Raw genomic sequence first — 115343 nt, 5'->3', positions numbered from 1 at the left:
AAGGATTGGTTCGAAGCGCAACGACCGCCTCATTACGAGTGAGTAGGAGCGTCCCGCACGCGGGCACAGCAGGGTGTTTTCCTGTCGTTAACTTTCGCCTTTCGATCGCTGGCGAATTCGGTATTCACGATGGTGCGTGGCCTGTTCGTGACACGCTCGAGTCCTCCTGTTGCCCCACTTGAGACCCCTCCGATAACGTTCGGCTCGACGACACGCCGGTCCCCAGAGTCGGGGACCGGGGGTAGTCCTGCGATCTGTCGCGAATGACAACGCAGCAGTGACCAGGAATTCGATGGATTCTTAACGACAGCTAAGACATGCGTAAGAGCGCGCTTAGTGGTAACTGTGTGGAAGCCCATCGAACGTCGAGGGTCATGACTTGCGGGTGTGAGTGCATTCCGCGGGGTAACAGCCGAATCCTGTGAGAGGGAACGAATGAGCAAGTTCAGCAAGCTTGGGCTGCGCCGCGCCGCGGGCGCGGTCGCGATCGCCTCGGCCGCGGTCGTGGGCCTGGCCGGCATGGGTGCCGGTGAGGCGTCGGCAGTGAAGCTGCCGAATGGTTACAAGAACGCGACCGGCATCGACGGTGAGTCCATTCAGACGTGGCGTACCGCCGAGAGTGCCTACCCGATCCCGACCGTCGCGAACAACCCCGCCTCGCGCGGCTTCGTGATCTCCGGCACCTACTCCGGTAAGGCGTCGGCAGGCGTCGGCGGCAACCTGGCCGTGAAGTACATCATCGGCTGCCAGGTCGACGTCAGCGGCATCACGCTGGACCTCAGCGGCGCGATCAGCCTCACCGCCACCACGCTGTCCGGCTCGCTCGGCCTCCCGCTGAAGCCCGGTCAGGTCGCGGTCGTCGACATCACCGACAAGGACTTCTCCGACTCCGGTGTCGCAGCCGTCCAGCTGTCGCAGCTCTCTTTCAACCTCAACCAGTGCGGTGGCTACGCCTCGGCTCGTTCGGCGGTCAAGACCATCGGCGCCAAGGGCTACAGCACTGACGACGGCAAGGTCAGCGGCGAAGGCACCCTGATCCAGTCCACCCTGTACGGCCAGCCCTTCACCATCGGCTGATCAGCTCAGATAAACCAGCTCCACCTGACTTGTCTGCCCTGAGCAGATCGATATTCCACGAAGGGGAATCATGAAGAAGAACATCACGCGTCGCGTGGTTGCGGCGGCCGGTATCACCGGTGCCGTCGCGATGGGCCTCACCAGCCTGGGCGCCGGCGGCGCCACCGCCGGCCCGCTCGCGGGTGGCACCATCACCAAGACCCTGGTCGACGGCACCCCCGTCACCGTTCAGCTGTTCGACGAGTACGTCAACGTCCAGCGTCCGATCAGCAACGTGCCCACCACCCGTGAGGTCTGGCTGTCGGGCAAGGTCCGCGTGACCGTCGGCGGCAAGGCCGAGGGTGGCTCGATCAAGGTCGGCTACGACGTCGGTTGCCAGGTCAACTTCGGCGGCGGCGAGGCCTCTGTGCCGGGTCTGCAGGGCGGACTCGACTACAGCGACCCGTCGAACGTCACCGTCGGCGGCGGCCTCGACGGCGAAGAGGTCGGCGGCGGCTTCTCGCTCGGCCCGGGCGAGGTCAAGCGTCAGTGGCTCGTCAACGAGACCTCCGGCGACGACACCGCGTACAAGAACTACAACGTGAACGCCTACACCTTCAAGGGTCAGAAGGGTGGCGTCGTCTTCAGCCAGGAGCAGTTCAAGGTCGAGAGCTGCGCCGGCTACGCCGCGGCTCGCGCCTTCATCCAGGTGACCGTCAGCACCGACGCCGTCAAGGGTGTCGTGGCGCTGAACGGCAAGCCGTTCAGTCTCGGCTGATCGACTCTTTCTCTCCACGCCGCGGGGCGGGAATCCGAACGGATTCCCGCCCCGCGGTTTTTTGTCCGGTCGCTGCGGTGTCGCTGTGAGTCTCCTGTAACCGGCTTTCTCGCATGGGTTTTCAACGGTCATCGGCCGTAGTGTCGGTCGCGGCGGTCCCGTCCCGCCAGCGAGGAGCGAGAAGAGAAGTGAGCACCGCAACCGAATCGAGAACGGCTGACGATCGAGCCGTGCCGGAGTCGGCGCCAGCTATGTCGGGTTCCGGCACCGGGCCGGCGACGCTTTCCGTGCCGGCCACCGTCCGGCGGTTCGCCCCGCTGCTCGCCGGCCTACGGTGGCAGCTCGCCGTCGCGGTCGTCTTCCACCTCGTGCAGGTGGGCACCACGGTCGTCACCGTCGCGCTGTTCGGCCACATCGTCGACGAGGTGCTCGTGACCGGGGACCTCAGCGCGCTCAGGACACCGATGATGATCTGGGTCGGGGTGTCGGTGCTCGGCGCGGTGACGTCGTACGCCGGCGGGATGCTCACCGGAAACGTCACCGAGACGGTGCTGCTGCGCCTCCGCGATCAGTTGTATACGCACACCCAGCGGCTCGCGCCGCATGCGCGGAGCCGGTTCGGGAGCGGAGACCTGGTGTCGCGCAACACCGGTGATGTCGAGGCGGTCGACAGTCTGTTGTCGTCGGGGGTGGTCGCCGGCGTCGTCGCGGCGGTGAGCGTGCTGGTCTATGGTCTCGCGGCGTTCGTGACGAACTGGCAGCTGGCGCTGATCGCGGCGATCCTCGCGCCGCTGCTCTGGTTGATCGCCCGTCGATTCGGTGCCGCGGTGAAACGCGCCTCGCGCCGGGAGCGGGAGGCGGCCGGGCAGATCAGTTCGCTGGTCGCCGAGGGGATCGGCGCCATGGTGGCATTGCAGGCAGACAATCAGACCGCGCGTCACCGGCGTCGCGTCGGAGACCAGAGCCGGCGGTGGCGTGATGCCCGGATGTCCGAACTGCGGGCCGACGCCGCCTTCGCCGAGGCCGTCACGGTCGTCGAGGTGCTGTGCATGATCGCCGTCATCGCAGTCGGGGCGTGGCAGATCTCCCGCGGCGAGGCGCAATTGGGCACACTCATCGCCCTCACGGGCTACCTCGGCTACCTCTACCCGCAGATCCAGACGCTGGGCGGCCTGGTCGTCGAGGTCACGTCCGCGACCGCGAGTGCCGAGCGGGTGGCCCAGGTCCTCGACGCGCCGATGGGTGCTGCCGAAGAGCATCTCGTCGAACCCGAGCCCGACCCTGCTGAGTCGGGTGTCACCGTCCGGGCCCCTGCCTCACCCGTGGTCGCGGACTCCGGCCCGGCGACCCTGACGCTGACCGGCGTGTCTTTCGCGTACCCGGACAGCAGGTGTCCGGTCTTCGAGGACGCCGAACTGGAGATCCGCGCGGGTGAGACGTTGGCGATCACGGGTCCCAGCGGCGCCGGCAAGAGCACCCTGACGTACCTGCTGCTGCGTCTGTACGACCCCGATACCGGCACGATCCGGTTGAACGGCACCGACATCCGCGATCTCGACGTGGCCGGGTTGCGGGCGCACCTGTCGGTGCTGCACCAGCAACCGGCCCTGATGCGCGGCACGATCGCCGAGAACATCCGCTTCGGCGACGACACCGCCACGGAGGCCGACATCGTCGAGGCCGCGAGGACCGCGGGTGCGGCCGGCTTCATCTCGGCGATGAACGGCGGCTTCGACGCCGAGGTCACCGAACGAGGAGAGAATCTGTCCGGCGGTCAGCGACAGCGGATCGCACTGGCGCGCACGGTCCTGCGGGACCGGCCGGTGCTCGTCCTCGACGAACCGACCACCGGTCTCGACGACGAGAGCGTCGGTGAGATCCTGGGACCACTCGCGACGATCGCGTCCACCCGGACCACGCTTCTCATCAGCCACGACCCGCGCGTTCTCGAACTCGCCGACCGGCGAGTCGAGCTGCGCGAGGGGTGTTTCACCGCTGCCGGACCGATGGGGTCGCGGCGAGCGAGGCGGGGGCTACCGGAGGGCGCGCTCGTAGAACGACCACGAACGGTGCAGCTGGTCCTGCCAGTACAGCCATGAGTGGGTGCCGGTCGGCGGGAGATCCACGGTCGCAGGGATGTTGAGCTCACCGAGACGGTTGAGGAGCTGGACGGTGCATCCGAGGGTGGCGCCCTCGATCACGCCACCGACGACGACCTGGTCGGCGAGGGTGTCCAGATCCTTCACGTACCGGGGATTGTCGTACTGTCCGGGCAGGCCACCGGCATTGCTGATGTAGAGCTTCTGACCGCGCAGCTTGGCGGCGTTGACCACGGGATCGTGTGCGCGCCAACCGGAACCGCCGTAGGGGCCCCACATGTTGGTGGCGTCGCCGTCGCCGCGCGTCTCCACGACGAGACGGATGTACTCCTGTCCGAACGGATCCGACGTCGTCGGGCAGCCGCTGTAGGAGCCGACGGCCTCGTAGAGGTCGGGGTGCTCGATGGCGAGATTCAGCACCGACGTCGCCGACGACGAGATCCCGCCGATGGCGTTGCGGCCCGAGGTGTTGTAGGTGGCGTCCACGACCGCGGGCAACTCCTTGCCCAGGAAGGTCGACCACTTGTGCACACCGAGAACCGGATCGGGCTTCTGCCAGTCGGTGTAGTAGCTGTACTGTCCGGCATTCGGGATCACCACGTAGAGGTTCTTGTTGCGGGTGAACTCGACGATGTCGGTCTTCTCCAGCCAGTTGGCGCGGTCCTCGCCGCCGCCGGCACCGTTGAGCAGGTAGAGCACCCCGCGCGGCTTCGACTCGTCGGCCGGCTTGATCACCGTGAGCGGGACGTCGCGATTCATCGCGTCGGAATGCACCACGATGTCGGTGACACGGCCGGGTGAACCGGCGTCGACCAGTCGTGGTGCCGCGCTCGCCCCACCGGCCAGCGGGGCGACGAGCGAGACGCTGAGGGCGACCACTGCCGCCATCCCGAGCCTGCGCAGACTGCTGTACACGTTTCCTCCTGATCGGGAGACGACGGGCCGATGTTCCGACCCGCGCTGGCTCCTGCCTTCTGTCACGGGTTCGATCCCGTGTCCGGACCGTTCGGACTGTTGCCGTCCACCCGCTCGTCGTCCCGGGTGCCGTCGGGCACCAGTCCGCACCGGCGGGCGTAGACACCGCCCGCGGCGATCAATTCCTGGTGGGTCCCGGCCTCGGCAATCACCCTATCGTCGAGCACGACGATCATGTCGGCCAATGCGGCGGTGGCCATGCGGTGAGTGATCAGCAAGGTGGTCGTCCCGGCACGCAGGCGGTGCAGGGCGCGTTGGACGAGCAGTTCGGTACGGGGATCGGCGGCGCTCGTCGCCTCGTCGAGAATCAGGATCTTCGGCGATGACGCGATCGCTCGCGCGACGGTGACCAGCTGTTTCTCGCCGGCACTGAGGTTCTCGGATTCTTGACCGATGACGGTGTCGATGCCGTTCGGCAGAGCGGCGACGATCTGCGCGACGTGGCTGTCGTCGAGTGCGGTGTCCACCGCCCGGCCGTCGTCGATGCCGAAGGCGATGTTCTCGCGGACGGTTCCGGTGAACAGCCACGGCTCCTGGGTGACGACGGCCATGTCGGTGCGAACCTGCTGCGGGCCGAGTTCGGTCAGGTCGACGCCGTCGATGGTGATCGATCCGCGGCTGGGTGTGTAGAACGCCTGCAGCAGGTTGGTGAGAGTGGTCTTGCCCGACCCGGTGGTCCCGACCACGGCGGTGGTCGTGCCGGGCGCCATCCGGAAACTCACCGACTCGAGGACGGGGTTGTCCGCGTCGTACGCGAAACCCACGTCGTCGAAGACGATCTCGGGCGGGAGCTGGTGGCGGCCGGACGAGGCGGGCACCGGCACGCCGGTGTCGACGCCGACGTCTTCGGGGGCCTCGAGCACTTCGCGGACCTTGCTCGCCGACACCGTTCCGGACTGGACCTTCGTGACGAACCCCGCGAGTTCGCGGACCGCGCTGGTCAGCTGCTGGGCGAAGACCACCACGACCTGGGCCGCGCCGAGGCTCAGATGCCCGTCGACCACCATGATCCCGCCGAGGACGGCCAGCACCAGGAACACCAGGGCGTTGACCGCGGTCAGCACCGAAGGCAACGAGCCGCCGATCCACTGGGCGGAGCGGACCGAGGAGAAGAGGCTGTCGTTCAGGTCGCGGAAGCGCCGTGCCGCGGTCGGTTCGGCGTTGTAGGCCTGCAGCATCCGGCGCGCGCTGAGCTCTTCCTCGATGTGACCGGTCAGGGCGGCGGTGGTCGTCCACCGGGCCTCCAGGTGCGGCCGGGCCCGGCGGGCGAGCAGGACCGCGGCCAGCGCCGACACCGGTGCCGCGACGAGGGCGACGGCGGCCAGGACCGGGGAGATGACGAACAGCACGGCGGTGACGACGACGAGTGTCAGGGCGTTGGTCGGGACGGTGACCAGCACCGGGGCGATCACGGTGGCGGCGTTGTCGGTGTGGGCCGTCAACTTGCTCACCAGCGAACCGCGTCTGGTGTTCTCGAAGTAGCGAAGCGGTAGCCGGTGGATCTTGTCCTCGATGCGCGCACGGAGCCCGGCCACCGACCGCTGCACGGCGACGGTCAGCAGCTGGCCCTGGGCGAGGCTGCAGGCCGCGGCGGCCACGAACACCCCGACCTGGACGCCGAGCAGGGTCCAGAGAAGTCTCCAGTCCATCGTCGCGTCGCCGACCGTACCGTCGACGATGACGTTGGTGATCGCACCGAACAGGATCGGCGCGACCACGCCGGCGACGGCGGCCAGGATGGCGAAGAGGGAGATCGCGGCACCACGACCCCGGCTCAGGTCGAGTTGCCGCACGATCCAGCGCAACGATCCGTCCGGTGCAGGTGCCTTCTGCGACGGTGCCGACGGCCGACCCCCGATGGGTGCGACCGGCCGCGCCTGCGGCCTCTGGTCAAGCATTGGTCACCGCTTGTGCGTAGGCGATCTCCCGATAGATCTCACTCCGGTCCCGCAGCACGGAGTCGGTGCCGAGGTCGACGATTCGTCCGGCGTCGAGCACGGCGATCACATCGGCGCGCTGCACCGAGGACACCCGCTGCGCGGCGAGCAGGACCGTCGCATCCGGATCGGTCCGTCGCAAACGGTCGATGATCGTGGCCTCGGTGTCGACGTCGAGGGCGCTGAAGGGGTCGTCGAGCACGTACAGCGACGGCCGGCGGAGCACCGCGCGGGCCAGTGCGAGTCGCTGGCGCTGGCCGCCGGAGAAGTTGCGTCCCTCCTGCGACACCGAGGCCTCGAGAGCCCCGGGCCTCGTCGAGACGAAGTCGGCGGCCGCGGCGACCTCGAGGGCCGCCCACAATTCGTCATCGGTCGCGTCCGGGCGGGCGATCCGCAGATTGTCGGCGATCGTTCCGGTGATGAGCTCGGCGCCCTGGCCCACGAACGCACTGCGAGCCCGAACCCACGCGGGTGCGAGGCCGGTCACGTCGTCCTCGTCCCAGCGGAGAAGCCCCGAGGTCGGGTCGGCGAATCGGAGGGGGAGAGACAGCAGCGTCGACTTGCCGCTCCCGGTTCCGCCGAGGATGCCGGTGACCGTCCCGGGTGCGCAGAACAGCGAGACCTCGTCGACAGTCGGCGCCTCGGCGCCGGGGTAGGAGACGGACACCGCGTCGAAGACGATCGCGGGCGGCGTCGACACCTCGGCGGTCTGGGGAGCACCCGGGTCGAGTGGCTCGGTGTCGAGGACCGCGGTGATCCGTCCCGCGCTGGTCACGGCGCGCGGGATGATCCCGGCGATCATGGTCAGCAACGACACCGCCAGCAGGATCTGCGCGAGGTAGCCCACCGTGGCGGTGATCTGGCCGATCTGCATCTCCCCGCGGTCGACGAAGACGGCACCCAACGCGGTCACCGCGACCACCGCGAGGTTCGAGACGACGGTGACCATCGGGAGCATCAGGACCTGCAGACGACCCAGACGCAGGGCCACATGGGTGAGTTCGTCGTTCTCCGCGGCGAACCGGGCGCGCTCGCGATCTTCTCGGCGAAAGGTCCGGATGATCGCGATTCCGCGCAACTGCTCGCGCAGCACCCTGTTGACGACGTCCAGACGACGCTGCAGCTGGGCAGCCCACGGCACCAGGCGTCGGACGAGCACCGCGACCAGGATCACGAGCACCGTCCCCGCGACGACCAGCACCGGCGCCATCCGCCAGCCCTGCGCCAGCGAGAGCACCAGTGCGCCGAACAGCATCAACGGTGCGGTCACCACGACGGTCAGACCGACGAAGAGGAATCCCTGGATCTGGCCCACGTCACCGGTGGTACGCGTCAGCAGGCTCGACAGGCCGATGGAGTGGACTTGCGGATCGCTGAACGCACTGATCCGGCTGTGCAGGCGGATGCGGAGGTCGCGCGCGGCGGTCGCCGAGATGTGGGATGCGAGGAAAGTGGCTCCGATCGACACCACGAGGTTGGCCACGGCGACGACGACCATGAGCACACCGACTCGTTTGATCGTCGCCACGTCGCCGCGCAGGATGCCGTCGTCGATGATCGCGGCGTTCAGTGCCGGCTGGGCGAGCGTGGTGAACACCGACGCGAGCTGGAAGAGGAGGAAGCCGACGCAGGCCCACCGGGTCGTCCGGAGCGCGTCGAACAGGAGCGCGAGCAACGCGCGGACCTCATCCTTGCTCAGCGAGCGGGTGACGGGCATCAGGTGAGGCTACTCCGGGTCGTGGTGACGCTGGCGAACCGCATGGAAAGGATTCTGCCCCGACAACGGGCTCGGTGGATGCGCGGTCGTGAGTGTTCCGAAGTCTACATGCGCTCGTTTCCCAGCGGACCGCCCCGGATATCCCGGTCCGATTCACTTGTTGTATCGCAAAATGACGGCGAAGAATGCTTCATTCGGTGGGAATTGTCCCGCGCGAAAGTGAAAGAACCGCCCCGGACCGGAGTCCGGGGCGGTTCGTGTCGGATCGAGATCTACGCGGGAGCTTCTTCCGAACCCGATTCGATCGAACCGGTGACCAGTTCGACGATAGCGTCGGTGATTGCGCCCTGAATGATGTCGGCCATGTGGTCTCCTTCGTCGATGGTGGACTTCCGGACGTGGGCGTCGTTCGCAGAGGAACGACGATCACGACGCAGACAATACGATATTCGACAATGCGGTCGTCAACAGTCCATGGACTTCCGGTGAACCGTTTCGCAACATTCGGGTGCGCTGACCCGGCGGTTCTTTTCGGATGCTTGCGTGCAACGCACAACGCCCCCGGCATAGGCCGGGGGCGTTGTGCGAAAAAGGTGGATCAGTTCTCGGTCGGAGCCTCGTCCGACAGGCTGTCCAGGTCGCGGATGAGTTCGCTCAGGTTGATCTCGATACCGGTTGCCATGTGAATCTCCTTCTGTGGCTTGAATCGAACGTGATGGTCTGGCCGAAGACTACGGCCGGTGCTTCTAGTCCTCGATCGGGACGCCGTCGCTGTCCAGCGACCCGGTCAGAAGATCCTTGATCGCAGAGTCGATTCCTCCGCCGACAACTTCACCCATGACAAACTCCTTCTCGTGTGACGATCTTTCGTGTCCGTCGCCATACGGCCGACGGGTGGCATGCGGTCTCGTCGGTCGTATCGCCGCCGCGATCTGTCGACTGCGCATGCCTGAGAAAACTTGTTCACCGCCGCAGATCGCTGATCTGGATGCAGCGATTCGCGTTGTGGGGCCGAACTACTCGGCGGTCGTGCCGTCCGAGCCGCCGCCTTCGTCGGAACCGGTGACCAATTCCTCGATGTAGAGGCGGATCCAGGAAATACTGATCGCGTCAGACATGCGAATCTCCTAATGGTTGTCGACGATCTGAGTGTGTAGCGCGTTCGTTCCGTCCCGAGGACAGCAACGCGGCCGACATTACCGCACACCCCACCACCTGTCCTGACCAGAGACGGTTGAATTCTGCGTGAACTCATCCGCTGTCGGAATGGGCGAACATGTCGGCCGAAGCATGCCGGGTGGTTCGCCGTACGCCACACAACTGTGCTGGTATGAACCGATGACGCAACGCGTGGTGGCGGGCGGTACGACCAGCCGGCAGTTGTCCGAATCGGACCGGGAGACCGCACTCGACCTGCTCGAACACGGCCTGCGTGAGGTGCCGGTCTACCGGTGGCTCATCGGGGACGACGCCCCGGTCGAGGCGTACCGCTGGTATGGGGAGATCCTCTTCGTCGAGTATCTGCACGGGCTCCACGGCGTCTTCGACGAGCAGGGCGAGCTGATCGCGCTGATCGCGGTGTCGGCCACCACCGATGAGGCGGGACGGATCGACGAGGATCTCAAGGCGCGCACACGCCACCAGGTGCAGGCGATCGACGGCTTCGTTCACCGCTTCACCGAACTGCAGCGAAAGTCTGAGGAGGCGCAGGTCGCCGAGCGTCCGATCCGGGTGATCTTCGCGCTCGTCCGCCCGGAGCATCGCCGCGGCGGCACCCTGGCGGGTCTGGTCGACCCCGTGATCCAGCGTGGACGGCGCGAGCGGTTACCGGTGACCGCGAGCACGAGCGATCCGCAGTTGTCGGAACTGTATGCGCGCAAGTGGAATGCGTTGGTGCGTGCGGAATTCACCCTGACCGACGGGCCGACGGTGTGGGTTCAGCGGGTCGACCCACCGGCGTAGGCGCTGTTGCTCCCTGAGGTGCGAGCGCAAGCGGCGCTTCCCATGTTCCCTGAGGTGCGAGCGAAAGCAGCGCTTCCCATGTTCCCTGAGGTGCGAGCGAAGCGAGCCACGAAGGGCTGGTGAGTTACCAACCCTTCGTGGCTCGTCGCTATCGCTCCTCGCACCTCAGGGAGCCGGGGCGCTCGGGGCGATCGCTCCTCGCACCTCAGGGAGCCGGGGTGCGAGGGGCTATCGCTCCTCGCGCCTCAGAGCCGTGGCTCTCGGGGCTCCTTCGAGGCGGTGGTACTCGCCGGCGTCAGCTACCGAAGAACCACGGGAACGTCTTCGGGCGGGCCTGCGGACGCGCCTGGTTGCGCTGCTGCGGACGCGCCTGACGGCGGTTCTGGGGCTGCGGCTGACGGTTCTGCGCGGGCTTGTTGGGCATTCGATCATCCTGTTCTCGTTCGGTCGCACCGGTGTGGGGGCCGGTGCGGTCGCACGTTCCGGCGACGAATCCCAAAGTAGGGAGCCAACCTTCGGGTTCGGATGGTTCCGCCTGTCAGCTTCCTGCGAGACCGGGCCCGGGTCAGCGCGAGTGACGACCCGGCGCGTCCGGGCCCTCGCCCGGGAAGTCGCCCGGGTACTGCTCACCGGGATAACCGGATCCGGGACCGGGCGGCGGGTAGTTCCCGGCACCCGGGTAGTTGCCGGGCGGCGGGTAGCTGCCGGGCGCGGGCTGCGGCGTCGGATACGGCTGTCCGGTAGGGCCTCCCGGTGGCGGTCCCTGCGGCGGGCGGTTCTGCGGCGGAGCCGACTGGGGCGGAACGGACTGGGGCGGAGCCGATTGCGGGGGAGTCGGGTGCGAGGGCGGACCCTGAGGGGACGGGGGACTCGAGATGCGTTGGGTCGTACCGGCTCCGGCAGGCGCCTCATACGGGGCAAAGGAACCCGACGGCGGACCGTATGAGTCGCCGGCGGGTCCGGCCGGGTCGGTCAGATGCGGCGGCAGGTCGCTCTCGGCTTCCGCCTTGGCCTTCGAGGTTCCTTCCGGGTCGAGCAGGTCGCGGATCTCGGACAGCAGCGCGATCTCCGTGACCTCCGCCTTCTTCCCGAAGCCGCCCAGTTCGGCCAGCTTGTTGTACGGCAGGATGATGATGAAGTACACCACTGCGGCGATGATCAGGAAGTTGATCACGGCGGTGATGACGCTGCCGAGGTCGACGAATGTCGATGGGTTGTCGGTGATCTGGAAACCGAGTCCCTGTGCGGCGTCGGAGCCGACGGGGATCGAGTTGATGATCGGCTGGACGATGCCGTCGGTGAAGGCGGTGACGATCGCGGTGAACGCCGCGCCGATGATGACCGCCGTTGCCAGTTCGACGACATTGCCCTTGAGTATGAAGTCCCTGAATCCCTTGAGCACGGTGTGCGGCCTCTTTTCGGTGATGTCCTGCTCTTGTCCGGCGATTCTGTGCATGATCGGAGCAAATCCGACATGCGCTGTGCGAGCTCGTACTACCCTATCCACGATCGTGAACGAACCGATCCATTTGAGTTGATTCGCGCCCCTGTGTCGTCCTGCCGCGATCGGCATCCGCGGTCAGTGGAGGACCACGGCGAGCGAGGTGTCGAGACCCGCGGCCGCGACTCGGTGAGCAGCCGCGGCGTCCATGGCGAGCAGCACCGGGGCAGCCGCGGTCCGGCTGGGAGCGAGACCGCCGGACTGCGGCTCGACGGCGTGGAGGGCGACGACTGCCCGCCGTGCCAGCACCTCGGCCTCCTCGGTCAGCACGTCCACCACGTCACCTGGGCGGAGGAGCGATGTCACCGCGTCGTCCGACAGTTGGATCGGCACGAGGCGGGCGTCGTCGATCCCGGTCAGGTCGGCAGGCAGGTGCGAGGACAGCAACCGCGCATCGGTCAGGATCTCGCCTGCGCGGACACGTCCCGTCACCGTCCGTCCGACGGCCGGTGTCACATCGGTCAGGAACCCGTCGGGAACCGTCCGGTTCGCGACCCTCCGCGGTTGCAGGTCGCCGGATTCGACGACCTGACCTGGCCGCAGGTCGTGCGCGGCGACCAGGACCTCGACGTCGCCGTCGGCGCGCGTTCCGGCGACCCCGAAGACCACCGCAGCGACCATCAGAGCCGCGGCGGAAAGGCGTCGGACCAGCAGATTGCGCGTCCACCCCGGCCGCAGCGCGGAACCCAGTCGGTCGCGCAGGCGAGGCCCCAGGGAGGCGCTGGACGGATGCTTCGACGCGGCAGGCATGAGGCGAAAGCTAAAGCCGTTCGCCGGGATCGGCGGTTCGCGGAACTCTCTGTGGACAACTCGACGTCGGCCCTGGGCCCCTGTGGACACCGTTCTCGCGAACGGGGCCGGAATGGCCCGCGGCGTCCCCGTGGGGGAGAATCGATAATCGGTGTGCCGGGAAGTCTGGTCGGCCGTTGCCCGGTGCGGGTGGCGTGACGATGACCTGTCCGTCTGACTGAGGAGCGCGATGACCGACCGGACACCAGATGACCTCACCGGAGAACTCAGCCGGACGAACCGACTGCGGCGTTGGGCGGCTCTCGACACGACCAGCGGGGCCTTGCTTCTCGTGGCCGCCGCCGTCGCCGTGGTGTGGGCCAACTCGCCGTGGCGCGAGACCTACGATTCCCTCCTCCACGTCGAAGTCGGGCCCGAGGCGCTCCACCTGCACCTGTCGCTGGCGCACTGGGCGTCCGACGGACTGCTGGCGATCTTCTTCTTCGTCGTCGGAGTCGAACTCAAACACGAGTTCGTGGCCGGGAGCCTGCGGGACCTGAAACTCGCCGGTGTCCCGATCGCCGCCGCGGTGGGCGGGATGGTCACCCCCGCGCTCTGCTACGTCGTGGTGGTCGCGCTCGGCGACCCCGAGGGGTTGCGCGGCTGGGCGATCCCGACTGCCACCGACATCGCGTTCGCCCTCGCGGTGCTCGCGATCTTCGGTCGCGGCCTGCCGCTCGCGTTACGGACTTTCTTGCTGACGCTCGCCGTCGTCGACGACCTCCTCGGCATCGTCGTCATCGCGACGTTCTACACCGAGGAGATCGACTTCGTCATGCTGGCGGCGGCGCTCGTCGCGGTGGCCCTCTTCGCCGTGCTGGTACGGCAGGCATGGCGGTGGTGGCCGGTCCTCATCCCGGTCGCTGTCGTCGCGTGGGGCCTCATGCACGCCTCCGGTGTCCACGCGACCGTTGCCGGCGTGCTGCTCGGATTCGTCGTGCCCGCCGTCGCGATCCGCGGTGAGGAGCAGCCGCGCACCGAACGACTCGACGACGCGGTCCGCCCGTACTCGGCCGCGCTTGCCCTGCCGGTGTTCGCCTTCGCCGCCGCGGGGGTGACCGTCGTCGGCGGTGACGGGTCGATCGTGCAGCCGGTGTCGATCGGCATCGTCGTCGGTCTCGTCGTCGGCAAGCTCGTGGGCGTCCTCGGCTCGACGTGGCTGATGACGACGTTCACGCCGCTGCGGTTGCCCGACTCGATCGGGATTCGAGACCTCCTGCCGGTGGGCCTGCTGACCGGCGTCGGATTCACGGTCGCGTTGCTCATCGCCGAACTGAGCTTCGAGGCAGGCTCCGACGATCACGCCGCCGCGGCGAAGGCGGCGATCCTCGTCGGATCGGGGGTCTCGGCGATCCTGGCCGCGATCCTGCTCCGGTGGGACGCCCGGCAGGCGCGCGATCCGGACATGAACCGCGACAACATCCCCGACATCGACAAGGACGTCATCGGGGGATAGGTCCCTACTTCGCCAGTGTCGCGGCCTCTCGGGTGTCGTCGGCCCGACCATAGGACTCCCAGAACGTCGCTCCCACGATGCCCAGGGCGACCGGATCGAAGATCGGGTCCTTGCCCTCCTTCTTCTGCTTCTCGTAATCGCGCAGCGCCTTGAATGCGGGTTGCTGCAGGATCAGGATGCCGATGATGTTCAGCCATGCCATCAGGCCGACCCCGATATCGCCCAGCGTCCACGCCTCGCTCGCGGTGGAGACGCAGCCGATCGCCACCGACACCAGGATCAGGGCTTGGAGCAGCATGGTCAGGTTGGCGCCGAGCGTGCTGCGGAGCGGACCGATGTAGATCGTGGACGCCTTGCCCATCAGGAACCGCAGGTTGGTCTCGGCCATGTAGTAGTACGCGATGATCGTCGTGAGGCAGAAGAACGCCAGTGAGACCGCGACGAAGGTCGACCCGGCGCCGCTCCACATGCTGTCGAAGCCGATCTGGACGAAGGTGGGACCGACGTCGGTGCCGCCGGGCAGGAGGCCGCCCTCGGCGATCACCGCGCCGTCGGCGCTCTCACCTTCGAACACACGGTAGGCGCCGGTCGAGATGATCAGGAAGCCGGTGGCCGAGCAGACGAACAACGTGTCGACGTACACGGCGAACGCCTGCACGAAGCCCTGCTTCGCCGGGTGCGAGACCTCGGCGGCCGCCGCGGCGTGCGGTCCGGTGCCCTGACCGGCCTCATTGGAGTAGATGCCGCGCTTGACGCCCCACATCACGGCGGCGCCGACAACCGAACCGAAGACGGAATCGATCCCGAAGGCGCTCGCGAAGATCAGGCGCAGAACGTCGGGGATCTGCGAGGCGTTGGTGAACACGACGACGAGCGCGAACAGGATGTACAGGACGGCCATGAACGGGACGACGATCGTCGCGAAGGTCGCGATGCGCTTGACCCCGCCGATGATGACGAACGCGAGTACGATGACCACGCCGACCGCGACGGCCCAGTCCGCGATACCCCATGCCTGGCTCATCGCGATCGCCATGGAGTTGGACTGGACGCTCGGGAGCAGCAGCCCGCACGCGAGCACGGTCACGGCGGCGAACACGAGACCGTAGACCTTGAAGAACGGTGCCGCCTTGGTGTGGGCGAGTGCCTTGCTGAAGTAGTAGGCCGGCCCGCCGCGGTACTCGTTGGTCAGCGGATCGCGCGTCTTGTAGATCTGGCCGAGCGTGCACTCGACGAACGACGTCGACGCCCCGAGAAAGGCCATCGCCCACATCCAGAACAGTGCGCCCGGTCCGCCGAAGGCGATCGCCGTCGCCACACCGGCGATGTTGCCGGTACCGACGCGCCCGGCCAGCGAGATCATCAGCGCCTGGAAGGACGAGACACCGTCGGGGGAGCTCTCGCCATGACGCATCACCCGGATCATCTCGGGCACGTGCCGGATCTGCAGGAACCTCGACCGTATGGAGAAATACACCCCCACACCGAGGCACAGGTACACCAGCGGATTGCTCCAGATGATGCTGTTGAGATCGTTCAGGAAATCGGTCATGTCGGGCTCCAGCGATGGTGGGTGCTGCCGTTCGGGCAGCGCGTCGCGGACAGGGTGCGGTGAACCGTTTACTTCGGCTAGGCAAACACTTTGCACGACGCCGCGCGGCGGTGCGCGCCAAGCCGGGAATCGGGCGGCAGAAGCCGGGTGGAAGGCGCGCTTAGCACTCGGAATGACTGAGTGCCAAAGTCGGTTACACTGGTCAGCGTTTACTGACTTTTCGGAGGTTTCGGTGCCCACCTACTCGTATGCCTGCACGGAGTGCGACAACAAGTTCGACATCGTCCAGTCCTTCTCCGACGACTCGTTGACCGAGTGCCCGCAGTGCGCGGGTCGCCTGCGCAAGCTGTTCAACTCGGTCGGCATCGTGTTCAAGGGCAGCGGTTTCTACCGCACGGACTCCCGTCCGGGATCGTCGTCGGACACCTCGACGTCGTCGTCCTCGTCGGAGAGCTCGTCGTCCTCGAGTTCCTCGTCGTCGGACAGTTCGTCGAGCAGTTCCAAGTCGGACTCGTCGAGTTCGTCGTCGACCAAGAGCGAGACCAAGGCGGCGACGCCCGCCTGATCGGCGGCACGACAACGTCACCAGCAGAACCCGGGCCGGCTGTCACCTCGACACCGCCCGGGTTCTGTCGTACCTGCGATCAGGTGAGCCTGCGGAACCCGTCGCCGGGTGTGAGCGTCCAGCCGACCGGGACGTCGTGGTCGCCGGACGGCAGGGAGTCGACGACCTCGTCGTCGTAGACCACCCCGACGAGATCGGCCGACAGTCCGTGCAGCGTGCGGTCGTAATATCCGGCGCCGCGACCCAGGCGCACCCCGCTCTTGTCGATGGCCAGGGCAGGTACCAGGATCACCGACGCCGCGCGGATCGCGGTCACACCGACCGGGTCGGTCGTCGGCTCGAGGAGATCCCAGCGCCCGGGAGCCAGTGAGTCCGGCCCCGTGTAGGGAGCCCAGTCCAACGGTGCGGGACCGCCGTCGGGAACCACCGGGACGAGCACCGAGACACCCCGGTCGACCAAGGCGTCGAGCATCGAATTCGAGCCGGGTTCGTTGCCCACCGGAACGTGGGCGGCAACCGTGACGTCGTACTCCAGACGAAACGGGCAGGCGTACATCCACTCGGCGAGGGCGGCGGCGGAACGGTCCCGTTCGGCCTCTGACCGGCGTGCGCGTCGCTCTTCGATCTCTTGTCGCAGTTGCTGTTTCAGCGTTGGCAAGACCCGACCGTCCTTCGCGTCGTCTCGACACCGGTGGCGTGTGCGGCCCGGCGGTGACAGCCGGGACGCCCGCACTGTATCCGACCGGCGGAATGTGTGTGATGAGGTCCCGGTCACCGCCGTCTGTCCGGCCGACAACCGGCGCCTGTCCTAGGGTGGATTCATGAGTGCGACGGATAAAGCTGGTTTCAGTGAGTACGACGGTGTACCCAACACTCCGCCGATCCCGCGTACCGCGGTAGTCCCGGCAGCCGGGTTGGGCACGAGGTTCTTGCCGGCGACCAAGACGGTTCCCAAGGAATTGCTCCCCGTGGTCGACACCCCCGGCATCGAGCTCGTCGCCGAAGAGGCCAAGGCGGCCGGCGCCGATCGTCTGCTCATCGTGACCTCGCCGGGCAAGGACGGCGTGGTCGCCCACTTCGTCGAGGACCTCGTCCTGGAGAACACGCTCGCCACGCGCGGCAAGGAGTCCATGCTGGCGAAGGTGCGCAAGGCGCCCAACCTGCTCGAGGTCGCCTCGGTCGTGCAGGAGAAGCCGCTGGGCCTGGGTCACGCGGTCGGGTGCGTCGAGAGCTATCTCGACGACGACGAGGACGCCGTCGCGGTTCTGCTGCCCGATGATCTGGTCCTGCCCGGCGGCGTCCTGGAGGTCATGGCCCGCACACGGCAGCGCCGGGGCGGGTCGGTGCTGTGTGCCATCGAGGTGCCCGAGGAACGGATCAGCGCGTACGGCGTCTTCGACGTCGAGCCGCTCCCCGATGCCAACAACCCCAACGTGATGCGGCTCAAGGGCATGGTCGAGAAGCCCGAACCGCAGGACGCGCCGTCGAATCTCGCCGCCGCCGGCCGCTACATCCTGGACCGCAAGATCTTCGACGCGCTGCGGCGCATCGAGCCCGGGGCGGGTGGTGAACTCCAACTCACCGACGCCATCGCGCTGCTCATCGAGGAGGGCGAGCCGGTTCACGTCGTGGTGCACCACGGCACCCGGCACGATCTCGGCAATCCCGGCGGCTACCTCAAGGCCGCCGTCGACTTCGCCCTCGACCGCGACGATTACGGCCCCGATCTGCGCGAGTGGCTGGAGAAGCGCCTCGCCGACAGCTGAGTCCGCGTCGCGATCGGCGGCTGCATCCGCGCGCCTCGCACGCCGAGGCGGGAGTGCTCGATAACGTTTCCGACGTGTTGTATCGAGTGCACGACGCGCCGAGGGCTGGCGTCTGCACGTTCCGGTGCCGACCGGTTGAGACGAGAAGAGCGGTGAGATGCGGTCTGTCGAAGATCATCTGACGCTGGTGACCGCGGCGGCGGTGGCGCCGCGACCGGTGCGCGTCGCGATCTCCGAGGCGCAGGGGCTGATGTGTGCCGAAGAGGTCGTCACCGAGCACCCGATGCCCGGATTCGATCAGGCGGCGATCGACGGTTACGCGGTCCGTGCGGTCGACGTGGGAATGGCCGGGGTGCCGGCTCCCGAGGACCTCGAGGATTTCGACGCCAACGGCGCGGAGCTGGTCGATCTCGAACCCGGCGAGCCGATGATCGTGTCGCTCCCGGTCGTCGGGGAGGTCGGTCCGGGCGCCCGCACACCGACACGGTTGCAACCACGTCAGGCGGTGCGCGTCGAGACCGGGGCTCCGATGCCGACGCTCGCCGACGCCGTGGTTCCGCTGCGCTGGACCGACGGGGGCGATCAGAAGGTCAAGATCGGGCATGGGGTGGAGAGCGGCAACTATGTCCGGCGGGTCGGCGACGACGTGCAGCCGGGCGATGTCGCGGTCCGCGCGGGTTCGATCATCGGTCCGGCCCAGGTCGGGCTCCTCGCGGCGGTCGGTCAGGCGCGCGTGATGGTGCACCCCCGGCCGCGATTGTCGGTCATCTCGGTGGGCAGCGAACTCGTCGACATCGACCGCACACCCGGCCCCGGTCAGATCTACGACGTCAACAGCTATGCGCTCGCCGCCGCCGCGCGCGACGCGGGCGCCGACGTGAACCGCGTCGGGATCGCCGAGCGCGAGGCGTCGCGGATGCGCGAAGTCGTGGAGGCACAGCTGATCCGCTCCGAGATCGTGGTGATCTGCGGTGCCGTCGGCGGTAGTGCGTCGACCGCTGTCGCCGACGCGCTCGCCGATCTCGGCGACCTCGAGATCGTCCGTGTGGCCATGCATCCCGGATCGGTTCAGGGTTTCGGGCGCCTCGGTCGCGACGAGGTGCCGACGTTCCTGCTCCCCGCCAATCCGGTGAGCGCACTGGTGACCTTCGAGGTGATGGTCCGGCCGCTCATCCGGATCGCGCTGGGCAAAAGGCAACCGATGCGGCGGATCATCAAGGCGCGCACCATCGGACCGATCGCGTCGGTCCGCGGGCGCAAGGGTTACCTGCGCGGGCAGCTGATGCGCGACGAACGGTCGGGTGACTACCTGGTGCAGGTGCTCGGGGCGTCGCCGACCGGGTCCTCGCACCTGCTCGCCGAACTGGCCGAAGCGAATTGCCTGATCATGGTCGACCCCGACGTCGAGGAGATGGGCACGGGCGACGAGGTCGAGGTGGCCTTCCTCGCGCAACGCGGGTGAGCCTCGGCTGGGTGAGTCGGTTCCCGGTGGTCGAGCCGGCACCTGCTGGTCGGGCCGGCACCTGCTGGTCGGGCCGGCACCTGCTGGTCGGGCCGGCCCCCGCTGGATGAACCGACCCCCGCTGGTTGAGCCGGCACCGAGCGGAGCGAGGAGCCGAGTCGACGCCACCCTGGTTCGAGATTCAGGTCTCATGCCGACGCCACTGTGACTGCGCATAAACTTCTTCTCGTGTTCAGGTGGTTGAGCGGCAATCAGGGAAGCCCGGGCTGGCCGGCAACTCTCGGGCCGCTGCGCACCCGGACCGGCACGGTGACGCTGCGGCCGGTGAAGATGCGCGACGCCAAGACGTGGAGCGAGTTGCGGATCCGCAACCAGAACGCCCTGCTGCCGTGGGAACCGACCGGCGTGGGGAGTTGGGCCGAACGCCATCAGCCGGGATCGTGGCCGCCGCTGTTCGCGGTGCTGAAGTCCGAGGCGAAGCGTGGCGCCCTGCTTCCGTTCGTCATCGAGCTCGACGGCCGGTACGTCGGACAGCTGACCGTGGGGAACATCCAGCGCGGCGCGGTGCGGACCGCGTGGATCGGTTACTGGGTCGACTCGGCCTTCGCCGGCAACGGCATCGCGACCGCCGCCGTGGCGCTCGGGGTCGACCACTGCTTCGGTGCCGTCGGCCTGCACCGGCTCGACGCGACGGTGCAGCCGACCAACGAGGCGTCCCAGAAGGTGTTGACCAACATCGGGTTCCGGCAAGAGGGTCTGCTACTGCGCTACATGGACGTCAACAAGCGCTGGCGAGACCACATGCTGTTCGCGCTCACGGCCGAGGAAGTGGCCGGCAGCGCGGCCGAGGCGCTGGTCCGGGCGGGCCGCGCGACGTTCCAGTGAGCCGGTGGGGATCTGCCCGCACCGCCGCCGATGAGCAGCGGCGCGGATCGTGTCAGCGGCCGGTCTCGATGGGGAAGTCCCGCGCGCGCATCTCGGATTCGATCGCCGCTCGAGTGCGGAGATACGAACCCGTCCGGATGGAATCGTCGGCGGTGTACAGCGCGGGCAGGAAGGTCGAACCGCGCTGATCCCGGTGTGCGCCATCGGCGCCCGCCCGCAGCAGGATCAGGCAATGGTCGATGTTGAGGACGTCGGCCGCGGTGAACAGCGGCGTCCGCCCGGCCAGTGGTTGCACGGAGTCGAGGTCGGCACCGCGGTCGATCAACAGGCGCAAGGCGTCGCCGCGCCGATGACGGACCGCGGTATGGACGACGTTGCCACCGATCCGGTCCGACGCCTCGACCAGTCCGGCGTCGAACTCGACGAAGGTGCGGAAGGCCCGGAAACGGTCGAGCAGCACGCTGTAGGCGACGGCGTTGTATCGGCCGGCACCCGGCCGGTGGGGGTCGGCTCCCGCACGGAGGAGGGCGCCCACGGCCGTCGGCGGTTCGAATTCCACCGCCCATTGCAGCGGGGTGATGTTCACCCGGCGCGGGTCGGTGTCCGGATCGCCGCCCTGTTCGTCGAGGTCGGCGCCGGCGGCCACCAGGGATCGGATCTGCGCCTGGTCGTCGCGCCGGGCGGCGTCGAGCAGGGCAACGGTGGGCGCGGTGAAGTAGTCGGCCGCGTCCGCCCGCACCGAGACGATGTCGGCGATCCAGCCGCACCCGGCGAGCATGCACACCGACATCGCGGTCGCGCACAATGCCACCAATCGGTGCACCGGCACCGTGCTGCTCGCCGCCACGCCGTCTGCCCGCACGCCGTCTGCCTCCACCTCTGCGCCGAATGCCCGATTTCGACGATAGTCCGGATCGGCTCGTCGACGCATAGGCTCTCGGAATGACCGAGCACATCGACGAACTCGAGATCGTCGTCCGCGGCAACGCTCGCGGACGCTACCGGCCCGAACGCGGGATCCTTCATCTCGTGGTGCGGGTGGAGGGTCCGGACAAACCGGCCGTGTACACGCGGGCGGTCGAGGTCCACACCGATCTGACGCATGCGCTGGCCGACCACGAGACGGGAGGCGCAGTGTCCCGGTGGACCGCAGATTCGGTCCGGGTGTGCTCCTATCGCCCGTACTCGGAGTCCGGTGAGCGGCGGGACCTGGTGTACAACACGCGCATCCGCATCGAAGCCGAGTTCGTCGACTTCGAGAGGTTGTCGGAGTTCATCGACCTCTGGGCCGCAGTCGACGCCGTCGAGATCGGTGACGTCGACTGGGACCTCCGCGAAGAGACCCGGCGTGACCGCGAACGGGACCTGCGTCGGGCCGCGGTCGACGATGCGATCGGAAAGGCGCAGGCCTATTCCGATGCGGTGGGACGTGGGCCGGTGACGCCTGTGCTCCTGTCCGACCCGGACATGGCCTCGGGGGCGGTGCCGTCACCGCGTCGGGCCATGCCGCTGGCGGTCGCCGCCGGGCCGCCGTCGTCGCCGTCACTCGACCTGCGCACCGACGACATCGAGATCGCCGTCGCGGTGGACGCCCGGTTCCGCGCGCACTGACCCCCCGGCGCGCCGGAGTTGCTGAGAGGCGTGTGTGAAACGGGCCCGATTCGCCTGTGCCCCGGCGCGTCTACCCGGCGCTGACGTGCCGTCGCCCTAGATTGTGGAGTGGCCTCGTGTGACCAGAGTGAATGAAGGGAGAGTCGCATGCCCAACTCCGTACTGTGGGTCTGTCTCGTCGCGGTCTGGCTCTTCGTGCTGGTCCCGATGGTCATCAAGGGACGTCCGCAGATCCTGAAGTCGACCGACGCGGCGCGCAAGACCCGTCTGCTGCACCGTGGTGGGTCGCGTGCCACGACCGCATCGGGGAACCGACGCCGGTCGTCGGCCCGTCACCCGCACGACCCGTCCTGGAAGTCCTCGCGTCGCAGCGCTACCGCGACGCTCGAGAAGGACACCGACGTGGCACCCGAGGACGACGCGGCGGATGTGGACGAGACCAAGCCCACGGCCCGGATGCGCCGCTCCGGCAGCGCCAAGGTCGAGAAGCCGACAGCAGAGAAGTCGTCAGTCGAATCCGTGGACGACGACACCGAACCCAGGACGACGGCGGCCGACGACGAGCCGGTGGAGAATGACGTCTCCGCGGACCTCGACGGGGATCTCGACGCCGAGGTCGACGAGACCGTTGCGGACGAGGCGGACGACACGTCCGAAGGCGCTGAGCACGACGACGACTTCGTGGATGTGGCAGAGGCCGACGCTGACGCCGAGTACGAGGACGACGTCGACGGCGCGGAGTACGACGACTCCGAGGTCGCCGAGTACGAGTACGACGATTCAGACGACGCCGAATACGACGACGCGACAGACGAACTCGACGAAGACGAGTACGACGACTACGCCCGCGGCTCGCGGCACACCGAGGTCCCGTCCGCGGTCGACGAAGATGAGACTCACGAAGACGAGACCGACGAGGTCGCGGTCGACGAGGTCGAGGACAGCCGTCCGGCGGCGCGTTCGTCGACCGGTCGACGATCCGGGCGGAGCATCTACTCGTCGGAGAAGGAACGCGAGCTCAAGTACCGGGAGCGTCAGCGCGTCACGCTGGGGTTGTTCGTACTGGTGTTGCTGGCGATCGTGGCCGGCGTCGTCATGGGGACGCCCGGCTGGGTGGCCACCGGCGTGCTCGGGCTGCTCCTCGTGGGCTACCTCGCGTACCTGCGCCGCGCGGTGAAGACCGAGCAGCAGATCCGAGCGCAGCGCCTTGCTCGTGCCAAGCGGTCGGCGCGCGCCGAGGAGGAGCGTCGTCGACGCGCCGCCGCGGTCCCGGAGTTCGCTGCCGCGCCCCCGCCTCCGCGACTTCGGCGCCCCGGTGGTGCAACGGTTCTCGAGATCGACGACGAGGACCCGGTGTTCGACCACATCCCGCCCTTCCAACGGCGTCGGATGGACCGCGAAGACCTGCAGTACCGCCGCGTCGGCTGAGCTGCGTAGATCCCGTCCACGACAGACTCGTTCAGCAGTGGGTATCGCTCATCGATACCTACTGCTGAACTGTTTCTGAGGCGGGGTTTCTACGTGGTCAGCGCCGGCTTGCCATGCGAATCCAGCCACGCCTGACCGGCTTTCGCAGCCTTCGAGAGCGCGATGCGCTCGCCGAGGTAGGTTGCCGGGGCCCCGACGACGGGGATGTAGGCGAGCATGCGGAACAGCGCCATCGGCTGGGGACGCTTCTCGAATTCGTCGTCGACGGCGCGAAGCAGCTTCGCCGCATCCCAGATCGCGGCGAACAGCGACTTCTCGCGTTCCTTCGGTTCCGGCGGCAGGGACTTCCCGGACTCCGCGGTGACGTCGGGGTTGGTGAGGTCGCGTTTGCACAGCACCGACGCGAGTAGCTGCACCTGCCGCTTGCGATCGGTGACCTCGTACTCGCGGGCGATCGCCACCAGCACCATGGCCTGGTTGGCGAAACCCAGGTACGGGGTGATCGGTAACCGTTTCGCCCATACGCCGAACACTCCCGGGAACGCCACGGCGCCGGTGTTCAGCGTGCCGATCCGGGTGACCCACCAGCTCGCGCGCTTGTGCATCGACCGCTCCGACCAGCCCTTGGTGCCCGGCCACTCGGCGACGTCGAGCAGCTTCGACGCGGCGTGCTGGGCCTGCTGCAGGCGCGAGTCGGGATGGTCGTCGTCATGGAAGGTATGCCCCTTCAGCCCGAGGGGGTCCCGCTCGGCGAGCGCATCGAGGACGGGATTGATCACCCCAACCACATTGTCGAGAACTCCGGCCAACTGCTGATCAGACATCCGAGGCACGCACCCACCCTAGCCGCGGACCGGCCGTTTGGGAGTAGGCGACCCCGGGCTGATAAAGTGGCTCGCGGTTGGTCGCAAGACCTCCCGGGGCTATGGCGCAGTTGGTAGCGCGACTCGTTCGCATCGAGTAGGTCTGGGGTTCGATTCCCCATAGCTCCACCGAAACAGCAGATCAGACGGCCTCACCCGCAACCCGGGTGGGGCCGTTTTTCGTGGCACCCACGGTGAACACACGAGAAACGGGGCGAGGCGATCGAGCGCGTGCGCACATCGCTGGTGACCAGCTTGCGCTGCACGCAGTGCCGGCGCGTGATCTCTTGGGACGTGTGGCCGAGATGCTCGGCCGCCGCCTCCATGCCGATCTCGTCAGCGAAGATCGTCGCGATCGTCTTGCGAAACGTTCTCAGCGTCACCCACTCGACGGTGAATCACCCTCCTCAGCGGAGATGGTCGTAGAACGTGGGAGCTACCGGGTGCCGGCCGCCGACTCGGCCGGGGCCTTCTTCGTCGCCTGGGTAATCGTGGTGGCGGGTCCCGGGGGGTGGAGTCTTCACGATGGTGTCCCGCTGCCGTGCTCCTTCACCACTGGTCCCAAGGACGCCGCCGATCGCAGCCCACGACTTGCCCCGTGTCCGGGCTTGCTGCACATACAGGCGCGCGTTCTACTCTGCGTTGGCAGCTTCGACGAGCGGCCTTACTCAGTCCGTCGAGGGCGTCGACGGCCGAGCTGCTGGTGGGCTCGCAGTCGTTCTCGAATCGGGAGGCCAGTTCGTCGGCGTGGGCGAGGATGTCATCGATTGTGTGGCATAGCCATCACCTCATGAACTGGGTCGGGGCGGGCGCATCGAGTGGATGATGACCGGCGTGCCGTCATTGGCGACCACGTGGTCGACCTCAACGAGGTGGGCGTCGGTCGCGGGTTGACAGCGGGTTGTTGAACGCGTGCAGAGTGTCATCGGCGTGGACTGCTTATAGGTACTGGGCGATGACGGGCTCGGTCTGCATGCGTGCGAGGTACCTTGCCCACTCAATGTTGCAATCCAACTTGTCGTTGAGGGGCTCCTAGCAGTAGTCAACGAGCGTGAGGCCCTCAACACCCTCGCCGGCGAGCTGCCGGTTGAACTCCTGCAGACCCTGGCCCTCGTTGCCCACGTAGACCACAACTGTGGTGCCGTTCGTGAGTACGCGACCATCACTGCCGACCCCGGCCTCGCATGCTGCTTGCACGAATGCTCTGTCGCCATCGCCAGCGGGTGAGGTCCGAATCTGCCAGTTCTCGCCGGCCTCGCTGCTGCAGAAAGTTGCCTGCTCTTCGGCGCTACAGGCGAATCCGAGTCGTCGGGCCGCGGCGATGACAGCATCTGCAGTGATCCGAACCGTCGACGAGGTTGTGATGGGCGACCTTTCGGCACCGGCCGATTCCGCGGTCGTTGACCCCGTCGCGGTGGTCGTCGTCTCAGTGCTGCCCGAGTCGTCGCTTGAGCAGCCCGAGAGTGCGAGGACGCCGGCGGCGGCGAAGGTGAGGGAGATTCGTGCAGTTTTCATTTCCGGCACTGTACGACACGAGCTCAAAGACCTGACTGGAACTACCTCTCCGCGAGGGCATCCCGCGACACTCCACCGGACGTCCTCGCCTTTCGATAGAGTCCGGACACGACGAAGCGCCCCGGTCTCAGCAAGGAGAGCGAGAGGCTTCCCTATTGGCGGGGCGAGTGCTACCCCGCGTTGCCGTAGACCTCGACGATGTTGGCCTCGACCTTCGGTGCTGTAACAGACCCGCCCATCGTCGTGTCGTAGGTTTCCGACCCGGTGACGCCTACCCATAACGTCACGAGGTCATCCTCGACGACCTCTTTGAACGACGCGAGGCCAGCCGTCACGATCGTGTTGATGTCGAAGTCGTAGACGTCGACCTGCTGACCGTCGGTGTTCACCCTGATTTGAAACGTGCCGGTCGCGGCGTCGGCCTGGACCACTCGTCCGTGAATCACATACAACTCACCCTTGTATGCGCCGGGATCCTTTGCGACGAGCTGCCAGTCCCTTGATGTGACGGTGCGGTAAGACGCCTTGTTCGTGAGCCGCCGGAACTCCCGGTCGCGCTGTTCGCGCGCGGCCGCCGCCGATCTAGATGCGGCAGCAGCGGCGGATGGATCGGGCGCGAAGATGGTCACGGACCCGGACCCGTCCGCGGTCACTGTCGAGCTGCTGCGCGCGCTACTCGAATCGCTACCGGATGAACCTATGACTGCCGCACAGGAACCCACGACCAGAAGGAACGCAAAGAGTGATCCACCGATTATGAGCAGTGGCTTGGCGGCGCCTGACTTTTTGCGCTGGGGGTACGGCGGAAGGGGTGCCGACGGCGGGGGAGTCGGCTGGCGATTGGCTGTCCATTGGTACCCGTCCCACCACCGAATCATCTCCGGGTCTTCAGGATCGCGATGCCATCCGGGGTTCGATGGCCAAGGGGGCGGCAGCTGTGACATTCGCGGATCATATCGGGCGTACCCGGCGCCGCGCTGTCGTCTGCGCGAGCGTATCGAGCCGTCGGCCTACTGGTGCTGAGGGGGATCGGGGCGCGTTTCGTCGTCTCTGTGGAGATCCCACAACCCACGTTTGATCCATGGAAAGCGGATGGGCCGGACCCACGCTGAGGAGCTTGATACGCGCTCGGGCATGGCTCTGAGCTGGGTCGGCGGAACTGCTGACCATCAAAGGGGCTGGCACACAGGGCGATTCGCACTGACTGGGCCTGAGGTTGGGCTCCACCGAAGACAATGGATGAGACGGCCTCACCCGCAAGGCGGATGAGGCCGCTTCGTTGTCGCTCACTGAAACGCACCGGACGACGGCGTGACGCGATCGAGCAGGTGCTGCACTGTCGCCGGATCCCACCGATTGGTGCCGACGACGCGCGACTGCCGGTCACGAGTTGGCGATGTTCGTGGCCTCTCCCGGGTCGCGATCGCGTTCCTGGCGCGCCGCGGGCATGGGGTCTCTGGGGACGCTGCCTATCCGCAACGAGACCGACCGATTCATCTGATCACCGAAGGTGATCCGGGCGAGTCGATGTCGTCGATCACCCCAGCACGTACGTCGCTTGGGAGTGTGCTCCGAAGCGGTCGATGCGTGCGAAGTTGATCTCACCGTCGGAGGCTCCGGTGTCACCGAGGGTGGTGAAACCGAGTGCCCAGCTCAGTTCGGACTCGTAGCGCCAGTGCGCCCACCGGTAGGTGTTGGAGTACGTGACCGAGGCCGACATGTGTGCGGGGTTGGCCGACCAGGCACGCACGACCTCGACGCCCCCGCGGGGAAGGACTCGGGCGGGCGGATCGATCCACTGTGTCGCCGAGGAGCTGCCTCCCCAGGTGTCGGTGGACGGCCATCCGCTCAGCGACAGGTCCCAGCCGGTCTTGTTGATCATGATCATCGTGACGGTCGATCCGCCAGGGGGCGTCGGACGTGCCTGGGCCTGCGGTGCAGCCGCGACGCCGAGGCCGAGCGCGAACAGCACCGCTGACACGAATACGACCAGGCGGGTGGCGATTGGTGATGTGGTCATGATGGGTCCCTCTGCTTGATTCCTGGACTGATCTGGCCGCGAAGGAGCCGCCAGCTTTCGTCACGAGTACTCGCATCACTCACACAACCTCTGAAATGATGTTTGTCCTGGCAGCGTGCCCTGTGCGTTTGTGACGTTAGCACTTTCAATGAAGTGCTGATACATCAAAATGGGGACGAGTCCAGCGTCGAGCGGAAACTCTGCGAGAGTGCTCCAGGCCGCGAGGGCTCGGGGAGGGCGCCCACCCCGCTTCTACCTCGGGTCAGGACGCGCAGGGCGTGAAGACGTGGGACGCATCGTGATCGCCGCACAGGGGCACCGACATCTCAGGTGACATCCCCGCAGGGGTCACCAGGTCCCAGTGGGTGGCGCGGCGATGGCAGTCGATGACGTAGCAGTCGGGAGCAAAGGAGTCTTCCACGCCCGGTGAACGTGTCGGGACACCCGGCCATTCCCGGGACGAGGGTGGTGCGCCACCGCGGATCGAGCGCGCGGATGGCTGTGTTGACCGAAACATAGCTCCCTGTCGCGGTTTTCGGCCGCATCTTCCAACGGCGATGTACCTGTCCGTAGGGTGGGCTCGGTGCCGGCAAAGAAGGTCGTGATGAGTTGGTGCCGTCGAGCAGGGGGTCGCTCGTCGACGCTGCTTGTTCTCGCGAGTGTCGTCGCCGGTGCTCTGATGGGCTGCGCCGAAGCCACAACCGTCAGCGGGACACCCGTCGGGCCGTCGACCGCCCGCGTGTCGGTGCCTTCGACGGTCGGTGACGTCCGTTTGGCCGTCGGTGACACGTTGGCGGTGGAGTTCGGCATCGTGAACCTCAGCGTCGGCGATCAGTGGAGGGTCGCCGAGGACCCCGATCCCGAGGTGCTCGCCGAGATGCTCGCCGACGGAGCGGGTGCCGATCAGGAGCCGCCTCCGCCCGGGAGTGCGACCAGGTTGACCATGCGTTTCGTGGCGGTGGCGCCCGGTTCGACATCGCTGACGTTCCAGTATTCACATCGAGGCGGGCCGGGCAGTCCACCCGATTCCGGCCCGTCGCGCAGAACGGTGACCGTCACAGTGGCAGGGCGGCCCTGACTCCACCTCCGATGCCGGCTCACCGACGTCGGCTCCCCGTGCCTAACATCGGGCGTGGGCTTTTCGCCGTGGGGCTTGCTGGTCGGACTCGCCGTGCTGTTGCCGAACCTCCTGCTGGTCTGGTTTCCACCCCGCACCCCGATACCGCGGGTGGTGATCCCTTGGTGGATGGGCGGATTCGAGCGTGTCGGTCAGGCGCTGTGCCTGGTCGTCCCGGCCATCACGGCCCCCGGAGATCTGGCGTGGTGGTGGTGCGGGCCGGTCGTCGCAGGGCTGACCGGCTACTACGCGCTGTGGGTTCGCTATGTCCGGACGGGACGGTCGGCCTCGGCGTTGTACGGACCGGTGTGGGGTGTGCCGGTACCGATGGCCGTCCTGCCGGTGCTGGTGTTCGTCGCCGCAGCGATGTGGTTGCGCAACCCGTGGCTCGCGGTGTCGGCAGCGGTCCTCGCGGTGGGACACGTGCCGGCGGCGATGCGGATCGCGCGCGGCGTGGGCGACCCGCGGTGACCGCAGGAGTGGGCACCACACGGACTCGACGTCGCGGCGGTGCACCCGCGTTGCGCGCTGGGCGTACACTCCCAACAACTGGATCGAACATCTGACAGGCCCCTGTCGGCGTCGCCGGTGTCAGATGATCGCCACGGGTGGTCGAGTCAGGTGGCAACGGTGAAGGTCGTTACTCGTACCGTGGGAGCCGGCCCACGATTGTCTCCACACAACCGGGTCGACGGATGAAGCCGCTGCTCGGCCCGGCGCGAGTACGATTCGGCGTCGATCCCGGGGCAGCTGTGGCGGGCGCCTGGTATCCGTACACCGTTCAACTCGCCGACGAGCTCCCCGGGATGCTCACGACGGCGCGATCGACGGTCGGCGACGTCAGTGGAATCGACGTGAACTGGACCAGCTTCCGTCGTCTCCCGGGACTGGACTCACCGGATTCGCCGGAGACGCCGCCCCTGATGACGCTCACGGCCGGCGGGCGGGTGGTCACGCTGTTGGTGATCCCACCGCGAACGGCATCCTCTCTGGCGGCGACCCTGCTGCGACAGGCGAGTGGCGCCGTCATGGATGGCCGGTGTCACTCACTGGAGTTTCGTCGTGCCGAACGAATCCTGGTGCGTGCCGGCCTCTCGGCCACTCGCGAGACCGGCTGACCGAATCGGCACCGAAAGCCTCGGTCCCGCTCACCAGGCGCTTCCCGGGGCGTGGCCGGGTGCTGCGGTGTAGGTTTTCGCCCATGACCGCCGCGATGCTCACGTTCGCCGGGACGTTGCTGGTCGCGGTGATCGGTGCGGTCATCGCGCGACTCGACGCCAACGACCGGCACCAGAAGCTCTCGCAGAAGGTCGACATCCTGACCAAATTGCCGCACGACTCCCCGGCACACGCGCGGATGAGCGGCATCGTCCTCGACGCGATCGACGAACTCGGTGAGTACGAACACCGGCGTCGGAGTGCGGTCTTCCAGCGGCGCGCGCTCACCATGGCGTTCCTGGCCTGGCTCGTGGTGGTCGGCCTGCGCATCGCGGCCGAACAGTTCGACGTCGGGCACTACGAGCAGATCATGCACTACGCCGCGGTCACCCTTCTCGTGCTCGGCTTCGTCCTCGTGTTCGCCTCGGCGGTCGCGACCGTCCGCGACATCCGGCACCGTGACGAGGAACCTCCGGCGTGAGGCGACAGTGGTCTGTGGCGACGTCGGCACCACCGCCCCGCGGTGGAGCCGACCGGGTGGGTCCGCTCAAACACATGTCCCGGCCTGAGACGGTTTGTTAGCTTTCGTCCATGAGATCGCCGAAGCTCCTGTGGGGCCTGGTCGTCGCCGTGATCGGCGTGCTGGTGATGACCGCGGCACCGGCCCGCGCCGACACCCTGCCGGTCACCTACAACTTTCTGGCCGGAATCCCGAACGAGCTGACCGACCCGGGCGGCTCGCTCCCCGGCTCGAACGACTGGAACTGCACACCGTCTGCGCGCCATCCCAATCCGGTCATCCTGGTGCACGGGACGGGCGGATCGCAGCAGACCAACTGGGGTACCTACGTCCCGTTGCTGAAAAACGAGGGCTACTGCGTGTTCGCGTTGACCTATGGCGCGGTCACGGGGGCGCCGTGGCCGATCAGCGCGATCGGCGGCATGGGCGAGATGTCGAACAGTGCCGCCCAGTTCGGTGCATTCGTGGACAAGGTCCGTCGGACGACCGGAGCTTCCAAGGTCGACGTCGTGGGCCATTCGCAGGGGACGGTGGTGCCCGCGTACTACGCGAAGTATCTCGGCGGACGAGGCGCCATCGACAACTATGTGTCGCTGGCTCCGGCGTGGCGGGGCTCCGGGGTCGGCGGGAACGACGTGATCATGCCGATCGTCCGGTCCCTCGGATTGCGACCGGAGCAGGTGCCGTTCTGCCAGGCCTGCGCCCAGCTCGATCCCGGGGCCGAGGTGATGCGCAAGATCGCCGCCGGCGGCTTCTACCTGCCCTCGATCCGGTACACCAACATCGCCACGCGGTACGACGAACTCATCGTGCCCTACACCCTCGGATTGCCTCCGGGCGGATCGAATGTGCACAACATCGTTGTGCAGGAGGGATGTTCGGTCGACTACACCGAGCATGCCGGGATCGCGGGGTCGCGACGTGCGGCGTTCTTCGTGCTCAACGCGCTCGATCCCCAGAACCCGCGACCGGTTCCGTGCGATCGCGCCGCGCCGATCACCGGGAGCCCGTTCTGAGAGCACACGGAAGACCGTGGATGGGTAGGGGTTTCACGCGTCTTCGAGGTCGCTCCGTGGCCGTCGCGACGGCCACGATTCTGATCGGGATCTGCGGTCTCGGCGGTGCCGGCACGGCTTCGGCGAACGTGCCGTCGCTCGGTCCTGCCTTCGAGTTCGGCGTCGCCCAGTCCGGATTCCAGTCCGAGGGGTACAACCGCGACTCGAACTGGGTGCGATATGGCGATCAGGGCCGAGTCGCCCACCGCGTCGGCAACGCCGTCGACTTCTACCATCGCTACGCCGAGGACATCGCCCGGGCGAAGGGACTGGGCGTCGGCATCTATCGGACCTCGGTCGAATGGTCGCGAGTGGAACCGTCCCGCGGGCGGGACGATCCGGCGGGGTGGGCATTCTACGATCGGGTGATCCGGGCGGTCGTCGACGCCGGGATGCGACCCATGATCACCCTCAACCACTGGGTGCACCCGGGCTGGGCGGTCGACCTCGGCGGTTGGAATCGTCCGCAGATGTCCGCGGACCTCGTGCGCTTCGCCGAGCGGGTGGTCGACCGGTATGCCTGGGCCGACCCGCTGTGGATCACTTTCAACGAACCCACCGAATACGTTCGGCGCGAACTGATGTACGGGGGAGTGGCACCGCAGAACGTGCGGCTCATGGCCGACGGGATCGTGGCGGCACATCGGGCGATCCACCGCCACATCCACCGCGTACAACCGGGCGCCCAGGTGTCGTCGAACATGGCCTACTACCCGATCATCGGCGTCCAGACATGGCTCGAATCCGTTTTCCCGCAACGCATGCGGGACACGCTCGATTTCGTGGGCGTCGACCATTACTACTCCTTCTCGATCACTGACGCCTCCGTCGCCAATGGTGCGTCGGGTGAGTTCTGGAAGAGTTCGCAGGCACCGGAGAGCATCTACTACGTGCTCCGCCATGTCGCGCAACAGTTCCCGGGCAAGCAGATCCGGGTGATCGAGAACGGTCTGGCCACCGACCCCCAGGGCCGACGGCCAGATGGTTACCGGCGGGCCGACCACCTACGGGACACCGTGTACTGGCTGCAGCGCGCGCGCCAAGACGGCATCGACGTGGCGTCCTACAACTACTGGAGTCTCACCGACAACTACGAGTGGGGCGACTTCGATTCGCGCTTCGGTCTGTACACCGTCGACGCGCAACGTGACCCGAGCCTGTCCCGCCGCCCGACCGACGCGGTCGCCGCCTACCGCCAGATCACCCGTGACCGTGGTGTTCACCGCGGTTATCGTCCGACGCGGATGCCGGTGGCGTGTTCGCTGGTCGCCGTGCCGGACAGCTGTACGAATCCGGCCATGGTGCGGTGACGTTCCGCGACGGGGACGTCAGGCGACGCCGAGTGCTCGCAGTCCCGCCGCGGTGGCGGCGGCGAGGATGACCACGACGGCAAGGGGCGCCCTCAACAGCGCCGCGATCACCCCCACCGTCACACCCGCGGGCCGCGCCCATCCGGCGAAGTCGTGGTCGATGAAGAACGCGCCTGTCAGCGCCACGGCGACGAGCAGGACGACGGTCGCCCGGTCCATCAGTTTCTCGGTCGCCTCCGACACCGAGATCCGGTTTCGCAGAACAGGTCCGGCGGCGCGCATCGCGTAGGTGCCGACCGCGAGGAGTGCGACACCGATCGCGAGCGAGACCCCGGTGGTCATCGCCCACTCCGAATGGTGTCGTGCACGGGGACGTCACGCGACGTGACGTCCGCGTCGTCGTCGGCGGCCGTGACGGACGGATCCGGTGTTCGTGTGGTCGTCGTGCGGAACCGCCGGACCGTCTCGAGCGCGGCAAATCCACCGAGCGCACCGATGATCGGCAACCCGGCGGGCAGGAACGGCGTCGACGCCACGGCGACCGCTGCGCCGATGGTCACCGCCGCCCAGGTGGCGCCGTCGCGAAGGGCCGGAATGGCCAGTGCGGCTAGTAGGGCGGGGAAAGCGGCGTCGAGGCCGAGGCCGGCCGGGTCGGCTACGACGCCGCCGAGGGCGGCGCCCAGGGCTGCCCCGACGGGCCACGACACGAGAACGCCCAGCCCGCACAACAGGAATGCGGCGCGTGCACGTCGCGAATCGGGCTCGGCTGTCGCCAGAGCCGCCGTCTCGTCGTTGATGAGGTGTGCGCCCAACAGGATCTCGGGAGCGCCGCGCAGGTGTTTTCCGACGGCGAGGCCGTAGCCGAAGTTGCGGGTGTTCACCAACAGGCCCGCCAGCGCAGCCAGGATCGGTACCCCGCCGGCGGCGAGGATGCCGACGAAGACGAACTCCGACGACCCGGCGAGGACGACCGTGGCGATCAGGACGATCTGCCAGAGCGCGAGACCCGCGCTGTGGGCGGCCACCCCGTACGACATCCCGATGACAAGGACCGAAAGAGACATCACCACGACGGCCCGCAGGGTCGCGGTGTCGAGTGTTCTCCAAGCCGAACGCATGACTATCATAGTGAACAGAAGAAGGGTGTTCGTCAAGATGGACGATCGGACGGTTCGATGAACGATGCACGGTCGGTGAACCCGAAAGAACTCGTCGCCGCGTCGTTGAAACGGGAACGGGCACGGGCCGGTCTGTCCCTGACCGAACTCGCGCGCCGTGCCGGCATCGGGAAGTCGACGCTGTCCCAGCTCGAATCAGGGGAGGGGAACCCCAGCGTCGAAACACTGTGGGCACTGTCGACGGCCTTGGGAGTGCAGTTCTCGGCGCTGCTGGATTCGCCGACGCCCACGGTCGAGGTCATCCGTTTCGGTGAGGGCCCGGTGATCCCGGCCGCGGACGCGGACTACTCGGCGACCCTGTTGTCCACCGCATCGCCGGGTTCACGGCGCGACATGTACGTCATCAGAGCCGAACCCGGCAAACCGAGGGTCTCCGCACCGCATGCGCGGGGGATCCTCGAACATGTGGTGATCAGTTGCGGCCGTGCACGTCTCGGACCCAGCGACGCCCCCGAGGTGCTCTCGGCCGGGGACTACATCTCGTATCCCGGCGATGTGGAGCACGTCTTCGACGCACTCGAGCCCGGCACCGTCGCGGTGATGCTCAGCGAGGCCTTCTGAGCGTGTGGGCCAGGTTCTCGCGAAACGCGACCTGCATCACAGCGATTCGCGGTATCGATTACCGACGCGTACTGTTGCCAGAAGTGATGCGCCCCCACGGGCCGCGTCTAGCGTCGTAGAACGCCTCTCTCGCAGGTCCGGAGATTCCGACACCGTCGGCCGCCTGCCATTGACTTCATACGGCGAACGAGCTCGCGTACCCGCGTGTTCGCCATCGGCACCGCCCTTGCACGTCAGTCGTGCTGTTCGCGTGCCAAGCACAGGAAGACACCTGCACACCACATGACTGCTGTACTCGAAACCCCGACGACCACCACCTCGGACGCCGCTGTGTCCGCTCCGGGTGTGTCCTTCGAATCTCTCGGTGTTCCAGCCGAACTCGTTAAGGTCCTCGCCTCGCAGGGCAAGGTCGACGCGTTCCCGATCCAGGCAGACACCCTGCCCGACACCCTCGACGGCAAAGACGTCCTCGGTCGCGGCAAGACCGGATCGGGCAAGACCCTCGCCTTCTCCATCCCGCTCGTCGCCGGCCTGGCCGAGATGCAGGTCAAGCGCTACGTGGGGGCACCCACCGGCCTGATCCTGGCTCCGACCCGCGAGCTCGCGACCCAGATCGCCGCGGTCGTCGAACCGCTCGCCGCCTCCGTGGGACTGACCGTCACCACCGTCTTCGGCGGAGTCAAGCAGACCCGGCAGGAGCAGGCGTTCCGCCGCGGCGTCGACATCGTCGTCGCCTGCCCCGGGCGTCTCGAGGACCTGATGCGCCAGGGCATCGTTCGCCTGGACGAGGTCGAGATCACCGTGATCGACGAGGCCGACCACATGGCGGACCTCGGCTTCCTCCCCGTCGTGACCAAGATCCTGGCCGCGACCCCCGCCGACGGCCAGCGGATGCTGTTCTCGGCGACCCTGGACAACGGCGTCGACAAGCTCGCCAAGCGCTTCCTCGACAACCCGGTGCTGCATTCGGTGGATTCGGCCGAGTCGCCGGTCGCCGCGATGACCCACCACGTCTTCGAGGTCTCCTCGGCGAACAAGCAGGATCTCGTCGCCGAACTCGCCTCCGGGACCGGGCGTCGCATCCTGTTCATGCGCACCAAGCACCAGGCCAAGAAGCTCGCCAAGAAGCTCAGCGAGACCGGGATCCCCGCCGTCGACCTGCACGGCAACCTCAGCCAGGCGCAGCGCGACCGCAACCTCGCCGCATTCGGTGAGGGTGACGTCCGCGTCCTCGTCGCCACCGACGTCGCCGCCCGCGGTGTGCACGTCGACGGCATCGAGCTCGTCGTACACGTCGACCCGCCGGCCGAGCACAAGGCGTACCTGCACCGCTCGGGCCGTACCGCCCGGGCCGGGTCGGCCGGCGACGTCGTGACCGTGTGCCTGCACGAGCAGCGTCGTGAGGTCGCGCAGCTGCTGCGCAAGGCAAAGATCTCCGTGACCCCCGTCTCGGTCGACGCTTCGTCGGCAGCCGTCGACGAACTCGTCGGCGACCGCGCGCCCCGCGTGTCCGCAGCGGCACGCGCTGCTGCAGAAGCCGCGCGTGGCGGCGGTGCTCAGGGTGGCCGGTCCCAGGGCGGTCGCGCTCAGGGTGGCCGGTCACAGGGAAATCGCCGCGGCGGTCGTGGCCGCGGCCAGGGCGGCAACGGCGGCGCCCGAGGCGAGAGCCGGAGCGCCGGAACCGGTGGCAGCCGGAACGCTGCCGGCGGTGACTCGCGCGGAACTCGCGGCGAGGGCCGCGGTCGCCCGGCCCGGAGCGATTCACGGTCGAGCGGTTCGCGCTCGGCAGAGGGCCGCACAGGCGGTCAGGGTCGGGGCACGGGACACTCGCGTGCCGGCGACCAGCAGCGCGCGGGCAGCCGCGGGCAGGGACGCCGGGTGAGCCGTCCCGCCGGCTCACCGGCCGGTCGCTGAACCTGATACGTCAGCCGCGATAATCGAAGAACGGCGCTCGCCCACGCGAGCGAAGCGAGCCCTCTGTTCCCCGAGGTGCGAGCGAAGCGAGCCTCGAGGGGCTGGTGACCATGGTCGCCGCCCTTCGAGGCTCGTCGCTTTCGCTCCTCGGGGGCGGGGGGTCGCGCGCTCTGCAAGCTCCGGGCGCTCCTCAGGGAGCGGGGGGTCGCGCGCTCCGCAGGCTCCGGGGGCTCCTCAGGGAGCGGAAGGGTCGCGCGCTCCGCAGGCTCCGGGCGCTCCGCAGGGAGCGGGGCGGGCCGGTGGGTCTGCGCTTCTTTCGGATCAGGAAGCAGCGCGGCCGCTCAGGCGGGCAAGAACCGCTGGGCGAGCCGCGGTGCGAGCCATGGGCGGGCGCCCCAGGCGATCCCCTTGCCGGTGAGGCCGATCCATCCCGGCGACACCCGGCCGTATCCGGCCAGCAGGGCAGTGGCCGGGTCGACGCTGATGTGAACGTCGGGGCGGCGGGGTTCCGGCGGGTCGATCACGAGCTCACCGTCGGTGAACTCGTACACGTGGCGCTCACCGCACCCGCGCAGCCGGATGTCGTAGGTGCCGGAGTGCCCGGCGGCATTCTCGGGATCGACCCAGCTCGGCAGGATGTGCTGGCGGGCGCGGATGACCATCAGCACCACCTCGGGCTCGACCCACCAGCGGGCGCCGACGGCGCGTGCGATGTCGTGGGCGTGAACGACGAACTCACCGATCAGCAGACCCAGTGCGGCGTCCGCGCGGATGAGGCGATCGCCGTCGAAGTGCATCTTGGGGACCTGGGCATGGAAGTGCGACACCTCGTCGACGAGTTCACGCAGGTCCTCGGCCAGCCGGCGGCACAGCACCCGCACGTCCCGGGTGGGTAGATTGGCGATCTGCTTGGCGTTGAAGTCGGGCACGTCGACGGCCGAACAACACCATTCCCCGTCGCCACGGGCGAGACCGAGGAAGCGCGACGGTGCCATCGCGACGTGACCCGCGCAGTCGGTCAGCGTCCAGCTGGGAGCGTCGGGGAGCCGGGTGTCGGGGTCGTCGACCCCGAGCACGAGATCGGTGAAACGATCCCCGGTCGCGAGCGCGGCGTCGATGTAGTCAAACCTCGAGAACATCCCCGTCGCGCGTGGTTCCTCCCCCCACATGGGGCACGACAGTACCCCGGCCGGTTGCGACGTGCGACACATTCAGTCCCAACACGCCGAACCTGTGGACAGATGTGCAACGTGCGCAACATTATTCACAAACGCGCACGGTGATCCTCAGTCGGGTGGCACTGCCGGGGCGGCCTCGCCGAGGCGGACGCACACGACGCCGAGCACGATGAGCAGGCCGCCGCCGAGTTGGATCGGCGCCGGCAATTCGTCGAGAACCAGCCAGGCGAACACCACCGCGAACAGCACCTCGGACAGCGCGACGAAGGACATCACGCGCGCACCGAGGAGCCGGCCGCCCGCGATACCGAAGCCGTAGGCCATGGCGGCCGAGACCACGCCGAGCAGGACCAGCGGCATCCACCAGGCCACCTCGAGCGCACCGACCCGGACCGGACCGGTGGTCATGGTCATCGGCAGGAGCCCGGTCAGTCCGGCGCCGACGAGGGCCAGTGCGCCGATCAGCAGGCCGCCGGCGGCGAGGCTCAACGGCGGCCAGCCCGTGCGGTCGTCGGCGGAGATCACGAAGTAGGCGGCGGCCCCGACCATCGCGGCCAGCGCCCACAGCACTCCGACCGCGCTGATCGGGACGTCGCCGGTCAGGTCGAGCACGAGCGCGAGTCCGCCGATCGCGAGGGCTGCACCGAGGACGGTGACCCGTCCCGGCCGCTGACCGTGGCGGAGCCACATCCACACCAGCACCGCGACCGGGGCGGTGTACTCGATGAGCAACGCGACGCCGACCTGCAGGTAGGTCACCGCGTAGAAGTAGGCGAGCTGACAACCCGCCACGGCGAGGAGGCCATAGCTGACGAGCACCACCCAGGAACGGCGGGTGGGCCGGTCCGGGATGGGGCGGCGCCGGTCACGGAAGGCGAGCAGGCCGGGTACGGCCAGCACCAGTCCACCGAGCGCGATGCGCACCGTGACCGTCGCGCCGGCCGACCAACCCGATTCGATCATGGCCCGGGCGAGTACGCCGGAGATGCCGAAGCAGGCCGAGGAGATGAGGGCCAGCGTGATGCCGAGGGCGGGTCGGGAGAGGGCGGGAGGGCAGTCCGCGGAGCTCACGGATTCTTCGCGGCGACGATGGCCGCGCGGACCGCTTCGCGGCACTCCGGTCCGGCCGGCTCCCCGGTCCCGAGGTAGAAGCTTCCCGCGCGGCCCTCGTCGCCGGCGAACCCGGTCACCGAGAAGCCATCCGATTCGGGAACATACGGGGTCGACGACATCGACGCGTTGGCCAGCGGACACGACAACGCGGCGACTCCGCGCTCGGCCCCGGACACGACGACGATCAGGTGGGTCGGATGCAGCACGATCAGCGTCTGGTGCTCGGAGTCGGGGTCGACCGGGTTGCTGCGTCGCCCGAAGACCTTGCCGAGGAACGTGGTCGACGGCGGGTTGATGCTCCGGGTGACCCACGCCGGCAGGTCATCGGTGACGGTGAGCTGCTTCGAGTCGGCGTGGTCGCGCAGCGTGGCGGCGACGTCGGCGGGAAGGTCAGACAGATCGGCACGCACGGTGGTGCGCTGATACGCGGGCCCCATGGCTGCTCAATCTAGTGCAGTGGCCCCGCCGTCGAGGCCTGCGACGGACTGCGCGACACCCAGACGTCGACCGAGTAGCCGACGCCGACGCGGCACCGAGACCTCCGGTGCGTTCGACTCGAGGTCATCGAGCAACGACGCGACGGTCTGTGCGGAATCGGTCTTGTTGGTCCCGATGAAGCCCGACGGACCTCGCTTGATCCACCCCGTCACGTACATGCCCGCCACGGGTTCGGTCCCGTCGAGAACGCGGCCGTCGAGGTGTGGGATGACCCCCGCGGCGTCGTCGAACGGCAGACCGGGTACCGGTACACCGCGGTAGCCGACCGAGGTGAGGACCAGTCCGGTCTCGAGAGTAGTGGTGTCGCCGGTGGGCTCGATGCCCACCGCGGCCCCGGTGTCGTCGACGACCGGCCGGTTGCGGCCGACGACCAACGCGTTCGCACGACCGTGGGGGCCGGCGGTCACCTCGGACGGAGAGCTGAAGAACGCCAGCCGGATTCGGCGCCCAGCCGGTGCCGGGCGTGCGGCGCACTCGGTCAGGATCTCGAGTTTGGCGCGGATGGTGGCGTCGAGTTCGGCGGACGCGGGGAGCGCCTGGAGATCGGCGGGATCGACGGTGACCGGCACACCCGAATCGACCAGTCCGATGAGTTCGGGCAGGGTGAACGCCGCGTGCGCGGGTCCCCGGCGGCCCATGACGACGACTTCGCGTACCGACGAGGTCCGCAGGGTCGCCAGGGCCGGACGCGAGATGTCGGTCGCGGCAAGGGTGTCCGGGTCGGCGACGAGAATCCGTGCGACGTCGAGGGCCACATTGCCGTTGCCCACCACGACGACACGCTCGGTGTCCAGGTCGACGTCGAGGCCGGTGAAGTCGGGGTGGCCGTTGTACCAGCCCACGAACGAGGTCGCGCTGGACACACCGGGGAGATCGAATCCGGGCAACTCGAGTCGCCGGTCGGTGGGGGCACCGCCCGCCCAGATGACGCCCTGGTGCCGGGCGCGCAGCTCGGCCAGGGTGAGGTCCCGCCCGACCTCGGTGTTCAGCAGGATCTCCAGACGCGGGTTGCGTGCGATGTCGTCGAACAACTCCATCACCTTGCGGGTGTGCAGGTGATCGGGCGCGACTCCGAATCGTGCCAGCCCGAACGGCCGGTCGAGGCGTTCGTACATGGTGACCGACACCTGCGGTTGCCGCAGCAGCTCGTCGGCGGCGTACATCGCCGAGGGGCCCGACCCCACGATGCCGATCGAGATCGAGGCGTCGACGGCCAGCTGTCGCGGCCGGTCGATGGGCGCGAGTGGCAGACGACGCGCCGGGTCGACGGGGAACCGCGCGGCTCCGTCGGCGGGATCGTGGTACTGCGTCGCGTTCACCTCGACGAACCGTTCCTGGCCTGCCGGCAGGCGATGCCCCGGGACGATGGCGCCGACCGGGCACGCGCTGACACATGCGCCACAGTCGACGCAGGTCGCAGGATCGATGTACAGCATCTCGGCGATGCCGAAATCGGGCTCTTCAGGGGTGGGGTGGATGCAGTTGACGGGACATGCGTACACGCACGACGCGTCGCCGCAGCACGCCTGGGTGACGACGTGTGGCATGGTCTCGGGTTCTACCTGCGTTCGGTGTCCGGCTCAGGCCGCGGTGTAGGTGGGTTCGCTGCGGAATCGCGAGGGGCGGCCGCTGATGCCGAGCGCACGCCACAGCAGACGCGAGACCGGATTCATCAGACCACTCTGCTCGCCGAGCATCCGGACGTCGCCGAACACGTTGCGCAGGAACCGCTTCGACTCCGGCGAACGCCAGAAGATGTCCTTCATGACCTCGTCGGGCACGTCGAACCGCTTGGCGAAGCTGCGCGGGGGCACCACGATGGCGCCGCAGAGGATGCGCATCGTCAACGGGAGCATCAGCGACAACAGGAACCGTTGGATTCGTCCACGCTGCGGGACCTGTTCGCGGATCAGGTGATGGGCGAAGGAGATGTGACGAGCCTCCTCGGCGACATGCAGCTGCATGACCGCGGCCATCGTCGGGTGCAGGCTCGCCCGGGTGCGCAGGAAGTCCTTCTGGATGTGGTCGATCGGCTCTTCGCCGCCGAGCACACCGAAGAAGAAGACGGTGGGGAAGATCGTCGAGACGAGCGGGACGAGCGGGGAGATCAGCCGGTAGCCGAGCTTGGCGCCGGGGACGTTCATCCCGGTCCGGTTGACGAACTCCTGGAACATCAGGGTGTGGTTGCACTCCTCCTTGGATTCGTGCGTCGTGTACCGGAACTCGCGCGCGCCGTTGGGGAGTTTGAAGCTGTACTGCATGAGCCCGCGGATCAGGACCGACTCGAACTGCAGGCCGACCTTGGCGACGTTGGCCTGACGCCACATGCCGATCTCGATCTGCTTCTCCTGCGGAAGCTGCTGGTACCAGGGGTGACGACCGATCGGATCGACCTCATAGGAAAGAATCCACCGGGGATCGTTGTCGACGATCGCCATGTGCGGCGCGTCCCAGTCGATGTCGATGTAGGGGTCGAAGTTGCGGTGGACCGAGGCCGCGGACAGGTCGTCGAGCACCTGACCGTAGTCGTGGTCGCCGCCGGACTTGTCGTGCTGCGGCACGTAGCGGGCGGGGGCCTCGTGCTCCCGATCGGTCGGGGTCAGTGCTTTCGTCATCGTCGCATCCCTTCGGGTGGGCGGCTCGGTCGGTGAAACAGACCACAGCGGATGACTCGAACGTATTTCGGCGCCGCCGTATTTGTCAACACTCGATGTCACGTTCGATACCGGCACAATGGCCCGGTGCTCGTTGGGGCGGACGTCGGACTCCGGCGGCTGACCTGGTGCGACGGGTGTAATTCGATCGGGTTATATAACGCCGTCGGGGGGTTGGCCGCGGGTTAGAGTTACCGCACCGTCCGTGCCCGTGTCTGCTCACCTGGAGGAGCGATGTCCCGTCGTGTTCACGCGTCCCAGCGCTTCCGGGGCCCGGCGTACTCCTTTCATGCCGGCCGTCGCGGATCGCCGGCAGTCGTGACCAGGGCCCGGAGCCGGTCGTGAACCAGCCGCCGCAGGGGCCGACGCGTGTCGTCCCCCCGCCGGGCGGACCTCCACCGGGTATGCCCCATCCGGGTGGTCCCCGTCCGGGTCCGCCGGGACCGCGCCGGCCCGGTCCGCCGCTTCCGCCCCCTCCTGGCCCGATGCCGCGGCAGGCCCCGCGCTCGCCGCACCGGGGTGCGCCCGGCCCCGGCGGTGCCGTGGGCGACCTGACACCGCAACTCATCGACACCGACATCTGGACCGACGCGATGGTCGAGGGAGCCGGCATTCCCGTCGTCGACGTCCCGTTCGTGACCGTCGGGTCGGGCATCGGCTCGTTCGTGACCGTCGACTATCTGCGGATCAGCGGGGTGCCGCTCGATCGGATCGCGGTGCTCGGCCCACAGGACGTGCCGTGGCACAGCTACGAGTACCTGACGCGCGTGTCGCAGATCCCCCGCGGGGAGCGCCTGCGCTCCGACTCGGCGTCGACCCCGGACAACATCTGGGGTTTCCCGTCGTACGCGGTCCGGGAGGCGTGGGCGGACAAGAAGTTCAAGCCCCTGTGGAATGTGCTGGTGGAACCCGTCTTCGCGAACTTCTACACGCCGAAGGCCGGACAGGCGTTCGCCTCGATGGAGAAGGAATGCGAGCGCATCGGCTACCTGAAGTGCCTGCACCGCGGCCAGGTTCGCATGATCCGACGCCGCGCCGGTGGTGGGTACTTCACGATCCTCACACCGCCGCAAGGGACGTCGCCCACCAAGCGGGTGGCGTTCCGCAGCCAGTGGGTCCATGTCGCGATCGGCTATCCCGGGATCAAACTCCTGCCCGATCTGCAGGCGTTCCGGGAGACCTACCGGGACGCCAGCAAGGTCGTGAACGCCTACGAGTCCCACGAGCACATCTACCAGTCGTTGCAGCGCAAGCCCGGCACCGTGGTGATCCGCGGGGCCGGGATCGTCGCCTCCCGAGTCCTCCAGCGGCTCATCGACGATCGCGACGCGTACGGACTCCAGACGCAGATCGTGCACCTGTTCCGCACGTACTACGACAAACCGCACGGACCGCACATCTTCATGCGGCGCAAGGGCAAGGACGGCTGGGCCTTTCAGGGGTTCAACTACCCGAAGTCGGTCTGGGGCGGACAGCTCAAGGCCCGGATGCGCAAGCTCGAGGGGCATGAGCGGGCCGAGGCGTACAAGCAGATGGGCGGCACCAACACGCCCGTCCGCGACGACTGGCAGGAGCAGCTGGCGCGCGGGCGACGCGAGGGCTGGTACCGCGCCGCCGTCGGCAAAGCCGAGAGCCTGGTCCCCGCCGCGGGTGGTCAGGGTGTGGTGACCACGGTGCGGGTCGACCCGCACGCACCGATCCGACAGGAGCATCGGCCCGACGGGACCTTCGAGATCTACGCCGATTACGTGATCGACTGCACCGGACTCGAAGCCGATGTGCGCGAGCACCGCCTACTGCGCGACCTGCTCGACCACACCGGAGCCGGCATCAACCCCGTCGGCCGCATGGACGTCGAACGCGACTTCGAGCTGAAGGGCACGCGGAGCGGGAACGGCAAGCTCTACGCGTCCGGCAGCGCGACGCTCGGTGGCTATTTTCCCGGCGTCGACACATTCCTCGGTCTGCAGATCGCCGCCCTGGAGATCGTCGACGATCTGGCGCGCCAGGGGTTCTGCAAGCGACTGACGCCCTGGCGGTCGACCGCCCAGTGGTGGCGCTGGATGAACAACAAGGGAGTCGACTGACATGTTGCCCACCCTGTGGGGGCGAATCCAGACCCGCGTGCTCGTGCTCGGCATCCTCGGTGGGCTGTGGACCATCGTGCTCGTCCCGTTCCTGTGGCTGATCTCCACCGGGGATCCGTCGATCCTCGACGTCTACCGGGTCGCCTTCACCGTGCTCCTCACCGTCATCGTCCTCGGGGTGCTCTGGGAATTCCTGTACCACTTCCTCCAGCAGTTCCGGTGGGAGAAGGACTGGCCGACGCTGTTCGGGCTCCTCACGGCGATCAACGAGGGAATCCTCGTCTGGATCGTGATCGACAACACCGGGCTCCTCCCGGATTCGCTCCGACCGTCGCCCTTCGTGTTCTCGGTCCAGTTCGTCACCACGTGGCTGCTCGTGTGGGTGGCGGTCAACGGGCCGCTGCGTGCGGTGTTCCCCCACTGGCGATTTCAGGGGGGCCGGTTCCTGTGACCGGCCCGGTTGACATCCCCAGCGTCACACCGACCGTGACGCTGATTCCCGGCGCGGGCGTCGTGATCCGCAGACCGGCGTACCTGTGCCTGATGAACGACGCGGTGCCGGCGTCGTTCCTCACCGACCTCCTCGACATCGAATCAGCGGTCGCCGTGCCGGATTCGGCGCCCCGACGCGGACGGCACCTGGTGAGGGCGCTGGCCCAACTGGTGGCCACCGCCGAAGGCCCGGTCGACATCGCCTTCGCCGCACCCGACAGCGCCGGCATCGCCATCTTCCTCTCGGGCCGGGTGTACGGCGAGACCGACGGCAAACGGATCGAGCCGGCACCCGGCGACACCTACGACCGCGCCGTGCCGTGGCCGTACGAGGGTCTCGGGCTGTATCTCGCCGGCACGGAGCCCGCCGAGGTCGGCGAGGAGCGATTCGATCTGGTCGAGGGAACGGTGCCCGCCGCGGGCGCGCTGCTGCATACCCCACTGGGACTGCGCGGCACCGAATTCCACGCGGTGCCCGACCGGGCGGCGCACCCGCGGACGGACGGATCGGCGCTGCCGTTGCCGGACCGGGCGGTCGAATCCACCCGACCCGACCCGGACGCCGGGCCGCCGACCGAGGCGCTGGACGGCCTCGACGAGCCGGAGTCGGGAAAGTCCGGATCGCCGGCGCCCGAACCGATCCGGAAGGGATCTCCCTTCGGCGATCCGCCGCCACGTCCGGCGCAGACGCCGGTCCCCGACGTCGAACCCGTCGTCGACCCGCGTCCGGCGTCACCGGAACCGGAATCGGACCCGATGGGCACCACCGAGCGGATGGCCCCCGGCGCCGGAAGCGTCGGGCCGCCCGCACCGGAACCGCTGCCGTTCACCTCGACTCCTCTGGGTGGTCCGTTCGAGGCGGGGCCGTTGTCCCCGAACGCCCCACGCCCGGCCGAGCCGTTGCCACGGGACGCCACCCCGCCGGGCGGGCGCCCGCCCGTCGAACCCGGAGCCGCACCGAATCCGTTCGCCGAACCTCTCGAACCGCGCGCGCCCCTCCCGAAGGAAGAGCATCAGAAGCCCGCCACCGAGGTTGTCAAGATCGAGGCATCGCGGGCGATGGTGCACGGGATACGGTGCTCGCGAGGCCATCTGAACCATCCGCAGTCGTGGCTGTGCGGGGTCTGCGGAATCCGCATGGATCAACTGACGACCTTCCTCGTCGAGGGAGAACGGCCGCCGCTGGGCTGGTTGCTGCTCGACAACGGATTCACCTTCTTGCTCGACGAGGACCTGGTCATCGGCCGGGAGCCGGGATCGGCCGGGGGCGGACCGGCGGGTTCGCCCAAGCCGATTCGCGTGCAGGATGAAACCGGTCAGCTGTCGCGGCGGCACGTGGAGATCCGACTGGTGGAGTGGACGGTGCAGCTGGTCGACCTCGGGTCCGCCAACGGCACCTTCGTCGCCGACCCGAGCAACGGCAACCGCGAGACCCGTCTGCTGCCGCACCGTGCGCATGTGCTGGTGCCCGGATCGCATGTCCGAATCGGCGGGCGGCACTTCATCTTCGAGTCGCACCACGCCCGCATCTGAGCGAACGGATCCGAGGTCATGGAGAAACACACGATCGCCTTCCTGCTGCTCGACGTCGCGGTGGTCATCGCCGCCGCCCGAGTGGGCGGGATGATCGCGCGTGCGTGCCGTCAGCCGGCCGTGGTCGGCGAGATCGCCGCCGGGATCGCGCTGGGACCCAGTCTCCTGGGACTCCTGCCCGGCAATCCCGACCAGTGGCTGTTCCCCGACGACGTCAGGCCGCTGCTGGGCGCCCTGGCGCAGATCGGCCTCGTGCTGTTCATGTTCATCGTCGGCCTCGAACTGGACATGCGGTTGACCAAGGGGCGCGAACGTGCGGCGGCGAGTATCTCGGCCTTCTCGATCGCCCTGCCGTTCGGTCTCGGTGCCGGGCTCGGAGTGCTGCTCTATCCCTCGCACAACATGGTCGGGGGCATGGAGATCGAACGGCTCGGGATGGTGCTGTTCATGGGCGTCGCGATGTCGATCACCGCCTTCCCCGTGCTGGCGAGAATCCTCACCGACCGCGGGATGATGCGCACCGTCCCCGGGGTGTTCAGCCTGGCCGCCGCCGCGATCGACGACATCCTGGCGTGGACGCTGCTGGCTTTCATCATCGCGATCATCCAGGGCGGCAGCCCGTTGGAGGTAGCCAGGATCGTCGGGCTCACACTCGTGTACGCGGCAGTGATGTTCGGAGTGGTGCGTCCGTTGCTGGCCAAGCTGATCGAGTGGCGTGACACGGCCGGCCGCCTCACCCCGGACATCCTGGCGGTCATCCTGATCGGGCTGTTCCTCTCGGCGGCGGCGACCGACGTCATCGGTATCCACCAGATCTTCGGCGCATTCGTGTTCGGCGCGGTGATGCCGAAGGTGGGGGCCGAACAGCTGCACCGGGAGATCCTCGAGCGACTCGAGCAGGCGAGCGTGCTGCTTCTGCTGCCGATGTTCTTCGTCGTCACCGGACTCAACGTCGACCTCACCGAGATCGGGTTCGCGGGGATGGGGCAGCTGCTCCTCGTCCTGCTCGTCGCTATCGCGGGCAAGTTCCTCGGTGCCTACGCCGGCGCGCGGGTGAGTGCGATACCCACCAGGCAGAGTGCGGCCATCGCGGTGCTGATGAACACGCGCGGACTCACCGAACTGGTGATCCTCGCCGCCGGCCGGGAGCTCGGCGTCCTGAGTGACGAGCTGTTCGCCATGCTCGTCGTGATGGCGCTGGTGACCACGATCCTGACCGAGCCGTTGTTGCGCGTGGTGTACCCGGACCGGGTGGTGGCCAACGACATCGCGGCAGCCGAACGGCGCGCGCTGGCCACCGCGACCGCACCGCGAGTCCTGGTGCTGATCCGCGATCCTGTCGGAACGGTCACCGACCTGCGGGCGAGGCATCGGCGGATGCTCGACTGCGCCACCGGATTCGACGTCGTGCTGGCGGGTCTGCTCACCGCTCCGGATCGTTCGGCCCGTCCGCTCGAGGTCGGCATCCCGGTGGTGCCGGACTTCGCGGCGATCGCGTCGGCGGTCGAGAAGCTCACCGAGCTGGGCTCATCGCTGACCGGTGCGGGTTCGGTCTCGGTTCTGTGCCGGTTCAGCGCCGATCCGGCCGTCGACCTCGACGCGATGTCGGAGAACGCCCACGCCGACATCATCGTCGTGGACAGTGTGGACCGATCGCTGGGGGAGGCACTGCGATCGGCTCCGGTCGCCGTCATCGACGAGACCGCCGATGCGGCGGTGGCCCCGGGTCGCAGCACCGTCACCTGTCTGGCGGCCGACAGTCGCAGCGGTCGGACCGCCGTGCTGGTGGCCGCGGGCCTGGCCCTCTTCGGGTCGCGCTCGCTGACCGTCGTCGCGTCCGGCTCGCGGCGTCGGTGGCTTGCTGATCTCAACGCCGTTGCAGAACAGGGGGTGTCGGTGTCGGTCCTGGATCCTCGCCGTCATCGCGACGATGCGGTGTCGTTCACCATCGCTTCTCCGGACGAGGACGCCCCGGGCGCACCGATCCCCGTCATCGTCGTCGACAACACCGGGACGAGCGAGGAATCGCTGGGAGACCGGGTGGCATCCCTGTATCCGTCGACGTCGGCCGCCCCACCCACGCCGTCGCGGGCGGCCCCCGATCCATCCCGTCCGAACATCGGTTCATCATCGGAGAGGCACTGACATGGCGACAGTCGAGATCCCGCAGCAGCTGGCGGATTTCACGGTGCTCGAGAAACTCGGCATGGGCGGCAACGGCACGTTCTACCTCGCCGTGCCGCCCGCTCGGTTGGGGCTGGCCACCGACCGCGTGGTGGTGAAGGTCTTCGGTGGTGTCTGCAGCGACGACGCGTACCGCCGAGGCGTGCGCGAACTGCGGGCGTTCGCCGCCGTCGTCTCGCCCTACCTCGCGGGCCTGTACGACGCGGTGCTGCAGGGCCAGTTCATGTATGCGATGGAGTACTTCCCGCTCGGTTCGCTGGGCAGTCCGGCTCGGGAACTCGGCCGGGACGAGAAACTGGCCGCGATCGCCGACGCCGCGCGCGGTGTCGACGCACTGCACGAAGCCGGGATCGCGCATGCCAACATCACGCCGTCGAGCATCATGGTCACCGAGACCGGCGGCAAGATCTCCGATCTCGGTCTGGCCCGGGTCCTCGCCGCCGACGAACCCATCACGAGCTTCGCCCAACCCGGTGCGGTGCAGTACATGGACCCGGCGCTGCTGGCGGGTGACGTGCCCTCGCGTGCGACCGACATCTGGTCGCTTGGGGCCTGTCTGCACCGCGCCCTCACCGGCGACGGGGTGTACGGGGAGGTGCCGGACACCCAACCGCTGCTGGCGATCCGGGCGGCGCTGTCGACCCCGCCCGCGCTCTCGGAGAACCTGGACCGCGACGAGCGCACCCTCGTCGCGAACTGTCTGGCCCTCGCCGGCACGAGGCCGTCGACAGCCATGGAGGTCGCCCGTCGCATCGACGCGCTCCGGGGTCGCTGAACACCGGTCTCGCACCACGATTGCGCGGGCGAGACCCATGCCGGTTCCGGTCACCCCAGGGGTGCGGTGCGCCACCAATCGTCGAGGATCTGGCGGCCGGTGTGCCCCGGCCACGTCGTCACCAGGGTGTACTCCGCACGTGGTGGACCGGTGAAATTCGTGACGACCCAGCCGTCGACCACGCTGTTCCGGCTCGCCGATGCCGGTCCGTCCCGCCAGCTGATCTCGTCTCCCGGATAGCCTTTCAGGCCGGCCGTGACAGCGGCGCGTCCCGGTGGCGTGGGCGTACGCCACACCGCGAACCCGACGTCGGCGTCGTCGGTACACGAGATGCCGGCGACGCCGCCGCGTCGACGCCGCAATCGACGACTGTCTCGCCGCCCCGACCGCCCGGCGCGGGTCGGGGCTGATCTCCGTCGGCCGGTCCGGATGACCGGCGGGCTGGAACACCTGCGGGACGCGGTCGGGTCGGGGCGCGTTCGCGATGAGGACATCGGTCGGTGGGTCGCCGTCGGTGTACGTGAGATGAAGAGCGAGTTCGACAGCGCGGACGAACTCCGCGCAGGTCCGGTATCGGTGATCGGACTCGGCGTCGAGTGCGCGTGCCAGCACCGCATAGAAGGCCGGTGACACAGCCCCCTCCACCCGATGCCGTGCGACCGAGACTGTGCCGGTGAGCAATTCGACGAGTGTGCGACCCAGAGACGCGACATCGTCTGCCGGAGGCGGCATCTGGTCACCGTGCGCCGGTGCGGTGAGGCCGAAGCCGGTGAGTGTGACCACGCCGGGGGTCGCCGCGGCGGGACCGGTCGGGTCCGCGGACTCGGCGAGCAGGATGTCGGCGGGGGAGACGTTCCCATGCACCAGCTGTCGGCGGTGTGCGGCATCGAGGGCGTCGCCCACGACGGACACGATGCGCACCGCGAGCTCGATGTCGATGCCGTCGGGATGGCGGCGGATCAGCAGTGCGGCGTCGGAGACGGGCACGGGCGTGACCGCCACCCACACCCGACCGTCGGCCGATCCGTACCCGGCGACCCGTGCGATTGCGGGATGTCCCATCGTGGAAGCCTTTTCGGCCGCAACGGGGAACCAGCTGCGAAACGCGGGATCGGCCGAGGCCGTCCGGTCGACGACGGTGAGCACGACCCGCTCGGCAGACGAGCCCGGGGCCCGAGGCTGCCCGGCGCCGGCGTGACGGACGGTCGCGAGGTAGTCCGTACCGTGCGGGCGCCGGCGGAGCAGATGGTCGATGCGATGAGGCCCGATGAGAGTGCCGGGCGGAAGTGGCTCGTCGTGAGTCGGACCGACAGACACGGCGCCTCCCTCACCTCGGGTGAGTCCTGACTCTACCGGTCGGCTCACGTCCGCCCGGGGTGATCAGTCGCCGGTCATCGCCGCTCGGCGGTCATTCGAAGAGGAGCGGCGCGGAGTTGAACAACATCACGATGAAGAAGAACAGCAGGAACCACGCCCCGCCCTGCCACACCTGCCAGCGACCGTTGCGCTTCCAGGCCAGGTAGGTGCGATACAGCATCGCGCTCGCGCCGAGCAGAACCACGACGGGGGAGGCCACGACGAGTACGGTCTGCACTGAACCCGACGTCGCGTGCGCGAGGAGCAGCAGGCCGAGTCCGAGGGCGACGGTGATCCCGGCGTGGGTCAGGATCGCGCGAAAGTCGTTGGTGCCGTTCTGCGGAAGCGGTGACGTCATGGTGTCCACCAGGTTACACGGCGGTCGAATCGTGCAGAAAGCCACCGCGATCAGGACTTCGTACTCATTGCCGCGGCCACCACACCGGGGCAGGATGGGGGTCGGGGCCGAACCGGGCCGCGCGGGGCGACCCCGCACGGACCCGCGGCCGAACCCGAGGACCCCACCCGGGGCTGTCGAGATCAGAGGAGATGAGCCACAACATGAATGCGATACTCGTCGGCGTGGACGGATCGGACGCGGCCACGGGCGCGGTGCGCTGGGCCGCCCGGACGGCCGCGGCCGAAGGTCTCGATCTCAAGGTCGTCGGAGCGTACGACGTCAGCACGAGTGACTACGCCCCGGGCCTCATCATTCCGCAGGACGTCGTCGACGCGATCCGCCAGGACGCCTCTGACGCCGTGCACGCCGCCGCCGACGCCGCGAAGGACGTGGCGCCCGGGGTGACGGTCGCCACCTCGATCGTCGACGGCGACGCGACCCGGGTGCTGCTCGAGCTGGGCAAGGACGCGGCGATGATCGTGGTCGGCACCCGCCGTCTCGGCAGCGTGAAGGGCCTGTTCCTGGGGTCGGTGAGCACGAGCGTCGCCGCCCACGCGCACGGCCGGGTCACGGTCGTGGCCGCCGAGGGCAGCGATTCCGGCCCGGTGGTCGTGGGCGTCGACGGCTCGCCGGTCAGCGACGCCGCGGTCGCCGAGGCCTTCCGGCAGGCGTCGCTGCGGAACGTCCCGCTGCGCGCGGTGCACACGTGGACCCCGCTCGACGCGGACGCGCTGCACGGCTACGGCATCGGCGCCGACGAGGTGGCGCGGATGACGCAGGACGCAGTGGAGGTGCTCGCCGAACGGCTCGCCGGATACGCGCAGGACTACCCGGACGTGACGATCGAACGCTCCGTGCTGCCCGAGGAGCCGGCGAAGGCCCTGCTCGACGCGGCGGGCGCCGACGCGTCGCTCCTGGTCGTCGGCAGTCGTGGGCGGGGCGGCTTCCGCGGGCTGCTACTCGGCTCGACGAGCCAGAAGGTGATGCACAACGCCGAGTGCCCGGTGATGGTGGTCCGCGCCTGATCCGGCCGTACGCGGCACGTCGTCCCCGGTCGTGGGCCGAGGACGATGTGCGGACGGCGCTTACCATCGACGCATGACGCTGAAGAAGCTGGAGCTCTCGGTCGGGGAGCTCGCCCAGCGGGCCGGTATCGCCCCGTCGGCGGTTCGCTTCTACGAGGACCAGGGCCTCATCTTCAGTCGGCGTACCTCGGGTAACCAGCGCCGTTATCACCGGGCGATGCTGCGACGCGTGGCGTTCATCCGCGCGTCGCAGGTCGCCGGGATTCCGCTGTCGGTGATCGGTGAGGTGCTCGCCGAACTCGGCGACCACGAATCGCCACCCAAGTCGATGTGGGAATCGGCGTCGAAACGCTGGATGGACGACATCAACCACCGCATCGCGCTGCTCGAGAACATGCGGGACATGATCGGCTCGTGCGTCGGTTGCGGGTGCCTCTCGCTGGGTGAGTGTCACCTCCTCAACCCCGGCGACGAACTCAACAAACTGGGTCCCGGACCGCGCCGCCTCCTCACCGATCAGTAGCGGCCGCGAACCCACGATCGCGGCCGGTGCGCGGGCGTCGACCACGGGTATCGCCGCCGCTCGCGATTTCGGGGAGGGAATTCGGCGGCGGTACTGTTGCCCCATGGCTCGACCGTCGCGCGTGGCGCTGGCTCTGGGAAGTGGCGGTGCCCGCGGCTACGCGCACATCGGGGTGATCGCCGAGCTCGAGGAGCGCGGATTCGAGATCGTCACCGTCGCCGGCTCGTCGATGGGCGCGCTCGTCGGCGGGCTCTACTGTGCGGGCAAGCTCGACGACTACGTCGACTGGATCTCCGGACTGTCCCAGCTCGACGTGGTCCGGTTGCTCGACGTCTCGCTGACCAAGCCGGGCGTCATCGGTGCCGAGCGCATCCTGCTCCGGGTACGGGAGATCCTCGGCGACACCGTGATCGAAGATCTCCCCATCCCGTTCACCGCTGTCGCCACCGACCTGAACGCCGGTCGCGCGGTCTGGTTCCAGCGCGGAGTCCTCGCCGACGCCCTGCGTGCGTCGATCGCGATCCCGGGGGTCATCAGCCCGCACGAACACGGTGGCCGGCTGCTCGCCGACGGCGGCATCCTCGATCCGCTGCCGGTGGCGCCCACCTCGACGGTGTCGAGTGACGTGACCATCGGCGTCATCATCGGCTCCGACGGCGGCCCGGAGGCGGGAGCCATCCGGGAACCGAAGGCCAAGGGGCTGCTCCGCCGCAACGTGGCGCCGATCCTCGACAACGAGTTCATCCGGGCGGTCCGCGACCGGCTCGGCTACGAGGTACCCCCGACCGAGCGCGGTGAGCCGTCCGCGACCGACGGCGCGGTGACCGCCACCGGCGACGGTGCCGACGCGGTCGAGGCAGCAGCCGAGCCGGACTCCGTCCCGTCCGCCGAGCACGCCGGATTCGGCGTCGACGAGCCGGCCCGCATGGGACGCGTGGAAGTGCTCAGCCGGTCCCTCGACATCATGCAGGAGGCCCTGACCCGCTATCAGGTCGCGGGCTATCCGCCCGACGTGCTGATCCGCGTGCCCCGCCGGACGGTTCGCACGCTCGACTTCCACAAGGCCTCCGAGATGATCGAACTCGGCCGGACCCTGACCGCGCGGGCCCTCGACGACCTACCCGAGCTGCCATGAGACAGATCCCTCGCGGCATCTGGGTCCTGCTGTCGGCGAACGTCGTCATCGCACTCGGATACGGCTTCATCGCGCCCGCGCTGCCCACCTTCGCCCGCACCTTCAACGTCTCGTTCACCGCCGCGACCGCGGTGGTGTCGGCGTTCGCCGTCATGCGGTTGATGTTCGCGCCCGCGACCGGCCGACTGGTCACCGTCTTCGGCGAGCGGCGGATCTACCTGACCGGTCTGCTGATCGTCGCGGCCAGCACCCTGGCGTGCGCGTTCGCGCAGACCTATTGGCAGCTGCTCGTCTTCCGCGGCCTCGGCGGGATCGGCTCGACGATGTTCAGCATCTCGGCGATGGCACTGCTGATCCGCATGGCGCCGAGCGACATTCGCGGGCGGGTGTCCGGCTTCTTCTCGGCGGGCTTCCTCATCGGCAGCATCACCGGGCCCCTGATCGGGGCGGCGCTCGTCGGCTTCGGCCTGCGCGTGCCGTTCGTGGTGTACGCGGTCGCGCTGCTGGTCGCGTCGACGGTGGTGGCCACCCAGCTACGGGAGGTCATCGCCCCCGACCAGGCCGACGGCCCGACCGGCGCGCTGATCGGTTTCCGGACCGCCCTGCGCGACAGCGCCTATCGGGCGATCCTCGCGTCGAACTTCACCCAGGGCTGGGCGTCCATGGGCGTCCGGGTCGCGGTGGTGCCGCTGTTCATCACCGAGAGTCTCGGTGCCGGAGCGGGAATGGCGGGGATCGTGCTGGCGATCTACGCTGCGGGCAACGTGCTGGCGATCCTGGTCGCGGGCCGGCTGTCGGACCGGTTCGGACGGCGGCCCATCATGCTGCCCGGTCTCGTCATCACCGTCGTCGCCACGATCGCGCTCGGCTTCTCCCCGAACGTCGGCGTCGCACTGGCGTTGTCGGTGGTCGCCGGAGTGGGCTCGGGACTCTTCGCACCCACGCATCAGGCTGCCCTAGCCGACGTTCTCGGCAACCGCCAGCAAGGCGGTTCGGCACTGGCCGCGTACGGCATGTCGTCGGACCTCGGCGCCGTCACCGGGCCCGTGATCGTGGGGTTCGTGGCCGATCGGGTCGGTTTCGGCCCGGCGTTCGTGCTGACCGGTGTGGTGGCGGCGGTCGCGCTGGTCCTGTGGGTCGTCGCGCGGGAGACCGCGCCGGCGATCGTGGGCGACGGTCCCACGATGACGCCGACCGACGAGTCCGCGAGATCCGCGACACCGGCCGACCCCGACCCGGGGGCCGATCCGCTCGGCGCCGCGGAGACCGTCCGCCGCGACGTGTCCGACGAACGGTGACGTTCCGGGCGGGTCGACGGCACCGACACGCCCCCGCTGCGTCGATGAGTGATGTGTGACGGCGGACGACGAATTACGGTTGAGCGATGAGCGGTGCAGGACAGTCGGATCACCCGGCTCAGCGGACCAGCGGACGTGTGCGCCGATGACATCCGGCGACGGCCCTGCGACGGGTCACGACTACGCGCTCGGGGCCGACTCGGAGGTCGGCACCCTGCGGGCGGTCATGCTGCATCGTCCCGGCGATGAACTGCGCCGGCTCACCCCGCGCAACAGCGACCAGCTCCTCTTCGACGGGCTCCCGTGGGTCGGGCGCGCGCAGGAAGAGCACGATGCGTTCGCGGAGGTGCTGCGCGACCGGGGAGTCGACGTCTACCTCCTGGGCGATCTGCTCGCCGAGACGATCGCGCACAGCGGTGCGGCCCGAATCCAGGGCATCGCGGCGGCGGTCAGTGCGCGGCGACTGGGTACGCATCTCGCGGAAGACCTCGCCACGCATCTGCGCGGACTCTCGCCGGCCGACCTCGCGTACGTGCTGATGGCCGGGATGACCTTCGACGAGCTGCCGATCACCCCGTCGGCCGAGCGGTCGTCGCTGGTGCGGCGGATGCATCACGGACCCGAGTTCGCGATCGAGCCCCTGCCGAATCTGCTCTTCACCCGCGACAGTTCGTTCTGGATCGGCGGACGGTTCGCGATCACCTCGCTCGCGCTGCCCGCCCGGGCACGGGAGACGTCGCTGACCGACCTCATCTACGCCCACCACCCGAGGTTCACCGGCGCCCGACGGGCCTACGAGTCGCAGGTCGCGCCGGTCGAGGGCGGGGACGTGCTGCTGCTCGCCGCCGGCGTGGTGGCCGTCGGGGTCGGCGAGCGGACCACGCCCGCCGGGGCGGAAGCGCTGGCGCGCAGCCTGTTCGACGACCACCTGGCGCACACCGTGCTCGCGGTGCCGATCGAACAGTCGCGGGCGTTCATGCACCTCGACACCGTCTGCACGATGGTCGACACCGACGCCGTGGTCATGTACCCCAACATCCGCGACACCATGTCCGCGTTCACCCTCGTCCACGATGCCGCGACCGACGCGGTCCGGATCACCGGCGAACGGCCCTTCCTCGACGCGGCCGCCGAGGCGATGGGGATCTCCAAGCTGCGGGTCATCGACACCGGCCTCGACCCGGTGACCGCCGAGCGGGAGCAGTGGGACGACGGCAACAACACGCTCGCGCTCGCCCCCGGCGTGGTGGTGTCCTACAACCGGAACTCCGAAACCAATCGGCGACTCCGCGACTCGGGCATCGAGGTCATCGAGATCGAGGGCCGCGAACTGGGGTCGGGCCGCGGCGGGCCGCGGTGCATGTCGTGTCCGCTCGCCCGTGACCCTCGGGGAGGGAGCGCGTCATGACCTCGGATTCCTCGTCCGGAGACCCGATGAGTGCCACCACCGGGTCGGCGCTCGCCGCGCTGCGGATCGACACGGACTCCGACCGGCCGCCCTTCGAGCAGGTGCGGGTCGGGGTCATCGACCTGATCGAATCCGGGGACTTGCTCACCGGCGAACGTCTGCCGACGGTCCGGGCGCTGGCGTCGCGACTCGGCGTGGCGGCCAACACGGTCGCGCGCAGCTACCGGGAACTCGAGGCGGCGGGCGTCATCGAGACCCGCGGGCGGCAGGGATCGTTCATCAGGGCCGGTCGCCACGATGCGCTCGACGCCGGTTTCGCGGCCGCCGCCGCGTACGTCGAAACCGCCCGTGAGCTGGGCCTCGACGATTCCGTGATCGTTGAGATGCTCAACCGTGTGCTCGGACGAACTTGAATAGATGCACCGAGATTGATTGGCTTGAACAATGACAAGTGAACAGGATGTGATCACTAGGCGTCCGAAGCAGACACTGGACCCGGTGGTTTTCACCGTGACCGCGGTGCTCGTCATCGCCTTCGTGATCTGGGGGATCGGGGACAAGGAGAGCCTCAACACGACCACCACCGAGGTGTTGAGTTGGATCACCAACAACCTCGGCTGGCTCTTCATCCTCTCCGCGACGGGCTTCGTCATCTTCGCGGTGTTCCTCGCCGTGTCCAAGTACGGCCGGATTCCGCTCGGCCGGACCGGGGAGAAGCCGCAGTTCCGTACCGTGAGCTGGATCGCGATGATGTTCAGCGCGGGGATGGGCATCGGGCTCATGTTCTTCGGTGCCTACGAGCCGCTGTACCACTTCGCCAGTCCGCCACCGGAAATCGCTCCCGAGGACATCCGCGCGGCGATGGCGACGACGATGTTCCACTGGGGTTTCCACCCGTGGGCCATGTACGCGGTGGTCGGCCTTGCGCTGGCCTACAGCACGTACCGGTTGGGTCGGACCCAGCTGATGAGCGCCGTGTTCGAGCGGCTTCTCGGTCCGCGGGTGTCCAACGGGCCGGGCGGCAAGATCATCGACATCCTGGCCATCTTCGCCACGCTGTTCGGCACCGTGGCCTCCCTGGGTCTCGGCGCACTGCAGATCGGCTCGGGCCTGGACACCCTCGGTTGGGTGAACGAGCCGACGAAGATGCTGCTCGTCGCGATCATCGCGATCCTCACCGCGGCGTTCGTTGCGTCGGCCGTGTCGGGCATCGCCCGCGGTATCCAGTGGCTCTCGAACATCAACATGGTGCTCGCGGTGGTGCTGGCGCTGTTCGTCTTCATCGTCGGCCCGACGATCTTCATCCTGAACCTGCTGCCCACGACCCTGGGCGCCTACCTGACCGATCTCACCACCTTCGCGGCGCGCTCCGATGCGACGGTCACGACCGAAGCCGGTCATCAGTGGCTCGCCGACTGGACGATCTTCTACTGGGCGTGGTGGGTGTCGTGGACCCCGTTCGTCGGTCTGTTCCTCGCCAAGATCAGTCGTGGACGTACCATCCGGGAGTTCGTCATCGGCGTCATGGTGGTGCCCACGACGGTGTCGCTGGTCTGGTTCTGCATCTTCGGCGGTACCGCGATCCATCAGGACATCGAGGGCACGCTGGCCTTCGATCCGGCCACCGCGGCCAGCGAGAGCACGCTGTTCGACGTGCTCGCCCACCTGCCGTGGACCGGTGTGGCCTCGGCGCTGGTCATGATCCTGGTCGGCATCTTCTTCGTCTCCGGTGCCGACTCGGCGTCGCTCGTGATGGGCACCCTCTCGCAGCGGGGCGTCGAACATCCGTCGCGTTCGCTGACGGTGTTCTGGGGTGTGCTCACCGGCGTGGTGGCGGCGCTGCTGCTGGCCATCAGTGGTGACGACGCCCTCGACGGCATCAAGACGATGGCGATCATCGCCGCACTGCCGTTCGTCGTGGTGATGATCGGCATGTGCTTCTCGCTCTATCTCGACCTCCGGCGCGACCCGCTGATCGTCTCTCGTCACGTGCTGTCGGCCCAGGTCGACGAGCACGTCCGGGAGCAGGCGCTCGCCATCGCGACCGGTGAACTCGAGTCGATCGACGCCGACGCGGTACGCCATCTGGAGAGGATCGATCCGGACTTCGTCGAGCAGGCGAACGGTTCGGATCCCGCCGCGTCGACCAACGGATCGTCGCCCGCCGCATCGACTGGTGGCGACGCCGGTCGTACCGACGGGCATCGGGACGAGGGACAGCGCGACACCGACCGATTGACCGGACCCGCGGTGTAGCAACCGATCTGACCCGGACGGGGTGACGACAACCAGTGGGCCGCGCGACGATGCGCGGCCCACTGGCGTCGGCGGGTCCGCGCCGGGGGAGACCGCCGGCGGAGCGTGGTCACGGCTGAGCGATCGCTCCGGCGAGGGCAGTGGTGAATGTTTCCGCAGCTGTCCGGTCGAGCCGGGACGTCGTGACGCGTAGGCCATTTCGCGGAGTGGCCCCGTCGACGGCGAAGATCGTCCCGGGTTGCACCGCCCAGCCACGACGGGCGAGATCGGCGCTGACCCTCTCCGCGGGGGCCTCGCGGGGCAGATCGACCCAGGTGTTGATCCCGTCAGGTGGTCCCAGGGTCGACGCGACGCCACCGGCTGTGAGTGCATCGATGAGAAATTCTGTGCGACGAGCATATTCGTCGCGAGCGGTGGCGATGAGTTCGGTCGTCGCCGGATCGGTGAGAAGGTGCGCCGCGGTGGTTTGCAGCAGGTGGCTGACCCAGGGGCGGCCGGAACGGAGTCGTGCGTCGAGTGCGGCCGCGGTCGTCGGATCGGCATCGACGAGGGCGACCCGCAGGTCGGGACCCAGGAACTTCGCGACGGACCGGACGACTGCCCAGTGCCGGCTGTTGTCCGGGATCACGCGGCGGTAGTCGTAGACCGACAGCAGCGAGAAGTGGTCGTCTTCGATGACGAGCACCTCGGGGTAGCGCTCGAGGAGCGCTCGGAGTTCCCCCGCGCGGGTCTCGGACAGGGCGATTCCGCCGGGGTTGTGACCGCGGCAGGTGACGATGACTGCTCGGGCGCCCTCGTCCAGCGCCCGTGCCAGGTGGTCGGGTCGCATGCCGTATCCGTCCAATTCGACTGGTAGCGCACGGTAACCGTTGACGCGGATCGTGCCGACGCTGGCGAGGAAGCACGGATTCTCCACCGCGACGAAGTCGCCGCGGACGAGGTGGGTGTTCAGCAGCCGTTCCATCGCGTCGACCGCGCCGTGGGTCGCGACCAGTTCGCCTTCCTGCGGATGGTCGCCGAACAGCACCGGCGCCGCTGCCCGTAGCGCCGGGGCCACCGCGGAGGTGCCGTACATCGTGGGCCGGTACGGCGCTGCGGCGATCGCGGCGCGCAGATCGGGGAGGAGAGCGGGATCCGGATTGCCGTCGGCGAGGTCGACGGCGTCCGCGGGAACGGCGAGCTCGCTGCCGGGCTGCAGTCGGTCGGCGACGACCGTTCCGCCCCGGCCTCGCGTGTCTGCCGCGCCCAGTGCGACGAGCTGGCGGTATGCCGTGGCCACGGTGTTGCGATTGACGCCCAGCTCGGCCGCGAGCTCGCGGATCGGCGGCAACGAATCGCCCGGTCGGAGTCGACCCGAGACGATCGCATCCCGAGCGCTCTGAACGATCGCGTTCGCTGTCTGCCCGGTGATCACGACGGCCACCACAACCTCCCTGCTGACGTCGACCGGCGCGTGCGGGTCCGCCGCCGCCCGTTGGCTGCCAGTCAACCATTGCCGGGCGGGCGGCAGTGGTGCCGGCGGGTTCGCGCCGGAGCGATGAGGACCACACCTCTTTGTCCTAGGACAAATGCTACCCTGGTTGCACAACGCGAACTCAGGAGTGTGCGCCCATGAACCAGCCCCACGAATCCTCTCGCCCGGCCTGGTGGCGCTACCTCGCTTACTGGTACGGCGGCAGATTGCCTGTCTCGGTGCGTGATTGGGTGATCAAAGACCTGGTCGGCCCCGGCGCGGCGGCGAGGATGGTCGCTCGCTGGTCGATACCGTGCATCATCCTCGTGCTGCCGATGCTGTTCGTCCCAGGGCCGTGGGGGGTGCGGATCACCATGACCATGCCGATCCTGCTGTCGTACCTGTTCTTCTCCATCGCGCTGAACCGCGTCTATCGCCGCTACCGGCTGGTCCAGCATGGCCTCGATCCCGAGCTCATCAACTCGCTCGACCGGGAGAAGAACGCCGACCTCTACGCCGAGTACCACCGGAAGTACCGCAACGAGGCTGCACCGCGCTTCCCCGCCCCACGGTGAAGCCGGTGGGTGGGCACCCTCGCGCGTTCGGTCGCGCCAGGTGGTGCGCTCAGCCCCAGCTGGGCAGCCAGATCTGCTGACGCCAGAGGCCCGGTGAGATCGGGGAGGCGGTGAGGATCGGCCACAACCACACGAAGTTCGCCACGACCAGGCCCACGTAGATCGCGACGACCAGCAGCGCGAGCGCGCGGCGTTCGGGTCGGGCGCGAGCGGTCGCCGCAGCCGAACGCAACAGGTCGCCGCAACACAAGGCGAGACCCATCACCAGGAACGGCGCGAGCACAGTCGCGTAAAAGAAGTACATCTGCCGGTCGAGGGCGAGGAACCACGGCAGGATTCCGGCGAGGTATCCCACGAGGACGGCGGCGTACCGCCAGTCGCGACGCACGATCCACGACCACAGCCCCCACAGCAGCATCGGCAACGACAGCCACCAGAGCGCGGGCGAGCCGATGAGCATCTGGGCGCGCACGCACTCACCCCCGCCGCATTGGTCGGGCCCGTTCTCGAGCGCATAGAGCATCGGACGCAGACTCATCGGCCAGGTCCACGGCTTGGACTCCCAGGGGTGATGATTGCCCGCGGAATTGGTCAGCCCCGCATGGAATTCGAGGATGCCGGACTCGTAGTACCACAGCGATCGCCAGGCACCCGGCACCCACGCGAACGGGCCGTCGGTACCGATCGTGTTGCCCACCTGGTAGCGGTAGACGGCGGTCTCGCTGGTGAACCAGGGGATGTAGGTCAGGAAGTAGATGACGACCGGCATCACCGCGAGACTCGCTCCGCTCGGGACGACGTCGCGCACCAGCGTGCCCACCCAGGGGCGTGGCACGTGATAGGCGCGGCGGGCGGCCACGTCGAAACCGATCGCGAGTGCGGTGAAGAAGATGACGTAGTAGATGCCCGACCACTTGGTGCCGCAGTTCAATCCCAGCATCACGCCTGCGGTGAACCGGTACCAGCGGAAGCCGAGTCGCGGTCCGAAGGGACTGTCGGCGATGCGGCCCTCGAGGTAGACGCGATACATGCGTTCCCGGACCTGGTCGCGGTCGGCGACGAGCGCGGCGAAGGTGGCCACGATGAACAGGGTCTGGAAGATGTCGAGCATGCCCATCCGTGACTGCACGAACAGCACGCCGTCGCAGATCGCGAAGATCCCCGCGATGGCTCCCACCAGCGTCGACCGGGTGAGTCGGCGCACCGCGCAGTAGATCAGGACGACGATCAGGACGCCCGAGACGGCCGGCGCGACGCGCCAACCGAGCGGGCCGTAGCCGAAGACTGCCTCGGACGCGGCCAGCATCCATTTGCCGACCGGGGGATGCACGACCAGCCCGTATGCCGGATTGTCCTCGATCCAGTTGCCGCCGGACAGCACCTGCCAGCCCTGTGGCACGTAGTGCTTCTCGTCGAAGACCGGCGTGCCCTTGTCGGTGGGATGGGTCAGGGCCCAGAACCGCGTGACGGTGGCCAGCAGCGCGATGACGACGCCGACGAGGAGACCACGGCCGCGGTCGGGGGCACCGAAGAGCGGTGACGGAACCTCCGGCCCCAGGCGCGATCGCGGGATCGGGCGCCGGGAGTCGCCGCCGGACACGGGGGTGTCGTGCACGGCGGTGATGGTCACCCGATCGATCCTAGTGGTCCCTCGTAAGCTGGCTGTCGATGAACGCCGCCCAGTCCGACTCGCCCCAGTTCGACGACGATCCGACCGTGTCTCCCGACGCCGCCGGGGTCGCCGATCCCGGTTCCGATCACGCGCCGGGCGGCCGGCTGGTGTTGGCGGCCACCCCGATGGGGCAGGTCGACGATGCCTCGCCGCGTCTGCGTGCGGCCCTGCAGACCGCGGACATCGTCGCCGCCGAGGACACCCGGCGCGCCCGTTCGCTGGCCGCGGCGCTCGACGTCGAGATCGGGGGACGGCTGGTCAGCTATTACGACCAGGTGGAGGCCGCGCGCACCCCGGGTCTGGTCAGCGCGATCGCCGAGGGGCAGAGGGTACTGCTGATCACCGACGCCGGGATGCCGTCGGTCAGCGATCCCGGGTATCGCGTGGTGGTGGCGTGCGCCGAGGCGGGACTGCCGGTCACGGCTCTGCCCGGACCGTCGGCGGTGACGACGGCCCTCGCGGTGTCGGCGCTGCCCTCCGAGCGGTTCTGCTTCGAGGGTTTCGCACCCAGGAAGCCGGGCGCGCGAGCCGCGTGGCTACGCGAGCTGGTCTCTCAACCCCGGACCGCGGTGTTCTTCGAGTCGCCCCACCGTCTCGCCGACACGCTGGTCGCCGCGGCCGAGATCCTGGGTCCGGACCGCCGCGCCGCGGTGTGCCGCGAGATGACCAAGACCTACGAAGAGGTCCGGCGCGGCGGACTCGCCGAACTCGCCGAGTGGGCGGGCAACGGCGTCCGTGGTGAGATCACCGTGGTGATCGCCGGTGCGGTGGCCGCCGAACCCGACATCGACGACCTCGCTGATCGAGCCGAAGAACTCGTGGCCGGGGGCATGCGGCTCAAGGACGCGTGCGCCGAGGTCACGCAGGGTTCCGGTGCCTCTCGACGCGACGTCTACCAACAGGTGCTCGAAAGACGTCGAGCTGATCCGGGCTGACCCGCAATTCCACTCGCGGCGCCAGCCGGTACGGCCGGCTCGAGACGAGCGCCCCGACCACCCGGCGCAGTCGGGACAGCTCGGCACGCACGCTCACGGTGTGGCCGTCGTCGCCGAAGAGCAGCTGGCTCAACCGCTGCGAGGTGAGGCCCTGTTCGCCGGCGTCGGCGAGGAGCAACAGGATCTGGGCGTGCCGACGGGTCAGCACGGTGCGCCACGGCTCGCCGTCGCCGGTGACCGTGACGGACGGTTCGCCGTCGAGGGAGAGCTCGGCCAGGACCGGGCCGGACGGGCCCGCCGGACGCACGAGCCACCCCTGGCCGAGGCGCTCGACCACACAGATCCCGAGCCCCGGTACGAACTGCCGCATGTTGTCGGTCGGCGCGGCGACGCGGACGGGCGGCGTGCAGCCGCGCCCTTCGGCCACCCATCCGTCGTCGTCGATGAGCAGTCCCGGCCCGTGCAGCCCGGCCAGTTGCGATTGGCCGGCGAATCGCAGGTCGGCGAGCTCGCGCTGGTGGGCGAGGGTGATCTCGTGTTCGCCGAGGGCGGCCAGCGCGGAGGTGAACGCCGATGCCGCCGGCTGCATCTCCATGGCCGGGCCGGCCAGACCCGCGATGGCGATCATGTCGCCGGTGCGGTGATCGTGCACCGGCACCGCGGTGCAGAACAGTCCGTGCAGCGAGCTGTAGTAGTGCTCGGCACCGAACAGCCGGGTCGGGCGCTGTAGATGGACGGCGAGGCCGACCGCCGTGGTCGCCGTGGAGTTCTCGTCCCATCGGCTGCCCTCGACGAGCTCGAGCCGGTCGGCCTCGGGGAGCACCGACGCCGAACCTCCCCGCCACAACAGCACGCCGTCCGCGTCGAACACGCCCAGTGTCATCGAGGCATCGTCCGCGGACTGGGCGAACAGTCGCTGCAACGGCTGGACCGCGTCTCGGAGGGGGTGCGTCGCGCGGCGGGTCTCGAGTTCGTCGTCCGAGATGTGACCCGGGTTGTGCGTGTCGACGGTGGACCGGTGCCTGCCCGCCCGGACACGACCCCACGATTCGACGACATCTCCCGGGACATCGGCACGCGGGGAGCCGCCCGACATGAAGGCATCGTGGTCACGGCGCAGATCACGATCGAGCACCGCGAGATCGGTGGACGACCGGATGGGCACAGTCATGGCGGAATCGTACCCAACGAGGGGGTAGATCATGCCGAACCGCGCGGCTCCACGATGCTCGCGGCCTTGTCCAGGCACTCCTGCCATTCCCGCGCCGGATCGGAGTCGATGGTGATCCCACCGCCGACACCGAGGGCGAGAGTCCCGTCGGGCGTGATCTCCACGGTCCGGATGGCGACGTTGAGGTCGAGCGCCCGGCCGGGGCCGGCCATGCCGATCGCCCCGCAGTACACGCCGCGCGCGTCGGCCTCCCAGCCCTCGAGCAGTTCCATCGCCCGCAGCTTCGGGGTGCCGGTGACCGACGCCGGCGGAAACGTCGCCGCCAGGACGGCGTCGTTGCCCGTGCCCGGTGGCAGGATCGCCTCCACCCGCGACACCAGGTGCCAGACCCCGGGCGCGGGTACGACGGTGAGGAGCTCGGGGACCCGCACACTGCCGGTCACCGCGATCCGGCCCAGGTCGTTGCGGACCAGGTCGACGATCATGATGTTCTCGGCGATGTCCTTGGCGGAGGCAGCCAGCGCATCGGGGTCGGCAGAGGCGGGCAGGGTGCCCTTGATCGGTGACGACGAGATGATGTTGCCGGTCCGACGCAGGAACGTCTCCGGTGACAGGCTTGCCACCGACCCCCAGTCACCTTGCAGGAAAGCGGCTTTCGCCGGCGCGGTGGCGCCGGCGAGTTCGGTGAAGAACTCGACGGGGTGGCCGCTCAGCGTGCCGGTGAAGCGGGTGCACACGCACGCCTGGTAGACCTCGCCGGCCCGGATCGCGTCCAGGCAGTGCGCGATGGCGTCCAGATGTGGGACCGGCTCGGGGGCATGCCATTCCGTTGTCGGACCGGTCGCCGCTCCGCGACGCGTGACGGAGTCCGCCGGGTCCCCGGTGGCGTGCACCGCCGCTTCCGCCCAGTCGGGTACACCGGAGCCGACGCGACTCCAGCGCCCGTCGCGGAGTACGAGCACACCCTCGGTGTGCCCGCCGACGTCCGGCGGCAGCGACGCGTCGTGGGGGCGGACGGGGAATCCGAGGTACCCGAACCAGAACCGGTCGGGGTCGTCCGGCGGGAGGCAGCCGGGCGTCAGTTCGATCGACGGGGCGATGACGGCGTCGGCGTCGTACCAGTCACCGATCAGTGCGGCCGGCGGCGGCAGGCGACGCACAGCGGTCTCGGCGTGCAGTGCCCGCAGCACGTCGAGTGCCGGCGCCACCGCGTCCGGGCCGAGCGAGTCCGACCCCACCCCGTCCCACGCGACCATTCTCGATGTGCGGGTTCAGTTCTCGTACCGGGGGAACACCGGCGTCGGCTTCGGCAGCGCGGTACCGGGTTCCAGACGCGTGGCGACGGCGGTGAACTGCCGATCGTCGCCGACGACGAGGAGGTCGAGGATTTTGTTGGAGGATTCCGGCATGACCGGCTGGCTCAGGAGCGCGACGATCCGCACCACCTCGGCGCAGACGTAGAGAACCGTGCCGGTGCGGTCGAGGTCGGTCTTGGCGAGTTTCCACGGTTCCTGAGCGGAGATGTACCGGTTGGTCTCGGCCAGCGTCGACCAGAGCGTCTCGAGCGCCAGGTGGATGGCCTGGTTGTCGATGTGGGCGCGCACGGTGCCGAGCAGGGAATCCGCACGTGCCAGCAGTGCGCTGTCGGTGTCGGTGAAGTCGCCCGGTGCCGGCAGGGTGCCGTCGAAGTACTTGCCGATCATCGACAGGGTGCGCTGGGCCAGATTGCCGAACTCGTTGGCGAGGTCGGCGTTGATACGGGACACGATCGCCTCGGCGGAGTACGAACCGTCCTGACCGTAGGACACCTCGCGGAGGAAGAAGTAGCGCACCGGATCGAGGCCGAACTCGTCGATGAGGTTCTCCGGGTCGACGACGTTGCCAACCGACTTGCTCATCTTCTCGCCCTTGTTGAACAGGAATCCGTGCGCGAACACGCGCTTGGGCAACTCGACTCCGGCGCTCATCAGGAACGCGGGCCAGTAGACACAGTGGAACCGGATGATGTCCTTGCCGATGATGTGCAGGTCGGCCGGCCAGAACCGCGCGAAGGTCTCCGGGTCGTCGACGAATCCGACGCCGGTGAGGTAGTTGGTCAGGGCGTCGACCCACACGTACATGACGTGTTCGGGATGTCCGGGTACCGGGACGCCCCAGTCGAAGGTGGTGCGCGAGACCGACAGGTCGGTGAGACCGCCCTTGACGAAACTGATGACCTCGTTGCGCCGGACGTCGGGGCCGACGAACTCCGGCTGGGACTCGTAGAGCTCCAGCAGCTTGTCCTGGTAGGCCGAGAGGCGGAAGAAGTAGGTCTCCTCCTCGGTCCAGGTGAGGACGTGCCCGGTGTCGATGGCGACGCGGTCGCCGGACTCGTCGATTCGGGTGTCGGCCTCGGCGTAGAACGTCTCGTCCCGGACGTCGTACCAGCCCGAGTACTTGTCGAGGTAGATGTCGCCGCGGTCGCTCATCCGCTTCCACAGTTCTTCCGACGCGCGCTTGTGATCCTCGTCGGAGGTGCGGATGAAGCGCTCGAAGCTGGACCCGAGGCGTTCCTGCAGGGCCTGGAACCGATCGGAGTTCCGCTTCGCGAGCTCGGCGGTGGGGATCCCCTCCGCGACGGCGGTCTGCTGCATCTTCTGCCCGTGCACGTCGGTGCCGGTGAGGAACCGGACGTCGAACCCGTCGAGCCGCTTGAACCGCGCGAGCGCGTCGGCGGAGATGTACTCGTAGGCGTGCCCGATGTGCGGAGCGCCGTTGGGGTAGGCGATCGCGGTGGTGATGTAGTACGGACGTCCGCCGCCGTGGGATGCGCCGGACGGATCGGGGCTGGTCAGATCGGGTGCCATAGTGCCCAACAGACTACCGACCGGCTGAGTCGACACCCAATTGCGGTCCCGACGATTTCTGGTCGGCGCTGTGTCGATCCTGTGCGCGGCGTTGGGCCTCCGGAAGGTTGCGGAGGCCGCCGGAGCTGCGGAACGGTCAGCACCAGCTCGCAGACCATCGCGCTGGTCCATGAACTGGCTGATGCGCGGACCCAGGTGCAGAACCATGCAGCGTCCGAGGTCGCGAGGCCCGGACCCGAGGTGGCGGCACACACGCCCGGGACGGCGGCGGCTGAGGCGACCGGGACGGTGACGACTGCCGCGACCGAGACGGCGGCGACTGACGCGACCAAGACCGCGACGACTGATGGCGTCGACTAATGCGTCGCTCACGGCGGCGACTGACGCGACCAAGACGGCGACGACTGATGGCGTCGACTAATGCGTCGAGTAATGCGTCGCTCACGGCGGCGACTGAGGTGTGACGTGCGGAGTTGGTGAGGGCGACCCATGCAACTGCCAATGAGACCGACGTCGCGAACCCTTGTGGCGTCCGATGCGCCGACCCATGCAGGCGCACGCGCCCGCAGCAGCACCAGCACGAGCACTACCGCCGACGGCCTACGTCTTGCTCGGCTTTCACACTGTGGAGTTGTCAAGGAACGCCGCGACGGCCATGCCGTCAGGATCTGTGGTCGTGAGGTGTTGTCGTGTCAGGTGGTCGGGCCGTCTGGGATGGCTTGTCCCGCAAGCGTGCGGTGGCGCAGGACCTACACGAACACGTCGTCGAGTCGCATCGTGCGTCGGTTGTAGGCGGGCCGCGGGCGGCGTCGGGGGTCGATGTCAGCAGGCGGGATGAGCCAGGGGTGGCGGTCATATCCCATGGACACTTCCCAGCCGTGATGATGTACCTGCGTGTGGCAGCGTTGGCAGAGCAGGCACCCGTTGTCGAGGTCGGTGGGTCCGCCATCTACCCACGGCACGATGTGATGCACCTGCGTATGTGCGGCGGGCGCACCGCATTTGATGCAACACAGGTCGCGGACGATGATGGCCTTGCGTAGGTGGGACGGGAAGAGACGCCTGCTGGTCCCCATCTGTAACGGCACGCCTTCCCCGTCCAGGACGATCTCGCTCACGAGGGCGTCGCATGCGAGTCGCTTGGCGGTGGTCTGCGACACCGGACCGACCCATGGCAATCGCGCCGGATCTTTCGCACCGGCCGGGATCGTCACCAACAGCTGGGTTCGAGGCGAGCCGCTGGTGTCGAGGGTCGCTCCGATCGCTGCCTGATCCAGCAACAACTCGAAGCCGTCGGCCCACCGCTGCTCGCGCGTCCGTCGATCCTCGCTGCCGTCGGGTTCGGGTCGCGGGCAGGATCGTTCGTCGATCATGGACAGGAACTTCTCGCCGACCACAGCGGTGAGGTCGGCCTTGATCTCCACGCGGCCGTCGTCGGTGATGTGCGAGTTCACCGCGTTCAGCGAGGCGTCCTTGGCAACCGGGGTGGCGTCGTCGACGGTGTCGGCGATGCGGTGGGCGATGGTGCGTGCGTGGTCGGCGATCTCGGTGGGGTGACACCCGAGAACGCTTGAACCAGCAGCTCGGACTCATACGCCGCTCGGTCGTCGTCGGAAAGTCCTGTGGGTGTTTGCTTCTCGACGACGGACATTCCGCGGACAACGGCGTCGACGCCTTCGCTCGCCAGGTACCCGTCGGCGGCGCAGTCGCCGAGCTTCGGCAGCGAGTCGACACCGACCCCGACCCGCACGCTGCGGTGAGCGACTCCCGGCGCGAAGCCCATCTCGATCAGTACTCCACGCGTGGTGGAACCCGCCTTGTCCGCCGCGCCGGTGGCATCGAAAGCTGCTGCGTGCATGGCGATCTGATGACCGACGACGTTGTACAGCAACCGTAGTTCGTCCAGTCGGTCGAAGATCTCCCGGCCAGTAGGGTCGGTGGGTGGTTCGAGGGTGATCACGAAGTCTCGCATCTCGGCGATCGGGGTCATGCCGCCAAGGTACTCGACAATCCGTTCGAAGACGAGCGATTTCCACAATCGAATAGCATCAAAGATGTTCTACGACAGCAATATTCACATCAGAACAATTGGTGAACAGGAGCACCGCCAGTGAACCGCAGTGAACCGCAGTGAACCGCAGTGAACCGCAGTGAACCGCAGTGAACAGAAGTGAACAGAAGTCCCACGAGTTACACGGTTTTCGTCGTCTGCTGATCTATCAGTCCTGCGGCCGTCGGTCCAGGATTACGATCGCGGTCCGTGCGACCATCTGGTCGGAGTCGCACACATACTTCTGCAGCGCCGAAGTTGCTGCGGTACCGGGTATCTCGGCCAGTGCCTGCACCAGTCGGGATCGCACGGCCGCATCCGGGTCGGCGCCCAGGCGGTCGACGAGCAGGTCGACGATCCGCTCGCGGTGGGCTTCGTGGCCGGCGAGGATCTCGGCGGCCTCGACATCGCGGTCGCCGGCACCGATGAGCTCGACCAGGGCATCGACCGCGACCGTGGCACCGCGGCGCCCGAGGGTCAGGGCAGCAGTGCGTCGGACGGCGGGATCGGAGTCGTCGAGAAGCTTCTCGAGTATCGACCTGACCTGTGCGGTCTCCTCGATCGCCGCGAGCGCGGTGACGGCGCGACGCCGGATCGCCGGGTCGCGATCCGCCGCTCCCTCGGAGAGCCGGTCGATGCCGCCCGGTCTCTGCGCGAGCGCCCACCGAAGCGCACCGGCGACGTTGGGGTCCGGTTCTTTCAGGAGTGCGTCCGCCAGCGACTCCCCGGACACCCTGACCTCGCCGGCCAGTATCGCGGCAGTCTGGCGGTGGGCCGCGTTGTCGGACTCCACGGCACGGAGCAGGCTGACCACTCCCAGCACTGCGGACCACTCGCTGGGGCCGGCGCCCCGCACGTCCTGCAGACGCGCGAGGAGCTGGGCATCGGCGGCCATCCTCGCCTTCGTGTCCTCGACGAGGCGGTCCATGAGCGTGTCCGGTGCGAACCCCGGCTCGTCGAGCGCGCGGCCGACCTCGCGCAGCGAGAGTCCGAGCGATCGAAGGCTCTCGACGTGCATGAGTCGCTCGAGGTCCGCCTCGGAGTACTCCCGATAACCGCCGGACGTCCGGCCGGTCGGTCGCACGAGGCCGAGTGTGTCGTAGTGGCGCAGCATCCGGCTGCTCAGGCCGGTGTGCCGCGCCACCTCACCGATCAGCACCGTCAGGTCCCGTTCGCGGGCCCGGCGGCCGAGTCGTCGTCGGGGGCAGCGCTGGTCAGTTGCGAGGCGAACGCCGACTCGGCGGCGAAGTCGCTGTCCGGATCCTCGATCAGTCGTTCGGTCGCGGCGACGTGCGCCTGCACCGCGCGGCCACCCCGCTTCTTCGCGGCGGCAAGCGGTCCGGCCGCGGAGTCGCCGAGTCCGGCCAGGGCACGGCTGAGACTTCGTCGGACGTCGGTGCTCCCGCGGCCGAGTTCGCCGGCCAGTTCGTTCGCGAGCCAGGCCGCCCGGCCGGCCGGGGCCAGGACGACCGCGGTGCGCCACGCGGCGCGAGCCACGTCGTCGTCCGCATCGTGCAGGAGCGCGGGCGTGATCGACGTCCACGCCGACCGGTCACCGATCTTCGACAAGGTGTGCAGTGCCTGCGCCCGCGCCTGCGGTGACGCCGACCCCAGCTCGGGAAGGAGGAGGGGCACAGTCAGATCGGCGGGCAACCGCGTCAGGGCCCAGGTCAGCATGTCCCGCACGAAGAAGTCCGGTTCCACGCCGCAGCGTCGGACCAGCTCGTCGGCGTAGCCGGGATGCGGGTTGCTGCCCGCTGCCATCGCGGCCCGCAGCCGCATCGACGCGTCGTCGGCCGCCAGTGCTGCGACCAGCGCCCGATCGAGTGGGCGGGTTGTCTGGTCGGTCATGATCGACCACCTCCTTCACCACCCAGCTGACCGCTTGACACCGTGTGAAGGTCAAGCGTTGCGGGCTCTGGATCTAGATCTCCCGGCGATAGGGATCGCACCCGGGCGGCGCCTTCGGCGGTTCGCGATACTCCAGTTCCGGGATGTGCATGGTCACCGGGGCGGACTCGAGAGTGAACTTCTCGCCGTGGTGGGCCAGGTCGATCGGCGGCCCCGAGAGCAGCCGGTACGTCGCGTTGTCCTTGTCGACGGCCACCACGATCTTCGAGTCCCGGATGATCATGCGGAACGACATGTAGGTCAGCCGCTTCGGGAGCCGGGGCGCGAAGGTGATGTTCCCGCCGAAGTCGCGCATGCCGCCGAAACCGGCCACGCAGTCCGTCCAGGCACCGGCCAGCGCGGCGATGTGCAGTCCGCTGCTGACGTTGTTGTGCAGGTCGTGCAGATCGGTGAACACCGACTCGGCGAGCAGATCGTAGGCGAGATCGGGGTAGCCGACCTCGGCGGCGGTGACCGCCTCGCAGCACGCCGACAGCGAGGAGTCGCGGACGGTGAGCGGGTAGTAGTAGTCGAAGTTGCGCAGTTTCTGCTCGGGGGTGAACGCGTCGCCGAACAGATAGGTCGCGAAGACCAGGTCGGCCTGCTTGACCACCTGCTTGCGGTAGAGGTCGTAGTACGGGTAGTTCAACAGCAGCGGGTAGCGCCCGACCGACGACTCGAAATCCCAGGCGCCCAGCAGGGTGAACGACTCGCACTGCTGATGGACGCCGAGCGCGTCGTCGTAGGGGATCGTCATGTCGTCGGCGCATGCTTCCCAGTGCGCCGCTTCGGCGGTCGTGACCCCGAATTGCTCGGCGAGGTCGGGCCGGCGGTGTACGGCCGCCACCGCGTCCCGCAGGTTCTGTTGCGCCGCGAGATTGGTGAAGGTGTTGTTGTTGACGACGGCGGTGTACTCGTCGGGACCGGTCACCCCGTCGATGCGGAACTTCCCGTTCACATCGTGGTGACCGAGCCCGGCGAACAGCCGCGCGGTCTCCACGAGCAGCTCCACGCCGCATTCGGTCTCGAACTGTTCGTCGTTGGTCGCCCGGAGGTAGCGAGCCGTGGCGTTGGCGATGTCGGCGGAGACGTGCACGCCGGCAGTGCCGGCGGGCCAGTAGCCCGAACACTCGTCGCCGTTGATCGACCGCCACGGGAACATCGCTCCGCGCTGCCCCAGTTCGGCCGCGCGGGACTTCGCCTTGTCCATCGTCGAATGGCGCCATCGCAGTTCCTCGCCGGCGGCGGCGGGCACGGTGTAGGTGAGCATCGGGAGGATGAAACTCTCGGTGTCCCAGAAGGTGTGACCGTCGTAGCCGGGGCCGGTGAGACCCTTGGCCGGGATCGCGCGGGACTGGCCGCGTGCGCCGGCCTGCAGGACGTGGAACAGCGCGAACCGCACCGCCTGCTGCAACTCCGGATCGCCGTCGAGTTCGACGTCGGCGTCGCGCCAGAAGTCCTCGAGGTAGCGGACCTGGTCGGCCTTGAGCGAATCCCAGCCCGTCTCCATCGCCATCGCGAGGGCCGCGTCGACCTGGGCGCGCAGCGCCGGCACCGAACGCCGGGCCGACCAGCCGTACCCCATGTACTTGGTGAGGGTGAGGCTCTTGCCCTTCGGCACGTTGGCCGCGATGGTGAGTCGCGCCAGGTCGCCGTCGGCGCGGATGAACGTGTCCGCCTTGTCCGGGAAGTAGATCTCGTGGTCCATCCCGGCCGCGATGTGCAGACCGGACTTCTTGGTGTGGTGGACCAGCATGCCCCAGTAGTTGCGACAGGTGGCCAGGTCGGAGACCAGCGGGGCGTCCAACGCGGCCGCCAGGCGCGGGTCGTTGCCCGGTGCCGGTACCGGCTCGTTGGCCAGGAGATCGGACTGCAGAACGAGTTTCATGTCCTCGTCGACCGGTTCGACCTCGTAGCGGATCGCCGCGATCGTGCGTTTGGTGAAGGACACGAGACGCTCGGACTTGATCCGAACCTTCCGGCCGGTGGGTGAGGTCCACACGGTGTGGCGACGCAACGTGCCGGTCCGGAAGTCCAGCGTGCGCTCGTGCTCCTCGGTACGCCCGTACCGGAGGTCCATCGGCTCGTCCTCGACCAGCAGACGGATGATCTTGCCGTCGGTCACGTTGACCACCGTCTGGCCGGACTCGGGATAGCCGTAACCGCTCTCCGCGTACGGCAGGCCGCGCAGCTCGTAGAAGCCGTTGAGATAGGTGCCGGGATGGTCGACGGGCTCGCCCTCCTCGAACGACCCGCGTAAACCGATGTGCCCGTTGGACAGTGCGAACAGTGTCTCGGTCCGGCCGAGCATGTCGAGATCGACTCCGCCGCGCCACTTCAGCTGCCACGGGTGGATCTCGAAGCCGAAGTCGTGACCGTGCTCGGCGGTCATGCGGGGAGCAATTCGTCGAGGTCCGTCACGACGATGTCGGCGCCGGCCGCGCGCATGGCCTCGGCCTGACCGCCACCGACACGGTCGACGCCGACCACGTAGCCGAACGCTCCCGCGGCGCCGGCCTGGATGCCGGAGAGGGCGTCTTCGAAGACCGCCGCCGCAGCAGGCCGGACGCCCATCTGCTCGGCGCCCAGGAGGAACGAGTCGGGAGCGGGTTTGCCGTTCAGGCCCTTCGACACGATGTCGAGCCCGTCCACCCGGACCTCGACGAATTTCGACAGATCTGCTGCATCCAGCACTGCTGCTCCGTTCTTCGAGGAGGTCACGACCGCGATCCGGAGGCCGGCATCGCGCGCCGCCTCGAGATAGCGCACCGAACCCGGATATGCCTGCCCGCCGTCCTCGGCCAGGGAGACCAGGAACATGTCGTTCTTCCCGTTCCCGATCGCGGTCACGGTCTGCGGGTCGACGTCGTCGATGCCACGGGAGGCGAGGAAGGCTCGCACGCCGTCTTCGCGGGGACGTCCGTCGACGTAGTCGAGGTAGTCCTGGTCGGTGAACTCGACGAAGTCGGCATGGTCCGCGCCGCCCGCACGCGCGGCGAGGAAGGCGTCGAACGCCTTCTTCCATGCCTTGCGGTGCAACACCGCGGTCTCGGTGAGAACCCCGTCGAGGTCGAACAGCGCGACGGTGATCGAATCTGGCAATCCCAACACGCTTCGCCACGCTACCCGTCCCGGACGACTCCGGCGCGATTTGCGTGGTGGGGCGAACCGTTTTCCCGCGGCGACGTGTGCGCGGTGGTGCTCATCGTGGTCGGCGCTGTCTCGTCCGCCCGGGGTGACGGGCCCGAAAAACCTTTGACCGGGCTGCAACTGGGAGTGAGACGATGAACCGATGACCCGACGTTTCGCCCAGATCGATGTGTTCTCCGCCACCGGAACCGGTGGTAACCCGGTGGCCGTGGTGCTCGACGCCACCGACATCCCCGACGACCGGATGGCGGCGTTCGCGCGCTGGACCAACCTGTCGGAGACGACGTTCGTGCTGCCGCCGACCGATCCCGCGGCCGACTACCGGCTGCGGATCTTCACCCCGGACGGAGAACTGCCGTTCGCGGGTCACCCCACGCTGGGTTCGGCGCACGCGTGGCTGACGACGGGCGGCCGGCCTGCGGGGGAGGACATCGTGCAGGAGTGCGGCGTCGGCCTGGTGCGACTCCGCCGCTCGGGTGCACGGCTGGCCTTCGCGGCACCGCCGTTGCGGCGATCCGGCCCCGTCGAGTCCGGGGTCGTCGCCGAGGTCGCCGCCGCGCTCGGGATCGAGGCCGGCGAGGTCCTCGCGGCCGAGTGGGTCGACAACGGACCGGAATGGATGGTGCTGCAACTCGCGTCGGGGGAGCGGGTGCTCGAGGTGACACCGGACATCCCTGCTCTCGGCGATCACAAGGTCGGATTGTTCGGGAAGTACGACTCGGGCGGTGAAATCTTCGGTGAGGTGCGGGCCTTCGTGCCGGGCATCGGCGTCCCCGAGGACCCGGTGACGGGCAGTCTCAACGCCGGTATCGCGATGTGGCTCCGTGCTGACGGGCACGCCCCGGCGTCCTACGTCGCCGCCCAGGGCGCCGCACTCGGCCGTGCCGGACGCGTGCACGTCCACGATGACGGCGAGAACATCTGGATCGGTGGCGACACCACGACGGTGATCGAGGGCACGGTCACGCTCTGACCCGCTGACGCTCTGGCCCGTGAGGACCCGGCCGGAGGGTGTCGGCGCGCTGTGCCAAGGTGGGTGCCATGAGCGACGCCCCTGGCGGCCCGGACACGGGTGATCCCGAGTCGAACGGCGGCGAGACCCTGAGCAACAAGGCCGCCAAGAAGCGACGCCGACGCGAACCACCGCCGGACCCGGCGCCGCTGCCCGGCCTGGTCGACGCCCACACCCACCTGGCCGCGTGCGGGGGGCGCGACGCCGAGACCGTCCGCGCGATCTGCGATCACGCGCAGGCCGTGGGAGTCGACCACGTCGTCACGGTCGCCGACGACATGGTCGACGCCCGCTGGGCGGTCTCGGCCGCGGGCTGGGACGACCGGGTGTACGCGGCGGTGGCGCTGCATCCGATGCATGCCGGCGATCTGAACGACGAGACCGCCGCCGAGCTCGAACAGATGGTGCGTCACCCACGCGTCGTCGCGGTGGGCGAGACGGGGCTCGACTACTACTGGCCGGGGAAGTCCGACGAGTGCGCGCCGCTGGAGGTGCAGCACGAGACGTTCCGCTGGCACATCGACCTCGCGAAGCGGGTGGGCAAACCGCTGATGATCCACAACCGCGAGGCCGACCGAGATCTGCTGGACATCCTGGCCGCCGAGGGCGCGCCGGAATCCGTGATCATGCACTGCTTCTCCGGTGACCGAAATGTTGCCCGCGAATGTGTCGAGCGTGGCTTCATACTCAGTTTCGCCGGCACTGTGAGCTTCGCCAATGCCGACGAGCTCCGCGTCGCGGCCGAACTCGTGCCCGACGATCAGATCCTGGTCGAGACCGACGCCCCGTTCCTGACCCCGCATCCCTACCGTGGCCAGCCGAATCAGTCCTATTGCCTGCCGTACACGGCGCGGGCGCTCGCCGAGGTGCGCGGAGTGGCGGATGCGGAGATGGCGCGTCTTCTCGGGGCCAACGCGCGGCGCGTCTACGGCATCCCTTTGCCATAATCTGGCCGGTTCGTTATCGTACTGTGATCCGCCTGGCCGACGTGCTGATCCACTCGGCGGGCGTGGTGCCAGTGTTGCCTATCAGGATGTCGTGCCCTTGTCTTCCTCGCCTCAGTCACAGCTGCCGAACCCGGAGCCGTCCGACCCGGTGTCGCCCAAGTCGGTGTTCGCCAAGATCAACGGATCGAACTCGTTGCGTGTCCGCGTCGCGGTCGGCGCCGTCTGCGCCACTGTCGCCGCCGGCGGGATCATGGGCGTCGCCATGCACAAGAACGTCGCGATCGACGTCGACGGCGACGTCCGGCACGTGTCCACCATGGCGATGTCCGTGGAGAGCCTCCTGGAGTCCGAGGGCCTGGCCCCCGCCGACGGTGACAAGGTGAGCCCCGCACCCGACTCCGGTTTCGGGGACGGCCAGACCATCAGGGTGAACAAGCTCAAGCAGCTGACCCTCGACATCGAGGGCAAGCGCGAGACCATCGTCACCAACGCCTCGACCGTGGATCAGCTGATGGCCGAGCGCGGGTTGACCCACGCCGCCGAGGAGACCGCGTTCGGCCAGGAGCTGCCGGTCGGTGGCGGCCAGATCGAGGTCGCGCTGCCCAAGCCGGTGAACCTCGTCGACGGGCCCGCCAAGAAGCGCCCGACCGTCGCCGCGCACACCGTCAAGGATCTGCTCGAGTCGCTCGGGACGCCGCTGGGCGCCGAGGACAAGGTCACCCCCGCTGCCGACACCAAGGTCACCCCGAACCTCAAGATCGTCGTCACGCGGATCAAGACCGAGGACGTCACGCTCACCGAGCCGGTCGCGCCGCCGGAGGTCAAGAAGGAAGACCCGACCCTCATCCGCGATCGCAAGGTGGTCGAGAAGAAGGGCACACCCGGCGAGGCGCGCGTGACCTACAAGGTCACCACCGTCAACGGCCGAGTCGTCAAGCGCGACAAGCTGACCAGTGAAGTGCTCACCGAACCGGTGGCGGCCACCGTCCGCGTCGGTACCAAGCCGGGCGCGCCGTTCGTGCCGTTCGGGTCCGTCTGGGACGCTCTCGCCGCGTGCGAGGCGACCGGGAACTGGGCCATCAACACCGGCAACGGCTTCTACGGTGGAGTGCAGTTCGACCAGAACACCTGGGAACGTTGGGGCGGTCTCGAGTACGCGCCTCGCGCCGACCTCGCCAGCCGCGAGGAGCAGATCGCCGTCGCCAGCAAGACGCAGGCGGCCCAGGGCTGGGGCGCATGGCCGTCCTGCTCGTCCAAGCTGGGCCTGCGCTGATCGACGAGACGCCTGCGGGCACACCCGACGAGACACCTGCGGGCGCGCCCGACGAGGCCCCGCGTCTGCTCGGACCCGCACAGATCCGGGAACTGGCAGCCGAGGTCGGTGTCCGGCCGACCAAGACGCTGGGGCAGAACTTCGTCCATGACGCGAACACGGTGCGGCGGATCGTCGCGGCGTCGGGTGTCGGCGCCGACGACACCGTCCTCGAGGTCGGTCCCGGGTTGGGTTCGCTCACCCTCGCGCTCCTCGGGACGGCGGGCAAGGTCGTCGCGATCGAGATCGATCCGGTTCTCGCCCAACGTCTTCCGGCGACGATCGCGGAGTATGCGCCGGGCCGGCAGGACAACTTCCAGGTCATCCTCGCCGATGCGCTGCAGGTGACGCGCGACGACCTCCCGGTGGTGCCCACCGCGCTCGTGGCGAACCTGCCGTACAACGTCTCGGTGCCGGTCCTGTTGCACCTGCTCGGTCTCTTCCCCGAGATCACCACCGCCCTGGTCATGGTGCAGGCGGAGGTCGCCGACCGCCTCGCCGCGGGCCCGGGGAGCCGGACCTACGGCGTGCCGAGTGTCAAGGCTCGCTACCACGGTCGCGTGAGCCGGGCCGGTGCGGTGGGACGCAACGTGTTCTGGCCCGAGCCCAAGGTCGAGTCGGGACTCGTCCGCATCGAGCGCACCGACGACCATTCGACGGATCCGATCGCCCGGAAGCAGGTGTTCGCCGCGATCGACGCCGCATTCGCCCAGCGCCGCAAGACGATGCGCTCGGCGCTGGCCGGCTGGGCGGGATCGGCGGCCGAAGCCGAGCGCCGACTTCGCGAGGCCGGCATCGATCCCGGCGTGCGGGGCGAGAAACTCGACGTCGACGACTTCGTCCGACTCGCCCGCACGACCTGAGCGGAACCGGTGGGTCCACTGTTTCTGGTCCATGAGGTGCGAGGAGCGATCGCGACCCCTGCTCCCTGAGGAGCGCCCGGAGCTTGCGAAGGGCGCGTCACGAAGGGTCTGGTGACCGAGGTTGCGAGACCCTTCGTGACGCTCGCAAGCTCGCTCCTCAGGGGGCAGAGGTTGACGCTCGCAAGCTCGCTCCTCAGGGAGCAGAGGTTGACGCGCGCAAGCTCGCTCCTCAGGGGGCAGAGGTTGACGCTCGCAAGCTCGCTCCTCAGGGAGCAGAGGTTGACGCGCGCAAGCTCGCTCCTCAGGGAGCAGAGGTCGACGCTCGCAAGCTCGCTCCTCAGGGAGCAGAGGTTGACGCTCGCAACCTCGGACCTCAGGGAGCGTCCAGAGACGGTGCGGCGTACTCCTTCTCGAGTCTCAGCTCGACGCGGCGCGCAACTTCTCCAGCAGCTCGGGCGCGGCGTCGCGCAGGAACTCCTCCTGGGTGTCGCCGCCGATCTGGACGAGCGCGATGTCGGTGAAACCGGCCTCCCAGAAGGGTGTCACCGCCTCGACGATCTGATCGAGGTCGGGCCCGCACGGAATGTTGCCGGCCACGTCGTCCGGCGTGACGAACTGTGTCGCGGCGGCGAATCCCGCGGTGGTGCGCAGGTCGGCGTTGACATCCCAGCCGCCCGCGAACCAGCGGAACTGATCATGAGCGCGCTCGATCGCCTTGTCGCGGTTGCGATCCCAGCTGATGGGGATCTGTCCGATCGCGCGCGACCGCTGCCCGTCGACGGTCGGGGTCGATGAGTGTGCGTTCCAGGCCTTGATGAAATCGGCATCGGGTTCGACGGCGATCAGGTGGTCGGCGAGGGGGCCGAACGTCTCGATACCCGCGTTGCCGGCGACCGCGACACCGATCGGGACCGGCTGATCGGGAAGGTCCCAGATGCGGGCGGCGTCGACCTGGAAGAATTCGCCGCGGAAATCGACGAGTTCGCCGGTGTGCAGCTTGCGGATGATCTCGATCGCCTCGGCGAGCATGTCCTGGCGGTCGGCGACCGAGGGCCAGCCCTCGCCGACGACGTGTTCGTTCAGGTTCTCCCCGGAGCCCAGGCCGAGGGTGAAGCGACCGTCGGCGAGGATCTGCAGTGTCGCGGCCTTCTGCGCGATGATCGCCGGGTGATAGCGGATCGTCGGGCATGTCACGTAGGTCATCAGGTCGACCCGCTCGGTCGCGTGGGCCACGGCCCCGAGGACCGTCCACGCGTACGGGGCGTGCCCCTGGGCCGAGAGCCACGGGAAGTAGTGGTCGCTCGACACCTCGAAGTCGAAGCCGGCGTCTTCGGCGCCGACGGCGTACCGCACCAGCTCTTTCGGGCCGGCCTGCTCGGTCATCAGGGTGTAGCCGAATCGGGTTGCCATGGGGTTCTCCTCTGCGAGATCGGTCGCTTCGGTGTAGGCGTTGAGTCGTAGGTCCGAAACCGGGGCGCTCGAGACGGTGGCGCCCGGGCACGCGGACGTTCGACGACGGGGCGCGGTTCTCGACCCCGGAAACGAGGTGCAGATGCCTGATCACAAAGCGGATGGGTCGATCGACACCGTGCTTCTCGATGTCGACGGTACGCTCGTCGACTCCACCTACCTCCACGCGCTGGCGTGGATGCGGGCCTTCGCCGGCCACGACCTGACCCCGCAGTGGTGGCAGGTGCACCGGGCGATCGGCATGGGTGGTGATCGTCTGGTCGGGGAGATCCTCGGCGACGACGTGGAGGAATCGCTGGGGGACACCCTCCGGGACGAGTGGGAGAACGCATACCGTGACCTGCTTCCCGACGTGCGGCCGCTTCCGGGCGCCGCCGACCTGGTGCGCGGTTTGCTCGACGCCGGGTATCGGGTGGCGCTGGCGTCGTCGGGGAAGTCCGAGTTCACCGACGCGGCACTGGAGTCGATGGGATTGTCCCGGAACGACTTCGCCGCCGTCACCACGTCGGACGACGCCGATTCGTCCAAGCCGGCACCCGACATCCTGTCGGTCGCCCTGGACGAGGCGGGCGGGGGCAAGGCAGTCGTCGTCGGCGACACGGTGTGGGACGTGGCGTCGGCGCATCGACTTCCGGCGGAGTGCGTGGCGGTGCGGTCCGGTGGGTTCGCCGAGGGTGAGTTGCGCGACGCGGGCGCGGTGCTCGTCGTCGAGCACGTCGGTGAGCTCGTCGACCGCGGCTGGCGCCCCTGAGCGACGGCGTCGGTCGGCGCGGGGCCGACCCCGGCCCGCTAGGCTGGATCATTGTGTCGCGAACGTCGCTGTCGGTGGTGTCGGACTCCGTCACCGCGCGGGCTCCGTCGAAGGTGAATTTGCACCTCGGGGTGGGTCCGCGCCGAGATGACGGCTACCACGACCTGGTCACCGTCTTCCAGGCGTTGTCCCTGCACGACGACATCAGGGTGGCCCGTGCCAACGAGATGAGCGTGACCGTCCGCGGCGAGGGCGCCGCGTCGGTTCCGGCCGACGATTCCAATCTCGCGGTGCGCGCCGCGCTGGCACTGGCCGACTGGGCAGACCGTTCCGGCAAGGTCGCCATCGACATCGACAAGACGATCCCGGTGGCCGGCGGGATGGCCGGTGGTAGCGCCGACGCCGCGGGGGCGCTCGTCGCACTGGCCGCCTTGTGGAAACTCGACATCGGTCGGGACGACCTCGCCACGATCGCCGCGGGTCTGGGCAGTGACGTGCCGTTCGCGCTGCACGGCAACACCGCGCTCGGCACCGGACGCGGCGAGCGGCTGATGCAGGTCCTCTCCCGCGGGGAATTCCACTGGGTCCTGGCGCTCGCGCGCGACGGACTGTCGACGCCGGCGGTGTACCACGAGCTGGATCGGTTGCGTGACAGCCGATCCGGAGAGTGTGCCGACGACGCCGCGCGCGACCTGCTGCGTCGTCCCGACGAACTGATGCAGGCGTTGGCGTCGGGAGACCCACACGCGGTGGCCCCATTGCTGCACAACGACCTGCAACCGGCCGCGCTCTCGCTGCAGCCGACCCTCCGCCGGACCCTGCGCGCCGGGATCGACGCCGGGGCACTGGGCGGCATCGTGTCGGGCTCGGGCCCGACATGTGCCTTCCTGTGCGCCGACGAGACCGGCGCGGTGAACGTCGCCGCGGAGCTGTCCGGCGCCGGCGTCGCCCGCTCGGTCCGCACCGCCAGCGGTCCGGCTGCCGGCACGCGAGTGCTCGGAGCCGACCTCCGGCACTGATCGCCTACGGTTGACCGATGCCCCGCAGACCCGCCGCAGTCGTCGCGCCGACCCTCGTCGCCCTGCTGCTCTGGCTCGGGTCGGTCGCCCTGGCCGGCCCTGCCGCGGCCGCCGCCCCGGCGGACGGGTTCGTGTTCACCACCACCGACGTCGCCGCGGACGCGCTCCCGTCGGCGGCCGGTTCGGGTACTCGGATCACCTACGCGACCCGCGATCAGAACGGCCGTCCGGCGATGTCGAGCGGCGTGTACTGGGTGCCCGAGGGCTCGCCGCCGCCCGGTGGCTGGCCGATCGTCTCCTGGGCCCACGGAACCGTGGGCCTGGCCGACGAGTGCGCGCCGACACTGCACCGGCTCGGCGACGGGGTCGAGGCTCCGGTGCGGGCGGCACTCGCGGCCGGTTACGCGGTGACCGCCACCGACTACGCCGGGCTCGGATCGGCGGGGGAGACGGAGTACCTCGGCGGTCGGGCGGCGGCGTACTCGGTGATCGACATGATCCGCGCCGCGCGGTCGGTCGACCCCTCGCTCGGGTCGCGGTGGGTGTCGACGGGTCACTCGCAGGGCGGCCACGCCGCCCTGCAGGCGGGCCGCCTCGCCGCGGAGTACGCACCCGAACTGCCGGTGGCCGGAATCGTCGCGATCGCCCCGGTCTCGTCGCTGGAGAACCTCTTCGGACTGTTCGGGCCCCGTGTCCCGGGTCTCGGCGCCCTCAACGTCCTGAGTGCGCCGTTCCTGTTCACCCTCGCCGGCCTCGACCACGCCCACCCGGAGCTCGGCGTCGCCGACTTCCTGACCGCCGACGGCAAGCGTTTCCTCGACCGCGCACGTGCCCGGTGCAACGGCGATCTCGTCGACGCGCTGCGGTCGGTGTCCCCGGGCTCACTCGTCGCGTCCTCGTTCACCGCCGAGCCGGAGTTCCGGAACGCGCTGCGCGAGTACGCCGAGGTCCCGACTTCCGGGTATCCGGCGAACGTGACCATCGCACACGGGCTCCTCGATCCGGTGCTGCCGTATCCGCTGAGCCGGTCGCTGCGTTCGGCGATGCGGGACGCCGGCACCGACGTCGATCTCAAGACCTATGCGCGCGCCGACCACAGCAGTGTCGTCGACGAGTCGCTGCCCGACGTGATGACCGCGATCCGGGAGTCCTTCGGCCGCTGACGAGGTCGGGGACGACCGGCTCTGGCGCAGTCGGTCATTCGAGGGCTTCGCCCAGCTCCATCCAGCGCTCCTCGACCTCGGCCAGCTCGGTCTCCATCGCGCGGATGCTCTCCGTCTCCGCGGCGAGACCCTGGTAATCGGATTGATCGTGGTCGGCCAGTGCGGCTCGGGCGGAGTCGATCTTGCTGTGCAGCTTGTCGATCCGGCGCTCCAGAGAGGCCAGCTCCTTGTTGGCCGCGCGCAGTTCGGCGCCGCTGAGGGTCGATCCGGACCCGCCGCTCGTCGAACCGGAACCGCCTGAACCCGAACCCGATCCGCCCGAGCCTGGTCCGGCGGTTGCTGCCTTCGACTGTGCCGCCCGCAGTTTCAGGAACTCGTCGACCCCGTTCGGGAGGTGACGCAGCTTGCCGTCGAGGACGGCGAACTGCTGATCGGTGACGCGTTCGAGGAAGTACCGGTCGTGCGAGACGACGATGAGTGTGCCCGGCCAAGAGTCGAGGAGATCCTCGAGTGCGGCGAGCATGTCGGTGTCGAGATCGTTGGTCGGCTCGTCGAGGATCAGCACGTTGGGTGCGTCGAGGAGGATCAGCAGCAGCTGCAGTCGTCGTTTCTGTCCGCCGGACAGGTCGCGGACGGGAGTGGAGAGCTGCGCGCTGTCGAAGCCGAGTCGTTCGAGCAGTTGCGACGGTGAGAGGTCCTGCGCCTTCGACCCGGAGCCGAAGGTGTAGGTGGTCTGTAGTTCCGCGATCACCACCCGGACCGGATCGTCGAGATATCGGTCGAGATCGTCGAGGCGTTGGGTCAGCGTCGCGACCTTGACCGTCTTGCCACGCTTGACCCGTCCGCCGGTCGGTTCCACGGTGCCGGCGATGAGGCCGAGGAGCGTCGACTTGCCGGCGCCGTTGACGCCGAGGATGCCGGTTCGCTCACCCGGGGCGAGTCGCCACTCGACGCCGTCGAGGACGTCGCGGTCGCCGTAGGACACCGACACGTCGAGCAGGTCGACGACGTCTTTGCCCAGGCGTGCGGTGGCCAGGGACTGCAGGGCGACCGTGTCGCGTACCGGCGGGACGTCGGCGATCAGCGCGTTGGCGGCGTCGATGCGGAACTTCGGCTTGGAGGTCCGCGCGGGGGCGCCGCGACGCAGCCAGGCCAGCTCCTTGCGGGCGAGGTTCTGCCGGCGCGCCTCGACGGCCGCGGCCTGCCGGTCGCGTTCGACGCGCTGCAGGATGTAGGCGGCATAACCGCCTTCGAAGGGTTCGACGATCCGGTCGTGCACCTCCCAGGTGACGGTGCAGACCTCGTCGAGGAACCACCGATCGTGGGTGACGACCATCAGCCCGCCGGCATTGGCCGGCCAGCGCCGCTTGAGGTGCTCGGCGAGCCAGGTGATGGCCTCGACGTCGAGGTGGTTGGTCGGCTCGTCCAGCGCGAGGACGTCGTGTTCGCCGGCGAGCAATCGGGCCAGCGACACCCGCCGGAGCTGGCCGCCGGACAGTGAGCTGGTGGGCGCCGTCCACTCGACGTCCCCGAGCAGTCCGCCGATGACGTCGCGGACCTTGGCGTCGCCTGCCCACTCGTGGTCGGGGCGGTCGCCGACGACGGCATGCCCGACGGTCTCGTCGTCGTCGAAGACGTCGACCTGGTCGAGGACACCGACACGCACTCCGCCACGCACGGTGACGCGGCCGGAATCGGGCTGCATCCGTCCGGCGAGCATCGCCAGCAGGCTCGATTTGCCGTCGCCGTTGCGGCCGACGATGCCGATGCGGTCGCCCTCGTTGACGCCGAGGGACACCGACTCGAAGACCTTGGTGGTCGGGTATTCCAGGCCTAGGGTTTCCGCGCCGAGTAGATGAGCCACCCGACAAACGCTAGTGGGTGGCCGGTGCCGGGCTAACGGCGGATGGCCCCGTTGATCATGGCTGCGAAGGCGACGGCGCCGGCCTGGTTGACGTGGAAGGGCAGCGCGATGCGATTCGACAGCGAGCTCTCGTACCAGGGGTTGATCAGGTTGCACGCATCATGGCCCGCCGACCGCCGGTTGGCGTCGATGAAGGTGCTGCCGACCTTGCTCGACGCCCGCCAGAGCGCGCCGTTGGCCCGGTTGAACACCTCGCGCATCCACCGGGCGTCGGGGTCGCTGAGCGGTACGAGCGGCCAGCACCCGGTGAAGCCGATGAAACCACCCAGCCCGACGACGATGATCTGGGCGTTCGGCGCCTTCGTGCGGATCGCACGCAGCGCCGGCGTCACCCGGTTCTCCATCAGGTCGATCCGCCGGCGGACCTCGTTCTCGAGCGCGCGGTTGTCGCGGCAGCGCCGGTCGGTGAACGCCGGGGTCCGGCACTGGTTCAGGATCGCGTTCCACCGCATGTCGTTGCCGCCGATGCTCACGGTGATCAGTTGCGCATCACGGGGGACCAGGTGCAGCTGGATCGGTTTGATGCCACCGCTGGTGTGCTGCGGGGACTGGTACAGGTGTGTCGCCTGGGCGCCCGCGCACGAGGCGTCGATGAAGCGGCGCGGCAGGGTCGCCCCGGCCACGAGGGTCGGGTAGTTGAACGCCGACCGCTTGCAACCCGCGAAGTACGCGGGGGTCGGAGTGTAGAAGCTCCCGGACGCCCGGGAATCACCGAGCGCCACGTAGGTGCCGCCGGTGTAGCGGCCCGGGGCCGCGTGCGCGGGCGCGGCCACCGCCGCCATCAGCGACACGACGAATGCGGTGACCAACACCGTCGCCAACACCTGGACCCCGCCCCGGACAAACCCCACCACCGCACACCACTTCCGCTACCCGCCGATTGCTCAGGGAATCTTAAGGCACGACCGGCGGACGGGAAACCGGAGCGGACTGAGCGTTCTCCAGGGTTGTCGGTGCGCGTCGGTCGCCCGTTACCGAAGCGTGTCCGCAGAGTGCGGGGTTCGTACTGGAAAGCGATACGAATCCCGCACTCTGCCGGGGAGTGGAACCGGAGCGGAACGGGATGCGTCGACAACTGCATGTCCACTGCACCTGCGTTGCGGAGACTCGCGCTCGCCCGCGACGGTGTGATCACCGCGGCGGAGGCCCGCGAGCACGGTCTCAGTCGTGCCTCGGTCGGACGGCGGGTGAACTCCGGTGAGTGGGTTCGTGCGAGTTCCGGCGTCTATCGGCTGGCTGATCACCCGGTCACAGCGCGAACCCGGACCCGTCTGGCGGCACTGCAGGTCTCGGGGATGCCGTCCTCTCCGGACTTGCGGCCGCATGGTGGCACGGGCTCGTGACCAAGCAACCGACGACGATCACCGTCACCGCTCCCCGGAGCTGGCACGGTTCGCCGGTGAAGGGGACGGTGGTCGTTCGGCGCACTCTCGACAAGGCCGACGTCGTGGTCGTGAAGGGACTCAAGGTCACCGCGGTACCGTTGTCCGTCCTCGAGGGAGCCATCGAAGGAAAGATGGACGTGCTCGACCGGGCTCTTCAGAACGAGAAGGTGACGGTCGACGCCCTCATCGAGACGTATCAGCGCAGACGACGATGTCGCGGTGCGACCGAGATGGCGAAGATGCTCGTCCTCGTCGGCTCGGGCGCCCGGTCGGCGGCCGAGCGGCTCACGGTGAAATTGTTCGGCGAGTACGAGATAGCAGGCTGGGTCGCAAATCACCCGGTGTCCGGTTACGAGATCGACTTCGCGTTTGTCGGGAAGAAACTGGCGGTCGAGATCGACGGCATGGCTCACCACCGCGATGCCGAAGCTTTCCAGCATGACCGCACACGCCGCAACACGCTCATCGCCCTGGGGTGGACGGTGCTCAATTTCACCTGGCCCGACCTGGTGGAACGTCCGGGATGCGTTGCGGTGCAGGTGCGCCGGGCGATCGGCTGAGTCTGCGCCACACAGTGCGGGATTCGTACTCCGAAACCGGGACGAATCCCGCACTCTGCGCGACCTACAGGCCGAGGTCCTTGGCGATGATCGTCTTCATGACCTCGCTGGTCCCGCCGTAGATGCGGGTGACGCGGGTGTCGGCGTACAACCTGGCGATGGGGTACTCGAGGACGTAGCCGTACCCGCCGTGCAATTGCAGGCACTTGTCTATGACCTTGCCGGCGGTCTCGGTGGCGAACAGCTTCGCGCGGGCCGCGTCCGGGACGGTGAGCTCGCCCTCGTTGTGGAGTTCGAGTGCCCGGTCGACGAATTGCCGGATGGCCTCCACCTCGGCGGAGCACTCGGCGAGCACGAACTTGGTGTTCTGGAAGGCGGCAACGGGTTTGCCGAAGACGTCGCGCTCCTTGGTGTAGGCGATCGCATGCTGGACGGCGGCGGCCGCCGTGGCCGACGCCCCGATGGCGATGGTGAGCCGTTCCTGCGCCAGGTTGTGCGCCAGGTACGAGAAACCGGCGCCCTCCTCGCCGAGCCGATTCGCCACGGGAACCCGGACCGAGCTGAACGACAGCTCCGCGGTATCGGAGGCCTTGAGTCCGATCTTCTCGATCTTGCGACCCACGGCGAAGCCCTCGGACGTCGTGTCGACGACCAGGATCGACAGTCCCGCACGCCGGTTCGACTCGTCGAAGGCGGCGGTCCGGGCGACCACCAGGATCCGATCGGCGAGCGCGCCGCCCGTGATGAACGTCTTCGCGCCGTCGAGTATGTAGTGCGACCCGTCCTCGGACAGCTTGGCGGTGGTCGAGATGTTGGCGAGGTCCGAGCCGGTGCCGGGTTCGGTCATCGCGATCGCGAACATGAGTTCACCGGAACAGAAGCCGGGCAGCCACCGCTGCTTCTGCTCGTCGGTGGCGTACTCGACGAGGTAGGGGAGGATCAGGTTGGAGTGCACCGAGTAGCTGCCGAAGGTGACACCCGCGGCCGAGGTCTCCTCGGCGATCACCATCGAGTAGGTGAAGTCGGAGACACCGCCGCCCCCGTACTCCTCGGGAGCCTCGATGCCCAGGACGCCGAGTTCGCCCAACCGGTTGTAGAACTCTCGCGGCGGATGACCCTGCTTCTCCCAGTCGTGATAGACGGGCGCGACCTCCTTGGCAATGAAGTCACGGATGGTCTTGCGGAACGACTCGTGGTCCTCGGTGAAGATGCGGCGCTGCATGTGGTCCCTCGAAACTGTTGTGGGCGGACGGTTCTGACGACGTTCGACTCGGCGGGGTCATCGCTCCTGATAGTCGCGCAGGAGTCCCTTGGAGATGATCTGTTTCTGGATCTCGCTGGTGCCCTCGCCGATCAGCAGGAAGGGTGCGTCGCGCATCAGCCGCTCGATCTCGAACTCCTTCGAATAGCCGTAGCCGCCGTGGATTCGGAAGCTGGCCTGGGTGACCTCGGCGCAGTACTCGCTGCACAGGTACTTGGCCATCCCGGCGGCCACGTCATTGCGCTCGCCGGAGTCCTTCAACCGTGCCGCGTTCACCATCATCAGGTGTGCGGCCTCGACTTTCGTCGCCATCTCGGCCAGTGCGAACGCGATGGCCTGGTGCTCGGCAATGGGTTTGCCGAAGGTGGACCGCTGCTGGGCGTATCTCACGCCGAGTTCGAATGCGCGCTGGGCGATTCCGCACGCGCGCGCCGACACATTGACCCGGCCGACCTCGACGCCGTCCATCATGTGCGCGAAACCGCGGCCCGGCCGGCCGCCGAGGATGTCGGTGGCGTGCGCACGATAACCGTCGAAGATCAGCTCGGTGGTGTCGATGCCCTTGTAGCCCATCTTGTCCAGCTTGCGCGGGATCGTCAGGCCGGGCAGCACCTCGCCGAATCCGGCGGGTTTCTCCACCAGGAAGGTCGTGAGGTTCTTGTGCGGCCGCTCGCTGCCCTCGTCGGTACGGACAAGAGCGGCAACAAGAGTCGACGACCCGCCGTTGGTCAGCCACATCTTCTGCCCGCTGATGACGAATGCGTCGGCTCCGTCCCGCTTCGCGGTGGTCTTGATCGCCGCCACGTCCGACCCGAGTTCCGGTTCGGACATCGAGAACGCGCCCCGGACCTCGCCGGTCGCCATGCGGGGCAGGAACCGTTGCTTCTGCTCGTCGGTCCCGTGCTGACGGATCATGTACGCCACGATGAAATGGGTGTTGATCACCCCCGACACGCTCATCCATCCGCGTGCGAGTTCTTCGACGCACAGCGCATAGGTGAGCAGCGACTCGCCCAGCCCGCCGTACTCCTCGGGGATCATCAGCCCGAACAGGCCCATCTCGGCCATGCCGTCGACGATGGCCTGCGGATACTCGTCGGCGTGCTCCAGCTCCTGCGCGGTGGGGATGATCTGCTTGTCGACGAACGAGCGGACGTTGGCCAGGATCTCCGTCTGGATCTCGGTGAGGCCCAGGGTCTGCGCGAGGCGGGTCATGGTGGTGGCTTGTCTCCGAAAGTCGGTCGGGGTGCGAACGCACCATCGGTGGCGATGGGAGTGTGCGACTCCGCATACGGTCCGTCTCACAGCATGCACGCGTCGAACCCGCCGAAGTAGTCGCGGTGAACTAAGGGAGCGATAGCGCAAGCCAATGGCCCGGGGCGATTGCGAGCCGCGGGCAGGGAAGACCGACGCCTATCGCCCTGATAGCGATTGCCGATGACCCCGGGCTCATACCGCTGTGTGCTGGACACATAGGCAGTGACAGTCAGATCGTTCGCCGAGCAAACGTTGTCACATCAGAGCGGTCGCGGTTTCATTCGGGGGAGATGTGAGCCAGGACACGTATGGCACACATCGAAACCCAGATCACTCCCCTGGAAGAGGTAACTCCATGACGGTCACCACCGACCCCGAGGCGAGCCCGACGCGGCGAGGCCTCGGACCGCGCGGCGAATCCCGCACCGGCGCTTGGGGTCTCACGGCGCTGCTGGTGAGCCTGTACGTGATCAACTACGCCGACAAAGCGGTGCTGGGCATCATCGCTCAACCGCTCCGCGAAGAGCTGGGCCTGAGTTCGTCCCAGATCGGTCTCGTCGGCAGCCTGTTCTTCCTGACGTTCACGATCGGCGGGTTCTTCGCGGGACTGCTCAACCGCTGGATGACCCTGCGCTGGTCCCTGGTCCTGTTGGCCCTGTGCTGGGCCGCGGCGATGCTCCCCATGGTCGTGGTGGCGTCCTTCGCGGTCCTCATCCTCAGCCGGTTGTTCCTCGGTCTCGCCGAAGGTCCGAGTTCGGCGCTCCTGCACACGGCGGCCTACTCCTGGCATCCGCCGGCCCGGCGCGCCCTGCCCGGTGCTCTCCTCGCCGGCGCCGCGTCGATCTCGAAGATCGCGATCGCTCCGCTGCTCGCCGTGATCACGGTGGGCTTCGGGTGGCGTTGGGCACTGATCTCCCTCGCCGCCGGTGGCCTCGTCTGGTGTGTCGTCTGGCTGTCGACCTGGCGCAACGGCCCGTACATCGCGAGCGGGAAGGCGTCGAACGACTCGCCCGCCGCGAGCGCCGACACCGAACCGGCCACGCCGTGGATCTCGATCTTCCGCTCGCGCACCTTCGTCACCGGCGCGCTCGTGGTGATGAGCGTCTACGCGCTGGTCAGTGTCGTGCTGACGTGGCTGCCGTCGTACTTCGAAGAGGGGCTGGGCTACAGCCGTCTGCAGTCCGGGTCGATGTTCGCGTTCCCCTCGATCGTCGGCCTGGTCCTGATGGTGCTGAGTTCGATCACGAGTGACCGGATGATCTCGAAGGGGGCGACCTCGCGGATGCTGCGTATCGTCGTGCCGTCGGTTGGGGTCCTCGTCTCCGGGGTCCTGCTGTTCCTGCTGCCCTCGGTCGGCACCCCGATCGTCGCGGTCGCGATCCTGTCGATCGGTTATGGCTTCGCGGCGACGGTGTTCCCGCTGTTCAACGCGGCGGTCGCCGAGATCTGCCCGCCCCGGCAGACCGCGGGCACGCTGGGTGTCTTCCTGGCGATCATGGCGATCGGCGGTCTCGTCGCGCCGTACGCGACGGGCGTCATCGTCGACGCGGCCGCCACCCCGGCCGAGGGCTACGCCACCGCGTTCCAGGTGCTCGGGATCGTCGCCGCCGTGTGCGCGGTACTCGCTCTGGTCTTCGCCGATCCCGAGCGTGATCGGGCTCGGCTGCGTCCGCACGCGCCGGCCGTCGAAGGCGCCACACCGTGATGCGCGCGTCCCATAGGCAGGGCCTCATCGACTGTGAGTGTGAATCGACTTGTCTGCCAAGCGCCCCGGTGGTCGGCTCGTCACAACGGGCGATCGGCGTCCGCCGGCGTCGTGCACGTCGGACACAACTTCATCCCTTGCCCTGACATCGAGGAGTCCCCATGCGTGATGCAGTGATCGTCGACGCGGTCCGCGCGCCCATCGGCCGCCGCCGCGGCGCCCTGTCCGGTATCCATCCCGCCGACCTGTCCGCCCACGTCCTCGAGGCGCTCGTCGAGCGGACCGGCATCGACCCGGTCGTCGTCGACGACGTCGTGTGGGGCTGCGTCAGCCAGGCCGCCGAGCAGGCGGGCAATGTGGCGCGGACGGCGGTGCTCGCCGCCGGATGGCCCGAAAGTGTCCCCGGAACCACCGTGACTCGAGCCTGTGGGTCGAGCCAGCAGGCGGTCAGCATGGCGGCCGCGGCGGTCGTGTCCGGTCAGCAGGATGTCGTCATCGCCGGCGGTGTCGAGTCGATGAGCCGGGTCCCGATGGGCAGCGCCGCACCGAACGGCGAGCACCAGCCGCCCACGGTCCTCGATCGTTACGGCGTCGACAAGTTCAGCCAGGGGATCGGCGCCGAGATGGTCGCCGCGAAATGGGGCTTGGACCGCACCCGTCTCGACGAGTACTCGTTGCGGTCGCACGAGCTCGCCGCGCAAGCGGCCGACCGGGGCGCCTTCGACGCCCAGCTGGCCCCGATCCCGGGAGTGCTCGAGGGCGACGAGGGAATCCGGCGCGGCGGCACCCTCGAGTCGCTCGCCAAGCTCAAGCCGGCCTTCAACGAGGACGGCGTCATCCACGCCGGCAACTCCTCGCAGATCTCCGACGGATCGGGTGCGCTGCTGATCATGTCGGCCGAGACCGCGAAGTCGCACGGTCTCACGCCGATCGCCCGAATCCACACCGCGGTCGTCGCCGCCGACGACCCGGTGATCATGCTGACCGGACCGATCCCGGCCACGGCGAAGGCGCTCAAGCGCTCTGGGCTGTCGATCGACGACATCGGGGCCTTCGAGATCAACGAGGCGTTCGCCCCCGTTCCCCTGGCCTGGCAGGCCGAGACCGGCGCCGACATCGAGCGTCTCAACCCGCTCGGCGGCGCGATCGCCGTCGGCCACCCCCTCGGCGGGTCGGGGGCGATCCTCATGACGAGGCTCGTCCACCACATGCGCGACAACGGCATCCGATACGGGTTGCAGTCGATGTGCGAAGCCGGCGGCATGGCCAACACCACCATTCTCGAACTGCTCTGACCGCGCACCCTCGGCCCCTGATCCCTGAGGAGCGCCCGGAGCTTGCGGAGGGCGCGTCTGTTCTGCTCCCTGAGGTGCGAGCGAAGCGAGCCACGAAGGGTCTCGCAAGGCGTCTCACCAGGCCCTTCGAGGCTCGTCGCTTGCGCTCCTCGCACCTCAGGGACCAGTGGGTGTGTGGCTCTTTCGGATTGGGGAGTGGGGGTGGGCCGCGAGCTCGCTCTTCCGGGAGCAGGGCAATAATCTCATCGAAAGGTAGTGAAAGACAATGGAACTCAAAGGGCACTCCGTCGCGATCACCGGTGGCGCATCCGGTCTCGGCCTCGCGACGGCCCAACGTGTCGTCGACGCCGGCGGCCTGGTCACCCTGATCGATCTGCCGACCTCGGACGGGCAGGCCGTGGCCGACGGGCTCGGCACCGCGGCCTCGTTCGCCGCCGCCGACATCACCGATGCCGAACAATTCGCCGCCGCACTCGATGTCGCCGACGACCGCGGGGGTCTGCGCGGACTCGTGCACTGTGCCGGCGCCGGGCGGCGCATGCGCATCCTCGACAAGGAGGGCAAGGCGGGTTCGGTCGAGGACTTCGAGTTCGTCGTCAAGCTCAACCTCGTCGGGTCGTTCCATGCGCTCTCGCTCGGCGCGGAACGCATCGCGCGAGCGGAGCCGGTCGACGGCGAACGCGGCGCCATCGTCATGACCGCGTCGGTTGCGGCGTTCGAGGGACAGATCGGCCAGATCAACTATGCGGCGTCGAAGGCGGGCATCGTCGGGATGACGCTGGTCGCCGCCCGTGATCTGGCCAGCAAGCTCATCCGGGTGAACACCATCGCGCCCGGGACGATGGACACCCCGCTGCTGGCACGCCTGCGCGACGACGTGCGCGCGTCACTGGCCGCGAGCATCCCCAACCCGGCACGGCTGGGCCGACCGGAGGAATTCGGTCACCTCGCGGCCTCGATCCTGGAGAACTCCTACCTCAACGGCGAGACCATCCGTCTGGATGGGGCGATCCGGATGGCGCCGCGGTAGCCGGCTAGTCCGCACGTTCGATTCGCCACTTCCACAACGCCTCTCGAGAGGAACCATCGCGATGTCTGCCCTGGCACCCACCACCCTCCGTTATCCCGACGCCACGATGGCGGTACTGCCGGCGAGTATGGCGGCCCTCTACGGCGATCGCGCGGCCGTCGTCGACGGCGAGACGACGCTCACGTTCGCCGGGCTCGACGCGCGGTCGGCCGCGGTGGCATCGGCGTTGCGCGCGGCGGGCGTGACCGATCGCGACGTCATCCTGCTGTACCTGACCAACAGCGTCGAATTCGTCGTCGCCTACTACGGGTCGCTGCGCGCGGGTGCGGCGGTGACCCTGGTCAACCCGTTACAACCCGTTCCGGGTCTGCGGCGTCAGATCGCGGAAACCGGTGCGGCGGTCGGTTTCACGCAGGTCGAGCAGTCCCCGCGTCTCCTGGAGGCCGCCGTCGGCACGGCCCTGACGACGGTGGTGACGGTGGACGGTGCCGCGGATGCGCCGGAGGGCATCGACACCGTCCCCCTCGCGGAGTTCGTCGTCGGGCATGATGCGGCCCCGCCGGTCTCGACCACGAGCGACGATGTCGCGCATCTGGCCTTCACCGGTGGCACCACGGGCGTGTCCAAGGGCGTTCGGGTCCTGCACCGCAACGTCCTCGGCAATGTCACGCAGATGATCGGCTGGCGCGCCGGACACGCCGTCGAGGTGGACGCCGACGGACTCCTGACGCTGGCACCCCGATCGACGGAGAACCCGGGGGTCGTCCCCGGGCACGCGGCGACGGTCGTGGTGTCCCCGCTGTTCCACGCGCACGCCCTCATCAACATGTCGTTTCTTCTGCTGTGCGGTGCCACGCACGTGTTCGCCGGTCGTTTCGAACCGGGACGGATGCTGGCCCTCATCGAGGCGCACCGGGCGTCGTACGTGACGGGCAGTCCCGCGATGTGGCACGCGCTCGCGATGCACCCCGACGTGTCCACACGGGACCTGACCTCGGTGCGGGTGGTCTCGTCCGGGGCCGCCCCGATCGATCATGTGACTCTCGAGCAGCTCGAGAAGGCCTTCCCGGCAGCGGCGATCGTGGAGGGATACGGTCTCACCGAGGCGACGTGCCTGGTGTCGTCGGCGCCCCTGACCTCCGAGGGACGATACCGGCTCGGGAGTGTGGGCCTGCCGACGTTCGACACCGAGATCGAGATCCGCGCCGTCGACGATCCGGCCGTCGTCCTCGCGCCGGGGGAGAGGGGACAATTGTGGGTGCGTGGCCCGCAGGTCACCGACGGCTACCTGGATCACCCCGAGAAGACGGCCGAGCAGTTCGTCGACGGGTGGCTCGACACCGGTGACATCGCCTACCGCGACGCCGACGGGTACCTCTTCATCTGCGATCGCGCCAAGGACATGCTGATCTACAAGGGCTACAACGTGTATCCGCGCGAGCTCGAGGAGATCCTGGTGACGCATCCGGACGTCGGAGCGGCGGCGGTCGTCGCCCGGGAAGCCGGCGCGGTGGGTCAGGAACCGGTCGCGTTCCTGGTCCCGCGGGACGGCCACGCCATCGACGCCGGTGCGGTGTCGGACTTCGTCGCTGCGCAGGTGTTGCCGTACAAGAAGATCCGGGATGTGTTCGTGGTCGACGAGCTGCCCACGTCGGCGGCGGGCAAGATCCAGAAGGTGGCGTTGCGGGAGCGCCTGGCAAACGCCTGAGGATCGTGCGCCGGCGCACCCGAGGCGCCGGCGCACCCGTGGGTCAGCGCTGCGCGCGCTTGACCAGGTTGCGCCCGATGATGAGTCGCTGGATCTCGCTGGTGCCCTCGTACAGTCGGAGCAGCCGCACCTCGCGGTAGATGCGCTCCACCGGGACGTCGCGCATGTAGCCACTGCCGCCGTGGATCTGCACGGCGAGATCGGCGACCTTGCCGACCATCTCGGTGCAGAACAGCTTGGCGGCGGACGGGGCGATACGCCGATCGGTGTCGTCCACCCAGGCGCGGGCTGCCTCGCGCACCAGTGCGCGCCCGGCCATCATCCCGGACTGCTGGTCGGCGAGCATGGCCTGGACCAGTTGGAACTCGCCGATCGCCGTGCCGCCCTGGGTCGCGGTCGCAGCCCACGAGACCGACTCGTCGAGTGCGCGCTGCGCGGTGCCCACCGAGAGGGCCGCGATGTGCACCCGGCCACGGGCCAGACTCATCATCGCGGCCTTGTAACCCACGTCCTCGCTGCCGCCGACCAGTGCCGACGCGGGGACGCGGACGGCGTCGAAGTGCACATCGGCGGTCCAGGCACCCTCCTGGCCCATCTTGCGATCCTTGGCGCCGACGCTGAGTCCGGCGGCGTCGGCGGGGACGAGGAACACCGCGATTCCGGTGCCCGCCTCGTCGGCGGGCCTGGTCCGCGCGAACACGACGAACAGATCGGCCAGCGGAGCGTTGGTGATGAACCGCTTCTCGCCGGTGATCACCCAGTCGTCGCCGTCGCGGACGGCCTTCGTGCGCAGCCCGGCCGGGTCGGACCCCGCCCCCGGTTCGGTCAGGGCGAACGAGGCGACCACCTCGCCGGACGCGATCTTCGCCAGCCAGGCGGTCTTCTGCTCATCGGTGCCGAAGTGGACGAGGACCTGGCCGGCGATGCCGTTGTTGGTGCCGAACATCGACCGCAGTGCCAGGGACGTGTAACCCAGTTCCATCGCGAGTTCGACGTCCTGGGTGAGATCGAGGCCCAGACCGCCCCACTCCTGCGGGATGGCGTAGCCGAACAGGCCCATGTCCTTGGCGGTCTGGCGGATGTCGTCCGGGATCGCGTCGGTGTCGAGGATCTCCTGCTCGCGGGGGACCACCACCTCGCGGACGAACTCGCGCGTCGCGGCGAGAATGTCGGCGAAGTCCTCGGGGCCGACCTCCGAGGTCGTGTCTGGTTGCATCACACCGGTCATGGAGCCACTCTTGCGCGTCCGCCTGCGGCCGTCCAATACGAAACCGGGATCGATCCGATAGCCGCTGCGTATGTGCGCGGAGGGGTTGGACGCGGCCGGATCTCGATAGATTGAGGTCACCCAACCACGTCGGCGCGGCGCCCTGACGCTGTTCGCCGCTCGCTCCACCGACCGGTATCGGACGGTGGCCCGCTCCGGAAGGACGACACCACACATGTCACCCAGCATCACCGCCGAGCCGCTCCTCGCAGGACGTACCGCCGTCGTGACCGGCGGCGCGCAGGGCATCGGCTTGGAGATCGCCCGATCGTTCGTCGGCGCCGGCGCACGGGTCGTGCTCGGCGATCTCAGCCTCGACGCCGCGCAGGCTGCCGTCGATGAGCTCGGCGGCAGCGAGGTGGCCCGGGCCGTGCGATGCGACGTCGTCGACGCGGGCGAGGTCGACACACTGCTGGCGACGGCCGTCGAGGACTTCGGATCCCTCGACGTCCTGGTGAACAACGCGGGGATCACCCGGGACGCGACGATGCGGACGATGACCGAAGACGACTTCGACCAGGTCATCTCGGTGCATCTCAAAGGAACCTGGAACGGGACGCGGAAGGCGGCGGCGATCATGCGCGAGGCCAAGCGCGGTGCGATCGTGAACATCTCGTCGTTGTCGGGCAAGGTCGGCATGGTCGGGCAGACCAACTACTCGGCGGCCAAGGCGGGCATCATCGGTCTGACCAAGGCCGCGGCCAAGGAGATGGCCCATCACGGCGTGCGGGTCAACGCGATCCAGCCCGGTCTGATCCGGTCGGCGATGACCGAGGCGATGCCGCAGAAGGCGTGGGACCAGAAGATGGCGGAGATCCCGATGCGACGCGCCGGCGAGGTCGGTGAGGTCGCGAGCGTGGCGCTGTTCCTGGCGTCGGACATGTCGTCGTACATGACGGGCACCGTCCTCGAGGTGACCGGCGGCCGATTCATGTGACGGCCGGCTCCTCGACCCACGCTTCCTCCCGAACCTGAAAGGTCATCCATGCGCGACGTCGTCATCTGCGAACCGGTACGCACCCCGATCGGCCGCTACGGCGGAATGTTCAAGAACCTCACCGCCGTCGACCTCGGTGTCGCCGCGCTGACAGGGATGCTCGATCGGACCGGGCTCGACCCGGCGAAGATCGAGGACGTCATCCTCGGTCACTGCAACGGCAACAGCGAGGCGCCGGCGCTGGGACGAGTCATCGCACTCGACGCCGGGTTGCCGATCACGGTGGGCGGCATGCACATCGACCGGCGGTGCGGGTCGGGACTGCAGGCCGTCATCCAGGCCGCCTACCAGGTGTCCGCGGGGGACAACGACGTCGTGGTCGCCGGTGGTGCCGAGTCGATGAGCAACGCGTCGTTCTATTCGGTGGACATGCGGTGGGGTGGTGCGCGCACCGGGATCGCCATGCACGACAGTCTGGTTCGCGCTCGCTCGACCGCCGGCGGAAAGAACTATCCGGTGCCCGGCGGGATGATCGAGACGGCCGAGAACCTGCGCGAGCAGTATGAGATCTCCCGGGAGGAGCAGGACGAGCTGGCCGTGGCATCGCACGAACGAGCGGTCCGCGCCCAGAAGGACGGCGTACTGGCCGAGGAGATCGTCCCGGTCACCGTGGCTTCCGGCGCGAGTGGGCCCGCTCGCTCCGCTCCCGGCGCCCGATCCGGTGATCAGGTCATCGACGCCGACGAGCATCCGCGCCCGGATGTCTCGGTCGAATCGCTGTCGAAGCTGAAGCCGATCATGGGCAAGACCGACCCGGACGCGACCGTGACGGCGGGCAACGCCAGTGGCCAGAACGACGCCGCGTCGATGGCGATCGTGACCACACCCGAGGTCGCGGAGAAGCTGGGTCTGCGCCCGCTGGTGAAGCTGGTGTCATGGGGTCTGGCGGGGGTGCCGCCGCGCACCATGGGTATCGGGCCGGTCCCGGCGACGGAGAAGGCGCTCGGCAAGGCCGGTCTGACGCTGGCCGACATCGACGTGATCGAGCTCAACGAGGCCTTCGCGGCCCAGGCGCTGGCGGTGACCCGTGAATGGGGTTTCGGCCGGTTCGGTGCCGGCGGCGACTTCGATCGCACCAACGTCAATGGCTCCGGCATCTCCCTGGGGCACCCCGTCGGCGCGACCGGCGGCCGCATGCTGGCCTCGCTCGCCCGCGAACTGCACCGTCGAGATGCGCGCTACGGTCTGGAGACCATGTGCATCGGCGGCGGGCAGGGACTCGCGGCGGTCTTCGAACGCGTCGGCTGACCCGAGACTCACCGGGCCCCACCTGATCCGCACCGGTGGGGCCCGGTGTTCCACCCGTCATCCCGCAGTTTCGCGCACGAGGTCGACGAAGGCCTGACCGACGGCCGACAAAGACGGCGGGTGAAAAGCGATGGCGAAAGGACGCACCACATTCGGCTCGATCTCGCGGATGACGACCGGCTCGTCCGCCGACTCCGCGACGGAGCGCTCGAGGAGAGTGCCGCCGATCCCGGACTCCACCATGGGAAGCCGTTCCTCGCGGATCTCGGACAGCACGGCCAGTGGTGGCCGGACGCCCGCGACACGGATGGCCTCCTCGAACTCGTCGGCCACCGAGTAGCCGCGTGGCACGAAGACCATGGGTATCGACGGCAGGTTGTTCAGCGGGATCGGGCCATCGGGCACCTCGGTATCGGGCGGGTAGACCAGCACGTGTTCGTGTTCACCGATGACGATCACCTCGAGATCGTCGCCGGCGATGGGCAGGTGGGCGACGGCGAACTCGCAGTGACCGTCCTCGATGGCCGACGCCGCCCTGGTCTCGTCGCGTAATTCGCCGAGTCGCACCGACACTCGCGGATAGGTGGCCCGGAACCGGGCGACGAGGTCGACGACGGGCCCGACGGCGGTCGCGGCGAAGGCGAGAATGTCCAGGTGGCCGGTGAGTTCGTCCGCCGATGCGGAGAGCAGATCGTCGACGGCATCCATGTCCCGCACGATCTGTCGTGCGGGACCGACCATCGTGCGCCCGGCCGCCGACAGAACCATCCCGCGGCCGATGCGGTGGAACAGCTGGACCCCGAGTTCGCGTTCGAGAGCCCGGAGTGCTTGAGACACAGTGGGTTGAGCGACACCCAGGGCCGATGCCGCACCCCCGATGCCCTTGTTCTCGACCACTGCCAGGAAGTACTCGACCTGTCGCAATTCCATGGTGGAACTCACCAATCCCGTGGTTCGGCGGGATCCGGTGCGATCCCGCAGTGGACCTTCGCCGCGGAGATGAAGGCGAGTGCGGCCGGCGAGGGGAGTCCTGATCGCAGTACGAGGCCCCACGGTCGGGTCAGTGGCGGATCGAGCGCCAGGCGCCGGAGTCCCGCGAGCTGCCGGTCGGCCACGGTTCCCGGGAGAACCGTTGCCCCCGTTCCCTTCTTCACCAGGCTCCACACCGCGGACGGCAACTGGCAGTCGACCACCACGTTCTTCCCGTCGTCGTCGAGCAGCCCGTCGAGAAGCGAAGCGGTGATCGGGTCGCTGTGGTCGATGACGAGGGGCAGTGAGCGGACCGCCGAGTGCGGCATCGGATCGGGCAGGCCGTCGGCGAGCGCAGCCGGCGCCGCCACGACCAGCTCCTGCTCGGCCATCGGGATGGCCGTGAACGTCGCGTGCTCGGCGGCCGAGTCCATGATCCCGACCTCGGCGTCCCCGGATCGCAACGCCGACAACACTCCTGCGGGGCTGTCGGCGGATACGACGCGTACCGACAAGCGCGGGAAGCGTTCCCGGAACAGGCGGACGATGTTGACCACCGGGTCCACACTGAACGCCGCATAGGTCACGACGTCGACGCGGCCGGCGCGCAGCTCGCGAACCGCGTCGACCTTGGCCTTGGCGCGGTCGACGTCGGCCAGGATGCGCCGAGCGGCGACGTCGAGTTTGCGCCCGGCCTCGGTGAGTTCGAGACGACGTCCGGTGCGGTCGAACAGGGTGACGCCGAGACGCTTCTCGAGCGTGCGGACGGCCTGGGACAGCGACGGCTGTGAGATGTAGAGCGACTGGGCGGCCTTCGTGATGCCGCCGTGGTCGACCACGGCGACGAAATAGGTCACGAGGTGCAGGTCCACCCCGGTCACTCTAGTGAATCCGGCGGGAGGTCACTTGCCGGTCCATCGCGGCGCCCGCTTCTCGGCGAAGGCGATGGCGCCCTCTTTGGCGTCGGCGGAGGCGAACACCGGGCCGAGGAAGTCCCATTGCTTCGTGATCAGTTCGGGGTCGGTGTAGCGGATCGCCATCGAGGTGACCTGTTTGGTGGCGCGCACGGCCAGGGGGCCGTTGGCGGCGATGGTGGCGGCGAGTTCACGGGCGCCGGCGAGCGCTTCCCCCGGTTCGGTCACGCGATTGACCAGTCCGAACTGGTGCGCGCGTTCGGCGGTGAGCGGGTCGCCGGTCAGCGCGAGCTCCATCGCGACCTGGTACGGCAGGATCTTCGGCAGGCGGAGCAGACCACCGGCTGCGGCGGCGAGGCCGCGCTTGACCTCGGGGATGCCGAACTTGGAGTTGTTCGCCGCGACGACGAGGTCGGCCGACAACGCGAGTTCGCATCCACCGGCGAGCGCCCAGCCCTCGACCGCGGCGATGAGCGGCTTGGTCGGTGGTGCCTCGGTGAGGCCGCCGAATCCGCGACCCTCCAGGGACACCACCTCGCCCCGTGCGAAGGCCTTGAGGTCCATACCGGCGCAGAACGTTCCACCGGCGCCGGTGAGGATGCCGATGGTGAGGTCGTCGCGCGACTCCAGTTCGTCGATCGCGGCGGCGATCCCTTCCGAGACCTCGAGGTTCACGGCGTTCTTCGCTTCGGGGCGATTGATCGTGATGACGGCGACGCCGTCGGCGAACTCGGTGAGCACTGCACTCATGGGAACTCCTGGAGTTGGTGGGCGGAGCGGGCTGTCAGACGTTGTCGGACGTGGAGACCGGTTGCGACTCAGACGATGTGGCGCTGTCGGTGAGGGACCAGCGAATCGGGTCCGGGGTGGCCGGATCGGCCGCAGCGTCGGCGGGCATGCGGGCGTCGAGGATCCCGCGCTCCTGCAGTACGACCAGGTGGGCGTGCGTCTCCCGCAGCGCGAGGCGGCTGAGGGTGAGCGACAGCTCCTCGAACGGGCGTGACCAGGTCACCGATCGGGTGATCTCCCACGCCGTGCTCTCCGGATGCCGGGCCACCGTCGCGGTGATCTCGCCGAGCCGCTCCTCGTGATGCGTGAGCAGGCCCGTCACCCGGTTGCCGAGGCCCCGGAACCGGTACTCGTGGGACGGCAGCGCCTCGTGGTCGCGCATCTTCTCGGTGTTGGCCAGCGAGATCAGGTAGTCGGCGAGGGGGCTGTCGGTCTGCATGGGGTTGGTCGAGATGTTCGGACTGATCCGCGGCAGCAGGTGGTCGCCGGTGAAGATGATCCCGGTGGTGTCGTCGGCGAAGCAGAGGTGTCCCGCGGTGTGGCCGGGGGTCCAGATCGCGCGGAGATCCCAGCCGGGGATGTCGAGCGGGGCGTCGCCGGTCAGCTCGCGATCGACCGTCCGGCCGTCGGGCATGCGGATGAAACCCACCAGGCCCTCGTCGGCGACGTCGGCCGGTGCGCCGAGCAGCCGGAGTTCGGACCGCGCCTGCTCCAGCTGGCTCTCGACCTCGTCGTCGGAGTGGTGACGCAGGTACCGGGCGTCATCGCGATGCATCCACAGCTCGGCGTCGACGTGCTCGAGCAGGCGCGGTACGAGCCCGAAGTGGTCGGGATGGAGGTGTGTCACACCGATCGAGCGCACGTCGGCCAGGTCGTGGCCGGTGGAGCGGATGCCGGCGACGAGGACGTCCCACGACTCGTCCGACGGCCAGCCGGCGTCGATGAGCGCGAGACCGCCGTCGGGCAGTCCGAGTGCATAGACGAGGACGTATCGCAGCGGATTGGGACCCATGGGTACCGGGATCGACCACAGCTGCGGCCGGACCTCCTCGACCGGCGGCAGGACCTTGTCGGCCCAGGCCTGTTTCTGCAGCACGCCGGTGACCTCGATCGGGACCATCCAGCTTCCTCCTCGGGTGCGTCGTTCGCGCCAGGGCACCGCGACGAGTGGTGCAGTGAACTGCTGTCATCCGATCACGAGACGACTTCGACGCTCAAACTGGGTGCGGCTCAGACACCCTGAGGTAGGACCTATGTGTCGAGCTCGGCCGAGACGGAGGGGTGGCTGCCGGTGGTCTCGCCGGACCGGTCGGGACCGGCGGTGTCGCATTCCGCCGCGACCGCGCCGATCAGATGACCGGCGAGGTCGGGCTGGATGAGCGGGAAGAGGTGGCTCGCGCCGGGGACGACGGTGAGCGATGCGTTCCGGGACGCCTCGACGAATCGTTGCTCGTGGACCCGGAACTGGTCCTGACCGCCGTTGACGAACACCGTCCGACCGGGGTAGCGGTGGATCGCGTCGAGCGCGTCGAACCGTTTGATCGCGGCGACGACGTCGGCGATCGACCCCAGGGCCAGGCCGCCGATCTCCATGTCCGCCGACACCTGCCGCCCGACGACGAGGCGGGTGGCTATCTGACTGATGACCGCGGCCTGCCGGGGCAGGAACGAGGTCAGTGCTCCGAAGGTCTCGAACGGCGCGGCGAGCAGCGGACTCGGTTGCGCGGTCGCGCACATCGGGACCAGAGCCGCGACGGCCTCCGGATGGCGCCCGGCGGCCGCCATCGCCACGTAGCCGCCCATCGACATCCCGGCCACGACCGCCGGCCGGCCGAACCGGTCGATCTCGGCCAACACCGTGGCCACCGCGCCGGACATGGTGAACGTCTCGTCCCGGCGGGCACCGTGTCCGGGGAGGTCGGGGGTGGCGACTTCCCGTCCCGCCCCGGCCGGATCGGCGACGGCTGCCGCGACCCGGTGCAGGGTCGCGCCGCTCACCCGCAGACCGTGGACGAGGACGACGGGTGTGGGGCGGTCCACCGGCGGATCGACGGTGACGGGTGCGGGCGCGGCCATCGCACGCAGTATGCCGCCGAACGGTTCTCGGCGCCGGGTGCGTCACCGACTGTTCGTCAGCGGTCTGCTTCGGCAGCCGGATGTTCGGGGTCCGTTCGTCCGGGGCCCGTCTGCCCGGGCGACGTTGCCGGTGTGCCGTCGGCGGCACCCGGGGACACCCGCCGCTCGATTCCGATCCGGTCGAGGAACCCGGCGTCGTGCGAGACCACCAGGAGCGCACCGGTCCACGCCTCGAGTGCGTCGACGAGTTGCGTGACGGTGTCGAGGTCGAGGTTGTTCGTCGGTTCGTCGAGGATCAGGAGTCTCGGAGTGGGGTCGCCGAGCAGGGCGTCGGCCAGGGCGACGCGCAGTCGCTCCCCGCCGGACAGTTCGCCGAGCGCGCGATCCGCGCGGGCCCCCCGGAACAGGAACCGCGCGAGGTGCGCCCGCACCTCCTGGGTGGGGATGTCGGGGTGGCTCCGCGCCAGGTGCTCGGCGATCGAGCGAGCCGGGTCGGGGAAGGTGATCCGCTGAGGCACGAATGCATACGGCACGACGACGGTTTCGCGTGCGATGAGGTCGGCGATCAGCGTGGACTTCCCGGAACCGTTGGGCCCGACGAGGGCCACCCGCTCGGGACCGTCGACCCGCAGGCGGTCATCGACGATGATCTGGGCGCGCGGGGCCACCTCCGGCGTCGGTACGACGATCCGCGCGGAGCGGTCGGCCCGGATGTCCTCACGCGCCTCATCGAGACGCGTTGCCGCGGAGGCGACATCGTCGCGATGGGCGTTGCGGAGCTTGCCCGCCGACACCTGTGCCTCACTCCGGCGATTGTGCGCGACGATCTTCGGCACCCGCTTCTCGCGCTCGGCGGTGGCACCGGTCCGGGCCCGCCGGTCGAGTTTGATCAGTGCCTCGGACATCTCCCGGCGCTGTTTGCGCAGGTCGCCGGCAGCGGTGGCGACCGCGGCCTCGGCGGCTTCCTGCTCGGCGTCGACGATCTCGCGGTACTGCGAGTACGGGCCCCCGAACAGTCGCACGTGACCGCGATACAGCTCGACCGTCGCGTCGACGCGCTCGAGGAGCTCGAGGTCGTGACTCACCACCACAACCGTGCCCGCGAACAAGTCGATCGCGTCGAAAAGCCGTGCGCGGGAGTCGGTGTCCAGGTTGTTGGTCGGCTCGTCGAGAAGCAGGATCGTCGGATTGGCGAGTAGTGCGGCGACGATCGCCAGCAGGGTGGCCTCACCGCCGGACATGGCCCCGACCGGGCGGTCGAGGTCGCGCGGCAGGCCCATCTGCCCGAGTAGTCCGATGGCGCGCTCCTCGACACCCCAGTCGTCTCCGACGGCGTCGAAGTCCTGCGGATCGACCGAACCGTTCTCGATCCGCTTTATGGCGCAACGGATCTCGTGGATGTTGAGTGCCTGCGCGACGGTGGCAGACGGATCGGACTGCGGATCCTGCGTGACCACGCCGACCTCGGTTGTCGCGGCCCCGCCTGCGACGGTGACACTGCCGGACGCCGGCCGCAGCCGGCCCGCGATCAGGCCGAGGAGCGTCGATTTGCCCGCACCGTTCGCACCGATGAGAGCGTAGGTCTCGGCGCCGAGAGCGAGGTCGAGGTGATCGAAGACGGCGGTCCCGTCCGGCCAGGCGAACGAGACGTCGGACAGCACGATGGAAGATGGCATGAGCACTCCTGAAGTGGGTCGGGTACACCGACGAGGGCGTCGGTGGTGTCCGCCGGCGGTGCCGACGGGCCGGGGCCACTTCAGTTCTTCATCGCGGTCGATCACTCCTGACAGGTCTGCGGGCAAGTGGTGACCACCGTAGCGGACCCGCCCGGCGTTGCCAACGGAATTACTCCCGTGTGGTCGGATCCGCGGTCACCGCTACGGTTGGGGTATGTCTCATATCCGAACCTCGGTGTCCAACGGCGTCGGCGAGATCGTCCTGGACCGGCCCAAGGCTCTCAATGCGTTGGACCAGAGCATGATCGACGACATGTACGTCACTCTCGGCGAATGGGGTGACGACGACGCGATCGACACGGTCCTCGTCACCTCGGCGAGCGACCGCGCATTCTGTGCCGGCGGCGACATCCGCGCGATCCGCGAGCACGCCATCGACGGCGATGCCGCGTCCATCAGCAGGTACTTCGGCAGCGAGTACCGACTCGACCAGCTCGTCGCCGACTACCCGAAGCCCTACATCAGCCTCATCGACGGGGCGGCGATGGGCGGCGGACTCGGGATCAGCGTGCACGGCGAGATCCGGGTGGTCACCGAGAACGCGATGATCGCGATGCCCGAGACCGCGATCGGCTTCTTCCCCGACATCGGTTCGACCTACTTCCTCCCGCGGCTTCCGGAGGGTGTGGGCATGTGGCTCGGCCTCACCGGCGCCCGGATCCGCGGTGTCGACGCGGTGGCCGTCGGCCTGGCAACGCATTTCGTGTCCGCCGCGGATCTGCCGGCGGTCGCCGACAGCATCCGTGCGGGCGCGCCGCTGGCCGACGCCCTGGCCACCTCGGGTACCGAGGACACGAGCGATGTGCCCCTGCGGAAGGTCGGTGAGTACTTCGCCGACGACAACGTCAACGCCATCCTCGGCGGACTGCGCGGCGCGGTCGGCGACGACTGGGCCCAGGAGATGGTGGGCCTGCTCGAGAACGCCTCGCCCACCAGCCTGTTGGTCACCGCGGCGATGATCAGCGCCGGCGCGAGGTCGGGAATCGACGAGTGCTTCGACCGCGAACTGTCCGCGGCGGAACAGATCACGACGACCCACGACTTCCGTGAGGGCGTGCGGGCGGTACTCGTCGACAAGGACCGCAGCCCCGCTTTCGACCCGGCCACGATCGACGACGTCGATCCCGCCCTGGTGGCGCGGATCGTCGGCGTACCCGCCGGTTGAGCCGACGCCTCGACGCCCCGCGTCTCAGGGCGTGAGCTGAAACCATCCCGACAGTGCGACGCTGTCTGTCGAATTGCCTTCGGCGTCCGGCTGTTTCGTCGTCGACGACTCGTCGAGGTCGTAGGGGACGTCGTCGTCGGGAGCGAGTGGGTTGGCGTCGACCCGCGTCGCCGTCGGACAGGTGAACGAGCCGGCCGCGAGCGTGCCCGACATCCCGCTCACGCTGAGCTGGCACGCCGCCGAGTGGTGGTAGACACCGTTGATCGAGACACCGATCTGAGCGTTGATCGGCCTGGTCAACGGCCCGACGGTCGGGCGGCTCGCGCCAACGGGCGGTAACAGGCCACCGGTCAGTTCGCTGATCAGGAACTCGATCTGCGCACCGCCGGCACCGGCGTCCTTGAACACGAACAGCAGTGAGTCGGGTGGAACATCGGGCCGGATGGGTCCCCACCGGTCGAATTCGTAGCAGCTCGGGTCGGCGGTACGGGTCGGGCCTGCCGCGGGTCCGCGGCCGGAGTCCGCCGGGGTCTTCGTGACCGCGACCTTGATGTTGCCGTGGCGGAACTCGAAGTTCTGGCCGCTGCGGTCGACGCTGCCCTGGGGTGGCTTCTCGGCGCAGATCGCGGAGTCGACCGGCCGCGCGGTGGGCAGCGGGGTCGAAGTGGTGGTCGTGGCCTGCGGCGCGGTGTCCGAGCCGCAGGCCGCGATGAGTGCCGACACCACCGCACCCATCAGCACCGCAGCACGAACGGGCCGTCCCCGTGAACCCACCGTCCGGTCAGTCCGCTGCCGCGACAAGGGGTTCGAGGGTGAGGTCGGGGTGTTCCTTCTCGATGTACTGCAGGCGCCACTTGTCGCTGAAGAGGGCCAGGACCGCGCCGTCGGTACGGGTGAAGACCTCCACGCCGCGTTGGCGGTTCAGTTCGGCCGCGCTGTCGGCGTCGGTGCGGCGGGCGAGGGTGTAGCCGAGCGGTTCGATGATCGTGTCGACGTTGTACTCGGCCTTCATCCGGGCGGTCACGACCTCGAACTGCATCGGTCCGACGGCGGCCAGGACCGGTGACGCCTCACCGCGGGTCTCGTTGCGCAGCACCTGGACCACGCCCTCGCTCTCGAGCTGGTCCATGCCCTTGCGGAACTGCTTGTACTTGTCGGCCGTGGTGGCGCGCAGGGTCGAGAAGTGTTCCGGCGCAAACGAAGGGATCGGCGGGAACTGCACCTTGGGACCGTCGTAGAGGGTGTCGCCGGGTGCGAGCGCGGTGGCGTTGACCAGACCGACCACGTCGCCCGGATAGGCGGTGTCGACCGTCGAGCGATCGCGGCCGAAGACGGCCTGGGCGTACTTGGTGGCGAACGGTTTTCCGGTCTGGGCGTGGGTGACGACCATGCCGCGCTCGAACTCGCCGGACACGATACGCATGTAGGCCAGGCGATCCCGATGACTCGAGTCCATCCCGGCCTGCACCTTGAAGACCACCGCGCTGAATGGGTCGGTGACCGGGCGGGGGGTGCCCTCGATGTCGGACCGGGGGCCGGGTGGGGGAGCGAGTTCCACCAGGACTTCGAGGAGTTGCCGCACACCGAAGTTGAGCATCGCCGAGGCGAAGATCATCGGCGAGGTCTGGCCGGCCAGGAACAGTTCCTGGTCGTGGTCCTGACCCATCTCGGTGAGCAGTTCGCTCTCCTCGAGCGCCGAGGTCCACTCGTCGCCCTCGCGGGCCTGCGCGGCGTCGGCGGACATGATCTCCTCCGGAGCGATCTTGGCGCCGCCGGCGGTGCGGGTGAAGTGCATGTACTCGCCGGTGCGTCGATCGAGGAGGCCGCGGAAGTCACCCGCGATGCCGACCGGGAAGAAGAGCGGGGTCGGCGTGAGGCCGATCCGCTCCTGGATCTCGTCGATCAGCTCGAGCGGACTGTGTCCCGGCCGGTCCCACTTGTTGATGACCGTGATCACCGGGATACCCCGATGGCGGCACACCTGGAAGAGCTTGAGGGTCTGCGGTTCGAGTCCCTTGGCGGCGTCGATGAGCATCACCGCGGCGTCGACCGCGGTCAGCACGCGGTAGGTGTCCTCGGAGAAGTCGGCGTGACCCGGGGTGTCGACGAGGTTGATCACGCTCGGGACCTCGGGGTCCGGCTGGGCGGCCGCGGAGTAGTTGAACTGCAGTGCCGTCGAACTCACGGAGATGCCGCGGGCCTTCTCCATCTCCATCCAGTCGGAGACGGTCGACTTGCGCCCCGCCTTGCCGTGGACGGCGCCGGCCTCGCTGATCATCCGCGCATGCAGCGCCAACGCCTCGGTCATCGTCGATTTACCGGCGTCGGGGTGGGAGATGATGGCGAAGGTTCGACGACGCGTCACTTCGCGACTGATCACCTCGGAACTCACGAGGTTCCAGGTTACCGGGCGTGCCGGGGGCGGCCAAACCCGCCGGGTCCGGCGTCGGGGCAGGTTGTGCCGGTACGCGGCACCTCATGCCCCGCCCCAGAACTGGGAACCCGTCACCGCTGCGGTGCGTCTGATCATCGTGCAGCCTCCCCCGGGCCTTCGGCGCCGCGCTCTCGCCCGGGACGGGGTACTGACCATGGCCGATGCGACGGGATGGCGTTCCAGCGAGACCGCAGCCGCCGAAATGACCTCATCGCATTGGGTTGGACCGTCCTCGACGCGTCACGTGGGGTGATGTACGGGAGCGGCCCGACGACGACGTGGCACGTGTCCGCCAGGCGCTGGGCTTGCAGCGCCCTACTCGAACGGAACCGGCGGCATGGTGACGACCTGCGCGGCGTAGGAGAGCCCGGCGCCGAAGCCGAGGAGCAGCGCGGTCTGTCCGGGCTGCGCCTTGCCGGTCGACAGCAGGTCTTCCATCGCGAGCGGGATCGAGGCCGCGCTGGTGTTGCCGGTGTACTCGATGTCCTTGGCCACCACGGCGTCCTCGCGCAGGTTGAGGTTCTTGGCGAGCAACTCGTTGATGCGGGCGTTCGCCTGGTGCGGGACGAAGACGTCGAGGTCCTCGGAGCCGAGCTTCGCGGCCTCGAGGGCGCGGTGGGCGACCTTGCCCATCTCGAAGGCGGCCCAGCGGAACACCGCGGTGCCCTCCATACGCAGGTAGGGGCGCTGGGTGCGGTCGCTGTCGAGGAAGGTGATCCAGTCGAAGTCCTGGCGGATGGCGTTGAACTGTGAGCCGTCGGAGCCCCAGATCACCGGTCCGAGCTGCTGCTGTTCGGTGGGTCCGACGACGACCGCGCCGGCGCCGTCGCCGAAGATGAAGCAGTTGGTGCGGTCGGTCATGTCCATGGTCACCGAGAGCTGTTCGGCGCCGATGACCAGCACGTGGGTGGCGCTGCCGCCGCGGATCATGTCGGAGGCGAGTGCCATGCCGTAGCCGAAGCCGGCGCAGCCGACGGTGACGTCGAAGGCGGGCACGCCGTTGCAGCCCAGTTCGGTCGCGACCTTGGTCGCGCCCGCCGGGGTCAGCAGCAGGTGGGTGTTGGTGGCGAGGATGACGGCGTCGATGTCGGACCCCTGCAGCAGCGCGTTGGCGATCGCCTTGCGCCCGGCGTTGACCGACATCTCCATGACGTTCTCGTCGCGACGCGCGAACCGGCGGGTCTTGATCCCCGTACGGGTGTAGATCCACTCGTCGGAGGAGTCGATGTGCTGACAGATCTCCTCGTTGGTGACGACGCGTTCGGGGCGGTACGCGCCGATGCCGAGCATGCCGATGTTGTTGATGCCAGTGGTGTCTGCGATGACCGCCATGGTGAACCCTTCCCAAAACGTGCCCGGCGAATATGTGACCCGACATACGACGGTACTCACACGGTCTCTTACTGGGAAGTAGCGGGACCCCGCCCGGAATCGTTACCTGCCCGTGGAATGCGGACCGAAATCGTCCGCAATGCGCGCAATGCTGGTCCGCAGGTCGATCGAACACCGTCGGGACGTCGGAAAGTCACCCCCGGTGACGACGATCAGCACACGCTGACGTGCGCGACCCGAGCCACCGGTCGGCACACCGGGCAGCAGACGACGACGACATCGAGAAGGGGAGTCCGCATGATCCATGCACGCGGGTTGGTCCAGGTGTTCCACACCGGGAAAGGGAAGAAGAAGCGCGAGGTGAGGGCCGTCGACGGTGTCGACCTCGACATCGCCGAAGGAGAGGTGGTCGGGTTCCTCGGCCCCAACGGCGCGGGCAAGACCACGACGCTGCGGATGCTGACGACCCTGCTGCGGCCGACCGCGGGAACCGCGACGGTCAACGGCTTCGACGTGGCGACCGACCCGGTCTCGGTCCGGCGCAGCATCGGCTATGTCTCGCAGGCCGGCGGCACCTTCAGTCAGGCGCAGGCCGGCGACGAGATCGTCGATCACGGCATGCTCTACGGGCTGTCCCGGGCCGAGGCGACGCGCCGCGGACACGCCCTGTTCTCGCAGCTCCAGCTCGACGGACTGTGGGAACGGCAGCCCAAGAACATGTCCGGCGGCCAGAAGCGGCGGCTCGACATCGTCATGGGGCTGGTCCACGAACCGTCTCTCGTCTTCCTCGACGAGCCCACGACCGGGCTCGACCCGCAGGCCCGGGCCAATCTCTGGGACCACATCCGGCGCCTGCGCACCGAGCGTGGCGCGACCGTCTTCCTCACGACGCACTACCTCGACGAGGCCGACGAACTGTCCGACCGGATCATCATCATCGACAACGGCCGCATCGTGGCCGCGGACACCGCTGACAACCTGAAGGCACAGGTCTCCGGTGACCTCGTGACACTCGAGGTCACCGACTCTGCGGCCGTGTCCACCGCCGCGGAGAAACTGGCCTCGGTCACCGGTGGCGGCGTCGAAGGCCGGGTCGAGATCGACGGCCGTCATGTCCGCAGCCGGGTGCCGCGGGCCGGCCGGGCGGTTCCCGGTCTGCTGCGGGACCTCGACGCCGCGGGGATCATGCTCGACTCCATCGAGGTCATCCGGCCGACCCTCGACGACGTCTTCCTCACCCTGACCGGCCGGTCGCTGCGCGACGCCGAGACCGAGCGGAGCGACGACATCACACCGAGCACAACCGATACCGAATCCGGCTCGGCCGCCGCCGCGTCGTCCGAACTCGACCAGCAGGGGGCCAACCGATGACCACGTTCTTCCGCGAGAGCACCATCGTGTTCCGCCGACAGATCCGCATGAACCTGCGGAACCCGGCCTGGGTTCTCATCGGCGTGATGCAGCCGATCCTCTACCTCGTGCTGTTCGGACCTCTGCTGAAGCCGCTCGTCGCTCAGTTCCCGGGTGGCGCGGACAATCCGTACACGTTCCTGGTGCCCGGTCTGCTCGTCCAGCTGGGCCTCTTCGGTGCCTTGTTCGCCGGCTTCAGCCTGATCGGCGAATGGCGCGAAGGGGTCATCGAGGCCGAGCGGGTGACGCCCGCGAGCCGCACGGCCCTGCTCACCGGCCGGCTCATGCGGGACATGCTGCAGCTTCTCGTGCAGGCGCTGATCCTGGTGGTGCTGGGTTACCTGATGGGCATGCGCGGTTCGGTGGTCGGCGTGATCCTCGGCATCATCATCACGATGCTGATCGGTGGCGCGTGCGCCGCGGCGTCGAACGCCCTGGCGTTGACCACCAAGAGCGAGGATGTGATGGCGCCGCTCATCAACATGGTGATGATGCCGGTCCTGTTGCTGTCGGGCATCCTGCTCCCGATGACCCTCGGGCCGTCGTGGCTGCAGAGCCTCAGCGACTTCATGCCGTTCCGCTGGATCGTCGACGCGGTGCGCGACACCTTCTCCGGAGACCTCGCCAGCGCTCAGGTCCTGTGGGGCGTCCTCGCGTCACTCGTTCTCGCCGGGCTCGGAACCCTGTGGGGCACGTCGGTGTTCCGCAAGGAGAATGCTTGACCTGTTCCTGGTCCGATCCGGGACAACGCCCTTCGTGGCTCGCTTCGCTCGCACCTCAGGGAGCAAGAGATCCGGACGCTCACGAGTGCTCTTTCGAAGTCCGCGACGGCCGCCAGGCCGCAGATTCCGAGGAGCACCAGGAGCTTGCGGGGGCGACCGACCCCTGCTCCCTGAGGAGCGCCCGGAGGTTGTGGGGGGCGGCCGACCTCTGCTCCCTGAGGAGCGCCCGGAGGTTGCGGGGGCGACCGACCCCTGCTCCCTGAGGAGCGCCCGGAGGTGGTGGGGGGCGGCCGACCTCTGCTCCCTGAGGAGCGCCCGGAGCTTGCGGAGGGCGCGTCTCGAAGGGTCAGTCGAAGCTGGTGATCGCCGGGGCCGGCGGCAGGGTCACGACCGCGCCTGCGTAGCTGAGGCCTGCGCCGAAGCCGAGGAGCAGCGCCGTCTGCCCGCCCCTGGCCTTGCCGGTCGCGAGCATCTCCTCCATGGCGAGGGGGATCGAGGCCGCCGAGGTGTTGCCCGTGTTCTCGATGTCGTTCGCCATCGGTAGGTCGTCGGGGAAGCCGAGGTTCTTCTTCATCAGGTCGTTGATGCGGGCGTTGGCCTGATGGGGCACGAACACCTCGATGTCCTCGACGCCGACGCCGGAGGTCTCCAGCACGGTGGCGAGGGCCCTGGGCAGCGTGATGGCCGCCCATCGGAACACCTTGGGTCCCGCCATCGTCACCACCATGCGACCGACCGGGTCCGTCTCGGGATCCTTGTCCTGAAAGGCCTGCGCGCGGTCCATGTACTCGGGGATGTCCCAGTTCTGGCCGATCGCCTCGGCGTTCTCGCCGTCGCTGCCCCAGACGGTCGGAGAGATCCCGTTCTCGGCACTCGGCCCGACGACCACGGCCCCGGCGCCGTCGCCGAAGATGAACGCGGTGTTGCGATCGGTGGGGTCCATGACGACCGACATGGTCTCGACACCGACGAGGAGGACGTACTCGGCGCTCCCGGCACGGACGGTGTCGGCGGCGACCCCGAGTCCGTAACCGAAGCCGCCGCACCCGGCGGCGACGTCGTAGGCGGGAATCCCGTTCAGGCCGATGTCGAAGGCGACGATCGGCCCGCCGTGCGGGATCTTGGTCTTCCAGCTGTTGGTGGCGAGGATCAGCGCACCGATCTTCTCCTTCGCGATGCCGGAGTTCGCGATGGCCCGCTCGGCGGCCGCGGCGGCCATGGACCGCGCCGACTCGTCGCCGCTGATCCATCGGCGATTGCGGATGCCGCTGCGCTCGAAGATCCACTCGTCGGAGGAGTCGAGGACCTCGCACACCTCGTCATTGCTGACCAGGCGTCGCGGGCGGTAGGCGCCGATGCCGAGCATCGAGACGTTCTGATGTCCGGTCTTCACCGAGAGGTTGACCACTGTTGCCGATCCCTTCGCATTGCCTGCCGCAGCGAGTCTACGGCCGTGCGGCCGCCCGCTCGGCCGTCCTCACCAGGCGTGCACGGTGTTCTGCGCGGACTCCAGATCCTGTCCGAGCAGCAGTTCGACGGCGTCGCAGCCGTTCGCTATCAGGAGTTCGACATCGCTGCGGGCCGAGGACGGGAACGGCTTCAGCACGAAGTCGGCGGGATCCTGACGGCCCGGCGGTCGGCCGATACCGATCCGCACACGCAGGTAGTCGCGCGTCCCGAGTACCTGACTGAGTGACCGCAGTCCGTTGTGGCCGCCTTCGCCGCCGCCCCGTTTCAGGCGGACGGCGCCGAAGTCGATGTCGAGTTCGTCGTGGACGACGATCAGATCGTCGACGGACACGGAGTAGAACTTCGCGAGTGGGCCGATCTGACGGCCGGACTCGTTCATGTAGGTGCGCGGCTTGGCCACGAGCACCGAATGGCCGCCGAGGCGTACCTCGGCGACCTCGGCGCCGGACTTCTTGTGCACCTTCCAGCGCTCGCCGGCCGAGGCGACGAGGCCGTCGGCGACCATCGCGCCGACGTTGTGCCTCGTCTTCTCGTACTTGGACCCGGGATTGCCGAGTCCGACAACCAGTTTCACCACTGTGGGAGCTTCACTGCCGGGAAGTCGCACTCATGCGGAACCCCACCACTCGACCGAGTGGCCGAGGGTCGGATTACTCCGACTCCTCGGTGGCTTCCGCGGTGGCCTCGGCGTCGCCCTCGCCCGCCGCGTCGGCGGAGCCGTCGGCCTCGGACTCGGTGGCGGCGAGCTGCGCCTCGGTGACCGACACGATGAGGGTCTCCGGATCTGCGGTGAGCGTCACGCCCTCCGGCAGGTCCAGATCGGCCGCGTGTACGGACAGGCCGATCTCGGCGCCCTCCACGCTGACGACGATCTGCTCGGGGATCGACAGGGCGTCGGCCTCGACCTCGACGACGCTGGCGTCCTGGACGACCAGGGTGCCCGGCGCGGCATCGCCCTCGACGATGATCGCGATCTCGACGGTGACCTTCTCGCCGCGGCGGACGATCAGCAGGTCGGCGTGCTCGATGTAGTTGCGGATCGGGTGGACGTCGACCTGCTTGGTCAGCGCGAGCTGGCTGCTGCCCTCGATGTCGAGATCGATGACGGCGTTGAGGCCGCTGTTACGGAGGATCGCGGCGAACTCGCGAGCCGGGAGGTGCAGGTGCTGGGGGTCGGTGCCGTGGCCGTAAAGGACGGCGGGGACCTTGCCCTCGCGACGTGCGCGACGGGCTGCGCCCTTGCCCTTCTCGGTGCGGGTGCTGACGGACAGCTTGCTGGTCTGGGTGGCCATGATGGTCTCCTCGCGATCGGTGGGTGTGTTCGGTCGGCGTCGCGACGAGCAACACCGGGCACGAGGACCGACGCGGGCATCCATCCGCCCGTAGGGCGTGACGACTGCTGCGATGGCCGCGCCGATCACGGTGACTGGGTCACCCTCGCCGAGACAACGGCGACCAGAGTAGCCGATGACCAGCCGGGATGTCACATCCCCCGCTGCCGACGCCGAGCTCGGGGATACTGGTCTGCCATGACCTCACAGACGCCGATCGAGATCGTGACGACCCTGCTGACCGAGTTCGCGCGGGGCGACGTGCCCGCCGCACTGAAGACCATCGACGACGACATCGCCTACACGAACGTCTCGCTGCCGACGATCCGCGGGAAGCGGAAGGTGGCCGGCGTGCTGGGCGGGGTGGCGCGTAAGGACTCGGTGGGATTCAACTACCGGATGATCAACGTGAGC

General features: G+C 68.5%; 102 protein-coding genes, 1 tRNA gene and 2 pseudogenes (1 of these 105 only partly in view). 53 read left to right on the top strand and 52 right to left on the bottom strand.

The annotated features are described in order from the left end of the window. Positions 1-435: 435 nt before the first annotated feature. The 3 genes from CA982_RS10250 to CA982_RS10240 all read left to right on the top strand — a co-directional run bounded on the left by CA982_RS10250 (position 436) and on the right by CA982_RS10240 (position 3933). Positions 436-1077, top strand: a complete 642-nt coding sequence (locus CA982_RS10250) for an MspA family porin (protein ID WP_086535217.1) — start codon at positions 436-438, stop codon at positions 1075-1077. A 70-nt stretch (positions 1078-1147) separates the two neighbouring features. Beyond that, positions 1148-1834, top strand: coding sequence for an MspA family porin (locus CA982_RS10245; RefSeq protein ID WP_086535216.1), 687 nt, complete (start codon positions 1148-1150; stop codon positions 1832-1834). Between the two features lie 188 nt (positions 1835-2022). Further along, positions 2023-3933 (top strand): ABC transporter ATP-binding protein, encoded by a 1911-nt coding sequence (locus CA982_RS10240; protein ID WP_086535215.1) that lies wholly within the window; start codon positions 2023-2025, stop codon positions 3931-3933. On the opposite strand, the gene CA982_RS10235 is transcribed toward CA982_RS10240, so the two are convergent. The 3 genes from CA982_RS10235 to CA982_RS10225 all read right to left on the bottom strand — a co-directional run bounded on the left by CA982_RS10235 (position 3868) and on the right by CA982_RS10225 (position 8562). After that, positions 3868-4848, bottom strand: a complete 981-nt coding sequence (locus tag CA982_RS10235; RefSeq protein ID WP_086535214.1) for an alpha/beta hydrolase — start codon at positions 4846-4848, stop codon at positions 3868-3870. The genes CA982_RS10240 and CA982_RS10235 overlap by 66 nt on opposite strands. A gap of 62 nt (positions 4849-4910) precedes the next feature. Then, positions 4911-6806 (bottom strand): ABC transporter ATP-binding protein, encoded by a 1896-nt coding sequence (locus tag CA982_RS10230; protein ID WP_086535213.1) that lies wholly within the window; start codon positions 6804-6806, stop codon positions 4911-4913. Continuing rightward, entirely contained in the window at positions 6799-8562 is a 1764-nt protein-coding gene (locus tag CA982_RS10225) for an ABC transporter ATP-binding protein (RefSeq protein WP_086535212.1), read from the bottom strand. Before CA982_RS10225 ends, CA982_RS10230 begins: the two co-directional genes overlap by 8 nt. Positions 8563-9900: 1338 nt before the next feature. On the opposite strand from CA982_RS10225, the gene CA982_RS10220 reads away from it, so the two are divergent. Then, positions 9901-10524, top strand: coding sequence for a hypothetical protein (locus CA982_RS10220; RefSeq protein WP_086535244.1), 624 nt, complete (start codon positions 9901-9903; stop codon positions 10522-10524). A gap of 295 nt (positions 10525-10819) precedes the next feature. On the opposite strand, the gene CA982_RS27065 is transcribed toward CA982_RS10220, so the two are convergent. The 3 genes from CA982_RS27065 to CA982_RS10205 all read right to left on the bottom strand — a co-directional run bounded on the left by CA982_RS27065 (position 10820) and on the right by CA982_RS10205 (position 12775). Continuing rightward, the gene (locus tag CA982_RS27065) at positions 10820-10948 is read right to left on the bottom strand and encodes a hypothetical protein (protein ID WP_255220176.1); all 129 of its coding nucleotides are present in this window, start codon (positions 10946-10948) and stop codon (positions 10820-10822) included. Positions 10949-11089: 141 nt separating this feature from the next. Continuing rightward, positions 11090-11926 carry a large conductance mechanosensitive channel protein MscL gene (gene mscL / locus CA982_RS10210; RefSeq protein WP_086535243.1) on the bottom strand — a complete coding sequence of 279 codons (837 nt, stop codon included), beginning with the start codon at positions 11924-11926 and terminating at the stop codon, positions 11090-11092. Positions 11927-12103: 177 nt separating this feature from the next. Beyond that, positions 12104-12775 (bottom strand): SAF domain-containing protein, encoded by a 672-nt coding sequence (locus CA982_RS10205; RefSeq protein ID WP_086535210.1) that lies wholly within the window; start codon positions 12773-12775, stop codon positions 12104-12106. A 229-nt stretch (positions 12776-13004) separates the two neighbouring features. Here CA982_RS10205 and nhaA point away from each other — a divergent pair, with 229 nt between their 5' ends. Beyond that, positions 13005-14270 (top strand): Na+/H+ antiporter NhaA, encoded by a 1266-nt coding sequence (gene nhaA, locus CA982_RS10200; protein ID WP_086535209.1) that lies wholly within the window; start codon positions 13005-13007, stop codon positions 14268-14270. A gap of 4 nt (positions 14271-14274) precedes the next feature. Here nhaA and CA982_RS10195 read toward each other — a convergent pair whose 3' ends face one another. Then, positions 14275-15822, bottom strand: coding sequence for an alanine/glycine:cation symporter family protein (locus CA982_RS10195; protein ID WP_086535208.1), 1548 nt, complete (start codon positions 15820-15822; stop codon positions 14275-14277). 232 nt (positions 15823-16054) lie between these two features. Here CA982_RS10195 and CA982_RS10190 point away from each other — a divergent pair, with 232 nt between their 5' ends. Beyond that, entirely contained in the window at positions 16055-16387 is a 333-nt protein-coding gene (locus CA982_RS10190; RefSeq protein WP_208617924.1) for an FmdB family zinc ribbon protein, read from the top strand. A 79-nt stretch (positions 16388-16466) separates the two neighbouring features. Here CA982_RS10190 and CA982_RS10185 read toward each other — a convergent pair whose 3' ends face one another. After that, positions 16467-17045, bottom strand: a complete 579-nt coding sequence (locus CA982_RS10185; RefSeq protein ID WP_086535206.1) for a 5-formyltetrahydrofolate cyclo-ligase — start codon at positions 17043-17045, stop codon at positions 16467-16469. 163 nt (positions 17046-17208) lie between these two features. Between CA982_RS10185 and CA982_RS10180 the strand changes: the two genes are divergently transcribed. From CA982_RS10180 to CA982_RS10170, 3 genes are all read left to right on the top strand, one after another. Continuing rightward, positions 17209-18153 (top strand): UTP--glucose-1-phosphate uridylyltransferase, encoded by a 945-nt coding sequence (locus CA982_RS10180; protein ID WP_004020030.1) that lies wholly within the window; start codon positions 17209-17211, stop codon positions 18151-18153. A 157-nt stretch (positions 18154-18310) separates the two neighbouring features. Further along, positions 18311-19615 carry a molybdotransferase-like divisome protein Glp gene (glp, locus tag CA982_RS10175; protein WP_086535205.1) on the top strand — a complete coding sequence of 435 codons (1305 nt, stop codon included), beginning with the start codon at positions 18311-18313 and terminating at the stop codon, positions 19613-19615. 228 nt (positions 19616-19843) lie between these two features. Next, entirely contained in the window at positions 19844-20500 is a 657-nt protein-coding gene (locus CA982_RS10170; protein ID WP_086535204.1) for a GNAT family N-acetyltransferase, read from the top strand. Between the two features lie 52 nt (positions 20501-20552). Here the strand turns inward: CA982_RS10170 and CA982_RS10165 are convergent, their stop codons facing one another. After that, entirely contained in the window at positions 20553-21362 is an 810-nt protein-coding gene (locus CA982_RS10165; protein ID WP_144066016.1) for an ankyrin repeat domain-containing protein, read from the bottom strand. An 80-nt stretch (positions 21363-21442) separates the two neighbouring features. On the opposite strand from CA982_RS10165, the gene CA982_RS10160 reads away from it, so the two are divergent. Together CA982_RS10160 and sepX are read left to right on the top strand one after the other, a co-directional pair. After that, a complete protein-coding gene (locus CA982_RS10160; protein ID WP_086535202.1) occupies positions 21443-22111 on the top strand; it encodes an SIMPL domain-containing protein in 669 nt (222 codons plus the stop codon). Positions 22112-22258: 147 nt separating this feature from the next. Then, positions 22259-23539: a divisome protein SepX/GlpR gene (gene sepX / locus CA982_RS10155; RefSeq protein ID WP_086535201.1), complete on the top strand. Its 1281-nt coding sequence runs from the start codon at positions 22259-22261 to the stop codon at positions 23537-23539. An 89-nt stretch (positions 23540-23628) separates the two neighbouring features. Here the strand turns inward: sepX and CA982_RS10150 are convergent, their stop codons facing one another. Next, positions 23629-24372, bottom strand: coding sequence for a hypothetical protein (locus CA982_RS10150; RefSeq protein WP_086535200.1), 744 nt, complete (start codon positions 24370-24372; stop codon positions 23629-23631). Between the two features lie 86 nt (positions 24373-24458). Between CA982_RS10150 and CA982_RS10145 the strand changes: the two genes are divergently transcribed. Next, positions 24459-24531 (top strand) — tRNA-Ala (locus CA982_RS10145). A 23-nt stretch (positions 24532-24554) separates the two neighbouring features. On the opposite strand, the gene CA982_RS10140 is transcribed toward CA982_RS10145, so the two are convergent. From CA982_RS10140 to CA982_RS26865, 5 genes and pseudogenes are all read right to left on the bottom strand, one after another. After that, positions 24555-24785: a hypothetical protein gene (locus CA982_RS10140; protein ID WP_086535199.1), complete on the bottom strand. Its 231-nt coding sequence runs from the start codon at positions 24783-24785 to the stop codon at positions 24555-24557. A gap of 649 nt (positions 24786-25434) precedes the next feature. Continuing rightward, complete coding sequence (locus CA982_RS10135) at positions 25435-25917, bottom strand: hypothetical protein (RefSeq protein WP_086535198.1); 483 nt, start codon at positions 25915-25917, stop codon at positions 25435-25437. Positions 25918-26087: 170 nt separating this feature from the next. Further along, positions 26088-26546, bottom strand: coding sequence for a hypothetical protein (locus CA982_RS26875; protein ID WP_244176207.1), 459 nt, complete (start codon positions 26544-26546; stop codon positions 26088-26090). A gap of 195 nt (positions 26547-26741) precedes the next feature. Continuing rightward, positions 26742-26861, bottom strand: a pseudogene (locus CA982_RS27060) (DUF2510 domain-containing protein); the annotation flags it as partial. 593 nt (positions 26862-27454) lie between these two features. Further along, a complete protein-coding gene (locus tag CA982_RS26865; protein ID WP_244176199.1) occupies positions 27455-27937 on the bottom strand; it encodes a hypothetical protein in 483 nt (160 codons plus the stop codon). Positions 27938-28520: 583 nt separating this feature from the next. Between CA982_RS26865 and CA982_RS10120 the strand changes: the two genes are divergently transcribed. The 6 genes from CA982_RS10120 (at position 28521) to CA982_RS10095 (ending at position 33097) form a co-directional block, all read left to right on the top strand. After that, positions 28521-29015 carry a protease inhibitor I42 family protein gene (locus tag CA982_RS10120; RefSeq protein ID WP_144066015.1) on the top strand — a complete coding sequence of 165 codons (495 nt, stop codon included), beginning with the start codon at positions 28521-28523 and terminating at the stop codon, positions 29013-29015. A gap of 54 nt (positions 29016-29069) precedes the next feature. Beyond that, entirely contained in the window at positions 29070-29525 is a 456-nt protein-coding gene (locus CA982_RS10115) for a hypothetical protein (protein WP_244176198.1), read from the top strand. 224 nt (positions 29526-29749) lie between these two features. Beyond that, positions 29750-30172 (top strand): DUF5994 family protein, encoded by a 423-nt coding sequence (locus CA982_RS10110; protein ID WP_086535195.1) that lies wholly within the window; start codon positions 29750-29752, stop codon positions 30170-30172. Between the two features lie 83 nt (positions 30173-30255). After that, positions 30256-30693 carry a hypothetical protein gene (locus CA982_RS10105; RefSeq protein ID WP_086535194.1) on the top strand — a complete coding sequence of 146 codons (438 nt, stop codon included), beginning with the start codon at positions 30256-30258 and terminating at the stop codon, positions 30691-30693. Positions 30694-30803: 110 nt separating this feature from the next. Further along, positions 30804-31748 carry an esterase/lipase family protein gene (locus CA982_RS10100; RefSeq protein WP_086535193.1) on the top strand — a complete coding sequence of 315 codons (945 nt, stop codon included), beginning with the start codon at positions 30804-30806 and terminating at the stop codon, positions 31746-31748. Between the two features lie 20 nt (positions 31749-31768). Beyond that, entirely contained in the window at positions 31769-33097 is a 1329-nt protein-coding gene (locus CA982_RS10095; protein ID WP_086535192.1) for a family 1 glycosylhydrolase, read from the top strand. An 18-nt stretch (positions 33098-33115) separates the two neighbouring features. Here the strand turns inward: CA982_RS10095 and CA982_RS10090 are convergent, their stop codons facing one another. Continuing rightward, on the bottom strand, positions 33116-33439 hold the full coding sequence (locus tag CA982_RS10090) for an AzlD domain-containing protein (RefSeq protein ID WP_086535191.1): 324 nt from the start codon (positions 33437-33439) through the stop codon (positions 33116-33118). Further along, positions 33436-34215 (bottom strand): AzlC family ABC transporter permease, encoded by a 780-nt coding sequence (locus tag CA982_RS10085; protein WP_086535190.1) that lies wholly within the window; start codon positions 34213-34215, stop codon positions 33436-33438. The genes CA982_RS10090 and CA982_RS10085 overlap by 4 nt, the downstream gene beginning before the upstream one ends. A gap of 57 nt (positions 34216-34272) precedes the next feature. Here CA982_RS10085 and CA982_RS10080 point away from each other — a divergent pair, with 57 nt between their 5' ends. Then, the gene (locus CA982_RS10080; RefSeq protein WP_086535189.1) at positions 34273-34836 is read left to right on the top strand and encodes a helix-turn-helix domain-containing protein; all 564 of its coding nucleotides are present in this window, start codon (positions 34273-34275) and stop codon (positions 34834-34836) included. Between the two features lie 282 nt (positions 34837-35118). Further along, positions 35119-36750, top strand: coding sequence for a DEAD/DEAH box helicase (locus CA982_RS10075; RefSeq protein ID WP_086535240.1), 1632 nt, complete (start codon positions 35119-35121; stop codon positions 36748-36750). Between the two features lie 341 nt (positions 36751-37091). Here the strand turns inward: CA982_RS10075 and CA982_RS10070 are convergent, their stop codons facing one another. From CA982_RS10070 to CA982_RS10050, 5 genes are all read right to left on the bottom strand, one after another. Next, entirely contained in the window at positions 37092-37889 is a 798-nt protein-coding gene (locus CA982_RS10070; RefSeq protein ID WP_244176197.1) for a maleylpyruvate isomerase N-terminal domain-containing protein, read from the bottom strand. A 147-nt stretch (positions 37890-38036) separates the two neighbouring features. Continuing rightward, positions 38037-38999, bottom strand: coding sequence for an EamA family transporter (locus CA982_RS10065; protein ID WP_086535187.1), 963 nt, complete (start codon positions 38997-38999; stop codon positions 38037-38039). Then, positions 38996-39478, bottom strand: coding sequence for a hypothetical protein (locus CA982_RS10060; RefSeq protein WP_086535186.1), 483 nt, complete (start codon positions 39476-39478; stop codon positions 38996-38998). The genes CA982_RS10065 and CA982_RS10060 overlap by 4 nt, the downstream gene beginning before the upstream one ends. Positions 39479-39484: 6 nt before the next feature. Continuing rightward, complete coding sequence (locus tag CA982_RS10055; protein ID WP_144066014.1) at positions 39485-41086, bottom strand: 4Fe-4S binding protein; 1602 nt, start codon at positions 41084-41086, stop codon at positions 39485-39487. A 33-nt stretch (positions 41087-41119) separates the two neighbouring features. Continuing rightward, positions 41120-42154, bottom strand: coding sequence for an AurF N-oxygenase family protein (locus CA982_RS10050; RefSeq protein ID WP_086535185.1), 1035 nt, complete (start codon positions 42152-42154; stop codon positions 41120-41122). A 524-nt stretch (positions 42155-42678) separates the two neighbouring features. On the opposite strand from CA982_RS10050, the gene CA982_RS10040 reads away from it, so the two are divergent. Genes CA982_RS10040 through CA982_RS10020 form a run of 5 tightly spaced genes read left to right on the top strand, consistent with a single transcriptional unit; the run spans position 42679 to position 49264 of the window. Next, positions 42679-44280 (top strand): FAD/NAD(P)-binding protein, encoded by a 1602-nt coding sequence (locus CA982_RS10040; RefSeq protein ID WP_086535183.1) that lies wholly within the window; start codon positions 42679-42681, stop codon positions 44278-44280. A 1-nt stretch (position 44281) separates the two neighbouring features. Next, positions 44282-44731, top strand: a complete 450-nt coding sequence (locus tag CA982_RS10035) for a hypothetical protein (protein ID WP_086535182.1) — start codon at positions 44282-44284, stop codon at positions 44729-44731. After that, complete coding sequence (locus CA982_RS10030; RefSeq protein ID WP_086535181.1) at positions 44728-46305, top strand: FHA domain-containing protein; 1578 nt, start codon at positions 44728-44730, stop codon at positions 46303-46305. Before CA982_RS10035 ends, CA982_RS10030 begins: the two co-directional genes overlap by 4 nt. A gap of 18 nt (positions 46306-46323) precedes the next feature. Then, entirely contained in the window at positions 46324-48450 is a 2127-nt protein-coding gene (locus CA982_RS10025; RefSeq protein WP_086535180.1) for a cation:proton antiporter, read from the top strand. Position 48451: 1 nt separating this feature from the next. Next, positions 48452-49264, top strand: a complete 813-nt coding sequence (locus tag CA982_RS10020; RefSeq protein WP_086535179.1) for a protein kinase domain-containing protein — start codon at positions 48452-48454, stop codon at positions 49262-49264. Positions 49265-49314: 50 nt separating this feature from the next. Here the strand turns inward: CA982_RS10020 and CA982_RS26860 are convergent, their stop codons facing one another. Together CA982_RS26860 and CA982_RS10010 are read right to left on the bottom strand one after the other, a co-directional pair. Further along, positions 49315-49626, bottom strand: a complete 312-nt coding sequence (locus tag CA982_RS26860) for a hypothetical protein (protein WP_244176196.1) — start codon at positions 49624-49626, stop codon at positions 49315-49317. Between the two features lie 1046 nt (positions 49627-50672). Continuing rightward, positions 50673-50978, bottom strand: a complete 306-nt coding sequence (locus CA982_RS10010; RefSeq protein WP_086535239.1) for a hypothetical protein — start codon at positions 50976-50978, stop codon at positions 50673-50675. Between the two features lie 203 nt (positions 50979-51181). Between CA982_RS10010 and CA982_RS10005 the strand changes: the two genes are divergently transcribed. From CA982_RS10005 to CA982_RS09975, 7 genes are all read left to right on the top strand, one after another. Beyond that, positions 51182-52045, top strand: coding sequence for a universal stress protein (locus tag CA982_RS10005; protein ID WP_086535238.1), 864 nt, complete (start codon positions 51182-51184; stop codon positions 52043-52045). 73 nt (positions 52046-52118) lie between these two features. Further along, entirely contained in the window at positions 52119-52568 is a 450-nt protein-coding gene (soxR, locus tag CA982_RS10000) for a redox-sensitive transcriptional activator SoxR (RefSeq protein WP_086535178.1), read from the top strand. A 103-nt stretch (positions 52569-52671) separates the two neighbouring features. After that, complete coding sequence (locus tag CA982_RS09995) at positions 52672-53703, top strand: patatin-like phospholipase family protein (RefSeq protein ID WP_086535177.1); 1032 nt, start codon at positions 52672-52674, stop codon at positions 53701-53703. Continuing rightward, on the top strand, positions 53700-55001 hold the full coding sequence (locus tag CA982_RS09990) for an MFS transporter (protein ID WP_086535176.1): 1302 nt from the start codon (positions 53700-53702) through the stop codon (positions 54999-55001). The genes CA982_RS09995 and CA982_RS09990 overlap by 4 nt, the downstream gene beginning before the upstream one ends. A gap of 145 nt (positions 55002-55146) precedes the next feature. Then, entirely contained in the window at positions 55147-56409 is a 1263-nt protein-coding gene (gene arcA / locus CA982_RS09985; protein ID WP_086535175.1) for an arginine deiminase, read from the top strand. Continuing rightward, on the top strand, positions 56406-56822 hold the full coding sequence (locus CA982_RS09980) for a GntR family transcriptional regulator (protein ID WP_086535174.1): 417 nt from the start codon (positions 56406-56408) through the stop codon (positions 56820-56822). The genes arcA and CA982_RS09980 overlap by 4 nt, the downstream gene beginning before the upstream one ends. Positions 56823-56853: 31 nt before the next feature. Continuing rightward, positions 56854-58665 (top strand): BCCT family transporter, encoded by a 1812-nt coding sequence (locus CA982_RS09975; RefSeq protein WP_208617923.1) that lies wholly within the window; start codon positions 56854-56856, stop codon positions 58663-58665. A gap of 109 nt (positions 58666-58774) precedes the next feature. On the opposite strand, the gene CA982_RS09970 is transcribed toward CA982_RS09975, so the two are convergent. Continuing rightward, positions 58775-60088, bottom strand: a complete 1314-nt coding sequence (locus CA982_RS09970; RefSeq protein WP_086535237.1) for an aminotransferase class I/II-fold pyridoxal phosphate-dependent enzyme — start codon at positions 60086-60088, stop codon at positions 58775-58777. A gap of 188 nt (positions 60089-60276) precedes the next feature. On the opposite strand from CA982_RS09970, the gene CA982_RS09965 reads away from it, so the two are divergent. Next, on the top strand, positions 60277-60693 hold the full coding sequence (locus CA982_RS09965; protein WP_086535172.1) for a DUF5313 domain-containing protein: 417 nt from the start codon (positions 60277-60279) through the stop codon (positions 60691-60693). A 49-nt stretch (positions 60694-60742) separates the two neighbouring features. Here CA982_RS09965 and CA982_RS09960 read toward each other — a convergent pair whose 3' ends face one another. Next, positions 60743-62323 carry a dolichyl-phosphate-mannose--protein mannosyltransferase gene (locus tag CA982_RS09960; protein ID WP_086535171.1) on the bottom strand — a complete coding sequence of 527 codons (1581 nt, stop codon included), beginning with the start codon at positions 62321-62323 and terminating at the stop codon, positions 60743-60745. A 38-nt stretch (positions 62324-62361) separates the two neighbouring features. On the opposite strand from CA982_RS09960, the gene rsmI reads away from it, so the two are divergent. Next, entirely contained in the window at positions 62362-63300 is a 939-nt protein-coding gene (gene rsmI, locus CA982_RS09955; protein ID WP_144066013.1) for a 16S rRNA (cytidine(1402)-2'-O)-methyltransferase, read from the top strand. Here rsmI and CA982_RS09950 read toward each other — a convergent pair. The 8 genes and pseudogenes from CA982_RS09950 to CA982_RS09910 all read right to left on the bottom strand — a co-directional run bounded on the left by CA982_RS09950 (position 63224) and on the right by CA982_RS09910 (position 74368). Beyond that, positions 63224-64471 (bottom strand): helix-turn-helix domain-containing protein, encoded by a 1248-nt coding sequence (locus tag CA982_RS09950; RefSeq protein WP_086535236.1) that lies wholly within the window; start codon positions 64469-64471, stop codon positions 63224-63226. The two genes, rsmI and CA982_RS09950, sit on opposite strands and share 77 nt — an antisense overlap. Positions 64472-64500: 29 nt before the next feature. Then, positions 64501-65727, bottom strand: a complete 1227-nt coding sequence (locus tag CA982_RS09945; protein WP_086535170.1) for an aminodeoxychorismate synthase component I — start codon at positions 65725-65727, stop codon at positions 64501-64503. Between the two features lie 15 nt (positions 65728-65742). Further along, positions 65743-67317 carry a methionine--tRNA ligase gene (metG, locus tag CA982_RS09940; RefSeq protein WP_086535169.1) on the bottom strand — a complete coding sequence of 525 codons (1575 nt, stop codon included), beginning with the start codon at positions 67315-67317 and terminating at the stop codon, positions 65743-65745. Positions 67318-68066: 749 nt separating this feature from the next. Then, positions 68067-69307, bottom strand: a pseudogene (locus tag CA982_RS09930) (HNH endonuclease signature motif containing protein). A 229-nt stretch (positions 69308-69536) separates the two neighbouring features. Then, positions 69537-70526, bottom strand: a complete 990-nt coding sequence (locus CA982_RS09925; protein WP_086535167.1) for a HEAT repeat domain-containing protein — start codon at positions 70524-70526, stop codon at positions 69537-69539. Positions 70527-70528: 2 nt separating this feature from the next. Next, on the bottom strand, positions 70529-71218 hold the full coding sequence (locus CA982_RS09920; protein ID WP_086535166.1) for a HEAT repeat domain-containing protein: 690 nt from the start codon (positions 71216-71218) through the stop codon (positions 70529-70531). A gap of 73 nt (positions 71219-71291) precedes the next feature. Next, positions 71292-73649, bottom strand: coding sequence for a glycoside hydrolase family 65 protein (locus CA982_RS09915; RefSeq protein WP_086535165.1), 2358 nt, complete (start codon positions 73647-73649; stop codon positions 71292-71294). Next, positions 73646-74368 (bottom strand): beta-phosphoglucomutase family hydrolase, encoded by a 723-nt coding sequence (locus tag CA982_RS09910; RefSeq protein WP_086535164.1) that lies wholly within the window; start codon positions 74366-74368, stop codon positions 73646-73648. The genes CA982_RS09915 and CA982_RS09910 overlap by 4 nt, the downstream gene beginning before the upstream one ends. Positions 74369-74549: 181 nt before the next feature. Between CA982_RS09910 and CA982_RS09905 the strand changes: the two genes are divergently transcribed. The 4 genes from CA982_RS09905 (at position 74550) to rsmA (ending at position 78541) form a co-directional block, all read left to right on the top strand. Continuing rightward, positions 74550-75380 carry a PhzF family phenazine biosynthesis protein gene (locus CA982_RS09905; protein WP_086535163.1) on the top strand — a complete coding sequence of 277 codons (831 nt, stop codon included), beginning with the start codon at positions 74550-74552 and terminating at the stop codon, positions 75378-75380. Positions 75381-75448: 68 nt separating this feature from the next. Continuing rightward, positions 75449-76366, top strand: coding sequence for a TatD family hydrolase (locus tag CA982_RS09900; RefSeq protein WP_086535234.1), 918 nt, complete (start codon positions 75449-75451; stop codon positions 76364-76366). 148 nt (positions 76367-76514) lie between these two features. Beyond that, positions 76515-77639, top strand: coding sequence for a resuscitation-promoting factor (locus CA982_RS09895; RefSeq protein WP_086535162.1), 1125 nt, complete (start codon positions 76515-76517; stop codon positions 77637-77639). Then, positions 77603-78541 carry a 16S rRNA (adenine(1518)-N(6)/adenine(1519)-N(6))-dimethyltransferase RsmA gene (rsmA, locus tag CA982_RS09890; RefSeq protein ID WP_086535161.1) on the top strand — a complete coding sequence of 313 codons (939 nt, stop codon included), beginning with the start codon at positions 77603-77605 and terminating at the stop codon, positions 78539-78541. Before CA982_RS09895 ends, rsmA begins: the two co-directional genes overlap by 37 nt. Before the next feature lie 417 nt (positions 78542-78958). Here rsmA and CA982_RS09885 read toward each other — a convergent pair whose 3' ends face one another. After that, the gene (locus CA982_RS09885; protein WP_086535160.1) at positions 78959-79951 is read right to left on the bottom strand and encodes an LLM class F420-dependent oxidoreductase; all 993 of its coding nucleotides are present in this window, start codon (positions 79949-79951) and stop codon (positions 78959-78961) included. 142 nt (positions 79952-80093) lie between these two features. Here CA982_RS09885 and CA982_RS09880 point away from each other — a divergent pair, with 142 nt between their 5' ends. The 3 genes from CA982_RS09880 to CA982_RS09870 are packed head-to-tail and all read left to right on the top strand — an operon-like array spanning position 80094 to position 82944. After that, positions 80094-80762: an HAD family hydrolase gene (locus tag CA982_RS09880; RefSeq protein ID WP_086535233.1), complete on the top strand. Its 669-nt coding sequence runs from the start codon at positions 80094-80096 to the stop codon at positions 80760-80762. A 53-nt stretch (positions 80763-80815) separates the two neighbouring features. Beyond that, positions 80816-81781 carry a 4-(cytidine 5'-diphospho)-2-C-methyl-D-erythritol kinase gene (locus tag CA982_RS09875; protein WP_086535159.1) on the top strand — a complete coding sequence of 322 codons (966 nt, stop codon included), beginning with the start codon at positions 80816-80818 and terminating at the stop codon, positions 81779-81781. Positions 81782-81798: 17 nt separating this feature from the next. After that, complete coding sequence (locus CA982_RS09870; protein WP_086535158.1) at positions 81799-82944, top strand: alpha/beta hydrolase; 1146 nt, start codon at positions 81799-81801, stop codon at positions 82942-82944. A 34-nt stretch (positions 82945-82978) separates the two neighbouring features. Here the strand turns inward: CA982_RS09870 and CA982_RS09865 are convergent, their stop codons facing one another. Together CA982_RS09865 and CA982_RS09860 are read right to left on the bottom strand one after the other, a co-directional pair. Then, entirely contained in the window at positions 82979-84808 is a 1830-nt protein-coding gene (locus tag CA982_RS09865; protein ID WP_086535157.1) for an ABC-F family ATP-binding cassette domain-containing protein, read from the bottom strand. Between the two features lie 32 nt (positions 84809-84840). Beyond that, a complete protein-coding gene (locus tag CA982_RS09860; RefSeq protein ID WP_425269065.1) occupies positions 84841-85680 on the bottom strand; it encodes an SGNH/GDSL hydrolase family protein in 840 nt (279 codons plus the stop codon). A gap of 267 nt (positions 85681-85947) precedes the next feature. On the opposite strand from CA982_RS09860, the gene CA982_RS27125 reads away from it, so the two are divergent. Together CA982_RS27125 and CA982_RS09855 are read left to right on the top strand one after the other, a co-directional pair. Then, positions 85948-86211: a type IV toxin-antitoxin system AbiEi family antitoxin domain-containing protein gene (locus CA982_RS27125; RefSeq protein WP_341865027.1), complete on the top strand. Its 264-nt coding sequence runs from the start codon at positions 85948-85950 to the stop codon at positions 86209-86211. Next, positions 86208-86813 (top strand): endonuclease domain-containing protein, encoded by a 606-nt coding sequence (locus CA982_RS09855; RefSeq protein WP_341865026.1) that lies wholly within the window; start codon positions 86208-86210, stop codon positions 86811-86813. The genes CA982_RS27125 and CA982_RS09855 overlap by 4 nt, the downstream gene beginning before the upstream one ends. Before the next feature lie 64 nt (positions 86814-86877). On the opposite strand, the gene CA982_RS09850 is transcribed toward CA982_RS09855, so the two are convergent. Both CA982_RS09850 and CA982_RS09845 read right to left on the bottom strand, forming a co-directional pair. Beyond that, a complete protein-coding gene (locus CA982_RS09850) occupies positions 86878-88035 on the bottom strand; it encodes an acyl-CoA dehydrogenase family protein (protein WP_086535155.1) in 1158 nt (385 codons plus the stop codon). Between the two features lie 57 nt (positions 88036-88092). Next, on the bottom strand, positions 88093-89289 hold the full coding sequence (locus CA982_RS09845; protein WP_086535154.1) for an acyl-CoA dehydrogenase family protein: 1197 nt from the start codon (positions 89287-89289) through the stop codon (positions 88093-88095). Positions 89290-89686: 397 nt separating this feature from the next. Here CA982_RS09845 and CA982_RS09840 point away from each other — a divergent pair, with 397 nt between their 5' ends. The 4 genes from CA982_RS09840 to CA982_RS09825 all read left to right on the top strand — a co-directional run bounded on the left by CA982_RS09840 (position 89687) and on the right by CA982_RS09825 (position 95069). Beyond that, a complete protein-coding gene (locus tag CA982_RS09840; RefSeq protein ID WP_086535153.1) occupies positions 89687-91036 on the top strand; it encodes an MFS transporter in 1350 nt (449 codons plus the stop codon). Positions 91037-91197: 161 nt separating this feature from the next. Further along, complete coding sequence (locus CA982_RS09835; protein WP_086535152.1) at positions 91198-92331, top strand: thiolase family protein; 1134 nt, start codon at positions 91198-91200, stop codon at positions 92329-92331. Between the two features lie 265 nt (positions 92332-92596). Further along, positions 92597-93361 carry an SDR family NAD(P)-dependent oxidoreductase gene (locus CA982_RS09830; protein ID WP_086535151.1) on the top strand — a complete coding sequence of 255 codons (765 nt, stop codon included), beginning with the start codon at positions 92597-92599 and terminating at the stop codon, positions 93359-93361. Between the two features lie 61 nt (positions 93362-93422). Then, positions 93423-95069 carry a class I adenylate-forming enzyme family protein gene (locus CA982_RS09825; RefSeq protein WP_086535150.1) on the top strand — a complete coding sequence of 549 codons (1647 nt, stop codon included), beginning with the start codon at positions 93423-93425 and terminating at the stop codon, positions 95067-95069. A gap of 43 nt (positions 95070-95112) precedes the next feature. Here CA982_RS09825 and CA982_RS09820 read toward each other — a convergent pair whose 3' ends face one another. After that, complete coding sequence (locus tag CA982_RS09820) at positions 95113-96297, bottom strand: acyl-CoA dehydrogenase family protein (RefSeq protein ID WP_086535149.1); 1185 nt, start codon at positions 96295-96297, stop codon at positions 95113-95115. A gap of 214 nt (positions 96298-96511) precedes the next feature. Between CA982_RS09820 and fabG the strand changes: the two genes are divergently transcribed. Continuing rightward, positions 96512-97273, top strand: a complete 762-nt coding sequence (gene fabG, locus CA982_RS09815; protein ID WP_086535148.1) for a 3-oxoacyl-ACP reductase FabG — start codon at positions 96512-96514, stop codon at positions 97271-97273. 48 nt (positions 97274-97321) lie between these two features. After that, positions 97322-98581 (top strand): acetyl-CoA C-acetyltransferase, encoded by a 1260-nt coding sequence (locus CA982_RS09810; protein WP_086535147.1) that lies wholly within the window; start codon positions 97322-97324, stop codon positions 98579-98581. Between the two features lie 57 nt (positions 98582-98638). Here the strand turns inward: CA982_RS09810 and CA982_RS09805 are convergent, their stop codons facing one another. From CA982_RS09805 to CA982_RS09780, 6 genes are all read right to left on the bottom strand, one after another. Continuing rightward, positions 98639-99511, bottom strand: coding sequence for a LysR family transcriptional regulator (locus CA982_RS09805; protein ID WP_086535146.1), 873 nt, complete (start codon positions 99509-99511; stop codon positions 98639-98641). Positions 99512-99519: 8 nt separating this feature from the next. Beyond that, the gene (locus CA982_RS09800; RefSeq protein WP_086535232.1) at positions 99520-100422 is read right to left on the bottom strand and encodes a LysR family transcriptional regulator; all 903 of its coding nucleotides are present in this window, start codon (positions 100420-100422) and stop codon (positions 99520-99522) included. A 30-nt stretch (positions 100423-100452) separates the two neighbouring features. Then, complete coding sequence (locus CA982_RS09795; protein WP_086535145.1) at positions 100453-101214, bottom strand: crotonase/enoyl-CoA hydratase family protein; 762 nt, start codon at positions 101212-101214, stop codon at positions 100453-100455. Between the two features lie 34 nt (positions 101215-101248). After that, on the bottom strand, positions 101249-102373 hold the full coding sequence (locus tag CA982_RS09790) for an MBL fold metallo-hydrolase (RefSeq protein ID WP_086535144.1): 1125 nt from the start codon (positions 102371-102373) through the stop codon (positions 101249-101251). Between the two features lie 131 nt (positions 102374-102504). Further along, on the bottom strand, positions 102505-103329 hold the full coding sequence (locus CA982_RS09785) for an alpha/beta fold hydrolase (protein WP_086535143.1): 825 nt from the start codon (positions 103327-103329) through the stop codon (positions 102505-102507). A gap of 56 nt (positions 103330-103385) precedes the next feature. Continuing rightward, on the bottom strand, positions 103386-105005 hold the full coding sequence (locus tag CA982_RS09780; RefSeq protein WP_244176195.1) for an ABC-F family ATP-binding cassette domain-containing protein: 1620 nt from the start codon (positions 105003-105005) through the stop codon (positions 103386-103388). A gap of 214 nt (positions 105006-105219) precedes the next feature. Between CA982_RS09780 and CA982_RS09775 the strand changes: the two genes are divergently transcribed. Then, entirely contained in the window at positions 105220-106230 is a 1011-nt protein-coding gene (locus CA982_RS09775) for an enoyl-CoA hydratase/isomerase family protein (protein WP_086535142.1), read from the top strand. A 24-nt stretch (positions 106231-106254) separates the two neighbouring features. On the opposite strand, the gene CA982_RS09770 is transcribed toward CA982_RS09775, so the two are convergent. The 3 genes from CA982_RS09770 to CA982_RS09760 all read right to left on the bottom strand — a co-directional run bounded on the left by CA982_RS09770 (position 106255) and on the right by CA982_RS09760 (position 109996). Next, the gene (locus CA982_RS09770) at positions 106255-107004 is read right to left on the bottom strand and encodes a hypothetical protein (RefSeq protein WP_244176194.1); all 750 of its coding nucleotides are present in this window, start codon (positions 107002-107004) and stop codon (positions 106255-106257) included. A gap of 7 nt (positions 107005-107011) precedes the next feature. Then, positions 107012-108622: a peptide chain release factor 3 gene (locus CA982_RS09765; protein WP_086535140.1), complete on the bottom strand. Its 1611-nt coding sequence runs from the start codon at positions 108620-108622 to the stop codon at positions 107012-107014. A gap of 357 nt (positions 108623-108979) precedes the next feature. Next, positions 108980-109996 carry a beta-ketoacyl-ACP synthase III gene (locus CA982_RS09760; RefSeq protein ID WP_086535139.1) on the bottom strand — a complete coding sequence of 339 codons (1017 nt, stop codon included), beginning with the start codon at positions 109994-109996 and terminating at the stop codon, positions 108980-108982. Between the two features lie 297 nt (positions 109997-110293). Here CA982_RS09760 and CA982_RS09755 point away from each other — a divergent pair, with 297 nt between their 5' ends. Together CA982_RS09755 and CA982_RS09750 are read left to right on the top strand one after the other, a co-directional pair. Beyond that, entirely contained in the window at positions 110294-111367 is a 1074-nt protein-coding gene (locus tag CA982_RS09755; RefSeq protein WP_086535138.1) for an ATP-binding cassette domain-containing protein, read from the top strand. After that, complete coding sequence (locus CA982_RS09750; protein ID WP_086535137.1) at positions 111364-112128, top strand: ABC transporter permease; 765 nt, start codon at positions 111364-111366, stop codon at positions 112126-112128. The genes CA982_RS09755 and CA982_RS09750 overlap by 4 nt, the downstream gene beginning before the upstream one ends. Before the next feature lie 346 nt (positions 112129-112474). On the opposite strand, the gene CA982_RS09745 is transcribed toward CA982_RS09750, so the two are convergent. From CA982_RS09745 to CA982_RS09735, 3 genes are all read right to left on the bottom strand, one after another. Further along, positions 112475-113494 carry a beta-ketoacyl-ACP synthase 3 gene (locus CA982_RS09745; RefSeq protein ID WP_086535231.1) on the bottom strand — a complete coding sequence of 340 codons (1020 nt, stop codon included), beginning with the start codon at positions 113492-113494 and terminating at the stop codon, positions 112475-112477. 111 nt (positions 113495-113605) lie between these two features. Then, positions 113606-114172, bottom strand: a complete 567-nt coding sequence (pth, locus tag CA982_RS09740) for an aminoacyl-tRNA hydrolase (protein WP_086535136.1) — start codon at positions 114170-114172, stop codon at positions 113606-113608. Positions 114173-114248: 76 nt separating this feature from the next. Then, positions 114249-114890: a 50S ribosomal protein L25/general stress protein Ctc gene (locus CA982_RS09735; RefSeq protein ID WP_086535230.1), complete on the bottom strand. Its 642-nt coding sequence runs from the start codon at positions 114888-114890 to the stop codon at positions 114249-114251. A gap of 237 nt (positions 114891-115127) precedes the next feature. Between CA982_RS09735 and CA982_RS09730 the strand changes: the two genes are divergently transcribed. Next, a protein-coding gene (locus CA982_RS09730) for a limonene-1,2-epoxide hydrolase family protein (RefSeq protein ID WP_086535135.1) crosses the window boundary here: on the top strand, positions 115128-115343 show its 5' end (the start). Its footprint extends 246 nt past the window's final position; only the first 216 of its 462 coding nucleotides appear in the window; it begins with the start codon at positions 115128-115130; its stop codon lies beyond the right edge, outside the window.

Source organism: Gordonia lacunae (assembly GCF_002149015.1).
Classification (GTDB): domain Bacteria; phylum Actinomycetota; class Actinomycetes; order Mycobacteriales; family Mycobacteriaceae; genus Gordonia; species Gordonia lacunae.
This window is presented reverse-complemented; position numbering and strand designations above follow the sequence as displayed.

Bases quoted from the DNA above. Each gene is read 5' to 3' on its own strand.
- CA982_RS10250 (WP_086535217.1), top strand. From the start codon at position 436: ATGAGCAAGTTCAGCAAGCTTGGGCTGCGCCGCGCCGCGGGCGCGGTC.
- CA982_RS10245 (WP_086535216.1), top strand. From the start codon at position 1,148: ATGAAGAAGAACATCACGCGTCGCGTGGTTGCGGCGGCCGGTATCACC.
- CA982_RS10230 (WP_086535213.1), bottom strand. From the start codon at position 6,806: ATGCTTGACCAGAGGCCGCAGGCGCGGCCGGTCGCACCCATCGGGGGT.
- CA982_RS10225 (WP_086535212.1), bottom strand. From the start codon at position 8,562: ATGCCCGTCACCCGCTCGCTGAGCAAGGATGAGGTCCGCGCGTTGCTC.
- CA982_RS10220 (WP_086535244.1), top strand. From the start codon at position 9,901: ATGACGCAACGCGTGGTGGCGGGCGGTACGACCAGCCGGCAGTTGTCC.
- CA982_RS27065 (WP_255220176.1), bottom strand. From the start codon at position 10,948: ATGCCCAACAAGCCCGCGCAGAACCGTCAGCCGCAGCCCCAGAACCGC.
- CA982_RS10205 (WP_086535210.1), bottom strand. From the start codon at position 12,775: ATGCCTGCCGCGTCGAAGCATCCGTCCAGCGCCTCCCTGGGGCCTCGC.
- nhaA (WP_086535209.1), top strand. From the start codon at position 13,005: ATGACCGACCGGACACCAGATGACCTCACCGGAGAACTCAGCCGGACG.
- CA982_RS10195 (WP_086535208.1), bottom strand. From the start codon at position 15,822: ATGACCGATTTCCTGAACGATCTCAACAGCATCATCTGGAGCAATCCG.
- CA982_RS10180 (WP_004020030.1), top strand. From the start codon at position 17,209: ATGAGTGCGACGGATAAAGCTGGTTTCAGTGAGTACGACGGTGTACCC.
- glp (WP_086535205.1), top strand. From the start codon at position 18,311: ATGCGGTCTGTCGAAGATCATCTGACGCTGGTGACCGCGGCGGCGGTG.
- CA982_RS10160 (WP_086535202.1), top strand. From the start codon at position 21,443: ATGACCGAGCACATCGACGAACTCGAGATCGTCGTCCGCGGCAACGCT.
- sepX (WP_086535201.1), top strand. From the start codon at position 22,259: ATGCCCAACTCCGTACTGTGGGTCTGTCTCGTCGCGGTCTGGCTCTTC.
- CA982_RS10135 (WP_086535198.1), bottom strand. From the start codon at position 25,917: ATGAAAACTGCACGAATCTCCCTCACCTTCGCCGCCGCCGGCGTCCTC.
- CA982_RS26865 (WP_244176199.1), bottom strand. From the start codon at position 27,937: ATGACCACATCACCAATCGCCACCCGCCTGGTCGTATTCGTGTCAGCG.
- CA982_RS10110 (WP_086535195.1), top strand. From the start codon at position 29,750: ATGAAGCCGCTGCTCGGCCCGGCGCGAGTACGATTCGGCGTCGATCCC.
- CA982_RS10105 (WP_086535194.1), top strand. From the start codon at position 30,256: ATGACCGCCGCGATGCTCACGTTCGCCGGGACGTTGCTGGTCGCGGTG.
- CA982_RS10100 (WP_086535193.1), top strand. From the start codon at position 30,804: ATGAGATCGCCGAAGCTCCTGTGGGGCCTGGTCGTCGCCGTGATCGGC.
- CA982_RS10095 (WP_086535192.1), top strand. From the start codon at position 31,769: ATGGGTAGGGGTTTCACGCGTCTTCGAGGTCGCTCCGTGGCCGTCGCG.
- CA982_RS10090 (WP_086535191.1), bottom strand. From the start codon at position 33,439: ATGACCACCGGGGTCTCGCTCGCGATCGGTGTCGCACTCCTCGCGGTC.
- CA982_RS10085 (WP_086535190.1), bottom strand. From the start codon at position 34,215: ATGCGTTCGGCTTGGAGAACACTCGACACCGCGACCCTGCGGGCCGTC.
- CA982_RS10080 (WP_086535189.1), top strand. From the start codon at position 34,273: ATGAACGATGCACGGTCGGTGAACCCGAAAGAACTCGTCGCCGCGTCG.
- CA982_RS10075 (WP_086535240.1), top strand. From the start codon at position 35,119: ATGACTGCTGTACTCGAAACCCCGACGACCACCACCTCGGACGCCGCT.
- CA982_RS10070 (WP_244176197.1), bottom strand. From the start codon at position 37,889: ATGTTCTCGAGGTTTGACTACATCGACGCCGCGCTCGCGACCGGGGAT.
- CA982_RS10060 (WP_086535186.1), bottom strand. From the start codon at position 39,478: ATGGGGCCCGCGTATCAGCGCACCACCGTGCGTGCCGATCTGTCTGAC.
- CA982_RS10055 (WP_144066014.1), bottom strand. From the start codon at position 41,086: ATGCCACACGTCGTCACCCAGGCGTGCTGCGGCGACGCGTCGTGCGTG.
- CA982_RS10050 (WP_086535185.1), bottom strand. From the start codon at position 42,154: ATGACGAAAGCACTGACCCCGACCGATCGGGAGCACGAGGCCCCCGCC.
- CA982_RS10040 (WP_086535183.1), top strand. From the start codon at position 42,679: ATGCCGCGGCAGGCCCCGCGCTCGCCGCACCGGGGTGCGCCCGGCCCC.
- CA982_RS10035 (WP_086535182.1), top strand. From the start codon at position 44,282: ATGTTGCCCACCCTGTGGGGGCGAATCCAGACCCGCGTGCTCGTGCTC.
- CA982_RS10025 (WP_086535180.1), top strand. From the start codon at position 46,324: ATGGAGAAACACACGATCGCCTTCCTGCTGCTCGACGTCGCGGTGGTC.
- CA982_RS10020 (WP_086535179.1), top strand. From the start codon at position 48,452: ATGGCGACAGTCGAGATCCCGCAGCAGCTGGCGGATTTCACGGTGCTC.
- CA982_RS10010 (WP_086535239.1), bottom strand. From the start codon at position 50,978: ATGACGTCACCGCTTCCGCAGAACGGCACCAACGACTTTCGCGCGATC.
- CA982_RS10005 (WP_086535238.1), top strand. From the start codon at position 51,182: ATGAATGCGATACTCGTCGGCGTGGACGGATCGGACGCGGCCACGGGC.
- soxR (WP_086535178.1), top strand. From the start codon at position 52,119: ATGACGCTGAAGAAGCTGGAGCTCTCGGTCGGGGAGCTCGCCCAGCGG.
- CA982_RS09995 (WP_086535177.1), top strand. From the start codon at position 52,672: ATGGCTCGACCGTCGCGCGTGGCGCTGGCTCTGGGAAGTGGCGGTGCC.
- CA982_RS09990 (WP_086535176.1), top strand. From the start codon at position 53,700: ATGAGACAGATCCCTCGCGGCATCTGGGTCCTGCTGTCGGCGAACGTC.
- arcA (WP_086535175.1), top strand. From the start codon at position 55,147: ATGACATCCGGCGACGGCCCTGCGACGGGTCACGACTACGCGCTCGGG.
- CA982_RS09980 (WP_086535174.1), top strand. From the start codon at position 56,406: ATGACCTCGGATTCCTCGTCCGGAGACCCGATGAGTGCCACCACCGGG.
- CA982_RS09975 (WP_208617923.1), top strand. From the start codon at position 56,854: ATGACAAGTGAACAGGATGTGATCACTAGGCGTCCGAAGCAGACACTG.
- CA982_RS09965 (WP_086535172.1), top strand. From the start codon at position 60,277: ATGAACCAGCCCCACGAATCCTCTCGCCCGGCCTGGTGGCGCTACCTC.
- rsmI (WP_144066013.1), top strand. From the start codon at position 62,362: ATGAACGCCGCCCAGTCCGACTCGCCCCAGTTCGACGACGATCCGACC.
- CA982_RS09950 (WP_086535236.1), bottom strand. From the start codon at position 64,471: ATGACTGTGCCCATCCGGTCGTCCACCGATCTCGCGGTGCTCGATCGT.
- CA982_RS09945 (WP_086535170.1), bottom strand. From the start codon at position 65,727: ATGGTCGCGTGGGACGGGGTGGGGTCGGACTCGCTCGGCCCGGACGCG.
- metG (WP_086535169.1), bottom strand. From the start codon at position 67,317: ATGGCACCCGATCTGACCAGCCCCGATCCGTCCGGCGCATCCCACGGC.
- CA982_RS09920 (WP_086535166.1), bottom strand. From the start codon at position 71,218: ATGACCGACCAGACAACCCGCCCACTCGATCGGGCGCTGGTCGCAGCA.
- CA982_RS09915 (WP_086535165.1), bottom strand. From the start codon at position 73,649: ATGACCGCCGAGCACGGTCACGACTTCGGCTTCGAGATCCACCCGTGG.
- CA982_RS09905 (WP_086535163.1), top strand. From the start codon at position 74,550: ATGACCCGACGTTTCGCCCAGATCGATGTGTTCTCCGCCACCGGAACC.
- CA982_RS09900 (WP_086535234.1), top strand. From the start codon at position 75,449: ATGAGCGACGCCCCTGGCGGCCCGGACACGGGTGATCCCGAGTCGAAC.
- rsmA (WP_086535161.1), top strand. From the start codon at position 77,603: ATGGCCGTCCTGCTCGTCCAAGCTGGGCCTGCGCTGATCGACGAGACG.
- CA982_RS09885 (WP_086535160.1), bottom strand. From the start codon at position 79,951: ATGGCAACCCGATTCGGCTACACCCTGATGACCGAGCAGGCCGGCCCG.
- CA982_RS09880 (WP_086535233.1), top strand. From the start codon at position 80,094: ATGCCTGATCACAAAGCGGATGGGTCGATCGACACCGTGCTTCTCGAT.
- CA982_RS09870 (WP_086535158.1), top strand. From the start codon at position 81,799: ATGCCCCGCAGACCCGCCGCAGTCGTCGCGCCGACCCTCGTCGCCCTG.
- CA982_RS27125 (WP_341865027.1), top strand. From the start codon at position 85,948: ATGTCCACTGCACCTGCGTTGCGGAGACTCGCGCTCGCCCGCGACGGT.
- CA982_RS09850 (WP_086535155.1), bottom strand. From the start codon at position 88,035: ATGCAGCGCCGCATCTTCACCGAGGACCACGAGTCGTTCCGCAAGACC.
- CA982_RS09845 (WP_086535154.1), bottom strand. From the start codon at position 89,289: ATGACCCGCCTCGCGCAGACCCTGGGCCTCACCGAGATCCAGACGGAG.
- CA982_RS09840 (WP_086535153.1), top strand. From the start codon at position 89,687: ATGACGGTCACCACCGACCCCGAGGCGAGCCCGACGCGGCGAGGCCTC.
- CA982_RS09835 (WP_086535152.1), top strand. From the start codon at position 91,198: ATGCGTGATGCAGTGATCGTCGACGCGGTCCGCGCGCCCATCGGCCGC.
- CA982_RS09830 (WP_086535151.1), top strand. From the start codon at position 92,597: ATGGAACTCAAAGGGCACTCCGTCGCGATCACCGGTGGCGCATCCGGT.
- CA982_RS09825 (WP_086535150.1), top strand. From the start codon at position 93,423: ATGTCTGCCCTGGCACCCACCACCCTCCGTTATCCCGACGCCACGATG.
- CA982_RS09820 (WP_086535149.1), bottom strand. From the start codon at position 96,297: ATGACCGGTGTGATGCAACCAGACACGACCTCGGAGGTCGGCCCCGAG.
- fabG (WP_086535148.1), top strand. From the start codon at position 96,512: ATGTCACCCAGCATCACCGCCGAGCCGCTCCTCGCAGGACGTACCGCC.
- CA982_RS09810 (WP_086535147.1), top strand. From the start codon at position 97,322: ATGCGCGACGTCGTCATCTGCGAACCGGTACGCACCCCGATCGGCCGC.
- CA982_RS09805 (WP_086535146.1), bottom strand. From the start codon at position 99,511: ATGGAATTGCGACAGGTCGAGTACTTCCTGGCAGTGGTCGAGAACAAG.
- CA982_RS09795 (WP_086535145.1), bottom strand. From the start codon at position 101,214: ATGAGTGCAGTGCTCACCGAGTTCGCCGACGGCGTCGCCGTCATCACG.
- CA982_RS09790 (WP_086535144.1), bottom strand. From the start codon at position 102,373: ATGGTCCCGATCGAGGTCACCGGCGTGCTGCAGAAACAGGCCTGGGCC.
- CA982_RS09785 (WP_086535143.1), bottom strand. From the start codon at position 103,329: ATGGCCGCGCCCGCACCCGTCACCGTCGATCCGCCGGTGGACCGCCCC.
- CA982_RS09780 (WP_244176195.1), bottom strand. From the start codon at position 105,005: ATGCCATCTTCCATCGTGCTGTCCGACGTCTCGTTCGCCTGGCCGGAC.
- CA982_RS09775 (WP_086535142.1), top strand. From the start codon at position 105,220: ATGTCTCATATCCGAACCTCGGTGTCCAACGGCGTCGGCGAGATCGTC.
- CA982_RS09760 (WP_086535139.1), bottom strand. From the start codon at position 109,996: ATGGCGGTCATCGCAGACACCACTGGCATCAACAACATCGGCATGCTC.
- CA982_RS09755 (WP_086535138.1), top strand. From the start codon at position 110,294: ATGATCCATGCACGCGGGTTGGTCCAGGTGTTCCACACCGGGAAAGGG.
- CA982_RS09750 (WP_086535137.1), top strand. From the start codon at position 111,364: ATGACCACGTTCTTCCGCGAGAGCACCATCGTGTTCCGCCGACAGATC.
- CA982_RS09745 (WP_086535231.1), bottom strand. From the start codon at position 113,494: ATGCTCGGCATCGGCGCCTACCGCCCGCGACGCCTGGTCAGCAATGAC.
- CA982_RS09735 (WP_086535230.1), bottom strand. From the start codon at position 114,890: ATGGCCACCCAGACCAGCAAGCTGTCCGTCAGCACCCGCACCGAGAAG.